Origin of the sequence: Polaribacter marinivivus (assembly GCF_042651285.1) — a bacterium.
Classification (GTDB): domain Bacteria; phylum Bacteroidota; class Bacteroidia; order Flavobacteriales; family Flavobacteriaceae; genus Polaribacter; species Polaribacter marinivivus.
The window spans coordinates 52,802-168,144 of sequence record NZ_JBHSCY010000001.1; the positions used below are offsets into that span (position 1 = coordinate 52,802).

General features: G+C 28.8%; 117 protein-coding genes and 1 tRNA gene (1 of these 118 cut by a window edge). 72 read left to right on the forward strand and 46 right to left on the reverse strand.

Features of this window, described 5'->3' with window-relative positions:
- The 26 genes from ACFOWD_RS00255 to ACFOWD_RS00380 all read left to right on the forward strand — a co-directional run.
- The coding region (locus tag ACFOWD_RS00255) for a hypothetical protein (protein ID WP_377407127.1) at positions 1 to 440 on the forward strand (440 nt) is incomplete at its 5' end.
- A gap of 367 nt (positions 441 to 807) precedes the next feature.
- A complete protein-coding gene (locus ACFOWD_RS00260) occupies positions 808 to 1,419 on the forward strand; it encodes a hypothetical protein (protein ID WP_377407129.1) in 612 nt (203 codons plus the stop codon).
- Between the two features lie 146 nt (positions 1,420 to 1,565).
- Positions 1,566 to 2,171 carry a hypothetical protein gene (locus ACFOWD_RS00265; RefSeq protein WP_377407131.1) on the forward strand — a complete coding sequence of 202 codons (606 nt, stop codon included), beginning with the start codon at positions 1,566 to 1,568 and terminating at the stop codon, positions 2,169 to 2,171.
- A gap of 151 nt (positions 2,172 to 2,322) precedes the next feature.
- On the forward strand, positions 2,323 to 3,030 hold the full coding sequence (locus ACFOWD_RS00270) for a hypothetical protein (protein ID WP_377407133.1): 708 nt from the start codon (positions 2,323 to 2,325) through the stop codon (positions 3,028 to 3,030).
- A gap of 139 nt (positions 3,031 to 3,169) precedes the next feature.
- Positions 3,170 to 3,826 carry a hypothetical protein gene (locus ACFOWD_RS00275; protein ID WP_377407135.1) on the forward strand — a complete coding sequence of 219 codons (657 nt, stop codon included), beginning with the start codon at positions 3,170 to 3,172 and terminating at the stop codon, positions 3,824 to 3,826.
- 85 nt (positions 3,827 to 3,911) lie between these two features.
- Positions 3,912 to 4,535, forward strand: a complete 624-nt coding sequence (locus tag ACFOWD_RS00280; protein WP_377407137.1) for a hypothetical protein — start codon at positions 3,912 to 3,914, stop codon at positions 4,533 to 4,535.
- Positions 4,536 to 4,685: 150 nt separating this feature from the next.
- Positions 4,686 to 5,375 (forward strand): DUF6843 domain-containing protein, encoded by a 690-nt coding sequence (locus ACFOWD_RS00285; RefSeq protein WP_377407139.1) that lies wholly within the window; start codon positions 4,686 to 4,688, stop codon positions 5,373 to 5,375.
- 150 nt (positions 5,376 to 5,525) lie between these two features.
- The gene (locus ACFOWD_RS00290) at positions 5,526 to 5,819 is read left to right on the forward strand and encodes a barstar family protein (RefSeq protein ID WP_377407141.1); all 294 of its coding nucleotides are present in this window, start codon (positions 5,526 to 5,528) and stop codon (positions 5,817 to 5,819) included.
- Positions 5,820 to 6,266 carry an RDD family protein gene (locus tag ACFOWD_RS00295; RefSeq protein ID WP_377407143.1) on the forward strand — a complete coding sequence of 149 codons (447 nt, stop codon included), beginning with the start codon at positions 5,820 to 5,822 and terminating at the stop codon, positions 6,264 to 6,266. It abuts the gene before it with no gap.
- Positions 6,267 to 6,438: 172 nt separating this feature from the next.
- Positions 6,439 to 6,888 carry a hypothetical protein gene (locus ACFOWD_RS00300; RefSeq protein ID WP_377407145.1) on the forward strand — a complete coding sequence of 150 codons (450 nt, stop codon included), beginning with the start codon at positions 6,439 to 6,441 and terminating at the stop codon, positions 6,886 to 6,888.
- Between the two features lie 193 nt (positions 6,889 to 7,081).
- Positions 7,082 to 8,389: an SBBP repeat-containing protein gene (locus ACFOWD_RS00305; RefSeq protein ID WP_377407147.1), complete on the forward strand. Its 1,308-nt coding sequence runs from the start codon at positions 7,082 to 7,084 to the stop codon at positions 8,387 to 8,389.
- A gap of 191 nt (positions 8,390 to 8,580) precedes the next feature.
- Positions 8,581 to 9,078, forward strand: coding sequence for a hypothetical protein (locus ACFOWD_RS00310; protein WP_377407149.1), 498 nt, complete (start codon positions 8,581 to 8,583; stop codon positions 9,076 to 9,078).
- 230 nt (positions 9,079 to 9,308) lie between these two features.
- Complete coding sequence (locus ACFOWD_RS00315; protein WP_377407151.1) at positions 9,309 to 9,578, forward strand: hypothetical protein; 270 nt, start codon at positions 9,309 to 9,311, stop codon at positions 9,576 to 9,578.
- A gap of 152 nt (positions 9,579 to 9,730) precedes the next feature.
- Positions 9,731 to 10,225, forward strand: a complete 495-nt coding sequence (locus ACFOWD_RS00320; protein WP_377407153.1) for a hypothetical protein — start codon at positions 9,731 to 9,733, stop codon at positions 10,223 to 10,225.
- Positions 10,226 to 10,376: 151 nt separating this feature from the next.
- A complete protein-coding gene (locus ACFOWD_RS00325) occupies positions 10,377 to 10,808 on the forward strand; it encodes a hypothetical protein (protein WP_377407155.1) in 432 nt (143 codons plus the stop codon).
- 278 nt (positions 10,809 to 11,086) lie between these two features.
- Positions 11,087 to 11,827: a LytTR family transcriptional regulator DNA-binding domain-containing protein gene (locus ACFOWD_RS00330; protein ID WP_377407157.1), complete on the forward strand. Its 741-nt coding sequence runs from the start codon at positions 11,087 to 11,089 to the stop codon at positions 11,825 to 11,827.
- A gap of 143 nt (positions 11,828 to 11,970) precedes the next feature.
- Complete coding sequence (locus ACFOWD_RS00335; RefSeq protein ID WP_377407159.1) at positions 11,971 to 12,594, forward strand: DUF2306 domain-containing protein; 624 nt, start codon at positions 11,971 to 11,973, stop codon at positions 12,592 to 12,594.
- A gap of 4 nt (positions 12,595 to 12,598) precedes the next feature.
- On the forward strand, positions 12,599 to 14,125 hold the full coding sequence (locus ACFOWD_RS00340) for an amidohydrolase family protein (protein WP_377407161.1): 1,527 nt from the start codon (positions 12,599 to 12,601) through the stop codon (positions 14,123 to 14,125).
- A 37-nt stretch (positions 14,126 to 14,162) separates the two neighbouring features.
- Positions 14,163 to 14,855: a cyclase family protein gene (locus ACFOWD_RS00345; RefSeq protein ID WP_377407163.1), complete on the forward strand. Its 693-nt coding sequence runs from the start codon at positions 14,163 to 14,165 to the stop codon at positions 14,853 to 14,855.
- A 152-nt stretch (positions 14,856 to 15,007) separates the two neighbouring features.
- Positions 15,008 to 16,114, forward strand: coding sequence for a hypothetical protein (locus ACFOWD_RS00350; protein WP_377407165.1), 1,107 nt, complete (start codon positions 15,008 to 15,010; stop codon positions 16,112 to 16,114).
- Between the two features lie 250 nt (positions 16,115 to 16,364).
- Positions 16,365 to 17,135 (forward strand): nucleotidyltransferase domain-containing protein, encoded by a 771-nt coding sequence (locus ACFOWD_RS00355; protein ID WP_377407167.1) that lies wholly within the window; start codon positions 16,365 to 16,367, stop codon positions 17,133 to 17,135.
- Positions 17,136 to 17,308: 173 nt separating this feature from the next.
- The gene (locus ACFOWD_RS00360; RefSeq protein WP_377407169.1) at positions 17,309 to 18,130 is read left to right on the forward strand and encodes a hypothetical protein; all 822 of its coding nucleotides are present in this window, start codon (positions 17,309 to 17,311) and stop codon (positions 18,128 to 18,130) included.
- A gap of 164 nt (positions 18,131 to 18,294) precedes the next feature.
- Entirely contained in the window at positions 18,295 to 19,227 is a 933-nt protein-coding gene (locus tag ACFOWD_RS00365; RefSeq protein ID WP_377407171.1) for a hypothetical protein, read from the forward strand.
- A 196-nt stretch (positions 19,228 to 19,423) separates the two neighbouring features.
- Entirely contained in the window at positions 19,424 to 19,882 is a 459-nt protein-coding gene (locus ACFOWD_RS00370; RefSeq protein WP_377407173.1) for a hypothetical protein, read from the forward strand.
- A 167-nt stretch (positions 19,883 to 20,049) separates the two neighbouring features.
- On the forward strand, positions 20,050 to 20,397 hold the full coding sequence (locus tag ACFOWD_RS00375; protein ID WP_377407175.1) for a hypothetical protein: 348 nt from the start codon (positions 20,050 to 20,052) through the stop codon (positions 20,395 to 20,397).
- On the forward strand, positions 20,390 to 20,704 hold the full coding sequence (locus tag ACFOWD_RS00380; protein WP_377407176.1) for a hypothetical protein: 315 nt from the start codon (positions 20,390 to 20,392) through the stop codon (positions 20,702 to 20,704). Before ACFOWD_RS00375 ends, ACFOWD_RS00380 begins: the two co-directional genes overlap by 8 nt.
- Before the next feature lie 242 nt (positions 20,705 to 20,946).
- Here the strand turns inward: ACFOWD_RS00380 and ACFOWD_RS00385 are convergent, their stop codons facing one another.
- From ACFOWD_RS00385 to ACFOWD_RS00405, 5 genes are all read right to left on the reverse strand, one after another.
- Positions 20,947 to 21,228 carry a hypothetical protein gene (locus tag ACFOWD_RS00385; RefSeq protein ID WP_377407177.1) on the reverse strand — a complete coding sequence of 94 codons (282 nt, stop codon included), beginning with the start codon at positions 21,226 to 21,228 and terminating at the stop codon, positions 20,947 to 20,949.
- Between the two features lie 192 nt (positions 21,229 to 21,420).
- Positions 21,421 to 21,603 (reverse strand): hypothetical protein, encoded by a 183-nt coding sequence (locus ACFOWD_RS00390; protein ID WP_377407179.1) that lies wholly within the window; start codon positions 21,601 to 21,603, stop codon positions 21,421 to 21,423.
- Between the two features lie 124 nt (positions 21,604 to 21,727).
- The gene (locus ACFOWD_RS00395) at positions 21,728 to 22,696 is read right to left on the reverse strand and encodes a hypothetical protein (RefSeq protein WP_377407181.1); all 969 of its coding nucleotides are present in this window, start codon (positions 22,694 to 22,696) and stop codon (positions 21,728 to 21,730) included.
- Between the two features lies 1 nt (position 22,697).
- Positions 22,698 to 24,068 carry a tyrosine-type recombinase/integrase gene (locus ACFOWD_RS00400; protein ID WP_377407183.1) on the reverse strand — a complete coding sequence of 457 codons (1,371 nt, stop codon included), beginning with the start codon at positions 24,066 to 24,068 and terminating at the stop codon, positions 22,698 to 22,700.
- Positions 24,069 to 24,120: 52 nt separating this feature from the next.
- Positions 24,121 to 24,193, reverse strand: a tRNA-Met gene (locus ACFOWD_RS00405).
- Between the two features lie 110 nt (positions 24,194 to 24,303).
- Here ACFOWD_RS00405 and era point away from each other — a divergent pair.
- Entirely contained in the window at positions 24,304 to 25,185 is an 882-nt protein-coding gene (gene era / locus ACFOWD_RS00410; protein ID WP_298995598.1) for a GTPase Era, read from the forward strand.
- Between the two features lie 85 nt (positions 25,186 to 25,270).
- On the opposite strand, the gene ACFOWD_RS00415 is transcribed toward era, so the two are convergent.
- From ACFOWD_RS00415 to ACFOWD_RS00430, 4 genes are all read right to left on the reverse strand, one after another.
- Positions 25,271 to 30,661 (reverse strand): immunoglobulin-like domain-containing protein, encoded by a 5,391-nt coding sequence (locus ACFOWD_RS00415; RefSeq protein WP_377407185.1) that lies wholly within the window; start codon positions 30,659 to 30,661, stop codon positions 25,271 to 25,273.
- Positions 30,662 to 30,929: 268 nt separating this feature from the next.
- Entirely contained in the window at positions 30,930 to 31,850 is a 921-nt protein-coding gene (locus ACFOWD_RS00420; protein WP_377407187.1) for an Lcl domain-containing protein, read from the reverse strand.
- Positions 31,851 to 31,852: 2 nt separating this feature from the next.
- Positions 31,853 to 32,275, reverse strand: a complete 423-nt coding sequence (locus ACFOWD_RS00425) for a T9SS type A sorting domain-containing protein (protein ID WP_377407189.1) — start codon at positions 32,273 to 32,275, stop codon at positions 31,853 to 31,855.
- Between the two features lie 160 nt (positions 32,276 to 32,435).
- Positions 32,436 to 32,942: a GTP-binding protein gene (locus tag ACFOWD_RS00430; protein ID WP_377407191.1), complete on the reverse strand. Its 507-nt coding sequence runs from the start codon at positions 32,940 to 32,942 to the stop codon at positions 32,436 to 32,438.
- A 101-nt stretch (positions 32,943 to 33,043) separates the two neighbouring features.
- Here ACFOWD_RS00430 and der point away from each other — a divergent pair, with 101 nt between their 5' ends.
- The 9 genes from der (at position 33,044) to ACFOWD_RS00475 (ending at position 46,203) form a co-directional block, all read left to right on the forward strand.
- Positions 33,044 to 34,354 carry a ribosome biogenesis GTPase Der gene (gene der, locus ACFOWD_RS00435; RefSeq protein WP_377407194.1) on the forward strand — a complete coding sequence of 437 codons (1,311 nt, stop codon included), beginning with the start codon at positions 33,044 to 33,046 and terminating at the stop codon, positions 34,352 to 34,354.
- Between the two features lie 96 nt (positions 34,355 to 34,450).
- Positions 34,451 to 36,397, forward strand: coding sequence for a leucine-rich repeat protein (locus tag ACFOWD_RS00440; protein WP_377407196.1), 1,947 nt, complete (start codon positions 34,451 to 34,453; stop codon positions 36,395 to 36,397).
- A gap of 176 nt (positions 36,398 to 36,573) precedes the next feature.
- On the forward strand, positions 36,574 to 38,097 hold the full coding sequence (locus ACFOWD_RS00445) for a tetratricopeptide repeat protein (protein WP_377407198.1): 1,524 nt from the start codon (positions 36,574 to 36,576) through the stop codon (positions 38,095 to 38,097).
- A complete protein-coding gene (locus tag ACFOWD_RS00450) occupies positions 38,098 to 39,711 on the forward strand; it encodes a glycosyltransferase family 2 protein (protein WP_377407200.1) in 1,614 nt (537 codons plus the stop codon).
- 3 nt (positions 39,712 to 39,714) lie between these two features.
- A complete protein-coding gene (gene rfbF, locus ACFOWD_RS00455) occupies positions 39,715 to 40,485 on the forward strand; it encodes a glucose-1-phosphate cytidylyltransferase (RefSeq protein WP_377407202.1) in 771 nt (256 codons plus the stop codon).
- Positions 40,479 to 41,585 (forward strand): CDP-glucose 4,6-dehydratase, encoded by a 1,107-nt coding sequence (gene rfbG, locus ACFOWD_RS00460; RefSeq protein WP_377407204.1) that lies wholly within the window; start codon positions 40,479 to 40,481, stop codon positions 41,583 to 41,585. Before rfbF ends, rfbG begins: the two co-directional genes overlap by 7 nt.
- Positions 41,573 to 42,478: an NAD-dependent epimerase/dehydratase family protein gene (locus tag ACFOWD_RS00465; protein WP_377407206.1), complete on the forward strand. Its 906-nt coding sequence runs from the start codon at positions 41,573 to 41,575 to the stop codon at positions 42,476 to 42,478. Before rfbG ends, ACFOWD_RS00465 begins: the two co-directional genes overlap by 13 nt.
- A 3-nt stretch (positions 42,479 to 42,481) precedes the next feature.
- Positions 42,482 to 43,663 carry a glycoside hydrolase family 26 protein gene (locus ACFOWD_RS00470; protein ID WP_377407208.1) on the forward strand — a complete coding sequence of 394 codons (1,182 nt, stop codon included), beginning with the start codon at positions 42,482 to 42,484 and terminating at the stop codon, positions 43,661 to 43,663.
- Positions 43,664 to 43,815: 152 nt separating this feature from the next.
- Positions 43,816 to 46,203: a GAF domain-containing protein gene (locus tag ACFOWD_RS00475; RefSeq protein WP_377407210.1), complete on the forward strand. Its 2,388-nt coding sequence runs from the start codon at positions 43,816 to 43,818 to the stop codon at positions 46,201 to 46,203.
- Here ACFOWD_RS00475 and ACFOWD_RS00480 read toward each other — a convergent pair.
- Positions 46,200 to 47,405 (reverse strand): Pycsar system effector family protein, encoded by a 1,206-nt coding sequence (locus ACFOWD_RS00480; protein WP_377407212.1) that lies wholly within the window; start codon positions 47,403 to 47,405, stop codon positions 46,200 to 46,202. The genes ACFOWD_RS00475 and ACFOWD_RS00480 overlap by 4 nt on opposite strands.
- A gap of 112 nt (positions 47,406 to 47,517) precedes the next feature.
- Here ACFOWD_RS00480 and msrB point away from each other — a divergent pair, with 112 nt between their 5' ends.
- Genes msrB through ACFOWD_RS00515 form a run of 7 tightly spaced genes read left to right on the forward strand, consistent with a single transcriptional unit; the run spans position 47,518 to position 55,776 of the window.
- On the forward strand, positions 47,518 to 47,970 hold the full coding sequence (gene msrB / locus ACFOWD_RS00485) for a peptide-methionine (R)-S-oxide reductase MsrB (protein WP_377407214.1): 453 nt from the start codon (positions 47,518 to 47,520) through the stop codon (positions 47,968 to 47,970).
- Complete coding sequence (gene msrA, locus ACFOWD_RS00490) at positions 47,963 to 48,496, forward strand: peptide-methionine (S)-S-oxide reductase MsrA (RefSeq protein WP_377407217.1); 534 nt, start codon at positions 47,963 to 47,965, stop codon at positions 48,494 to 48,496. The genes msrB and msrA overlap by 8 nt, the downstream gene beginning before the upstream one ends.
- Complete coding sequence (locus ACFOWD_RS00495; protein WP_377407219.1) at positions 48,493 to 50,049, forward strand: protein adenylyltransferase SelO; 1,557 nt, start codon at positions 48,493 to 48,495, stop codon at positions 50,047 to 50,049. Before msrA ends, ACFOWD_RS00495 begins: the two co-directional genes overlap by 4 nt.
- 36 nt (positions 50,050 to 50,085) lie before the next feature.
- The gene (locus ACFOWD_RS00500) at positions 50,086 to 51,105 is read left to right on the forward strand and encodes an XdhC family protein (protein ID WP_377407220.1); all 1,020 of its coding nucleotides are present in this window, start codon (positions 50,086 to 50,088) and stop codon (positions 51,103 to 51,105) included.
- Positions 51,106 to 51,690 carry a nucleotidyltransferase family protein gene (locus ACFOWD_RS00505; protein ID WP_377407222.1) on the forward strand — a complete coding sequence of 195 codons (585 nt, stop codon included), beginning with the start codon at positions 51,106 to 51,108 and terminating at the stop codon, positions 51,688 to 51,690.
- An 8-nt stretch (positions 51,691 to 51,698) separates the two neighbouring features.
- Positions 51,699 to 55,391, forward strand: coding sequence for a metallophosphoesterase (locus ACFOWD_RS00510; RefSeq protein WP_377407224.1), 3,693 nt, complete (start codon positions 51,699 to 51,701; stop codon positions 55,389 to 55,391).
- A gap of 1 nt (position 55,392) precedes the next feature.
- On the forward strand, positions 55,393 to 55,776 hold the full coding sequence (locus tag ACFOWD_RS00515) for a DUF423 domain-containing protein (protein WP_377407226.1): 384 nt from the start codon (positions 55,393 to 55,395) through the stop codon (positions 55,774 to 55,776).
- Here ACFOWD_RS00515 and ACFOWD_RS00520 read toward each other — a convergent pair.
- From ACFOWD_RS00520 to ACFOWD_RS00580, 13 genes are all read right to left on the reverse strand, one after another.
- Positions 55,762 to 56,613, reverse strand: coding sequence for a hypothetical protein (locus tag ACFOWD_RS00520; RefSeq protein ID WP_377407228.1), 852 nt, complete (start codon positions 56,611 to 56,613; stop codon positions 55,762 to 55,764). The genes ACFOWD_RS00515 and ACFOWD_RS00520 overlap by 15 nt on opposite strands.
- A 41-nt stretch (positions 56,614 to 56,654) precedes the next feature.
- Entirely contained in the window at positions 56,655 to 57,473 is an 819-nt protein-coding gene (locus tag ACFOWD_RS00525; protein WP_377407230.1) for a TPM domain-containing protein, read from the reverse strand.
- A complete protein-coding gene (locus ACFOWD_RS00530) occupies positions 57,473 to 57,910 on the reverse strand; it encodes a TPM domain-containing protein (protein ID WP_298988833.1) in 438 nt (145 codons plus the stop codon). Before ACFOWD_RS00530 ends, ACFOWD_RS00525 begins: the two co-directional genes overlap by 1 nt.
- Positions 57,911 to 58,519 (reverse strand): LemA family protein, encoded by a 609-nt coding sequence (locus ACFOWD_RS00535; protein WP_377407232.1) that lies wholly within the window; start codon positions 58,517 to 58,519, stop codon positions 57,911 to 57,913.
- 62 nt (positions 58,520 to 58,581) lie between these two features.
- On the reverse strand, positions 58,582 to 59,334 hold the full coding sequence (locus ACFOWD_RS00540; RefSeq protein WP_377407234.1) for an SDR family NAD(P)-dependent oxidoreductase: 753 nt from the start codon (positions 59,332 to 59,334) through the stop codon (positions 58,582 to 58,584).
- Between the two features lies 1 nt (position 59,335).
- Positions 59,336 to 59,701, reverse strand: a complete 366-nt coding sequence (locus ACFOWD_RS00545; RefSeq protein WP_377407236.1) for a hypothetical protein — start codon at positions 59,699 to 59,701, stop codon at positions 59,336 to 59,338.
- Positions 59,701 to 60,759 (reverse strand): phosphotransferase family protein, encoded by a 1,059-nt coding sequence (locus ACFOWD_RS00550; RefSeq protein ID WP_377407238.1) that lies wholly within the window; start codon positions 60,757 to 60,759, stop codon positions 59,701 to 59,703. Before ACFOWD_RS00550 ends, ACFOWD_RS00545 begins: the two co-directional genes overlap by 1 nt.
- Positions 60,756 to 61,973 carry an acyl-CoA dehydrogenase family protein gene (locus ACFOWD_RS00555; protein ID WP_377407240.1) on the reverse strand — a complete coding sequence of 406 codons (1,218 nt, stop codon included), beginning with the start codon at positions 61,971 to 61,973 and terminating at the stop codon, positions 60,756 to 60,758. The genes ACFOWD_RS00550 and ACFOWD_RS00555 overlap by 4 nt, the downstream gene beginning before the upstream one ends.
- A gap of 8 nt (positions 61,974 to 61,981) precedes the next feature.
- A complete protein-coding gene (locus tag ACFOWD_RS00560; protein ID WP_298988852.1) occupies positions 61,982 to 62,692 on the reverse strand; it encodes a VIT1/CCC1 transporter family protein in 711 nt (236 codons plus the stop codon).
- A 15-nt stretch (positions 62,693 to 62,707) separates the two neighbouring features.
- Positions 62,708 to 63,481, reverse strand: a complete 774-nt coding sequence (locus ACFOWD_RS00565) for an SDR family NAD(P)-dependent oxidoreductase (RefSeq protein WP_377407243.1) — start codon at positions 63,479 to 63,481, stop codon at positions 62,708 to 62,710.
- Positions 63,481 to 65,295, reverse strand: a complete 1,815-nt coding sequence (locus tag ACFOWD_RS00570) for an acyl-CoA dehydrogenase (RefSeq protein WP_377407245.1) — start codon at positions 65,293 to 65,295, stop codon at positions 63,481 to 63,483. The genes ACFOWD_RS00565 and ACFOWD_RS00570 overlap by 1 nt, the downstream gene beginning before the upstream one ends.
- A gap of 155 nt (positions 65,296 to 65,450) precedes the next feature.
- Positions 65,451 to 65,780, reverse strand: coding sequence for a MerR family transcriptional regulator (locus tag ACFOWD_RS00575; protein WP_298988862.1), 330 nt, complete (start codon positions 65,778 to 65,780; stop codon positions 65,451 to 65,453).
- Between the two features lie 2 nt (positions 65,781 to 65,782).
- Positions 65,783 to 66,745, reverse strand: a complete 963-nt coding sequence (locus ACFOWD_RS00580; protein WP_377407247.1) for a M23 family metallopeptidase — start codon at positions 66,743 to 66,745, stop codon at positions 65,783 to 65,785.
- A gap of 160 nt (positions 66,746 to 66,905) precedes the next feature.
- Here ACFOWD_RS00580 and alaS point away from each other — a divergent pair, with 160 nt between their 5' ends.
- The 13 genes from alaS to ACFOWD_RS00645 all read left to right on the forward strand — a co-directional run bounded on the left by alaS (position 66,906) and on the right by ACFOWD_RS00645 (position 81,457).
- Positions 66,906 to 69,524 carry an alanine--tRNA ligase gene (gene alaS, locus ACFOWD_RS00585; protein WP_377407249.1) on the forward strand — a complete coding sequence of 873 codons (2,619 nt, stop codon included), beginning with the start codon at positions 66,906 to 66,908 and terminating at the stop codon, positions 69,522 to 69,524.
- A 74-nt stretch (positions 69,525 to 69,598) separates the two neighbouring features.
- On the forward strand, positions 69,599 to 71,221 hold the full coding sequence (locus ACFOWD_RS00590; protein ID WP_377407251.1) for a DUF1800 domain-containing protein: 1,623 nt from the start codon (positions 69,599 to 69,601) through the stop codon (positions 71,219 to 71,221).
- 3 nt (positions 71,222 to 71,224) lie between these two features.
- Complete coding sequence (locus ACFOWD_RS00595) at positions 71,225 to 72,802, forward strand: DUF1501 domain-containing protein (RefSeq protein WP_377407253.1); 1,578 nt, start codon at positions 71,225 to 71,227, stop codon at positions 72,800 to 72,802.
- 31 nt (positions 72,803 to 72,833) lie between these two features.
- On the forward strand, positions 72,834 to 73,784 hold the full coding sequence (locus ACFOWD_RS00600) for a GSCFA domain-containing protein (protein ID WP_377407255.1): 951 nt from the start codon (positions 72,834 to 72,836) through the stop codon (positions 73,782 to 73,784).
- 68 nt (positions 73,785 to 73,852) lie between these two features.
- Positions 73,853 to 74,557 carry a DUF6498-containing protein gene (locus ACFOWD_RS00605; RefSeq protein ID WP_377407257.1) on the forward strand — a complete coding sequence of 235 codons (705 nt, stop codon included), beginning with the start codon at positions 73,853 to 73,855 and terminating at the stop codon, positions 74,555 to 74,557.
- An 87-nt stretch (positions 74,558 to 74,644) separates the two neighbouring features.
- Complete coding sequence (locus ACFOWD_RS00610) at positions 74,645 to 76,459, forward strand: outer membrane protein assembly factor BamB family protein (RefSeq protein ID WP_377407259.1); 1,815 nt, start codon at positions 74,645 to 74,647, stop codon at positions 76,457 to 76,459.
- Positions 76,460 to 76,509: 50 nt separating this feature from the next.
- Positions 76,510 to 76,902, forward strand: coding sequence for a hypothetical protein (locus ACFOWD_RS00615; protein WP_377407261.1), 393 nt, complete (start codon positions 76,510 to 76,512; stop codon positions 76,900 to 76,902).
- The gene (locus ACFOWD_RS00620; protein WP_377407262.1) at positions 76,902 to 77,417 is read left to right on the forward strand and encodes a hypothetical protein; all 516 of its coding nucleotides are present in this window, start codon (positions 76,902 to 76,904) and stop codon (positions 77,415 to 77,417) included. Before ACFOWD_RS00615 ends, ACFOWD_RS00620 begins: the two co-directional genes overlap by 1 nt.
- A 77-nt stretch (positions 77,418 to 77,494) precedes the next feature.
- A complete protein-coding gene (locus ACFOWD_RS00625; RefSeq protein WP_377407264.1) occupies positions 77,495 to 77,974 on the forward strand; it encodes a DUF6252 family protein in 480 nt (159 codons plus the stop codon).
- A 100-nt stretch (positions 77,975 to 78,074) separates the two neighbouring features.
- Positions 78,075 to 78,512 (forward strand): hypothetical protein, encoded by a 438-nt coding sequence (locus ACFOWD_RS00630; RefSeq protein WP_377407266.1) that lies wholly within the window; start codon positions 78,075 to 78,077, stop codon positions 78,510 to 78,512.
- 6 nt (positions 78,513 to 78,518) lie between these two features.
- Positions 78,519 to 78,800 (forward strand): hypothetical protein, encoded by a 282-nt coding sequence (locus ACFOWD_RS00635; RefSeq protein ID WP_377407268.1) that lies wholly within the window; start codon positions 78,519 to 78,521, stop codon positions 78,798 to 78,800.
- Positions 78,784 to 80,757 (forward strand): tetratricopeptide repeat-containing sensor histidine kinase, encoded by a 1,974-nt coding sequence (locus tag ACFOWD_RS00640; RefSeq protein WP_377407269.1) that lies wholly within the window; start codon positions 78,784 to 78,786, stop codon positions 80,755 to 80,757. Before ACFOWD_RS00635 ends, ACFOWD_RS00640 begins: the two co-directional genes overlap by 17 nt.
- 46 nt (positions 80,758 to 80,803) lie before the next feature.
- On the forward strand, positions 80,804 to 81,457 hold the full coding sequence (locus ACFOWD_RS00645) for a response regulator transcription factor (protein ID WP_298988897.1): 654 nt from the start codon (positions 80,804 to 80,806) through the stop codon (positions 81,455 to 81,457).
- A 1-nt stretch (position 81,458) separates the two neighbouring features.
- Here ACFOWD_RS00645 and ACFOWD_RS00650 read toward each other — a convergent pair whose 3' ends face one another.
- From ACFOWD_RS00650 to ACFOWD_RS00660, 3 genes are read right to left on the reverse strand one after another with little or no spacing between them, the layout of a single operon-like run.
- Entirely contained in the window at positions 81,459 to 82,103 is a 645-nt protein-coding gene (locus tag ACFOWD_RS00650) for a porin family protein (RefSeq protein WP_377407271.1), read from the reverse strand.
- Positions 82,104 to 82,107: 4 nt separating this feature from the next.
- Entirely contained in the window at positions 82,108 to 82,419 is a 312-nt protein-coding gene (locus tag ACFOWD_RS00655; protein ID WP_298988901.1) for a rhodanese-like domain-containing protein, read from the reverse strand.
- Positions 82,420 to 82,433: 14 nt separating this feature from the next.
- On the reverse strand, positions 82,434 to 84,194 hold the full coding sequence (locus ACFOWD_RS00660; RefSeq protein ID WP_377407273.1) for an aromatic amino acid hydroxylase: 1,761 nt from the start codon (positions 84,192 to 84,194) through the stop codon (positions 82,434 to 82,436).
- 163 nt (positions 84,195 to 84,357) lie between these two features.
- Here ACFOWD_RS00660 and ACFOWD_RS00665 point away from each other — a divergent pair, with 163 nt between their 5' ends.
- The 5 genes from ACFOWD_RS00665 (at position 84,358) to ACFOWD_RS00685 (ending at position 88,378) form a co-directional block, all read left to right on the forward strand.
- On the forward strand, positions 84,358 to 84,615 hold the full coding sequence (locus ACFOWD_RS00665; RefSeq protein ID WP_377407275.1) for a hypothetical protein: 258 nt from the start codon (positions 84,358 to 84,360) through the stop codon (positions 84,613 to 84,615).
- Between the two features lie 46 nt (positions 84,616 to 84,661).
- Positions 84,662 to 86,185 carry a 2,3-bisphosphoglycerate-independent phosphoglycerate mutase gene (gene gpmI, locus ACFOWD_RS00670; protein ID WP_377407276.1) on the forward strand — a complete coding sequence of 508 codons (1,524 nt, stop codon included), beginning with the start codon at positions 84,662 to 84,664 and terminating at the stop codon, positions 86,183 to 86,185.
- On the forward strand, positions 86,185 to 86,721 hold the full coding sequence (locus tag ACFOWD_RS00675) for a thioredoxin family protein (protein ID WP_298988913.1): 537 nt from the start codon (positions 86,185 to 86,187) through the stop codon (positions 86,719 to 86,721). Before gpmI ends, ACFOWD_RS00675 begins: the two co-directional genes overlap by 1 nt.
- Before the next feature lie 68 nt (positions 86,722 to 86,789).
- Positions 86,790 to 87,608 (forward strand): type I methionyl aminopeptidase, encoded by an 819-nt coding sequence (gene map / locus ACFOWD_RS00680; protein ID WP_377407278.1) that lies wholly within the window; start codon positions 86,790 to 86,792, stop codon positions 87,606 to 87,608.
- A gap of 2 nt (positions 87,609 to 87,610) precedes the next feature.
- Positions 87,611 to 88,378: a class I SAM-dependent methyltransferase gene (locus ACFOWD_RS00685; RefSeq protein ID WP_377407280.1), complete on the forward strand. Its 768-nt coding sequence runs from the start codon at positions 87,611 to 87,613 to the stop codon at positions 88,376 to 88,378.
- On the opposite strand, the gene ACFOWD_RS00690 is transcribed toward ACFOWD_RS00685, so the two are convergent.
- Positions 88,379 to 89,698, reverse strand: coding sequence for a hypothetical protein (locus tag ACFOWD_RS00690; protein WP_377407282.1), 1,320 nt, complete (start codon positions 89,696 to 89,698; stop codon positions 88,379 to 88,381).
- A gap of 72 nt (positions 89,699 to 89,770) precedes the next feature.
- Complete coding sequence (locus tag ACFOWD_RS00695; RefSeq protein WP_377407284.1) at positions 89,771 to 90,757, reverse strand: FAD:protein FMN transferase; 987 nt, start codon at positions 90,755 to 90,757, stop codon at positions 89,771 to 89,773.
- A 114-nt stretch (positions 90,758 to 90,871) separates the two neighbouring features.
- Between ACFOWD_RS00695 and ACFOWD_RS00700 the strand changes: the two genes are divergently transcribed.
- The 4 genes from ACFOWD_RS00700 to ACFOWD_RS00715 all read left to right on the forward strand — a co-directional run bounded on the left by ACFOWD_RS00700 (position 90,872) and on the right by ACFOWD_RS00715 (position 95,644).
- Positions 90,872 to 91,717 (forward strand): OmpA/MotB family protein, encoded by an 846-nt coding sequence (locus tag ACFOWD_RS00700; protein WP_298988926.1) that lies wholly within the window; start codon positions 90,872 to 90,874, stop codon positions 91,715 to 91,717.
- Positions 91,718 to 91,814: 97 nt separating this feature from the next.
- Positions 91,815 to 92,756: an MBL fold metallo-hydrolase gene (locus ACFOWD_RS00705; RefSeq protein ID WP_377407287.1), complete on the forward strand. Its 942-nt coding sequence runs from the start codon at positions 91,815 to 91,817 to the stop codon at positions 92,754 to 92,756.
- Between the two features lie 13 nt (positions 92,757 to 92,769).
- A complete protein-coding gene (locus tag ACFOWD_RS00710; RefSeq protein ID WP_377407289.1) occupies positions 92,770 to 95,202 on the forward strand; it encodes a DUF4982 domain-containing protein in 2,433 nt (810 codons plus the stop codon).
- Position 95,203: 1 nt separating this feature from the next.
- A complete protein-coding gene (locus tag ACFOWD_RS00715) occupies positions 95,204 to 95,644 on the forward strand; it encodes a nuclear transport factor 2 family protein (protein WP_377407291.1) in 441 nt (146 codons plus the stop codon).
- Positions 95,645 to 95,698: 54 nt separating this feature from the next.
- On the opposite strand, the gene ACFOWD_RS00720 is transcribed toward ACFOWD_RS00715, so the two are convergent.
- From ACFOWD_RS00720 to ACFOWD_RS00735, 4 genes are all read right to left on the reverse strand, one after another.
- The gene (locus ACFOWD_RS00720; protein WP_377407293.1) at positions 95,699 to 96,211 is read right to left on the reverse strand and encodes a Pycsar system effector family protein; all 513 of its coding nucleotides are present in this window, start codon (positions 96,209 to 96,211) and stop codon (positions 95,699 to 95,701) included.
- A gap of 3 nt (positions 96,212 to 96,214) precedes the next feature.
- A complete protein-coding gene (locus tag ACFOWD_RS00725; RefSeq protein WP_377407294.1) occupies positions 96,215 to 98,047 on the reverse strand; it encodes an adenylate/guanylate cyclase domain-containing protein in 1,833 nt (610 codons plus the stop codon).
- Between the two features lie 26 nt (positions 98,048 to 98,073).
- Positions 98,074 to 98,535, reverse strand: a complete 462-nt coding sequence (locus ACFOWD_RS00730; RefSeq protein WP_377407296.1) for a hypothetical protein — start codon at positions 98,533 to 98,535, stop codon at positions 98,074 to 98,076.
- 120 nt (positions 98,536 to 98,655) lie between these two features.
- Positions 98,656 to 99,042 (reverse strand): nucleoside triphosphate pyrophosphohydrolase family protein, encoded by a 387-nt coding sequence (locus ACFOWD_RS00735; protein WP_298988945.1) that lies wholly within the window; start codon positions 99,040 to 99,042, stop codon positions 98,656 to 98,658.
- Positions 99,043 to 99,160: 118 nt separating this feature from the next.
- Here ACFOWD_RS00735 and ACFOWD_RS00740 point away from each other — a divergent pair, with 118 nt between their 5' ends.
- Positions 99,161 to 99,367, forward strand: a complete 207-nt coding sequence (locus tag ACFOWD_RS00740; RefSeq protein ID WP_298988947.1) for a hypothetical protein — start codon at positions 99,161 to 99,163, stop codon at positions 99,365 to 99,367.
- On the opposite strand, the gene ACFOWD_RS00745 is transcribed toward ACFOWD_RS00740, so the two are convergent.
- The 4 genes from ACFOWD_RS00745 to ACFOWD_RS00760 are packed head-to-tail and all read right to left on the reverse strand — an operon-like array spanning position 99,364 to position 102,981.
- Positions 99,364 to 100,284, reverse strand: coding sequence for an ion channel (locus ACFOWD_RS00745; protein ID WP_377407299.1), 921 nt, complete (start codon positions 100,282 to 100,284; stop codon positions 99,364 to 99,366). The genes ACFOWD_RS00740 and ACFOWD_RS00745 overlap by 4 nt on opposite strands.
- A 19-nt stretch (positions 100,285 to 100,303) precedes the next feature.
- Positions 100,304 to 101,074, reverse strand: a complete 771-nt coding sequence (locus tag ACFOWD_RS00750) for a hypothetical protein (protein WP_377407301.1) — start codon at positions 101,072 to 101,074, stop codon at positions 100,304 to 100,306.
- Entirely contained in the window at positions 101,074 to 101,631 is a 558-nt protein-coding gene (locus tag ACFOWD_RS00755) for a DNA-3-methyladenine glycosylase I (RefSeq protein WP_377407303.1), read from the reverse strand. The genes ACFOWD_RS00750 and ACFOWD_RS00755 overlap by 1 nt, the downstream gene beginning before the upstream one ends.
- On the reverse strand, positions 101,632 to 102,981 hold the full coding sequence (locus ACFOWD_RS00760) for a M24 family metallopeptidase (protein ID WP_377407305.1): 1,350 nt from the start codon (positions 102,979 to 102,981) through the stop codon (positions 101,632 to 101,634).
- 174 nt (positions 102,982 to 103,155) lie between these two features.
- Between ACFOWD_RS00760 and ACFOWD_RS00765 the strand changes: the two genes are divergently transcribed.
- Entirely contained in the window at positions 103,156 to 103,593 is a 438-nt protein-coding gene (locus ACFOWD_RS00765) for a DUF6146 family protein (RefSeq protein ID WP_377407307.1), read from the forward strand.
- Here the strand turns inward: ACFOWD_RS00765 and ACFOWD_RS00770 are convergent.
- Positions 103,590 to 104,081 carry a dihydrofolate reductase gene (locus ACFOWD_RS00770; RefSeq protein WP_377407308.1) on the reverse strand — a complete coding sequence of 164 codons (492 nt, stop codon included), beginning with the start codon at positions 104,079 to 104,081 and terminating at the stop codon, positions 103,590 to 103,592. The two genes, ACFOWD_RS00765 and ACFOWD_RS00770, sit on opposite strands and share 4 nt — an antisense overlap.
- A 297-nt stretch (positions 104,082 to 104,378) precedes the next feature.
- Between ACFOWD_RS00770 and ACFOWD_RS00775 the strand changes: the two genes are divergently transcribed.
- Positions 104,379 to 104,675 carry an isoamylase early set domain-containing protein gene (locus ACFOWD_RS00775; protein WP_377407310.1) on the forward strand — a complete coding sequence of 99 codons (297 nt, stop codon included), beginning with the start codon at positions 104,379 to 104,381 and terminating at the stop codon, positions 104,673 to 104,675.
- 62 nt (positions 104,676 to 104,737) lie between these two features.
- Here the strand turns inward: ACFOWD_RS00775 and ACFOWD_RS00780 are convergent, their stop codons facing one another.
- The 5 genes from ACFOWD_RS00780 to ACFOWD_RS00800 all read right to left on the reverse strand — a co-directional run bounded on the left by ACFOWD_RS00780 (position 104,738) and on the right by ACFOWD_RS00800 (position 108,317).
- Positions 104,738 to 105,562, reverse strand: a complete 825-nt coding sequence (locus ACFOWD_RS00780) for a thymidylate synthase (protein WP_377407312.1) — start codon at positions 105,560 to 105,562, stop codon at positions 104,738 to 104,740.
- Positions 105,559 to 105,813 carry a hypothetical protein gene (locus tag ACFOWD_RS00785; protein ID WP_377407314.1) on the reverse strand — a complete coding sequence of 85 codons (255 nt, stop codon included), beginning with the start codon at positions 105,811 to 105,813 and terminating at the stop codon, positions 105,559 to 105,561. The genes ACFOWD_RS00780 and ACFOWD_RS00785 overlap by 4 nt, the downstream gene beginning before the upstream one ends.
- A 12-nt stretch (positions 105,814 to 105,825) precedes the next feature.
- On the reverse strand, positions 105,826 to 106,437 hold the full coding sequence (locus tag ACFOWD_RS00790; RefSeq protein ID WP_298988977.1) for a bifunctional nuclease family protein: 612 nt from the start codon (positions 106,435 to 106,437) through the stop codon (positions 105,826 to 105,828).
- Positions 106,438 to 106,602: 165 nt separating this feature from the next.
- Entirely contained in the window at positions 106,603 to 107,559 is a 957-nt protein-coding gene (locus ACFOWD_RS00795; RefSeq protein ID WP_377407316.1) for an electron transfer flavoprotein subunit alpha/FixB family protein, read from the reverse strand.
- 11 nt (positions 107,560 to 107,570) lie between these two features.
- Positions 107,571 to 108,317 (reverse strand): electron transfer flavoprotein subunit beta/FixA family protein, encoded by a 747-nt coding sequence (locus tag ACFOWD_RS00800; protein WP_298988983.1) that lies wholly within the window; start codon positions 108,315 to 108,317, stop codon positions 107,571 to 107,573.
- Between the two features lie 219 nt (positions 108,318 to 108,536).
- Here ACFOWD_RS00800 and ACFOWD_RS00805 point away from each other — a divergent pair, with 219 nt between their 5' ends.
- The 4 genes from ACFOWD_RS00805 to ACFOWD_RS00820 all read left to right on the forward strand — a co-directional run bounded on the left by ACFOWD_RS00805 (position 108,537) and on the right by ACFOWD_RS00820 (position 114,036).
- Positions 108,537 to 109,514, forward strand: a complete 978-nt coding sequence (locus ACFOWD_RS00805) for a pyruvate dehydrogenase complex E1 component subunit beta (RefSeq protein WP_298988985.1) — start codon at positions 108,537 to 108,539, stop codon at positions 109,512 to 109,514.
- 146 nt (positions 109,515 to 109,660) lie between these two features.
- Positions 109,661 to 110,188, forward strand: a complete 528-nt coding sequence (locus tag ACFOWD_RS00810) for an inorganic diphosphatase (RefSeq protein WP_298988987.1) — start codon at positions 109,661 to 109,663, stop codon at positions 110,186 to 110,188.
- Between the two features lie 120 nt (positions 110,189 to 110,308).
- Complete coding sequence (locus ACFOWD_RS00815; protein WP_377407319.1) at positions 110,309 to 112,747, forward strand: sodium-translocating pyrophosphatase; 2,439 nt, start codon at positions 110,309 to 110,311, stop codon at positions 112,745 to 112,747.
- Between the two features lie 263 nt (positions 112,748 to 113,010).
- Positions 113,011 to 114,036: a helix-turn-helix domain-containing protein gene (locus tag ACFOWD_RS00820; RefSeq protein WP_298988989.1), complete on the forward strand. Its 1,026-nt coding sequence runs from the start codon at positions 113,011 to 113,013 to the stop codon at positions 114,034 to 114,036.
- A 106-nt stretch (positions 114,037 to 114,142) separates the two neighbouring features.
- Here ACFOWD_RS00820 and ACFOWD_RS00825 read toward each other — a convergent pair whose 3' ends face one another.
- The 4 genes from ACFOWD_RS00825 to ACFOWD_RS00840 form a co-directional block, all read right to left on the reverse strand.
- Positions 114,143 to 114,343, reverse strand: coding sequence for a hypothetical protein (locus ACFOWD_RS00825; RefSeq protein WP_377407321.1), 201 nt, complete (start codon positions 114,341 to 114,343; stop codon positions 114,143 to 114,145).
- Positions 114,344 to 114,353: 10 nt separating this feature from the next.
- The gene (locus ACFOWD_RS00830; RefSeq protein ID WP_377407323.1) at positions 114,354 to 114,704 is read right to left on the reverse strand and encodes a hypothetical protein; all 351 of its coding nucleotides are present in this window, start codon (positions 114,702 to 114,704) and stop codon (positions 114,354 to 114,356) included.
- A 4-nt stretch (positions 114,705 to 114,708) separates the two neighbouring features.
- Positions 114,709 to 115,089 carry a YtxH domain-containing protein gene (locus ACFOWD_RS00835; RefSeq protein ID WP_377407325.1) on the reverse strand — a complete coding sequence of 127 codons (381 nt, stop codon included), beginning with the start codon at positions 115,087 to 115,089 and terminating at the stop codon, positions 114,709 to 114,711.
- A 112-nt stretch (positions 115,090 to 115,201) separates the two neighbouring features.
- Positions 115,202 to 115,343, reverse strand: partial view of a 5-oxoprolinase subunit C family protein gene (locus ACFOWD_RS00840; protein ID WP_377407327.1) — the 3' end only. It continues 716 nt past the right edge of the window; the window shows 142 of its 858 coding nt (coding positions 717-858); the start codon falls outside the window, past its right edge — the gene reads right to left on this strand; its stop codon occupies positions 115,202 to 115,204.

Consider the following 115,343-nt stretch of genomic DNA (forward strand, 5'->3'; position numbering starts at 1 on the left):
TACACAAGCTGAAAAACGAACTCAAATTGATAAAAAAGTTACTAATTGGAATTTTATTACTCGGAATAATATCCATAATCGGATATTTCGTTTTTTTGGCAAATTTTGAAATTTTTGACGAACCAACAGAAACGGAATTAAAAGTAGAATGCGATTACGAAGGTTTACGTAAAGTAAAAATGACCGAAATGACTGGAAATGCAACTGCGAATAGGTCAATTCATATTTACGCAACTAATTGCAATTACGATGAAAATATTGAACTTGAATCAATCTTTGTCGCAAGTGCTGGATTCATAAAACCAAAAGATGTCAATTTTGAGTGGAAAAGTTTTGACACTTTGACAATTAGATACAATAAAAAACTAGAGATTTTCAAACAAAAAACAGAATCGGAATCTGTAACCCCAAAAATAATATTTGAATATATAGCAGATTAAATGAAAACATTTCGATTCATATTAATTGTAATTCTATCAATAATAATATTGCTGACAACTTATTTTATAATTGACAGATATGTATTTAATCCAAATATGAAAGGAATTAGTCCTGTCGATATTAAAAACATTTTGGTTTATTTAATTTTCCCTTTAATTATTTCAATTTTAATAATTTGGTTTATTGAGAGACGGACAAAAACAATAAAAAAATAAAAGCCAGTGTACAACACCGTATAAAATTAATTGCTAGTGCAAGCTTACTTACGAAAATCCTCGCGGATTTTCTATTCAGTTTGTATTTGCTAAATTAGGTGCTTAAACAACGCAACTAATCTTATACAAACACGTTAGCCACAATACCAAAATGAAAACAGCCAAGTACATTTTGTTTTTATTTTTAATATTAAGTTGTTCAGTTAACAAGTTAACAAAAAAACAATTCTATATTTTAAATGAAAATCTTTATGGAAATCTTAAAAATGGATTTCCAGAAAAAGATACATTAATTGAAATCAAGAAAGGAAAAACTTTAAGTATTGGAAAAGTAGCAGTTGGTAAAGGTGAGGTTTCAAATCTAAAGTTTGGAAATTGGAAAAAATTTAATGAAAAAGGAATTTTACTTACTGAAGGACAATACAAAATTGGAAAATATGAAGATTGTGGAATGGGTGGACTTGAACAGGTTTTTTACTACTATAAAACTGGAATTTGGAAATTTTTTAATGAAAGTGGTGAATTAGAGTTTGAATTAGAATTTATTCCAAAAAATCATAATATTGAAACACGTTGTGAAGGTGGAGAAAAAATGCTTTTTGGAATAGTTGAGGATATCCCTTTAAAATACAAAGGAAGAGTTAATGCTAAATTAATTTTTGAGTTACAAAAAATTGAATATGAAGACCCTTACGTAAACACTATCACAACTCCTTTAAACGGAAAAGTTTTTGTTAAAACTAAAATAAAGCAAAGTGGCTAACAACGTGTATAAAAAATTGCTACTTTTAGCTTAATCAAAATTAGTTGCTTTTTTGCAAACTTCTGAATTTCCTTCGGAAATTCCTCGTTCACAAAAAACGCAACTTTTCATAACACAAACACGTTGGCAACAATTAAAAACGAAAAATGAAAAACATTCTATATTTTATATTTTTATTGACTTCAATCACATTTAGTCAGAATAAAGATATTAATATAACAATGGAAGAAGTTTTAATTAATTCAGATATTCAAGAACTTTTGGATTTTGAAAATATCAACTATTTAAAGATAAAATTTAGTGGCGAAAAATTAGTTGGTAAAAAATACGTATTGACTGTAAAGGAAATTTGGAAAGGAAAAGTAAAATCTGAAAGTGAAATCTTAAACTCTAAAACATTTCCATTTGAAGATTGGAAAGAAATAAATGACACAATTTTAGAGATTAATGTAATTTCTAAACTCTCGAAAAAGAAAAATTTGAAAATGGTTTTTAAAACACCAAGAGTTAAAATCACGAAAAATTTTAAAGCCATAAATTCAAATAATTACCATTTTACAGATTTAATTGACTCTAATAAGGAAAAAGTATCATTTGGAAAAAAGTTTTATTTATTATCAAATGCTTTAATGTATGAATATGATGGAACTTTACGCTCTTTTGTAGGTGGAATTAATAATGGAGACGTTTTGAAATGGGGAGATAAATATGGAATAAAACATTATCTGATATTTGAAATGAAAATTGAATAAATAAAAAACTGTTGCCAACAACGTGTATATTTTATTGCTTGCTTTTAGCCAACTTACGAAAATCCTCGCGGATTTTCTATTCAGTATTTATTTGCTAAATTTACGCTAAACCGTCGCAACAAAGCATACACAAACACGTTATAAACAAGTTATGAAAAGAAGCTATTTTCTAATAATCTTATTATTTGGAATTATTTCTTGTCAAAAGAAAGAACCTAAAAATGTATGGATACAATCGAGAAATAAAGCGTTAACATCTGAAAATGGATTTTCTTATTTTTCTAAAAATTCAATAATGGACTTTAATAAACTAGAAAGATACCATTTTGCAATACCAAAAGATTCAACAAAAAAATTCTTAGTTGATTATAAAAAGAAAACTATTATAATAGATTCAAAATTTGAATTTGATTATAAACTATTTGAGAAAGATTCTTTAGAAATATATTACCCTGAACAAAATTTAACAGAAGTATTCATTCCTTTGAGTTTAGAAAAAAAACTGAATCTAGAAAAGAAGGAGATTGAAGGAAAACTAATAAATAAAAAATTCAATTCTATAAACGGAGATATAAATTTTGAATTTTCTAATAAATTTCATGCAAACGGAAATTCTATATACTATGACAAAGTTAAAACTAATAGAATTTTAAAAACCAAATACTTAAAAAATAAAGAAACAACTGGATATTGGTATTTAGGAGAAAAAGAAAAGAATTTTTTTCTTGTTTTAAATTTCGATGACAATGAAGAATTTGTGTACCATATTTTAAAATTTAATGAAAATCAAATAAACATTAATGGAATTAATACATCAGGAATTTCAAATAAAATTCAGGAATTAAAAACCAGTTTATAACAATGTGTATACTTAATTGCTTAACCGTTTTTTCCTTTGGAAAAAACTCGCACACAGCCAATTTTGGTAATTTTTTATTTACTTTTAGCTTAACAAAACGCAACTAAGCATAAGCACTAAAACGTTACCTGCAAGCTGAATGAACAACACGCTGAAAAAAATAACACCATTTCTGATTTTATCAATATCGTCTATAATTTATGCGATATTCATTGTAATCAAGGAAAGAAATTTAGGTTGGGGATTTTTTATTGTTTTAACCTTAATTGTTGGTGGAATTATACTTTTTGCAATTGACTTTGGACTAAAAAAATGGTTGAAGAATTATAAGAAGATATTTCTTACTCAATTAGCTTTAGCTTTATTAGTAATTGTGTTTTATGGCTATAAGTTCAATCGGACAAAAACACTCATTATACCAACAGAATTTGAAAAAAGTTATGTAACCATAATTTATGGAGTTGAAAACTCGAAAGATTTATCTATATCAGCTTTGACTTGGAATAAAAAAATAGAAATACCAAAGAACGGAATTCTTTTAACGTCATCTGACTTTAATGAAAACCTGCGGGAAACAGATATGAAAATGGATTCTGGAATCTATTTAAACTCTGACGAAACCGAAAAAGGATTTACTCGAATGACAGAATCGGAATTTGAATCAAATGGTCGGAATTATAAATTTAGAACTTGGAAAATACAAAACGGATTTTGTTGCACATATACATCAAAAGAAGTGGAAAAATATAAAACGGAATTAAAAACGGAATTTGAAAAAATAAAAGCCAGCAGGTAACACCGTATATAATTTATTGCTTGGTTCTCGCCTACTTACGAAAATCCTCGCGGATTTTCTATTCGGTTTTTATTTGCTAAATTACGTGCTAAACCACGCAACAAACCATATACAAACACGTTACAAGCAAGCTGAAAACGAAATGGAAGAAAGCATAATATTTGAAATACTAAATAAGTCAAAGTCCGAAAAAGAATTAATTGGAATTTGGCAATATGGAGAAGATAACGGATTTTTAATGGGTTACGTTATTGATTTCAATGAAGATTTAGTTTTGTTCCAGCACTATACTAATCATGGAAAAAAAGACGGAATTATAACACTTCAAGTTGCAGGAATTCAAAACGTTGATTTTAACGATGATTATGCAAAAGCAATGGAATGTTTAATTGAATATTCAGACATAATTGACAAACAACCTGGTTTCAAATTGAAACTGAATAGAACCGAAGATTGGCAAACGGAATTGATTAAGCAATTATCTGAAAATAGTGAGATTATTGTAAGTTTAGAAATAAACAATAGTTATTATTCAGGTTATGTAACAAGAGCAACTGAATCTGATTTTGTTCTACATTGCGTAGGCAAAATGGGAGAAGACGAAGGAAAAGTTGTTTATAGAATTGAAGATGTGACTGAATTTAAAATACACGACTTTGATGACAGAAAAAAAGATTTATTGTTTAAATGGAGAAAAGCCAGCTTGTAACAACGTGTATATTCAATTGCTAACTTATTGCCTACTTTGGAAAATCCTCTCGGATTTTCCATTCAGTAATTATTTGCTAACTTTAATGCTAAAACAACGCAACTAAATCATACACAAACACGTTGTAGCTAATTAAGGGCTGAAAAAACTATGAAATCAAAAATCGGAATTGGATTAATTATTTTATCATTTATAATTTGTCTAAATCCATATTTTTTAATTTTTGGAATTCCTACTTTTTTAGTTGGTTCTTTAATTTTATTTCGTTCAAATAAAAATTTAAAATCAAAACTTCTTTGGTTTTTTACACCTTTAATAATTTGGTATCCAATTATGAATTTGTTCATATTTATTACAGGAATAATTGGAACAGCTACTGCTCAAAAATTAGATTTTATTTTTCCTGAAAATTTCAAAGGGAAAGCCATAATAGTTTCGAATATGCCTTGTGGTCAGGAAGTGGAATTTTATAAAAATAGAGAACAGATTAAAATACCAGAAAGTGGAATTTTACTCTATCAAGGAGAACTTAAATACGGTTATATAAATCATAAATATTACTCAATAGATAAAAATGGGAAAAAGTCTGAACTATTAGCTTTGTACAATTATATGTTTTGGGACGACTATGAAAACCCTCCTAAAACTGAAAAATTCGGAGTTTGGTCAGGAGGTGGAGGACAAAAATATTTTAATAATTCAAATGAAATTATGTACTCTTATAGTGAATTCATTTTAAGTTCAAAAGACAGTTTGAATAAATTGAATGACTTTAAAAAAAATAAGGAATTTGAAAAGAAAATAGATAGCTTAGTTTTAAATTGTATGAAAAAAAACTAGCTACAACACCGTTTATAAAAAATTGCTATTTTTAGCTAAACTTTAAGTTTGTTGCTTTTTTGCAAACTTCTGAATTTCCTTCGGAAATTCCTCGTTCACAAAATCGCAACTTTCCATAAACAAACACGTTACCATACATTTAAAAACGAAATGCAAAAATTCATAATTAGAGGAAAAAGATTAAAAAACTGGAAAACATTTCACGCTGAATTTAAAAAAGAAATGCACTTTCCAGACTATTATGGAAAAAATATGAATGCTTGGATTGACTGTATTGATGAGCTATCTAATGAATTGACAATTTTACAGATTAAAAACGGAAAATACTTAAAAGAAAATGTTCCTGAATTGTTCAATGCAATTTTAGAATGTGGAGCTTTTGTGAATCATAGAAAAATAGATGTTGGAGAAAATCCAAACCTTATAATTGCAACAGACTATTAAATGAACGAATTAAAACAGATTACAAAAATAAAAACAGAAGCTAATATTGGTAACAGGTTTGTTGCTGGATTAATCGATTTTATAATTGTGTATGGATTTTTAGTAATTCTTTTCATAACAATTGGAGAACAAAATAGTGATGGAAGCTACTCTATAAGTGGCGCTCCTGCATTTATTCCAATTATATTTTGGTTTTTAGTAATAGTTGGAATGGAATGTACTGTTGGAGCAACTATTGGTAATTTGATTATTGGTTTAAAACCAATTCCAATTGACGGAGAAGAACGAAAACTAACTTTTGGAGAATCCTTTAAAAGACATTTTTTAGATTCTTTAGACTTTTCTCCTATTGGATATTTATTAATAAAAAACACTGAAAAAAATCAAAGAATTGGAGATTTATGGGCGAAAACTATTGTTATTAAAACTGTACAAGAAGGAAATTAAATAGGACAAAAAACGTATGGTAACAACGTGTATATTCAATTGCTTTTAAAAACCTACTTTGGAAAATCCTCGCGGATTTTCCATTCAGTAATTATTTGCTAAATTTAATGCATAAACCACGCAAGTGAAACATACACAAAAACGTTGTAGGTAATAAAAAAAATAGCGCAAATTGAAACATTTTGACAGAGTTGGAATTTATGAATATCCTGAAAAATATATTATTGTAACAATAGACACTTTAAAAGAAGGAGGTGGAATTCATACTGAAAATATAAGTTCTGTTTCTAAAGAAATTGGAGAAATTGAATTATCTGAATTAGTTTTAAAACATTTGAATTTATCAAAAAGTGGAGTTGAAAGTTATGACTTTCAAAAAGCTGGAGAGGAATTTATTAAAGCAACTGGATTTAAAACTATTAAAGCTCAAATGAGGAATTCAAAATATGTTTCCATAGATAGAAATAATGGAATTTTTAATGTTAGTTTAACAAAAAACGGAGGAACTTCTGGACCAAAAAAAGGATATCAATATACAGGAGAAATAATTGAATTTAAATCGCCTAAAGAAATTATTGAAATCGGAATTAAAGTAAAAAAAGGACTTGAATTATCTGAATAAATTACTACCTATAACACTGTATAAACTTTATTGCTGCTAAATTTTTCCTTCGGAAAAATACGCAGGCACAAAGTTGTTTAATAATTTGCTTATTTTTAGCATACCTAAAACGCAACAAAGCTTATACCAAAACGTAGCATGTAATTTTATGAAAACCATTACACTATTATACCTTTTTATAATAATAACTATATTGTCATCATGCAGGGCTGACAAAAAAGTAATTTGGATTGAACAAGCTGGGGATATAAATTCAAAAGCTAATGGATTTTCTATAACCAGTGATAATTTAGGTAATGTCTATACAACTGGAAATTTCTCAGGAAAACTATCTTTTTCAGGTATACAAACTATAGAATCAGAAGATGACGACGACTGTTTCATTTCAAAATATGACAAAAACGGAAAATTTCAATGGGTAAAAACAATTTCTGGTAACTCTGATGAATCAGGAAACTCTATTACTGTCGATAACAATCAAGATATAATTGTAGTTGGCAACTTTTATGAAGAGATTAAAATTGACCAAACTAAAATTAAAGCAAAAGGAAATGCAGATGTTTTCATTGCAAAATACAATAGACTAGGTGTCTTAATTTGGTTCAAAGTTCTTGGTAGTTATAGAATGGATGATGCACATGAAGTAAAAGTAGATAGTTCTAATAATATTTATTTAGTTGGCAGATTAAGTGACACAATCAAGGTAGATAATGTTATTTTAAAATCACATGGAGGAATTGATGGTTTTATAATGAAATTCACCACTGAAGGCAGAATAATCTTTGGAAAAACAATAGGAGGAAATGAAGATGACGATATAGATGATATTTCTTTAGACAACAATAAAATTTATATCTCTGGTGTTGTAAGTGATTCTGTCTTCTATGATTCAAGATTGATTTTATCTACAGGCTATTTGACACAATATTTTGCTAAAATTAATAATAAAGGTAATTTTAGTTGGATTAAAACTTACGGTGAAGATTCTAATCACGAAATTTGGGATATGAATGTTGATAGATTGGGGAGCATCTATCTTACTGGATATCAAAGCGGAGCAATTACAATTAACAACATAAAATACCCTACTATTTCGAACAAAGACTACTCTATGTACTTGGTCAAATTTACGGAAAAAGGAAATATGGAATGGTTTCGTAATTTTTCAACAAATGGGTATGGGTATGGTCATTCAATAGGTATAGATGAAAAAGATAATATCTTTTTATCTGGTACGTTTTATAAGGGTATTCAAATAAATCGAAAAAAATATAAAACAAAAGGTGGTTCAGGAAATATATTATTGAAGTTTAATCAGAAAGGAAAAATCATAGACAAACATATCTTGTCTAATAATGGTAGTGTTGATTTATGGGAAATAAATGTTTCTAAATTTGATAATAATATAATAGGTATTGGTCGATTTACGGGGAGATTAAACAACGAGATAAAAACAGGTGACAAGAAAGATGTTTTAGTAATAAAAATAAAAAATGAATAAGAAACTACATGCAACACCGTATAAAATTTATTGCTAGTTCTAGCCTACTTAGGCAAGTCTTCGCGGACTTTCTTGGTCAGTAATTATTTACTAAAATAGTTGCTTAAAACACGCAACAAACCATATACAACAACGTTGTAGGTAATTAAATGAAAATACTAACGAACATATTAATTTTACTGATTTCTAATTTGACTTTAGCACAAATTGAGAAACAAAATGACACACTCGAAATTTGGACTCTTTTCAGTATTGGCAACTTTGTAAATCAAAATGCGGAAAAAATAATTGAAAAAGAATGGCCATTTAAAATAAAGGGAATTGCAGGAGATTCATTTATTGAAAGTTTAGTTGATAGTGTTGAAATTCATAACAATAAAATTTGGAATTATTTAGATTCTAATGGATATTCAAATTCAAAGAAAAAGTTTGAATCAGATTTACTCGCTGAAATTATCCGAATAAAAAAAGCAGTAGAAATTTCACAATCAAATAAAAAAGTATCTGAATTATATGCCAACTTGAGAAAAAGGAAATTGCAAGATTACACGGAGTTAAAAAAAGAAAATAATTCAAAATATGAATTTACCGTATTTAGCTTTGACCTGAAAAATATAGAAAAAGAGCAAAACTTTGAATTTAAATTCTCATCTGATTTGAAAAAAGAAAAAACAAAGATTATTGAATAAAAACTACCTACAACACCGTATAAAAAAAATTGCTAAATTAGTGCTTAACCAAAGTTGGAGTTTTAATCACTATTGTTGGATTTCTATTTGGACTATCAATTGTTATAATTCTTTTTGCACGAACTTATTTACCATTTGAAATGAAATTAATTTTTTATTTTAAATTAATAAGTAAAAATTTTTACATATCATTTCTTATTTCAATTTTAGTTATAGTTTTTGGTTTTAAAATGAGTGAATTAAAAACTTATTCTGAAACAATCTTGATTTTAGAAGAGAATAAAATACTTTTTAAAAAAAACGGAGAAATTATTGAATTGCCAAAATGGAAAATAAATAGAATAATAGAAAGAAAAAACAATAATGAGAATATTGAAAAAATAAGAATAAAAACCAATGTTGGGAAAGAATATGAATTAATAACTGAAATCGGAGTATTAAAAAAGTTAAAAATAATTTTTCCTTATAAAATTAAGCTAAATAAAAAAAACGTTGGGTAACAACGTGTATAAAAAATTGCGTAATTTAGTGCTTAATCAAAGGCAGTTGCATTTTTGTTACGTCTGAATTTCCTTCGGAAATTCCTCGTTCACAAAAAACGCAACTTTTCATAACACAAACACGTTGTGTGTAATATAAACTGAACTCTGAATTGAAGAAAATAGATTGGATTTTACTTTTTAGTTATCTCGGAATTAACCTTATTGTTTGGTTAATTTACTTCTTAGATTTGTACAATAGAGAATTTATATCTGAATTTTATTTTACTATTCCATTTATATTCACTTTTCTGATTTTTGATATTTTTCACAAACGGTTTTGGAACAAAAAAATATTACTTATTTGGGGAATTATTGGAGTAGCTCAATTGGTTATTTATTTTTCCTTCAAAGATTTACCTGAATTACAAGCAGTAAATGGAAATCACTTGGTATGGCTGAAAGCTTTACCTCTTACAGTTCTAACCAGCTACATTCTGAATTTAATAAACCAATATAAATATGGAGATAATTTTATTGTTACAACAATGCGATTAGACCGTAAAAGTATAGATCCGAAAGATGGTCGGAAACTGAGAGACGCTGATTACTTGTTTTCTGTGATTGGAATTATGATAATAATATTTGGAACAGTATTTACGAAATAAAATACTACACACAACAACGTGTATAAAAAATTGCTAACTTTATGCTAACAGAAATAAGTTGCTATTTTGCTTACAACAATTTTCCTTCGGAAAATCGCCGTTCACAAAAATCGCAACTTTCCATATACAAACACGTTGTGTAACATTACCAATGAAACTCAAGGAATTCAAGATACATATTGAAAAAACTTTAGCTGAATTAAAACATTATGCTGAACTTCATTCTGGAGAAAAACTTCCTAATGATTTTGACTTTGAATGGAGGTTTTCTGAAAAAATAAAAGCATCTGGAAAGAAAAACGTGATTGAATTAATTGCGGAAAAAGTTTATATAAATGAGAATGAAATTTATCCTTGTGTTGATCTATTTGTGGAAAGAATAACTACTGAAAATCGTATTCTAGTTTCTGGAAGAATAGCTGGATTTCCACCTAAAAAATTCGGAAAAGGTTGGAGTAATAGACCTGGTCCATTTATTTATGGAATTGGAAATGGAATCTCAACTAAAAAAGTAAACTCAAATACGAAAGAATTTAAAAATATGCTTTATGAAAAAGGACTTTTACATTATAAGACTGAATAAAAAACGTTACACAACAACGTGTATATTTTATTGCTTTCTTTTAGCCAACTTACGAAAATCCTCGCGGATTTTCTATTCAGTATTTATTTGCTAAATTTACGCTAAACCAACGCAACAAAGTATACACAAACACGTTGTGCTTCATTATACCCCGTCTTGAATAAAAGCCCATTATTTAAGATATTGTAAACAAAAACACTGAATAATTATATCCTGATTTCTTATTTTTGATTCAAATTACTCAGTCAATTGATATCTTTCCTTTTACATTCTATGATATGAATACTTTAAATACATCCATAAAACATAATACATTTATTGGGGCCTTTATTTCAATTTGGTGCTTTTTATTTGCATTTTTCTCAAAACCTTTTGAGCATGGCACCATGGACACTCAAAAATGGATTTATGTAAGTGTTGGGTACAGCTTTATTACATTTTTTACATATCTTATTGTAAGTTACTATCAAAATATCATCTATAAAAAATTACAAAAATGGAGCGCTTTTCTTGAAATAAGTGTTTATATTTTATTCTACAGTTTATTCATACTAGTAAGTTACGCTTATTACAGGAGTTCAGTCATTCAGGGTACATATGGTTTTATTCAATATCTTACTAGTATAATTACTAATATAATTTTAATTCTAACACCTTTATTATTATTTATACGTTGGTATGCTTTAAAATTAATTCCAACAAAAGAAGATGAAATAACTATTATTGGTGATAATAAATTAGATGTATTAAAAATTAAACAGTCTGATTTAGTCTGTATTTCAAATGAGCAGAATTATGTAGAGATTTATTTTTTAGATAATTATAATTTAAAATCTAAATTAATCCGCAGTTCATTAAAAAGAATTAAATCCAATTATAATTTTTTAATCCAAATTCATCGATCACATTTAATTAACCCATCTCATTTTATATCTTGGAAAGATTCCAAAACGATTTTTATAACTCAAAAGGAATTACCAGTTTCAAAAAACTATAAAAATCAACTTTTTAAAATCTGATTTTCGTACCAAATACTATACTTTTTGTACCTGTTATATCCTCTTCTCACCTAAAATAAAGGCATATACACCTTCCTTGGTTTAACATTATTATAGTTGCTTTGCTCTATTTAGTTTTGCCCAAAAAATTAGAATAAATCAAAATGAAGAAGTTTAGTTGGGTTATATTTGGAAGCTTATGTGTGTTAATTAGCCTCTATCCAATCAAATATTTAATAAATGGCAAGTCCGTTGCACTGCTGTTGTCTAAATCTCCAGCATTATTAAATAGTCCTATTTATAATATCTCATTCTATACACACATTACTTTAGGTGGTATTGCACTCTTAATTGGATGGCTACAGTTTAGTAAGAAAATAAGAAGAAAGTACACCAAGCTACATAAATTTATTGGTAAAGTATATGTAATTGCTATATTAATTAGTGGTCCAGCTGGGTTTTATATTGCTTTTTTTGCCTCTGGTGGTATTTCAACAATATTAGGCTTTTCAATAGGAGCGTTGCTTTGGACTATAATAACTTATATAGGATATTTGAAAATAAAAGAAGGAAATATTGAGTCACATAAAAAATACATGATGTACAGTTATGCGGGTACCTTCGGAGCGGTAACTTTACGTTTGTGGTTACCTATTCTTATCTTCTTTTTTGGACGTTTTCTAATTGCATATCAAATTGTCGCGTGGTTAAGCTGGATTCCTAATTTCATAGTTGTCCATCTAATTTTAAAGAAAAAAAATCAGTTAATTAAAAATAAAATCAGTTAATATTATGAAAAATAAATCAATTAAAAAATGGGCAATTGCTGTGTTCTCAATTTTCACCATGATTGGTATCGTATCTTGTGTTGGAATAAAAAATCAAATTAAACAACACACAGGAGGTAAAACAGAAATAGTTGATGCTTCCTTATTCAACCCAATAACGTCACCCATTGCAATCATAAATGTAAATGTACTATCTCCCGACTGCTCTGAAATGATAGACAGCACAACAGTTCTAATCAAAGATGGATTAATTGAATCGGTAGCAAAAAATGTAACTATTCCAGAGGGTTTTGTCGAAGTCGACGGCCGCGGACAGTTCTTATTACCAGGATTTATTGACACCCATATGCATCTTCAAAGAAGTAAGAATGACCTCTTACTATATCTTGCCAATGGCGTGACCAGTGTAGCGGAACTTTTTGGTCAAGAAAGACACTTGAATTGGCGTGAAGCAGCTAAAAATGGAGCTCTAAGCCCTAACATATTTGTATCTACCAGAAAGCTAGGTAGCCAAAAAGGGTTGATGCCTAAGATAAGAAGTTGGTTTGGGGCAAGAGCAAATTATACAACGTTAAAACAGGCTCAAAAAGCAGTTAAAGCCTATAAACAGAAAGGATATGATGCGATAAAACTGAGTAGTTTTCTAAATTCTGAAATTTATAAAGCTTTGGTTGATGAAGCTCAAAAACAAGATATTCAAGCCATAGGCCATGTTAGTTCAAATGTTGGTTTAGAGCGGTTTTATACTTCTGGACAATCTCAATTGGCTCATGTGGAAGAGGTGGTAAAAAACTTGCAAAAATGTTTTGGTGGTGTGAATTCCAAAAATGCAGAAGAATTTCTTAAGTATGTTGAAGAGCAAGCTGATTCAATTTCAGTAAAGATAAGAGACAACAATATCGTAGTGAGTAGCACCCTTTGGTTAATGGAAAGTATTCCGAGGCAAATGTTTCAATGTGAGCAGTTTGTCAAAGAAATCCCCCTCGAATATGCCAATCCTGGTCAAGTTGAAGGCTCAAAAAAGGCAAAGGGATGGCTTCCTGACAACAATCACTATGAAAATGTTGAAGTATTGAAAGACCCTGAATGGAAAAGGCTTTCTGAGATTTACTGGAACACCTATGTGAAAGCCATTCACATTGTTACGAAATCAATGATAAAAAATAAGGTGATTTTGCTTGCTGGCACTGATGCTAATACTGCAGGTACGGTTCCAGGGTTTTCACTGCATGATGAGTTTGTTTCACTCAATAATGTTGGTATGAGCAATGCGCAAGTATTGCGTTCCACAACTTCAGATGCTGCTAAATGGATGAAAATGAATACAGGTAATATCGAAAAAGGTTATCAAGCCGATTTAGTACTTCTAAGCAAAAATCCATTAGAAGACATCAGCAACACCCAAAGTATTGAATCTGTAATTACTAACGGAAAGCTACTGAACAGAAAAGAATTAGATAAAATGCTTCAAGCGGTAAAGGAAGCGAATAATAGCAGTAGGAAGGTAAGTATTGATGAGTTTCTTGACTAAGCACAAAACATCTAAAAACTGAAACCAATCATATCATATGCCAGAAATTATTGATCTAAGCCAAGAAATCTATGAAGGAATGCCTGTCTATAAAGACTTGCCACAAGTTAAAATGAAGGTACACAATTCTCATGAGGAGTGGAACGGAATAAAAAATCCTATAACGAAAACTCCTGCTGTGCATAAATTAGAATTGGGTGAACACACCGGAACTCACGTTGATGCTATAAACCATATGGCAATTCAACACAAGGGGAAGTCAATTGACACTATGCCTTTGTCTATGTTTTATACAGAAGGAATATGTTTGGACTTTTCTCACAAAGGGTTGAAAGAGTTAATTGAACCTCTAGAAATTGAAAAAGCTTGTGCTAAAGCCAAACTAGAAATTAAAAAAGGAGATACTGTTTTGTTTTATACTAACCATTATCGAAAGAATTTCAATGGAAAAAACTGGAGTAATGGCCCCGGAATTTCAACAGCAACTGCTCGTTGGTTCGGCGATAAAAGCATATCAGCATTTGGAGTAGAAACCATGTCACCTGGTGTTTCAGGAGTATCTAATAAGGAAGTTCATGAAATTTGTGGAGAATTGAATTTTACGCATTATGAGAATTTGATAAATCTTCATTTATTGATTGGAAGAGGTAGATTTCAGTTTATCGGACTTCCGCTGAAAATTAAAGGAGGAACGGGATCACCGGTTAGAGCTGTTGCAGTTATGGCATAAAAATAACAAAAGCACAACACCGTATAAAATTAATAGCTTGGTTATAGCCTACTTCTAAAAATCCTCACTGACTTTCTATCTGTGATTTATTTGCTAATTTTAGTGCTTAAACCACGCAACTAATCTTATACAATCACGTTGGCAACAAGCACATGGAAGAATATCATTATAATTTAAAATTAGCCAGCAGAATTGCTAACCAATTATCTATTATAAGTCCTAGAAATAGTAATTATGAAAATTTAAAAAAAATCGATGTAGCAAAAAATATTTTTAAAAATTATGGAAATATAGGTGGTTTAGATCATCCTATTCAAAAAATGATTATTACAAACTTCTTAGACTTGAGATTAAGCTATTATTATGTGAGATTTTCTAAAATGCCAAATGTTTATTATTACTTTATAGAAAACAATTCATTTAAAATAATGGTAAAAAAATATGACAATGATTATTTCATAGGTATTTTTAGCGGTGTTTTTTATATAATTCAAGATTTAATATTTAAAGTTAATTCTAACACAGTCGATTCAAAGCTTAGTATAACTAATTTTCGGAATAACATTTCCTTTGATCAAAAAGATGAATCTAATCTTTTTAAGAATAATAATGCCTTATTTCATGAAAACATACCTCTTTTTCAAGTGATCTTTCAAACAATATTCACTCATGAACTTTGTCACATTATTAGAGGACACTTAGATCTTAAAGAAAATGAAAAATTATCTAGAAGTGAATTACAAACACTAGAAATGGATGCTGATTCCTTTTCTGTAAATTATTTTTTTATATTTAACATAGAACATCAAATTATTAATAAAGAAACAAGCTTTTTAAAACTAAGTAAGAAAAATATCGAGACTCTTGAAAATTATTTATTCTATACTTACATCTTTCTTAGATTTCAAAATTTAAATAAATTCGAAATTAACAAAACTCCGAATTTAAGACACCCTCCAACAATTATTAGATTAAAATTTATTATTGATAATATTTTAAGTATTTTAGAATTAAAAGTATTGGAAAAAGAAAAGCTATTACATTTCGCATCTAATAACATACCACAAATTATAAAAAAAGCTGAAGAAACTTACTTAAAAATAACTTATGACTCAGAGAAATTAATAAATTTTATTGAACTTTTTGATTCTAAAGAATTTGATGAATATAAAATTAAAATTTTTTCTAATTGGAATAAACTAAGAGATAAGCTTGTTAATTATTCTATCAGCGATTTACCAGAAAAAAATAACTTTTAACATCATACTTTCAATGCGTTTCTGAATAAAGCATCAAATTCTAGAAGTTGAAATATTGCATTAAATTCAACAATAAAAAACAAAGCCAGTTGCCAACACTGTATAAAATTAATTGCTATTTTAGTGCTTAGACAAAGTTCGTTGCATTTTTGCTACTTCTGATTTTCCTTCGGAAAATCCTCGGGCACAAAAACGCAACTAATCTTATACGAGAAACGTTGTGCGTCATACCCAAAAAAAACCGAGAAAATTGACTGAACAAATAAGAACAGAATTAAAACGAATTGAAAAAGAGAATGATATTCAAATTCTCTATGCTGTGGAATCTGGAAGTAGAGCTTGGGGTTTTGCCTCAACTGACAGCGATTGGGACGTAAGATTCTTGTACATACAAAATCCGAATTGGTATTTGTCTATTGACGACAAAAAAGACAATATGGAAGTTATGTTACCTAATGATTTAGACTTTGCAGGTTGGGAATTACGAAAAACACTAAAATTATTTAGGAAATCAAACCCACCATTGTTAGAATGGCTGAGAAGTCCATTAATTTATTTAGAACAATATTCGACAGCCGAAAAAATGCGTGAATTGACTAAATATTATTTTAACCCAAAATCTTGTACGTATCACTATTTGCATATGGCAAAAGGCAATTATCGAGATTACCTACAAACTGATTTAGTAAGAGTGAAAAAATACTTTTACGTTTTGAGACCTATTTTAGCTTGTAAATGGATTGAATCTATAGGAACAATGGCACCAATGGAATTTGAAAAGCTTGTTAATACACAAGTTGAGAATCCTGAATTGAAAAAAGAAATCGAGAAGTTGTTGGAACGAAAAAAATCAGGCGAGGAACTTGACAAAGAACCACGAATTGAAATAATTAATAAATTTGTTGAAAAGCAAATTGAATATTTTGAAAAAAAAGTAGAATATTATAATATAAATCTCAAACCCGAAACTGAAAAGCTTGACAATTTATTTAGAGAGACATTAAATGAGGTTTGGAAATAAAAGTACGAACGCACAACACCGTGTATAAAAAATTGCTATTTTTAGCTTAAACAAAGTAAGTTGCTTCTTTTCGAACATCAAATTTTCCTTCGGAAAATTAGCCGTTCTCAAATACGCAACTTTTCATAACACAAACACGTTAGGGTACATTTACAGAAACCAAGTAAACATCAATGAGATTAACAATTTTAATAGCTACTTTCCTTCTATCGCAACTGACCTTTTCACAGTCAATAGCAAGTTATAACAGCAATGCTACCAAATACGAAAAGAATGCAAATTTTGCTCAAATTATTGAAAAAACGAGTTTTTATAATTCGGACGGAATTAAAACGGAAATTGAGCATAAGGACTTCAATAAGTCAATGCAATTGACAAGCCTAAAAAGGTTCGATGACAAAAATAAATTGATTTGGTTAAATATTTATAAGTATGACAGTTTGCAAAGGAGAGTTAGACTTGACAACAAGAGATGGATAAACATAATTGGATATCAAACAAAACACACTGAATATAAATATGATTCAATTGGCAATTTTGTTCAGATAGATTATAATTCTCAAAAACAAATTTCGAATATCGCTCAATACTTCTTGGACAAAGAAAAAAACTTAATTAGACTTGAGAACTTTAATGGAAATGGTAGTTTAATTGGTTATGAAACTGCAAATTACGATTTAGAAAATAACGTCGTCGTCGTTAATCAATATAACAATAAAAATGAGCTGGTTAATTCTAACAATAGAGCCATAAGTCATTCTGGAGAGAAAAAACAAAAGACTTCGAATAAATATAATGAACAAGGAGATTTAATATTTTACAAAAGAAATTGGAACGACAATGATAATGTTTGTTACACAATTGAATATAAGTATGACAAAAAAGGAAATTGGATTTCAAAAAAAAGATATAGCCATATTCAAACTGAAAGCGGAAAGTTGAAAAAGAAAAAAACAAAGATGGTTAAGACGAGAAAAATAAAATATAGAGAATAAAAAACGTACCCTAACAACGTGTATAAAAAATTGCTAAATTAGTGCTTAACCAAAGGTCGTTGCATTTTTGTTACGTCTGATTTTCCTTCGGAAAATCCTCGCACACAAAAACGCAACTTTCCATACACAAACACGTTGTAAAACTTTAGAACGAAATCCTGCAAATGAAGAAAAATCCAAAAATATTTTCAATTTTAATCACTCTAATCGTATCTGCGATTTTAGGATATATAGAAATTGGAATTTTTAAAGAATATGGTTGGACTGTATTTCTTATTATTCCATTCATAATTGGATTTCTTCCACCTTTTATTAATGGAAAATTATCTGAAATAAGTAAAAAAGAGAGTTATAAATTAAGTTTTCTAACACTCGGAATTGTTTTAATTGGACTTTTAATTTTCGCAATTGAAGGAATGATTTGTATTGCAATGTCTTTACCATTAATTGCTTTATTAGTTTGGCTTGGCTCTTATTTAGGATTTAAAGCGAACTCTGGAAAGTGGATAAATCCGACAAATACAACAATTGGACTTTTTATCATTTGCGTAAGTTCAATGAGTTTCGACTATTTAAATGAACCTGAAAACTTAATTCCTGTTAGAACGAAAGTTATTGTTAACTCAAATATTGAGAATGTTTGGAAAAATGTTGTGACTTTTGACAAAATAGACGAACCAACTGACTGGATATTTAAAACTGGAATCTCATATCCGACAGACGCAACAATTAAAGGAACTGGAATTGGAGCAATAAGATATTGTAATTTTACAACTGGAAGTTTTGTAGAACCAATCACAAAATGGAACGAACCGAATTTATTACAATTTGACGTAAAAGAACAACCAATTCCTATGAATGAATTTAATCCGTTTTGGGAAATTCATCCACCACATTTAGATGGCTATTTCAAGTCATATAAAGGTCAATTTAAACTGACCAAAATCGGAGAAAATAAAACGGAATTAGAAGGAACGACTTGGTACAAAGTAGATATTACACCAGAGATTTACTGGAAAACTTGGTCTGATTTTATAATTCACAGAATACATAAACGAGTACTGAATCATATAAAAATAGAAACTGAAAATAAATAACGTTTTACAACACCGTGTAAAATTAATTGCTGGTTTTGGCTCACTTGGGAAATTCCTTCGGAATTTCGCCGTTCGTGATTAATCTACTAAATTAATTGCTTGAAGCACGCAACTAACCTTACACAAACACGTTGGTGGTAATTACATAGAAACGTCTGAATTTATAATTAAATTTCAATCATATTAAATTAACAAAATGAATAAAAAAATATTGAATTTAATATTGCTAATCTTTTTAATTGGTTGTGATTTAAGTAGACCTGAAATTATTAAAGTGAATCATTATTTTGGAGGAAGTGGATTTCATTTGAAATATGAAATTAGAAATAACAGTCTTACAATAAAGACAAATTGTGATTTTGAAGATTGTACTGAAAAAATTGTGTACGAAAGAAAACTATCAAAAACTGAAACAAAAGAATTTATAAATAAGATTAATTTATTAGAAGTTGACACTTTAAAGAATGAATATATTAATAAACATATTCTTGATGGAATTTATACGGAAATCCAATTTGGGAAACTAATTAATACAAATAAAAAATTAATTATTGTTCAAAATGAAAATATTTCTTCTTTAGACAGTTTGAATAATTATATAGATGAATTAATACTTGAAAACAAATATAAGTTAAACCCAGTTAGAGAGGAATAAACTACCACCAACACCGTGTATAAAAAATTGCTTATTTTTAGCTTAACTAAAAGTTGCTTCATTTTTGCAAACGTCAATTTTCCTGCGGAAAATTAGCCGTTCTTAAAATTCGCAACTTTCTATAACACAAACACGTTGTGCAACATATCCCAAAACCAAAACGCTGAATGAGAAAAATTGTGAATCTGACCAAACCGAAAGATGGAATTGTCCGACTTATGATTTATAACGATGATGACTTTGGTTCATATCTTTTCGGATATAAAAAATTAGATGACTGTAGTTCCGAATTTGACGAATTGTACGAATCGGAAAATGAAGCTATGGAATCCTGTGAATTGGAATACGGAATTAAAAAAACTGATTGGAAAGAGATACCAAATCCCGAACCAAATTGTCAGCACGATTGGATAAATCCTATCCGAATTAAAGGACGTGAAAATGGAAAACCTGAATTTGGAAAATTCGAGAAGCTGGTTAACGGTGAATGGATAGAAATAAAACCTTATGAATAGGACAAAAGTTATCTATCAAATTTTATTGACAATGGTTTTTATTCTAATAGGATTGGCGATAATAACCGTTGTTTTGACAATTCTTTCAATGGGAGATGATGTGAATTCAGGGCAGGTGGAATTCAATAGAATTGTGAATAGTATAATCGGATTTCCAGTTGGATTATTCAAAGGTGGATTTCCATTGATTCAATCAAATACTGATTTTTGGAAATCCAACAACCTAATACTACTTTTATTAAATACTTTAATTCAGGCGGTTGGAATAGTGTTTATTGGCAAATTTGTAAAAAAGAAAAATGGATAAAAAAATACGTTGCACAACAATGTATAACCGCAATTACGGCGGATTCGACTACGTCCGAATCCACTCGGAATTGCTAACGCCAGTTCTTAACCGAAAATTAACGCATATTAACCCGTAACTGACGGTTATACTAGACCGCTGACCAGTCTTGAATAAAGGCTAAAAAACTTTAAACATTATTACCAACTAAATAGTCATTTATTAGATTCATTGGTTCAGCTTTGCTGAATTTTTGTGGTCTTTTAAGAAAATGATTTTTTTCTAAAAACGATTATTTTAAGTTCATTATCATAATAAGCCTTTTCTCCTCTTACATTATCAGGATGATTTCTAATTTCTTGATATCTCTTGATTTTGTTAATTAATTGATTCATCTGACCTCTTGTAGCTGGCTTGTTCGCTTCAGGAGTAAAAGTTGATATTAAAAAATCACTCGCCATCGAACCTAAAGCAGCATTTCCAATACCAGCAGAACTCATTTTATTGATTTTAATTTGATTATTTTCCTTTTTAGATAAATCCAATTGATTGTCCTTTTTTTTGTATTGCAATCTGTGGGAAGATACTCTACAGCTTGAACTACAAAATTTCTGAACTCTTCTCCTCTTTGGCAAATATTCCTTTTGACAATATTTACAAACATATGTTCGTGTCTCCATTAGTCGTTAGTTTTACGTACGATTAACGTTTAATCGTTGTTTATTACTAGGTTATTTCTATTTTTTATTAAAAATATTGGTTAATAAGTAATGTATCGCATCAGATTTTTTGAATTCAAAATTGGCTTTTTTAGTGTTTGATTCGAGCCTTTTAAAATCATTCTTTAGTTTTTCAAACAACAACAATTGCTCTTCCATTGGAAGTGCTTTTGCTACTTGATAAACTATATCTGAATTCATTACTAATCTATTAACTTAAGATTAGTCTAAGTTATAGATTTGAAGTATGAACAGTACGAATTATATAATGTCTAAATGGTGTCTATTTATGTCTGGTAATCGATTTTTATGTCTTTTCCCATAATTAAGATTTTTCTGCAGGCAAATTCAATAAATCTTCTTTTATTTTTTTAACTCTAAAATCATGATCTCTGTTTACATCTCTAGGGTAATTTCTTATTTTTATGACAGGAATTTTATATTCAGTTATAATAAAATCCATAAAAGCCTTCTTACTTTTAGAGATTAAATCTAGTTCTGTAAGGGCTTGATGGAGACTGTCTATTTTTGAAGGCTTATTTTCATTTAATTTCTTAATATAATTATCAGTAAAATTAAATACTTCGAAAGTAGAAAATATACCTTTATATAATTCATATCTTGCTTTTAATTTGCCTGTATTATTAAAGTAGTCATCTTCAATAATTTGATAACGGTCGTTCAAACTAACTAAAACCTTTAAATATTTTTCGAATTTTAACACTATTTGGAAATCATCTGTCTCATAAAACTTTGAAGAATCAAAATATTTTTCATTCCCTCCCAAATAAGCTATTAAAGATTCAAAAGCTGCAAGCTTTGATTTCATTCCGTTTCTCACTCCATATAAAATTTGAAATCGATCTGATTGCAGTATATTTTCAATATTGTTCTCCGAAGTTTCCTTTCTCAGTAAATCAAACTTCAAGTTTAAATCATCATAAATAGTTTTAAAATTTTCAACAGCAAAATTCTTTTGTAAAATCAATTCCTTACCAAAAACAACATCATTAAATTCTTTAAAAAAAAGATAAAAATATTTATCAATTTCATATTGATACTTTTCTATTACAAATTCATAAAATACATTTATTAAATCTTCTGAAGGTTTTATTTCTTTAGAATATTTTGGTAAGTGTAATACTCCTTTCTTAATAATTAACTCAGAAGAAGAAAAAACATTATATTCAATGTACAGTCCATGACTATGTAAAAAGTTGATTTGCTCATCTTTTGTTAAAGTATAAAATTTATCATCTTTTATAGAAGACCAGTATTTTCTTTTTATTGACATCTTATCCTTTTTTAATTTCTCTCAATAATTTCGAATAATCTTCTGGTAACTCTGCATCTATATCGCGCAAATATTTCTCTAATGCTTTCATGGTAGTATGTCCACTTATTGGTAATAGTTTACTTTTCGCTTCATATTGAGACATTTCCTTTCTATATGCTTTATAAAGTTTTGTTATAAATGTATGTTTAAAACTATACATTCCATAATCACTCCCTAAATTAAAGTGATCTTTTATAATTTTAAATCTTTTCGAAAATTCATTCCTTTTATTTACTTCTTGCGCATCCCAAAAGCTTCCTATTTCATATCGACCAAATAAATAGGATTTAGGATTCTTATTTGATAAATCAGGCAAGGATTCTAATAAAATATCTGGAATAATTTTTATTTGAACTGGTTTGTTCTTCGCTTTAACGTATAACTTTTTATCTTTTATATCTACATCCTCTATTTTCAATCTACAAATCTCAATAGGTCTCAAAATGCTGTAGGATATAAATTTTATAAATAATAGTAGATGAGGATCCTTCGTTTTTAAATACTCATAAATTTCCTTTTCCTGAATTGGTGTATAGGTCTTGTTACGCTTTGGAGTGGTTTTTAAAACTGGTATTTTACTAACAAAATTATACTGGATTAATTCATTATCCTCTAAAAGTTGAAAAGTAGAAGCAATATCAGTTCTAGAGTTATTTCGATTTCTAGCACTTGTTCGTTTTAAAACATCATTTAAATAATTGATAATAATTTTCTTCGTAATAAAATTAATCTTATTTTGATAATAATTCTTTTCTTTCAGCCATTTCTCAAAAAGTCGAATCCTACTTTTATATTGTACAAAGGAATTTCTATTCATCATATTAGATTTTAAGTCCAGTGCCATTTGAAATGCATCATAAATATTTAAAATTTCTTCACTATTACTCTCTAAAGTTTTATTTTCATGATATTTGCTATCGACTTTACTTAATTTATCTAAATTATTTACTTTAGAATAAGACTTATTCAAAAAAGATTTTTCTAAATTAGAGTTATCCTCATAAGGATTAAATCCATATTTTAACAATTCTAATAGTGCTTGTTGCATCGTTTTTAAAAAAGAATATCGCTCTTTTTTTGTCTTTAGTTTATTTGCTCCAGCCTTAATATGGGATTGCCTTTTTAACTTTCCAGTTTTTGGGTCTCTATAAGAATAATATACAAACCAATCTTTTGATAATGCTTCTTTTTTGGTTAATGAGCTAAGCTTAGCCCATTGAGATATATCAACACCTCCTGTATAAATTTTTGGTTCTGAATAATTCAATTTCATAGAAAAAACGTTTACTGTAGCGTTTACTGTACGTAAAAGTAAGAAACTTAAAGGCATAAAAAAACGGATTGTTCGTAAACAATCCGTTCTATTATTGACTTTAAAGTAGTAGCGGGAACTGGACTCGAACCAGTGACCTTCGGGTTATGAGCCCGACGAGCTACCTACTGCTCTATCCCGCGATTTGGACTACAAATATACGATACATTAAAAGTAATTTCCAAACTTTAAACTAATTATTTTTTATTTAGTTTAATTTCAGCTAATTCAATAAACCAAGTATCTTTGTAGAATGATACACAAAGCAGGTTTTGTAAATATTATAGGGAATCCAAATGTTGGAAAATCAACATTAATGAATGCATTGGTTGGTGAAAAACTATCAATTATAACTTCAAAAGCACAAACTACAAGACACAGAATCTTGGGAATTGTTAACCATGAAGAATATCAGATCATATTTTCTGACACTCCAGGAATCATAAAACCAGCATACGAATTACAAACATCTATGATGGATTTTGTAAAATCTGCATTTGATGATGCTGATGTTTTAATTTACATGGTAGAAGTAGGTGAAAAAGAATTAAAGAATGAGGCATTTTTTAATAAGATTATTCACAGTAAAATACCTGTTATTTTATTATTAAATAAAATTGATAAATCAACAAAAGAAGAAGTTGATGAAAAGATAAAATATTGGAGAGAAAAAGTACCTAACTCTTTTGTTTATGTGATATCTGCTTTAGAAAAATTTAATGTAGAAGCTGTTTTTTACAAAATAATTGAATTACTTCCAGAAGGTCCACCTTTTTATCCTAAAGATCAACTAACAGATAAATCTGAACGATTTTTTGTAAATGAAAAAATTAGAGAAAAAATATTAACTCATTACAAAAAGGAAATTCCTTATTCTGTTGAAGTTGAAACAGAAAGCTTTATAGAAGAAGATTCTATAATAAGAATTCGATCTATTATTATGGTAGAAAGAGATACTCAAAAAGGTATTATTATAGGGCATAAAGGAACTGCTATAAAAAGAGTTGGTGCAGAAGCAAGAAAAGATTTAGAACGATTTTTTCAGAAAAAAGTATTTATTGAACTATATGTTAAAGTAAATAAAAACTGGAGAAGTGATAAAGATCAATTGAAACGATTTGGTTATAAAGATTAATTAATTTAATTATTAATAATTATAATAAAAAAAGTGAAGTTTTGCAACTTCACTTTTTTTTAATGTATTTATGTTGTTCTAAATTTTATTTAAATACAACCTTCCTAGTTCCATAATTAGTTGCTTCAGAGAATACTTTTAACATCAAGATACCTGATTTCGCATTGATATTGAAATTGATTCTATTCTCACCTTCTGATAAGGTCTCTATGTTTTGATATATAACCTTACCTGTTACATCAAATAAAACTACTCTTACTTTGTCTGTTTTTTTACTTGATACAATTATATTAACATCTCCTTCTGATGGATTTGGATATACTTGTAACTCTTTTAATATTACATTATCATTATCTGTTACATCTGATGGTCTTGATACATTTACATTCACAGTTACTTCTGCTGTAGATGAATCTCCATTACCATCAGTAATCATATAACTAAATTTATCAACTCCTACGAATGATGGTGCTGGTGTATATTTTACTATATTTCCAACTAAATCAATCTTCGCTCCTTTATCTGTGTAAGCACCAAACAATGATATTGGATGAGTAGCATTTGCGCCATCTGTTCCATAAACATCAACACCATTTCCATTATCATCTAATATATTAATATCGTTATCTGTGGTGTTTACAAGAACAACTACAACATCATCTTGAGCTGTTGGCATATCATTAACTACAACTGCTTCTGTTACTGTTACTGTTACAGTTGCTGTTGATGTATCTCCTGTATCATCTTTTATGGTATAATCAAATGTATCTGTACCAAAGAAACCTGATGCTGGTGTATAGTCTACTTCTCCTGCATTTACAACAACTGTACCTCCTTGTGTACTTATTGCTGATGGTAAGGTTAATGCATCTGAACTTGCTGCTCCATCAAAACCATAACTATCATTAGCTAATACATCTATACTAATCGCTCCACTGTCTTCTGTTGTACTTGCTACATCATCTACTGCTGTTGGTGTAGTAATCTCTGTTACTGTTACTGTTACTTCTGCTGTTGATGAATCGCCATTTAAGTCTGTAATTGTATAACTAAATACGTCTACACCTACAAAATCTGTTCTTGGAGAATATTTAACTGTAGTACCTACTAAGTCTATCTTACCTCCTAAGTCTGTATAAGAACCTGATAATGATATTGGGTGAGTAGCATTTGCTCCATCCACTCCAAAATCATCTGCTCCAGATCCATTATCTAATAAAATACTAATAATATTATCTGTTGAGTTTTGAGTAAAACTTACTGCATCATCTTGTGCTGTAGGTACACTTGCTGAACTGATAGATGTTACTGTTACTGTTACTGTAGCTGTTGATGTATCTCCATCTAAATCCTTAATAACATAAGTAAAAGTATCTTGTCCAGTAAAACCAGATGCTGGTGTGTAATCTACCTGACCTGCATTTACAACAACTGTTCCTCCTTGTGTACTCGTTGCTGATGGTAAAGTTAATGCATCTGAAGTCGCTGCTCCATCTGAACCATATCCATCATTTGCCAATACATTTATACTCGTAACTCCACTATCTTGTACAACTATAACTGCATCTGCAACTGCTGTTGGAGTAGATAACTCTGTTACTGTTACTGTTACTATCGTTATTGAAGTGTCTCCATTAGCATCTGTAATCATGTATTTGAAGCTATCTTCTCCTACAAAACCTGATTTTGGAGTGTATAAAATAACATCATCTGATGTAATTGCTGTACCATTAGTATCGACACTTACAGTTCCTAATTTATCACTATCTCCTAACAATGTACCATTTGGTAATGTTAAACCTTCATTAATAGCTCCATCTGTACCAAAATCATCATTTACTAAAACATCGATAATATTACCTACACTATTCTGATCTACTGAATCAACATCTGGTTGTGCCACTGGTGGAGTTTGTGGAATAAATGAATCATCTACAGTAACTGTAATTAATACAGTACCAGTAGCTGTATCTCCATCTGTATCTTTAATTGTGTAAGTAAATGAATCTAAACCACTAAAGTCTGTAGCAGGTGTATAATCTACTTGCCCAGCATTTACAACAACTGTACCTCCTTCTGCTGTTGTTGCAGATGGTAATGTTAATGGAGTTACTGCATGAGCATTATTACCTCCAAAATCATCATTAGCTAATACGTTTATGGTTGTTAATCCACTATTTTCTAAAACAGTTACTACATCATCTACTGCAGTAGGAGCAAAATCTTGTGTTACTGTAATTGTAACAGTTGCAACTGAAGCATCTCCTGTAGCATCTGTAATGGTATATGTGAATGAATCTGTACCAAAGAAACCTGTTCTAGGTGTATATAGCACATAAGTCTCTGCTATTAAATCTATCTTACCTCCATTATCTGTATAGGTACCAATTAACGCTAGTTTATCATCTGCATTAGCTCCATCTGTTCCATAACTATCATTATTGATAATTCTTAATTCGTTATTTTGACTGTCTTGTGATACTGTGTAAGAATCATCTTTTGCCCAAGGTTTGCCTTGTTCTAGTACAAAAACAGTTCTAGTTCTTGTTCTTGTATTTCCAGAAGCATCAGTTACTGAGTAAACAACTGGGTAACAACCTACATTACCTAAATTTGGAGTTAAGGCTGAAGTATCTATAACAATATCTGCGTCATCTACATCTAAATCAAACTCATCACTTGCAGTTGCCCCTAATTCTACATAAACTGCATCATTACCACTTATAATTTCTATTAATTGTGGGTTATCTCCTAATAATGTTAAAACTGGTTTTGTAGTATCTACTACCTCTACAGTTCTAGTAACTTCATCTGCTACATTTCCATTAGCATCTGTTACGTTATAGGTAACATTGTATGTACCTAAAGTACCAAAAGTATTGCCATCACTTGCACCTGCAATTGCTGCTGCTGCATCAATATTAATGGTTGCAGTTAATGTTGTATTATCATCATAATTATCTGTTGCAGTAGCTCCTAATTCTGTATAAACTTCGTTATACTCTAATATTTGTGGATTATCGCCAATTAATGTAATAACTGGCTTAGTTGTATCTACTACATTAACTGTTCTTGTTACTTCATCAGCAACATTACCATTTGCATCTGTTACGTTATAAGTTACAGTGTATGAGTCTACAATATTTATATTAACATCAGTTAAGTCAGTTACAAGACTTGCTGTAATATTTGAATCATAATTATCAGTTACTGTAACTCCTGAATCTACATAAGTTGAACCTACCTCAATTGTTACTGTTGCATCACCTAATAAAGTAATTACTGGCTTAGTTGTATCTACTACATTAACTGTTCTTGTTACTTCATCAGCAACATTACCATTTGCATCTGTTACATTATAAGTTACAGTATAAGAGTCTACAATATTTATATTAACGTCAGTCAAGTCAGTTACAAGACTTGCTGTAATATTTGAATCATAATTATCAGTTACTGTAACTCCTGAATCTACATAAGTTGAACCTACCTCAATTGTTACTGTTGCATCACCTAATAAAGTAATTACTGGCTTAGTTGTATCTACTACATTAACTGTTCTTGTTACTTCATCAGCAACATTACCATTTGCATCTGTTACATTATAAGTTACAGTATAAGAGTCTACAATATTTGTGTCAACATTAGTTGCGTCTATAACTATATTTCCAGAAATATTACCATCTAAATTATCAGATGCAGTTGCATTTAATTCTGAATAAGGTGTACCAACTTCTATTACTTGAGGGTTATCTCCTAATAAAGTAATCACTGGTTTAGTTGTGTCTACTACATTAACTGTTCTTGTTACTTGGTCTGCAACATTACCTGCTGCATCTGTTACGTTATAAGTTACAGTGTATGAGTCTACAACATTTGTATTTACTGTAGATGAGTTTATAACTATAGTACCAGAAATATCGCCATCTTTATTATCAGATGCAGTTGCGTTTAATTCTGAATATGCTGTACCAACTTCTATTACTTGAGGATTATCTCCTAATAAAGAAATTACTGGTTTAGTAATATCGTTTACTGTTACAGAAAACTGACTTGTTGTTGTTGCGTTATTTGAATTATCTGTACCTGTTATTGTAAAGGTATATGGGCTATTAGCTAAAGAAGCTCCAGCATTTAAAGTGATAACACCTGAAGAATTAACAGAAACATCTGCACTTGAATCTGTCCAAGTTACATCTTCATTAGCTGATATAGTACCTAAAGCAGTTTCACCTTCATCTATATTTGCTACTACACTAGGTGTAAGAGTTGGTGCTGTATTGTCTACAGTTATAGTTGCAGTAGCAGGTGTTGTTGTAAAATTGTAAACATCATCTAATATGTAAAGTTGATAAACCCCTTCTGCTGTTGGAGCTGTTATAGTACTTCCTGCAATTGCAGAAGTTGTTACAGTTGATCCGTTTGCACTAAATGTATAATTTTGGAAAATAGCGCTAGTAATATCTCCATTAGGAATTAACCAAGCTGTTTCATTTGCAGAAACTGATGCATCTAAAGTAATAGTAGCGCCAGAAACAACATTTTTACTAGCTGCTAACACTGTGTTTGGATTACTAGTTGGACCAATCATGTCTATAGAGAAAACATCAGTTAAAGTAGTTGGATCCATTACATTACCAGCTAAATCAGCTGAACTAGAAATAGTTATATCAATATCTTCATATTCATTATCATCATCTATAGGAGGATCAAGTAATAATCTGAAACGACTAAGAGGTCCTTCAATACCTGTTGTAAATCCAGAAGAATTACTTCTATTAGCTAACACTACTGATGCATCTGGGCTATATGAAAGAGTTGGCCAATTAGCATTATAATGGTCCATTTTTTCACTGAACTCAATAAAAAAATCAAGACCAAATCTTTGAGCGTTAACTTCTCTCATTGTGTTTCTTACTGGATATGTGCCAGTATTAAAACCTATTTTACTAATAGAATTTACTGTAGGTTTCACTGTATCAATAACTAAGGTTGATAATGCAGGGCTTTCTGAAGATTCAGAACCATTTGTGATAGTTGCTGTAATTGAATATGTACCATCAGAAATTACATTAGAAGTAATATCCACAGAAGTTTCACCTCCACTTAAAGCTACACTTGAGCCTAGAAAGGTACCAGAAGTACCACCTGCATAAATTTTTACAACATCACCTGCAGCTGCAGTAAAACCACTAACTGTAAAAGTAGGTGCGTTATTGTTTGTAATATTATCATTATCAAAACGACCTGTATCAGAAATAGCTGTTAAATCTGGAGCTACAGTTGGTGCACCAGGCACAATTTTTAATGTTTTTTCAGTTAAAACTGCACTATTATAGTTTAAAGAATTATTATTTTCTAAATTCTTTTTAACAACTGTAAAAATGTCGTTTTCGAAAAATAATTTTTCATCATTAGTAGACGCAAAATTTGAAAATAGAATAAAACTAAATACAATTAAAGTAGTAATTTTTTTCATGGCGTATTATGTTGGGTTTAATAATATTAATATTAATTAACCACTGTCTTTATCATCTTTAATTGAAAAGACAAAAACATAATTTAGGGAAGTAATGTTTTGGTTAGGTGTTAGTTGGAGGATTTACAAATATATAGTAATAATGTCATTTTTTTTATTTTTTTTATTTTTTTTTATAAAAAAAAGGCTAAATATCTGTAAAACAGATTTTTAACCCTTATTAAATTTTAATAAAAAACTAATAATCAATAAAATAACTAAAAAGAAATTAGAAAGATCTAATAGCTCTTACATTATTTGAAACACTTTTTAAAACATTGGTTTCCTGACCATTACCAAAGTTTACTATCCAAGCTCTATTATCAGATTCTTCTGTTGAACTCCAATATACATCAAACTCAAAAGCTTCACCTCCGTTTGCAGTTGACACTGTATTTATTGTTGATCTATTTTGGTACATTAAGTTTAATTCATGCAAACTAGGTAAATACCAATCTCCATAAGTTACATTATTTTCAACTACTTTTAATTCATTACAAAGTCTTGCAGCATATAAAATACCATCATCACCAATTGCTGCATGTGTAGACATAATTATGGCATTATTTGCTTTACCTGCGTAAACTCCATCACCTTTAGCATAAGTATTACCAAAAGTACCAGAAAACCATTTTGTTGAAGTGCTTAAATTGTCTTTTGCACACACTAAACCATGTTGTCCAGTTTCATCAACCCAAAAAACAATGCCTCCTTTTACAAAATCGCCGACTTTGTAATTAGGAACGTTATCTGCTTTTTTTGCATGCAAAGCATAAGGCACACTAAGCAATTGACTTGTACCAGATATAGTATAATTAGTACCACCTGTAATGTCTGTTTCTGTTTTTATAAAAAAATCTCCTGACCCCCAGTCTATTGAAGCAAAAGCACCTGAAATAACTTTACCTGTTCCTATTTCTATAGTAACTAAACCATTAGTGTTTGTAGTTGGTGAATGTGTTTCTACAAAAACAGCATTTCCTGTTGAAGACCCTTCTAAAATACTTATTTTAAAACTCACACTTGTATCACTAATTAAATTACCATCAGCATTTCTAACAATAGCTTGATAGCTGATTTTTTCTGGTGTTTGAGCTAAAGTAATTCCACAAATTAGTAATGCAATAATTAATTGAATCTTATTTTTCATAGTTAGTTTTTTATAATTTTAAAGATTTTTAAAGACTTTGTATTTCTGTAAACTTTTAACAAATAAATACCTGAAGCAAAATTTTTCATTGGTATAGTAGTGTTGTCATTTTTAATTTTTCCTTTCTTTAACAACCTACCACTGCTATCATACATCGAAAAAATTAAATTTTCTAAAACATTTTCTTTTATTGATAAAACTACTTTATCTTTTGTAGGGTTAGGATACATAATAGCATGTAAAGTAAGGTTTTTATTATCTTGATTAGATAAAGTAAACAACTCTAAGCTTTGCTGAATTCCTTGAGAAACAGAACCATTAGATCCTGTATTTATGCTTGCTACAATTTGACCAATAGTATAACTCACAGAGCCAGCACCACTTACATTACCACCTGAAGACACAACTGTTTCTTGTGAAGCCAATATATTTGTAAGAAAAAGAAAAAAAAGAGTTGATAGAAAACGTTTCATAAGCAAGTTGTTTTTAAATTTAATCAAATCTAAGAAAAGTATTAGCGTAATAAATTTGAGAAAATCTAACAGACAATATTAATAAAAAATAAATATATCATGATTTGATTTTTCAATTTTTGATAATCAATAGCATAAAATCATGTAACTCCTTCATTTGTTTTTTACCAGTTTCTTTACCAACTTGTCCTAAAAAATAAAGTAAAATCCAAACTAAAGGCAATGCTACAACCATGACTAATGGGAAGAAAATAGACTCACTTAAAGATATTCGAGTAAATAATAAAACACAAAAAGCCAGAAAAGTAATACCAATTATAAAATGAACAAACATAAACAATGTCCAAACTTGTGGTTTAGGCCCAAATAACCCTTTTAAAGTTGATGAATTTCCACTCTCTTTTATAACTTCTAGATGTAATTGAGGAGACCAAAAATGACTTTTATTTTCAGGAATATCTAAAAATACATGACCATCAACTATTTTATTTTTATAAATACAATCGTGTTTCTTTAAATAATTAGTTATTCTTTGTAGCAGTTTTTCTGAATTCTCTTCTATAGCTATTGAGAATCTAGGTCTTAAATGAACCTCACTATTTCTTTTTTCTACTAACATAATTATAGTATATTTTAAAACAAACAAATAAAAATACACTTTAAAATTACAATTAATTATCCTTTAGTAAATTGTATCTTTGCAAAAAATTTCATCTTAAAATGAATAGTATAGTTGCCATTGTTGGAAGACCAAATGTTGGAAAGTCTACTTTATTTAACAGACTTGTACAAAGAAGAGAGGCTATTGTTGACGCTGTAAGTGGTGTTACTAGAGATAGGCATTATGGAAAATCGGATTGGAATGGTAAAGAATTCTCTGTAATAGATACTGGGGGTTACACTATTGGATCTGATGATATTTTTGAAGAAGAAATTAGAAAACAAGTTGCTTTAGCAATTGATGAAGCTGACATTATTATTTTTGTTGTAGATGTAGAAGATGGTATAACACCTATGGATGCAGAAGTAGCAAACCTGTTAAGAAAGGTAAAAAAACCAATTTTTATAGCCGTAAACAAAGTTGATAATGCAATGAGAGCTGCAGATGCAGTTGAATTTTACAACTTAGGTTTAGGCGACTATCATACAATATCATCAATAAATGGTAGTGGTACAGGAGATTTATTAGATGCTGTAGCAGAAAAATTAGCTGAACCAGAAGAAGTAGATTTAGAAAAAGATGAGCTTCCAAGATTTGCTGTTGTTGGTAGACCAAATGCTGGTAAATCATCATTTATAAATGCGTTAATTGGTGAAGACAGAAATATTGTTACCAATATTGCTGGTACAACTAGAGATTCTATAGACACAAAGTATAATAGATTTGGTTTCGATTTTAATTTAGTAGATACTGCAGGAATACGTAAAAAATCTAAAGTTAAAGAAGATTTAGAATTTTATTCTGTAATGCGTGCAGTAAGAACTATCGAATATTCTGACGTTATTATTTTAGTTGTTGATGCAACTCGTGGTTTTGAAGGCCAAGATGAAAAGATTTTTTGGTTAGCAGAAAAAAACAGAAAGGGTATTGTTATCTTAATTAATAAATGGGACTTAATTGAGAAAGAAACCAATACTATGCGCGATTTTGAAGCTAAAGTTAGAAAACAAATAGAACCTTTTACAGATGTACCAATCGTTTTTATTTCTGCATTAACCAAACAACGTTTGTTTAAAGCTATAGAAACAGCTGTAGAAGTTTTTGAAAACAGAAAAAACAGAATTGCAACAAGTAAGCTAAATGACACTGTTTTAGAAATTGTAAAAAGCTACCCACCACCAGCAATAAAAGGTAAGTTTGTAAAAATTAAATATTGCATGCAATTACCTACACCTACTCCTCAATTTGCGTTTTTCTGTAACTTACCTCAATATGTAAAAGATCCATACAAACGTTTTGTTGAGAACAAGTTAAGAGAAATTTATAATTTTAGTGGAGTACCTATAACAATTTACTTTAGACAAAAATAACAAAATCAATTCTTTAGTCTTTTTTTTAAAAAAAAAGAAATATATTTTTAGTTCTCAAATAAATAGATAAATTTGCTTGAATCTCATAAACTAAAAATGAAAAAAATATCCTATTTAACCCTTACCCTATTATTTATTTATACATCTTGCTCTAGCCCAACAACTGGTGAAGATGTAGATAATGTTCCTAATGCTGTAGATGATACAGCAACAACAATAGAAAATACAACAGTAAAAATAAATGTTTTAGCTAATGATGATTTTGGTTCTGATGGACCAAACACAGGAGCTATTACACTTACTTCTGGCACATCAGCAAATGGTGGTGTTTTAGCTGTAGACTTTGCTGGCACACCTGATAATCCAACAGACGATAAAATAGATTACACACCTAGTTCAGACTTCACTGGTGTAGATACTTTTGATTACAGAATAATTGATGCTGATGGAGACAGATCTTTAGCAACTGTTACTGTTACAGTTAACCCAGATGATGGTAGTCTTGCTATAGGTGCTACTTTTGAAGATGGCGATTTAAAATTTACTGTTACAAGCAGAGCAAATAAAGAAGTATCTGTAAGTAAAAGTACAGATGATGGTCCTTCAGGAGTATTAAATTTACCTGAAAGTGTTACTAAAGATGGAACTACTTACATGGTTACAAGTATACCAAATGAAGGTTTTTCTTATTGTTATAACATAACAAACGTTACAATACCAAATGGTTACACAAGCATAGGTAGTTTAGCGTTTTATAATGATTATAGCATGACAAGCATTGACATTCCTGACTCTGTAACAGAAATGGGTAATGATGCTTTCGGAATTTGTGTTTCACTAGCTACTGTAAACATACCTTCTGGTACTTCTCATTTATCTGATGGTATTTTTGCAAGTTGTAGAAGTTTAGCTAATATTACTATACCATCTACTATTACAAGTATTGGTACTGGAGTATTTTATGATTGTAGTAGTTTAAACAATGTAACAATACCAAGTAGTGTTACAAATGATAATATGGGTACAGCTGTTTTTGGTTTATGTGCAAGTTTAACAAATGTTACTTTTCCTGATAGCTTTACAACTATACCTAATGAAACTTTTTACGCTTGTAATAACTTAGAAAGTTTTACAATACCTAACAATATTACAAGTATTGGTGCTTCTGCTTTCTACGAATGTAGTGTATTAAAAGAAATAACAATACCTAATACAGTAACAAGTATTGGTAATGCTGCTTTTGGAGCATGTGTAAATTTAACGAAAGCTGTTATACCTGATAATATTACAACTTTACCAGATAATTTATTTTATCAATGTTTTGATTTAGTTGATGTTAACATACCAGCTTCAGCCACTTCTTTAGGTAGTAGTGTGTTTTATGACTGTAATAGTTTACAAAATATAACTATCCCAAATACAGTAACCTCTATTGGGTCAAGTGCTTTTGGTAACTGTACAAACTTAAAAAGCATAACAATTCCTGATGGAATTACAACAATTGAAGAAACAACTTTCTTTAACTGTAGAACAATTACAGAATTTAATATTCCAAGTAGTGTAACAAATATTAAAAAAGGTGCATTTGCTGGTTGTAATAGTATTACTGAAATTACATTACCTGCAGGCATAACTTCAGTTCCAGAAATAGGTTTTTATAACTGTAACAGTTTAACTAAAGTTAATATGCCAAGTAGTGTAACTACTATTGGATCAACTGCTTTTGGCAACTGTGTTAGTATAACATCTTTTGACATACCAAACACAATCACAACAATTTCTGAGCAAGCATTTTTTCAATGCACAAGTTTAACAGATGTATCTATACCAAGTACTGTAACTAGTATTGGAGAAAGAGCTTTTTATAATTGCTCTGTATTAACTAATGTTTCTGTAGATATTGCTTCTCCTTTAACAATAGATGCAAATGTATTTGAATTCATTTCTTTAGGTAACTCTACATTAAAAGTACCAGCTGCATCTGTAAGCACATATACTGCTGCAGATGTTTGGAAAGATTTTGGATCTATAACATCTTTATAATTAAGACTATAAAAAAAGAAACTTAAATTTAAGTTTCTTTTTTTTTGCCCTATTTATAAATTTTAAAATTGTTGAAAACTCTTTAATAATAAAAAGGTTATCACCAAAAAAGTAATATATTTGAAATCGTATTTTTAAAATAGTTTTTTCCCTATTGAAATAAAAAAACTCAAAAAATGACGAACATTTTTGTAGCAAGTGCTATTTCTAGAAATTTAAGAAATAGTTTACTTTGCTTTTTATTGATTATTAGCTATACAGCTATACCTCAAAATCAGATTTCTAAAAAATCTTCTGCAAAAGAATCTTTACCAATAAACTTAAGTAAAGACGATTTATTTAATAAAACAAAACAGCTTATTTCAAATAAAGAGTATAAAAAAGCTAGTAAATTAATGAGAATAAATTATGCTAGATTCTCAGATAATTTTGAAATAAATTGGCTTTATGCTCACGTTTTTTGGTTAAACAATAAGCCTACAAAAGCAAAGACAAAGTTTAAAAAGGCTTACTCTATCAACAACAATAACAAAGAGCTTCAATTAGATTATGCAAGGTTTTTATATCAAAATGGAAAAACTCAAGATTTAGAAAAGTTTCTAAAACAATCTAATAATTACGAAACTAAAGATGCTGAATATTTATTAATGCAAGCCAACTCTAATTTTTGGAAAGGAGATATTAAAAAAGCAAAAGAGAAAATAAAAATTATTAATGAAACCTATCCAAATAGTGATATAACAAAAAAACTAGAAGAAGAAATAGAAGACTTAACAGCTGGTTATATTAGAACTAATTTTGAATATCAAACAGACTCACAACCTTTAAACTATTTTGGAACTCACATTAAAATTGGAGAGTATGTTTCTAGATACTTAAATCCTCAATTAGAAATAAGTAATTATAATTTTTCTCCTCAAAAAGAAAGTGCTTTAATTGTTAATTTAAAAAACGAAATTTATTTTGATCGTATTAAATTATCTGCAACAATTAATGGAGGAATATATGCAAACAATAGTGATAAAACTGATTGGATTGGAGGTTTAAGTCTAAAGAAAAGTCTTTTTGAAAAGACTTCGTTAAAACTAGGTTACATAAAAAATGCATTATTTTCTACTATAGCAAGTACAACCTTTAACTTAACACAACAAACTGGTTTTGCAGAATTAGAACATGAAAATAAGTATGTAATATTTAATGCTGGTTTTAATCATAATTTTTATGATGATGGTAATTATATTAATTCTATTTCTTCATGGATTTTATCACAGCCTTTAAAAGTTTACAAGTTTAGTTTTCAATTTGGTTATGGCTTTAATTACACAGATGCTAAAGATATTTTATTTATCTATGATAATAGTGGTGAAGGAGTTTATGACCCATACTTTACTCCAGAAGAACAACAAATTCATTCTGGTCTTTTTATATTACAATACACACCTACTAAAGACTTAACTATAAAAGGTAAGTTAAATTATGGTATAGAAGCTATAGTTCAAAATCCATATCCTGTTGAAGTGGCACCAAATGATTTTGAAATTGGTGGTTTTTATGAAGCTCCTTTTGATTATATGGATATTGAAGGTTCCATTAATTACAATTTTTCGAAAAAATTCTCTGTGAATGCAACATATATTTTTCAAGAAACATTTTTCTATGATAGACAAAATATTAATGTCGGATTAAACTTTACATTTTAAATGAATTCGAAATTAAGAGACGATTTATGGCAATTTAAAGAAGCTAAAAAAATAAATAATTTTGATAAGGCTGTTTTTTTAGGACTTACTTTTGCTGGTATTGCAAGTATGTTTTATTTAACAGAATGGTGGTTTAGAGGAGAACATATAGCCAATCTATTCTTATTTATTTTACTTACGCTTTTTTTCTTTTATGGATTATTAAGGGTGGCTTTAGTTTGGATTAATTATCTAAGAATTCAAAAACCATTAGAAGTACCCACACCAGAAGAAAATTTAAGTGTTGCCGTATTTACAACCTCTGCTCCTGGAGAACCTTTATCTATGTTCGAAAACACTTTTAAAGCTCTTAAAAATTTAAATTACCCTCACACAACATACTTATTAGATAGTACAGAAGACATAGCTTTTAAAGAACTAGCAGAAGAACATGGAGTTGTCTGGTTAGATTTAGCAAATATACCAGGAGCCAAAGCTGGTAAAATAAATGAAACATTAAAAAGAACAAAAGAAGACTTTATATTAATTTTAGATCCAGATCATATTGTTTTTCCAAACTTTTTAGACCAAACATTAGGTTTTTTTAAAGATGAAAAAGTTGGGTTTGTACAAGTTAGCCAAGGTTATTATAACATGTATCGTTCTTTTACAGCAAAAGGCGCAGCAGAACAAACCTATACTTTTTATGGACCAACTCAAATGGGGCTTTTTGGGTATGGAAGTGCGGTTGCAATTGGTGCAAATTGTACTTTTAGAAGAAAAGCTTTAGAAAGTATTGGGGGACATGCACAAGGTTTAGCAGAAGACCTACAAACCTCTTTAAGAATACATGCAGAAGGATGGAAATCTATTTACAATCCTGTAATAGTAAGTCGTGGTTTAGTACCAGAAGATTTTACATCATTTTGTAAACAACAATTAAAATGGGCAAGAGGTGTTTTCGAATTATTGTTTGATGAAATTCCAGGTACTCTTAAAAAATTAACTTTTTGGCAGAAGTTATCTTATTTATCAATAGGTACATACTATTTATTTGGCCCAATTACTGCGTTTTTTATATTTATACCTCTATTATTTTTTACTACAAAAATAAGTCCAGCAGCAATGGATTTTACAGAATTTATAATATTAGGTAGTCCAATATTAATTATTGCATTAATTATATATGCATATGCTCAAAAATTTCTCTGTGATCAGAAAACAGAAAAAGGAATTCATTGGAGAGGAATGGTCTTGAAATATTCTTGTTGGCCAGTTTTTACATATGCCTTTTATTTAACGCTAATCAATAAAAAAATTCCTTATATTCCCACAGCAAAAATAGCAGTAAAAGGGTTTATGAATCCTTTTGTAAAACCATTAATTTGGTACTGTATATTATTCATTTTAATGATAACTGGTGTTTATATAGAACGTCGTTATTATATCCCCGAAAGTGAATTAATTCTAACAGCAAAGAAAACTTGGGCCATGATTGGTTTTGCTTTAATAGCATTTATACAATTTATTGGTGGAATTGGAGCTGCATATAAATCATTATTTATAAAAGCAGAAAATGCATGGAGTAGAATAAAAGTAAAAGAAAACAAAAGTATTATAGTAAAAAACAACTAACACATGAAAGTAGTAATATTAGCAGGGGGTTTTGGAACCAGATTAAGTGAAGAAACACATAGTATACCTAAACCAATGGTTAAAATTGGAGATAAACCAATTATATGGCACATTATGAAACATTACTCGAGTTTTGGTTTTAATGAGTTTGTGATTCTTGGAGGTTATAAGTGCTATGTAATTAAAGAATATTTTGCCAATTATTTTTTACATCAATCAGATGTAGAATTTGATATTGAAAACAATTCAATGAAAATATTAGATTCTAATTCAGAAAACTGGAAAGTAACCATTTTAGACACTGGTTTACATACAATGACTGGTGGTAGAATTAAAAGAGCTGCAAAATATTTAAATGAGCCATTCTTTTTAACTTATGGTGATGGTGTTAGTGATGTAAATATTAAAAATCTTTATGACTTTCATAATTCTCACAATCAAAAAGTAACTATGACTTGTGTACAACCAGATGGAAGATTTGGTGCAGTAGACATTAATTCAGAAACAAGTGTAATAAATACTTTTATGGAAAAACCGAAAGGAGATGGAGCTTGGATTAATGGTGGCTTTTTTGTTTGTGATCCAGAAGTAATTGACTATTTAGAGGATGATACAACAATTTTTGAAAGAAAACCTTTAGAAAACTTAGCAAATGATAATGCATTAGCTGCTTTTAAACATAAAGGATTCTGGAAACCAATGGATACATTAAGAGATAAAAATCAATTGGAAGATAAATGGAAACAAAACCTAGCTCCTTGGAAAACATGGTAGAATTTGAATCTCTTTTTAATGGCATTTACAGTGGTAAAAAAGTACTTTTAACTGGTCATACAGGTTTTAAAGGTTCTTGGTTAGCTCTTTGGCTAGAAAAAATGGGTGCTTTTGTTTATGGTTTTTCTTTAAAAAACACAGATGAACTAAATCATATTGAGCTTTTAAACCTAAATATCAACGAAAAAATTGGTGATATTAGAAATTTAGATGTACTTCAAGAGTACTTTAATGAAGTACAGCCAGATATCGTATTTCATCTAGCTGCCCAAGCTTTAGTAAGACCATCTTATGATGACCCTATAGAAACTTATTCTACTAATGTTATGGGAACACTTCATGTTTTTGAAGCATGTAGAAAAACTCCATCAGTAAAAGCTATTGTAAATGTAACTAGTGACAAATGTTATGAAAACAAAGAATGGCTTTGGGGTTATAGAGAAAACGAACCAATGGGTGGTTATGACCCATATAGTGCTTCAAAAGGCTGTTCAGAAATACTAACCTCATCTTACAGAAACTCTTATTTTAATGTAAATGATTATGGTAAAAAACATAACGTTTTATTAGCAAGTGGAAGAGCAGGAAATGTAATTGGTGGTGGTGATTGGGCTGTAGACAGATTAATACCAGATATTGTTAAAGCAACTGCTATAAACGAAGCTGTATTAATTAGAAATCCTAAAGCCACTAGACCTTGGCAACATGTTTTAGAGCCTTTAAGCGGATATCTTAATCTAGGAGCAGCATTACTTAAAAAAGATGTAACAAAAGCGGAAGGATTTAATTTTGGCCCAGATAATAATAGCAATTTACAAGTTGGTGATATTGTAACTTTATCTCATAATTATTGGAATGATATTCAGATTAAGATTAATGAGAATAAAGATGAGCACCATGAAGCTAATTTACTGATGCTAGATTGTACAAAAGCAAATAAAGCTTTAAAATGGAAAGCTGTTTGGGGTATAGACAAAACAATAAGTACTACAATTAATTGGTATAAAAAATATTATGAAAATAATGATATAAATTCTTTAGAAGATTTATCAAATTATGTTTCTGATGCAAAAGCTGCAAATATTTTATGGGCACAATAAGTCTTAAGAATAAAAAAATTATAGTTGTAGGAGGTAATGGCTATTTGGGTTCTTTTTTAGTAAAAGCTTTAAAAGAGAAAGAAGCTAAGGTTTTTATAATTTCTAAAAATTGTAAAAATTCTGACAATGAATTTAGAGTTGATATCACAAATTTTGAAGATGTTAACACAATTATCCAAAAAATTAATCCTGATATTGTTTACCATTTAGCAGCAAACATTAGTAGAACAAGAGATTTTTCTATTTATAATTCTATGGCTGCTGTTAATGTAGATGGCACATTAAATATTCTTAAATCATTAGAAAATATAGACTCTCATTTTATATTTACCTCATCTAGTGAAATTTATGGAAATAATATTTCTCCTTTTAAAGAAGATCAAGCTCCAAAACCAGTTTCTCCATATTCTTTAACTAAGATTAATGCAGAAATGCTAATCGAAACTTATTGTAAAAACTACAATAAAAAATATACTAATCTAAGATTATTTAACTTTTTTGGTGAATTTATGCCTGAAGATTTTTTTATTCCTCAAATGATAAAAACACTTAAAAGAGGCGAAGATTTTTTAATGACAAAAGGAGAGCAAGTTAGAGACTTTTTATATGTAAAAGATGTTGTAAATGCTTTACTTTTAACAGCAGAAAATACAAATTCTCAAAATCAAACATTAAATGTTTGTAGTGGTGTTGGTACTAAGTTAAATGAGCTAGCATCTTCTATAAATAATTATATAGAATCAAAAGCCAAAGTTGTTGTAGGAGCAATCCCTTACAGAGATAATGAAGTTTGGGAAATGATTGGTAGTAATACAAAAATTAAGAATAAAATAGGTTTTGAACCTAAATATACTGTTGATGAGGGTATTAAAATCCTTATAAATCACTTATAAATTATGTCGAAAATTAAAAAAACATCAAGAAGACTTGTTAACGTAGCTATAGCTTTAGTTGTTGGTTATATTGTTATCTATGGTTTTGCAGCTTTAAGTAAAAGATCTAAAGGACCATTGGGTGGATTTTTAGAGAACGTTAGCAACATGGTTCAAAATATAGAACGCGATGCAATATTAGAGAAAAGAGAAAATTTAAGAAGTAATAAATTAGAATGGTTTAAAGATCAAAGAAAAAATAAGTTCTCTTTGTTAAAAACAAAATATATTCTTTTTGGTGCTTCTGATGATAGCAAAGAATCATATGAAAATATATTTAACTTAGAAGATTCATTAGCTTTAACATTTCCAATCATTAGTATTTATGGTGCTTGGGGAGAAAATGCAGAGTACAAATTTCCAAGAAATGAAGTTGATGCGATCATAAGAGTAGGTTCTATACCAATGATTACTTGGGAACCTTGGTTAGATAAATTCTCTGTAGAAAACTTCCCTAATATTAGTCCTATAGAAACCAGGAATAAAAAAGGGATGGCATCTGTTGCAGCTGGGCACTATGATGCATATATTAAAGAATGGGCTACAGAAGCAAGAAAGGTAAATTATCCTATTTATTTACGAGTTGGTCATGAAATGAATGACCCATATCGTTATCCATGGGGTCCACAAAACAATGAGCCAGAAGAGTTTGTAGCTGCTTATAAACATATTAGAGACGTATTTGAGAGTGTTGGTGCAAAAAATGTGATTTGGGTTTGGAGTCCGCATTTAACCTATGGTAAATTTCAAGAATACTATCCAGGAACAGACTATGTAGATGTAGTTGCTACAGGTGCACTAAATTACGGTACAAGTACAAGTTGGAGTGATTGGTGGACTTTTGAACAAATTTTTGGTAATTATTACAAAACATTAGAGTCTTTTTATAAACCAATTATGTTAGCTGAATTTGGTTCTTTAAAACCTGGTGGAGATAGAGCTCAATGGTTTGCAGATGCTTTTAATAGATTTCAATTTAAATACCCTTATGTAACATCTATTGTTTTCTTTCATTATTCAAGTGATGGAAGTACAACTTATAAAAATGTAGATTGGTATATTAAAGATGATTCAGAAGTTACCACAGCTATTAAAAATGAGCTTAAAAATTGGGACCCAAAAAGTAAACAACCAGACATTAAATAGATTCTAAAGATTAAAAAATAAATCTTTATTATTATTTTAAACTATTTTTTTAGTAACCTATTGTAGTTACTAATGTAACATTATACAAAATATTACGTCTAAACAGATGTTAACTTACAATTACGTAAATTTGCACATAATATTTTGTTTGCATGAATGTAAAAATATCTAATAATGTTTCTCATGTGGAGTTACCTTTAGAACTCCATATTTCTTTTAATAAAGTTTTGTCTTTGTTTGAGAAATACTCTCATGAGGATTTTTCTGATCATCCATTTTATGAAGCAGCAAACAAAATGGTTAATGTCTTTTTTAATAATAAAGATTTAAAAGACGGTTTTAAAGATGAAGATCTTTTAGAAAAATATAGTAAAGAAATAAATTTAGTACTAGATCCATTATTTCCAGAACCTTTACTTTTAAATGAAATTAAAGCAGCAACTGTTCCTTTTTCTTTCACCTCATTTAAATTTACAACTCGTTTTCAAAACATTTTAAATAATGCTGGAGACGATTATAAATTAAAAGTAAGAAACTTTGAAGAAGACAGTATGTACATTATGGCATGTACCTATATACTAGCAACTGTTTATGATTTTAAGGTAGATGTTAAAAGACCTTTTTATTTTGATATTCCAGACAAAACAACTGGAACAATGAAATATTACAGAGCTACTTTTAACGCAGATTTTTCTGAAATTACACCAACTGCAAACGCACCAAAATTAACACAAGAAGATTTTAGACATCTCTTAAACAACTATGATAATATTGATATTTGGAAAGAGAAATTCCCTCCAAATAGCTATGTTTTTAAAGGTTTTGGATTAATTAGTTTATTTGATGTTACTTCAGAAGAAATGGTATCTACCATAAAAGCCAACTTATTATCTGGAGGTGACAATTTAATTTACAGACTTCAAAATAATTTAAGAGATTTTTATAGCATAAAAGATTTATTATTAGGCTATTCTATTTTTGACAATATCAACCATAAAATTTGTCAAAATAAAATTAAAAGAACAAACAGTATTATCTTAAATAATAATGACGAAATAAATTGCTCTTCATCTTATTTTTGTGATAGTATCATGCAAAAAGTTTTTGTAGAACATGAAACTTTTATCATCTCTGACGTTGGTGAATATGGGCAAGCTACTAATGAAAATGGTTTTTATAAAACACTATATAACTCAGGTATAAAAAGTATTATAATTATACCAATAAAAGCAACAGTAAATGGTGATTTAGCACTTTTAGAAATAGCTTCTCCAAGATCTTATGATTTAAATTCTGTTAACATTAATAAATTAAAAGATATTATTCCTGTTTTTGAAGCTGCTGTAAAAAGATCTTCAGAAGAAAGACTAAATATTTTAGAAGCAACTATTCAAGAAAATTACACCTCTATTCATAGTGCAGTTAAATGGCGTTTTTATGAAGCTGCAGAAAAGTATTATGAAGAATTACAGTCTAATGAAAATGCAAAATTAGAAGAAATTGTTTTTGATGATGTTTATCCATTATTTGGACAGTGTGATATTAAAGGCTCTTCTGATGCAAGAAATAATGCTATACAAGAAGATTTAACAACACAATTAAACCTTGCTATAAATGTTTTAAAAGAAGCTTGCGAAAAAGAAAACTTACCTATTTACAAAGAGTTAATGTTTAGAGTTTCTACTTATCTAAAAGATGTAAAAAGTGGTTTAAATGCTGGAGATGAAATAAATATTTTAGATTTCTTAAAAAGAGAAATATATCCAATTTTTGGTCATATTAGAGTTTTAAGTCCATCACTTCATGAAAAAGTAGACGTGTATATGGATCGTTTAGATGATGATTTAGAAGTAGTCTACGAAAAGAGAAAAGAATATGAAGATAGTGTTACTCTTTTAAATGAAAAACTAGCAAGTTTTATTGATAAAAAACAAAAAGAAGCTCAAAAAATGTACCCTCATTATTTTGAGAGATATGTTACAGATGGTGTCGAATTTAACATGTATATAGGTCAGTCTATTACTAAAGAAGATAGTTTTGATGACATCTATTTATTTAATTTAAGATTATGGCAATTACAAACCATTTGCGAAATGGAAAACATTGCTTACAACCAACTACAAAATATGAATCATGAATTAAGAGTTGCTTCTTTAATTCTAATTCATAATAATCCTATGGCTATTAAATTTAGAATGGATGAAAAACAATTTGATGTAGATGGTGCTTACAATATTAGATACGAAATCATTAAAAAAAGAATTGACAAAGCATTTATAAAAGGCACAGAAGAACGCTTAACTGTTCCTGGTAAAATTGCAATTGTTTATTCTCAAGATAAAGATGCTTTAGAATATATTAAATACATTAACTTTTTACAATCTAAAGATTTACTGGGTAATATAGAATACTTACAATTAGAAGATTTACAAGGAGTTTCTGGTTTAAAAGCTTTACGTGTAGAAGTTATTTATCAAAAAGATTTTGATGGTAAAACAAGTATAACTTTAGAAGAGCTTTTAACTCAAATCGAATCTTAAACAGGCGTAATTTCTTGCATTCTAAAAGCAAGCGCAAATGCTATAACACTTACTATTATACCTATCATAAAAACTGTGTAGGTTATTCTTAATAAGCCGTATTTTCTATTTAAAACTAGCCCTAAGAAATATAAATCTTTGGTTAAAGAACCATATAAATAATCTCTATCTTTCATCATTTCAGAAATTCCCCACTCAAACTCATCTAACTTCATTTTATGAAAGTTTCCAAAGAAGATTAAGTTCACTTTTTTATTAGCAACATCTTCTTTCGTAAATTTTCCTTGAGTAACATTTGGTCTTGTAGCCATAATAGAAAGTATCATACAAGCAACTGTAAATAAGATAAATATAACAGAAGGCACTAATAAATAATCGTTTGATGGATTATCTAATTTTGGAATTAATGTTGAAAAAGACATAGATATAATAATTGCATTTACAGACAGTAAAATATTAGCTTTTGTATCTGCAATATCACTTAAAGTAATATGATTTCTTAAAGCCACTCTAAACATAGTTTCTATACCTCTTTCTGGAGATTCTACTTTATGTTTTTTAATTTGAAGAGATGCTTCTTTTTGATTAAATTTTCTTAAATCTTTTTTTAAGCTTTTTTGATTTTTTATCAACTTCGCCAAGTTTTTAGCTTTGGCTTTACTCCAGTTTTTTAAAGCATAATCTGTATGAAATTTTTGAGTATCTGTAAAGAAATGAATATTCTCTTTTATCCATCCTTCATCAGTAAATTTTTTTGCACCAGTTAACTCCCACTCTTTTCTTAAAAGTGCAGCATAATCAAAAAACTTCTTAGAAGCTAAATGTGCACAATCTGCATCAATTATAATTTTTTCTAAAAGAGAAGTGGGTGTTGCACCCATTTTAGTGGCTAAAATAATGTTAGATATTATTTCTATATCTTCATCAGAAACTTTGTTTTCTTTTAACCATTTTGTTGCAATTTTAACACTTTCTTCCTCATGGTCTTCTGCACCATGAATAAATCCTATGTCATGAAACCATGCTGCAATAAGTACTTTATTTTTATCTTCTTCTGAGACCTCTATACTTTCACAAATTTCATTGGTTTTACCAACAACCCTTTGAGTGTGAGAAATATTATGATATATATAATTTTTATTTAAATTTTTGTTTAAAAAATTTAAAACATAAAGTTCTGCCTTTTCAATTAATTCACTCATCTCAAAAAAATTTACATTCAAAAATAGTGAAATTAATCAACTTTTAATTGCGCTATTTTAGTTGTAATTTTATAGTGATTTTTGAGACAAACGAAATCTAAAAGAATATTATATGATTACATGGAAAGATATTATCAGCTACACCAATAAAGGAAACTTAAAACCCGATAAAAAAGTTGAAAAAACTGAACAAGAATGGAAAGAAATTTTAACTCCAGAACAGTTTAGAATTACAAGACTAAAAGGAACAGAGAGACCACATTCTGGAGCACTTTGTAGCATTTATGATGAAGGTAAATATAATTGTGTTTGTTGTAATACTCCATTATTCGATTCATCAATTAAATTTAATTCTAGTAGTGGCTGGCCTAGCTTTACACAACCTATAAAAGAAAATGCTATAAAGTACCATAAAGACATTTCTTTTGGTATGGTTAGAGTTGAAGTACTTTGTAATATTTGTGATGCTCATTTGGGTCATGTTTTTCCTGATGGACCAGAACCAAGTGGTTTACGTTATTGTATTAATTCAGAATCAATGGTTTTAGATAAGACAGATGAATAACCTACAAGTTGCTACAGTTGGTGGAGGCTGTTTTTGGTGCACAGAAGCTGTGTTTCAAGAAGTAAAAGGAGTTAAAAAAGTAAATTCTGGTTATGCAGGTGGTAATGCACCAGGCAAACCTACGTACAGAGAAATTTGTTCTGGTTTAACTGGTCATGCAGAAGTTATTCAAATAACATTTGATGCAGATGTAATTTCTTATCAAGATATTTTAGTCATTTTTATGACTACTCATGATCCTACAACACTAAACAGACAAGGTGCAGATAGAGGTACACAATACAGATCAGTAATTTTTTATCATGATGAAAATCAACATAGAATAGCAAAAGAGGTTTTATCGCAATTACAACCTTATTTTAATGATAAAATTGTTACAGAAATAAGTGAGTTACCTATTTTTTATGATGCTGAACAAGAACATCAAGATTTTTATAAAAACAATATTGGTTATGGTTATTGTACTTACGTTATAGAACCAAAACTTTCTAAGTTAAGAAAACTACATTCAGATAAACTAGCATGATTTTAAACATCAAAGACAATTTTACAAAAGAATTACCTTCAGATCCAATTCTTGAAAACTCAAGAAGACAAGTTACTGAAGCTGTTTTTTCTTATGTAAATCCAAAAAAAACAAAAGATCCAAAAGTTATTCATACATCAATTGAGATGGCAAATGAATTAGGTCTTTCTGCAGATGATTTAAAATCTGAATTCTTTAAAGATATTGTTACTGGTAATAAAATATATCCAAATACAAAGCCCTATGCTATGTGTTATGCAGGTCATCAATTTGGTCAATGGGCAGGACAATTAGGTGATGGAAGAGCCATCAATTTATTTGAAGTTGAACACAATAACAAAAACTGGAAAGTACAATTAAAAGGCGCAGGTGAAACTCCTTATTCTAGGTCTGCAGATGGTTTAGCTGTTTTACGCTCATCTATAAGAGAATATTTATGTGCAGAAGCTATGTTTCATTTGGGTGTACCTACAACAAGATCGTTGTCTTTAAGTTTAACTGGAGACCAAGTTTTACGAGATGTTATGTATAATGGAAATCCAGCTTATGAAAAAGGAGCTATAGTTTCTAGAATATCACCATCTTTTTTACGTTTTGGAAACTTTGAAATTTTTGCTGCTAGAAATGATGTAAAAAATTTAAAAATCTTAACTGATTATACAATAAAACATCATTTTTCTCATCTAGGGAATCCATCAAAAGAAACATATGTCAATTTTTTTAAGGAGGTTTCTGAACGTACTTTAGATATGATTATTCATTGGCAAAGAGTTGGTTTTGTTCATGGAGTTATGAATACAGACAACATGTCTATTTTAGGTTTAACTATAGATTATGGACCTTATGGATGGTTAGAAGGTTTCGATTTTGGTTGGACACCCAATACCACAGACAGACAAAACAAAAGATATAGATATGGTAATCAACCTAACATTGGTTTATGGAATTTATATCAATTAGCAAATGCATTATACCCATTAATTGAAGATGCAAAACCTTTAGAAGATATATTAAACCAATATAAAATTGATTTTGAAAATAAATCATTACAGATGATGAAGTCTAAATTAGGACTTTTTAATAATGATAAAAATGACATTGAGCTGATTCATAACTTAGAAGATAATTTACAATTAACAGAAACAGATATGACTATTTTCTTTAGAGTTTTAAGTAATTTTAAAGAAGCTAATGTTGCTTTTAAATTAATTGAAAATGCTTTTTATGATGTTAATCATATTTCTGAAGAAATTAAAATCTCTTGGAATAATTGGTTTTTAAAATATCAAAACAGATTAGAAAAAGAAAATTTAACTCATCTAGAAAGAAAAGAAAAAATGGATGCTGTTAATCCTAAATATGTTTTAAGAAATTACATGGCACAATTAGCAATAGATGATGCAAATAAGGGTGATTACAAATTAATTGATGAATTATACCAATTGCTAAAAAAACCATACAAAGAACAACCAGAAAATGAAAAATGGTTTGCAAAAAGACCTGAATGGGCTAGAAATAAAATAGGTTGTTCTATGCTTTCTTGTAGTTCTTAAATAAAAAAAGTAATTTAGTTATCTACTACAACTTATATGATACACGAACTAAAAGAAATAATACATCAAGCATTAATTAATCAAGAAAAAGGATTAAAAAATGTTTTGGCTTCTGTTGTTTTTTTAGACGGTTCTTCTTACAGAAAGCCAGGTGTAAGAATGTTAATTTCTGAAGATTTAAATTCTGTAGGTGCTGTTAGTGGTGGTTGTGTAGAAAAGGAAATAATTCATCGTTCAAAAGCTGTTTTTGAAAACAATACAGCTAAAATTATTACTTACGATGGTAGATACAGACTTGGCTGTGAAGGTATCTTATATATTTTATTAGAGCCTTTTACTATTAAAAAAGAGTTTTTAGAAGATTTTACCAAAGCAACCTCAAAAAGAGAATCTTTAAAAATAGAAAGTTACTTTATTAAAAAGGATGAAACTTCTGGTGATTTTGGGTCTATAGTAACGTTTGAAAATAATAAGAAATTTCAATTTTTAGATGCTACAATTAATCCTAAAAATGAATTCGATTGTTTTACACAAATACTGCAACCTGCATTTAGATTAATTATCATTGGTGGAGAGCATGATGCAGTAAAGTTATGTAAAATAGCAGCTAATTTAGGTTGGGAGATTGAAGTTATTACTTCTGCAAAAGATCCTAAAACATTGCATGATTTTCCTGGAGCAAAAAGTGTTGCTGGTGAAAGCCCTGAGACTATATCTTTTTCAGGGATTGAAGAAAATACAGCTATTGTAATTATGAATCATAGTTACGTACAAGACTTAAAATACGTTACAAAACTTAGTAAATATCGTCCAAAATACATTGGAATTTTAGGGGCACCTAAAAGAAGAGAACGTTTATTTAATGAACTTTTTGAGTTTGTACCTGACATATCTGAAGAATTTTTAGATCAAATTTACACGCCTGCTGGTTTACATATTGGAGCACAAACTCCTGAAGAGATTGCTATTTCTATTATTGCAGAAATACTGTCTGTTATTAGAAACAAAGAGCCTTTTTATTTAAGAAATATAACTGATAAAATTCACAATTCTTAAATGTCTAAAATTGCTATTGTTATTTTGGCTGCAGGCAAATCTCTAAGAATGGGTTTTGCAAAACAGATCATAAGAATAAATAATGAACCTTTATTAAAAATTACATTAGATAAAATCGAATCTATTTCCGAGGACACGTATTGTGTTTTAGGTGCAAATAAAGATTTAATTTTAGAAGAAATTCATTTTAATAATACAGTAGTAATTGATAATCTTAACTATGAAAAAGGATTAAGCTCTAGCATTAGTATTTGTATAGAATTTTTTGAGAAAAAAAATCTTAATTATGATGGCGTTTTATTTGTTTTAGGAGATCAACCTGCCATAGAAACTGAATACTTTTTATCAATAATTAAGACGTTTAATGAACACAAAACAAAAATTATTGCAACAAATTATGATGGAAAAGCTGGTGTACCTGCTCTATTTCCTAAATCATTTTTTAAAGAATTAAAAATCATTAAAGGAGATAAAGGAGCAAGAGAAATACTCAAAAACAAACCAAAAAGTATTATTTTCGAGTCTTTTAAAACTAATCTAGTAGATATAGATACAAATAAGGATCTAATTGATTATAACAAATAAAATATACAATGAAATTTTCTAGATTACTCTTCTATATTTTTACCACTAGTATATTCATTTCTTGTGCTACAATTAAAATGCAGATTAAAGAAGGTCACACCTTTAAACCAAATAAAGAATCAGAAGTATTACATTCATTTTATTTAATTGGAGATGCAGGTAATTCTGAGTTATCTAAGAAAGATTCAGCACTTGTACTTTTAGAAAAAGAAATTACTAAAGCTAAGAAAAATTCTACCTTAATTTTTCTTGGAGATAATGTTTACCCAAAAGGTATACCTAATAAAAAAGACAAGTTATATAAACTTGCAAAACACAGGCTAGATGTTCAAATAGATATTGCAAAAAAGTTTCCAGGAAGAACTTTATTTATCCCAGGAAATCATGATTGGTATAGTGGTTTAGATGGCTTAAAAAAACAAGAAAAACTAGTTGAAGATGCATTAAAAAAGAAAAGTTTTGAACCAGATAATGGTTGCCCAATAGAGAGAATTGAAGTTAATAAAGATATCAACATTATTGTAGTAGATTCTCATTGGTATGTAACTAATTGGAACAAACATCCTGGAATTAATGACAAATGTGAAATTAAAACTAGAACTAAATTTTTTGAAGAATTTGAAGGCGAAATAAAAAAATCTCAAGGAAAAACTACTATTGTTGCATTACACCACCCAATGTTTACTAATGGTCCTCATGGAGGTTTTTATTCTTTTAAAAGCCACATGAAACCCACTCCTATTTTAGGTAGTGCTTTAAATATTTTAAGAAAAACATCTGGTGTTACAGATACAGATCAACAAAACGAAAAATACAACGAATTAAGAAATAGAATAATAACGATAGCTCAAGAAAACGAAAAAATTCTTTTTGTTTCTGGACACGAACATAGTTTACAATATATTGTAAGAGATAATTTGCCTCAAATTGTAAGCGGCTCAGGTTCTAAAATGACTGCTGTTAAAAATGTAAATGGAGGAGTTTTTGGTTATGGTACTCAAGGATTTGCTAGGTTAGATGTTTATAAAGATGGTTCTTCTACAGTACATTTTTACACTGCAAAAGATAAAAAAATAGTTTTTGAAGCTAATGTATTTAATGCTGATAGTAAACATTATTTTAAAGACTTCCCAAACGCAAAACTAAAAGTAAAAAAAGCATCTGTTTATTCAGATAATGAAGTAAATAAAACTGGTTTTTACAATTTTATATGGGGAGAACGTTATCGTAAATATTTTGGTAAAAAAATTTTAGCCCCAACAGTTAGTTTAGACACATTATTAGGTGGCTTAACTCCAATGAGAAGAGGTGGAGGTCATCAATCAAAATCATTAAGATTAAAAGACAAACAAGGTAGAGAGTATGTAATGAGAGCTCTTCGTAAAAATGCAGTGCAATATTTACAAGCTGTTGTATTTAAAGATCAATATGTAGAAGGTATGTTCGAAGATACTTTTACAGAAAGTTTGTTAATGGATGTATTTACAGGCTCACATCCTTATGCTCCATTTACAATTGATAAATTAGCTGAAGCCATAGATATTTATCATACAAAGCCAGTATTATATTACGTGCCAAAGCAAAAAAGTTTAGGTGAATTTAATGTTGATTATGGTGATGAATTATATATGATTGAAGAAAGAACTGATGAAGGTCATGGAGATAAGAAAAATTTTGGTTTTTCTAACAATCTTATAAGTACAGATGATTTAAGAAAAAATCTATTAAAAGATGAAAAATATGTATTAGACCAAGAAACATACATAAGAGCTAGATTGTTTGATATGTTAATTGGAGATTGGGATAGACACCAAGATCAATGGAGATGGGCTGAATTTAAAGAAGGAGATAAAATTGTATACAGACCAGTACCAAGAGATAGAGATCAAGCCTTTTCTGTTTTTGGTGATGGTTTTTTACTAAGATTCTTAACAAGTGTAATGCCAGGTTTAAGAGGTATGCGTTCTTATAATGAAGATTTAAAAGCACCAAAATGGTTTAGTTATTCTGCATATCCTTTAGATATGTTGCTTATAAATGCTAATAAAGAAATTTGGGACAAGCAAGTTGCAAGAATTCAATCACAAATTACAGATGAAGTTATTGAAGATGCAATGAATAAATTTCCTGATGAAGTAAAAGATGAAACCGTTAATGATATTAAAAGAAAACTTAAAGGTAGAAGAAGTAACCTTCAAAAGATTTCTGATCGCTATTACAAATACTTAAATGAATTTCAAGTAATTACTGGTACAAATAAAGACGATTGGTTTGATATTGAACGTTTTGTAAACGGAGATACAAAAATTACAATTTATAGAATTAAAGATGGTAAAAAATCTGATATTGTTATAGAAAGAAGGTTTTCTAAAAAAATAACCAAAGAAATTTGGATTTATGGCCTTGATGATGATGATGTATTTAACGTTACTGGATACAATGGAAAAAATTCAATAAAACTAAAAATTATTGGTGGTTTAAATAATGACATTTATGATATTAAAGCACCAAAAAACATAAAAATTTACGATCAAAAATCTAAAAAAAATACTTTTAAAACTCCTAATGTATCTAAAAAACTGACAGATGATTATGATACTAATACTTTTGAATATAAAAAATTAAAAAGTTCATCAAACACAATTTCACCTGCAATAGGTTTTAACCCAGATGATGGTATAAAAGTAGGTTTAAAGAATATTATTTTAGTAAATGGTTTTGATAGAAATCCTTTTACATCTAAACATGAAATCTCTGGCTTTTACTTCTTTGCTACACAAGGATATGAACTTAAATATTCTGGTGAATTTGCAAATGTATTTAAGCATTGGAATTTAGGTTTACAAGCAGGTTATAATAGCCCTAACTTTGCTAGAAACTATTTTGGTCTTGGAAATAACACTTTAAATCCAGAAGCACAAAAAGAAGATCCTAATTTAGATTTTAATAGAGTTAGAATAGAACGATTTAATGTGGGTTCTTTTTTACAATGGAGAGGTCATTTAGGAGCAAAAATTAAAGTAGCATTAGATTATCAAAGTTTTAATGTAGAAAGAACTCCTGGTCGTTTTTTAGAAACTGAATTCAACCAAAACAATAGACTTTTTTCTACACAACAGTTTGCTAATCTAGAAGCTGGCTATTATTACAGACATACAGATAATGAAGCTTTCCCTACATTAGGTGTAGAGTTTGAAACTAAACTAGGGTATACTACTAACTTAAATGAAAGTAGAAATTTTGGGTATAATATCAGTTCTTTAGCTATAGATCATAAGGTAATTCCTAATGGCAAATTAGTACTTGCTTCTAAAGTAAAAGGACATTTTAATTTTGGAAACGATTTTGAGTTCTATCAAGCAGCTAATATTGGAGCAAATGAAGGTTTAAGGGGTTTTAGAAATGAACGTTTTAATGGAAAAAATTCGTTTGTTCACACCACTGATTTAAGATGGAATATGAGTAGATTTAAAACAGGATTATTACCTTTAAGTATTGGTATTTATGGTGGTTTTGATTATGGTAAAGTTTGGGGGACACCTAATGACAGATTATTAATACCAAATAATATTACTAAACTTCACACATCTAAGGGTGGTGGTGTTTTCTTTAATGCTGCAAATATGTTTGTTGGTAGTATTGGTTATTTTAATAGTATAGACGGTTCTCGATTAGAATTTAGTTTAGGTTTCGATTTTTAATATGAATGATATAGCATTATTTTTTGGTTCCTTATTTGGAATGTTATCAATTGTTTTTGGAGCTTTTGGAGCTCATTTATTAAAGAAAAAATTAACTCAAGATCAGTTACAGAGTTTTGAAACTGGAGTTAAATACCAAATGTATCATGCAATTACATTGTTGGTTCTAGGGTTTAATTTAAAAGAGAGTTCAAGTATTGATATATATATTATTTACAGCTTTATTATAGGAGTATTTCTATTTTCTTTTTCAATTTACGGTTTAGTATTATCAGCAGCAAATCATAAAAAGATGAAGTTTTTAGGACCGATTACTCCATTAGGAGGTTTGTTTTTAGTATTGGGTTGGGGTTTATTATTATATCAATTTTTAATCAATTTTTAATTGATATAAGTTACCACCTTCTCCACCAGACTTTTCATCTGTAATAAGTATATTATTATTATCTATAAAGCTAATGCTTTCTTTTTGAGAATAGTGTTTTAGATCTATTTCTTTTACTTTACCAGATAAAAATTGATCGTCTTTAAACTCTGAAAACACTAAAATATTTTTTTGAGAAAGTAATATAACTTTTTTTCCATCATCAGAAATATCTACAGAGGTTATCCAAGAATCATTTTTTTTACCATTGTCAAACTCTCCAATAAGTTTTGCAGTATGTTTTCCTTTTGTAGCTGGAATCTTATATAAAAAAGTTTTACCATACTCTTTTTTTACTCTACTTTTTGTAAAAATGTAAAAATGGTTATTGTAGTAAAAGAAACTTTCTGCATCAAAAAAACGATCTTTCTTTTTAGGAGGAAATTTATTTTGATTTTCATATTCAAAAGCAATTTCTTCGACTTCTGCATTTTTTTTTGTCAAATACTCTTTGGCTACTTTATAGATCTTTAAATGCTTTCTATCATTATCATTATTTCCAAAATCACCTATATATAAGTTTCCTAAATCATCTGATGTTAAATCCTCCCAATCGTTATTTTTTGTTTTTACATATACTTCTCTTAAGAATTTTCCTTCTTTAGTAAATGCATATAATTTAGGTTGATTTCCACTATCATTTAACATCCAAACTAAATTTGAACTTTGTATGTATTCTGTACCAGAAACTTCATCTAGAAACTTAGGTAGATCTTCAATAAACTTTAGTTGCCCAAAATTTTGACAGCTAAAAAAGATAAAGATTGTAAGTAAAAAAAGTAGTTTTTTTATAAACATAAAGTAGATTATAAAACGTATTTTAAAAAGTAAAAATTTATTTACCAGCCACCAGAAGCTCCTCCTCCACCAAAAGAACCACCTCCAAATCCGCCACCAAAACCACCTCCTCCAAAAGAACCACCTCCTGAAGAACGACCACCAAAGCCACCACCAAAACTTCCTCCACCTCTACCAGCGTTAGATAATATGATGGTTTCTAAAATAGCATCAGCAACAGAACCTCTTCTGTATCTTCTACCTCCTCCTCTATTGTTTTTGTTACCTCTAGAAATTAAAATAAAGAAGATAATTATCATAATCACAAAAACAATAATCCCTGGATCAAAGTCTTTTGATTTTTGTTTTCTTGAGCCTGTAAACTCGCCTTGCAGTGTTTTAAAAATATAATCAACACCTTTATCTAGACCTCCATAAAAATCTCCTTTTCTAAATTCAGGAATTATAACTCTTTCTATAATTCTCTTTGATTGAAAGTCAGTAAGTAAATACTCTACTCCTTTACCATTTTGAATAGCAATTTTCTTATCATCTTTAGCTAATAATAGGATAACCCCATTATCTTTTTCAGCATCACCTATTCCCCATTTTTCTCCCCAATTAGCAGCCAAATAATTAATATTTTCTCCTTCTGTTGATGAAATTACAACAACAACAATCTGTGTTGAAGTCGTATCTGAATAACGAATTAATTTTTGCTCTAAATTTGATTTTTGATTTGCATTTAGAAGATTGACATAATCATAAACACTGGTCTGAAATTTAGGTTTTTCTGGAATTTGAAAACCCTGAGAAAAGAGCGAAAATGAAAATAAAAACGCAAATAAAACTAATAAATATGGTTTGTGTTTGTTTATCATTATCCTTTAGAAATCTCATTAGATAGTTCGTTTTCATCATCAATACTCCAAGGAAAATGAGCTTTCAACTCTTCTCCTGCTTTAAGTATTCCGTCAACTAAACCTTGCTTAAAATCAGCATTTTTAAAATGATTTTGCATAATATTTTTAGTGGAATCCCAAAAATCTTTATCGACCACATTATTAATGCCTTTATCACCATAAATAACAAATTTATGATCTTCTACAGCTACATAAATTAGTACTCCATTTTCATCTTTAGTATTGAACATTTTTAACAAATGAAAAACCTCTAAAGCACGTTCAAAATGATCTTTATCTGTTGTAGCTTCTATATGAACTCGAATTTCACCAGATGTATTTTTTTCAGCTATTCGTATAGCCTCAATAATTTCTTGTTCTTCATCTTTGGTTAAAAATTCTTCTACTAAAGACATCTATTCTTTTTTCTTATTAAAATCGAAGTTTACATCTGGGGCTTTTTCTGAACCAGGATCTGCTTTATATCTTGACATTTCACCAAAATTAAAAACACCAGCTAATAAAGAGTTTGGAAAGACCTTGATGTGTTTATTGTACTTATTTACATCTTCGTTAAAACGGTCTCTTGCTACATTTATTCGATTTTCTGTACCTTCTAATTGACTCTGTAACTCTAAAAAGTTTTGGTTAGCTTTTAATTCTGGATAACGTTCTACAGAAACTAATAATTTAGATAAAGCCCCTGTTAAACCTGATTGTGCTTGTTGAAATTGAGCCATATTTTCTGCAGTTAAATTACCTGCATCAATATTAACAGAAGTTGCTTTAGCTCTTGCATTAATTACATCTGTTAATGTAGTTTTTTCAAAATCTGCTGCTCCTTGAACTGTTTTAACCAAATTGCCAATTAAATCATTTCTTCTTTGATATGCACTTTCTACATTAGACCATTTTGTTTTTGCATCTTCTTGTAAAACAACTGCCTCATTATTAAAGCCTTTACCCCAACTGTATATTAAATAGACAATAACACCTATAATTATTAACGGTAACCATTTTTTCATAATTTCTAAATTTTATTTTTTATGTTGATTTTTATTGATTGTCAAATTTACACACTTTAAATTTAAAGAGATGTTCCACCATCTAAAGTTATAGTTTGTCCTGTAATAAACTTTGTGTTTTCTGAGGCTAACCAAACTACAGCATCTGCAATTTCCTCTGCTTTTCCATAACGTTTCATAGGTATTACACTTTTTAAAATAGCATCCATTTCTGGTTTTGCATTTATTAATTGAGTTAATAATGCAGATTCTGTATAACCAGGACAAACTGCATTTATTCTAATATTTTTTGTAGCATATTCCATAGCTGCAGACTTAGTCATACCAACCACTGCAAATTTACTTGCACTGTAACTAATATTATTTGGTGATGCTTTTAAACCTGCTAATGAAGCAATATTTACAATATTACCATAACCTTGTTCTAAAAATTGTTGTAATGCTACTTTCATACAATAAAACACACCTGTTTGATTTACAGAGATTACTCTATCCCAATCTCTTAAAGTTGACTCATGTGTCCTTAGTAAATGAGGTCCAATTCCTGCATTATTTACAATCACATCTAACTTACCAAAATTGGCAACTGTATGCTGTACTAAATTTTCTACCTCTTTAAAAACAGCAACGTTTGCTTTTATAGGTAGCGCTTCTCCGAAATTTGTTACAATTTCATCAACAACTTTTTGTGCACTTTCTAAATTAATATCAGAAACTACCACTTTTGCACCATGTTTAGCAAAATGAATTGCTATTGCTTTACCTATACCAGAACCTGCACCTGTAACTATAACTACTTTATTTTTTACGTCCATATTATTTACAAAATATTAATCTTGAATCTGATAATGCTGATGCTCTTAATGCTCTTGGATATTCTTTGAATTGCATCAACTTAAAAAATTCGTTTTTATTAGCATATTTTACAATTAAAACCTCATCCCATAATTTCTCATTAGATGGACCTATAATTGTTACTTGTGGTTTTCCCTTGAAAATAATTTCTGCTTGAATCTTTTGAAAAAAAGGAAAAGCAGCTTTCATGTAATCATTATAAGTCTCTTTACCTGTTTTACCTGTTGATGAAACTACTTCCTTATAATTTAAATAGTTCATCATAAAAACTGGAGTATTTTCATCGAAATTTGATAAAACTTCTAAACTATCATTATTAATTTCCATCAGTCAATAGATTTTGTTTTAATAGCTTTTAAGGCTAATTTACAGCATAACTCAGCAGCTTTATTTAAGTTTGCAAAACGTGGGTCTGTTGTCCATCCTTTATTATATCGAAAATAGATTTGTTGCGCAATCACTGCTATTTTAAACAATCCGAATGCATAATAAAAGACTAGGTTTTCTAAATTTCTTCCTGACTTTTCAGCATACATTTTAGCAATTTCACTTCTTATTGGATTACCTTCAAAAATGGTAGGAGAAGGTATCCCTTGTTTTACAAAATCATGGTCTGTGGCTACTGTCCAATACCCTAAAGAGGTTCCTAAATCCATTAAAGGATCTCCTAAAGTAGCCATTTCCCAATCTAAAACTGCACTCACTTCTTGCCAAGAATCATCTTTAAAAACGACATTATCATATTTAAAATCATTGTGTATTAAACAATGATCGTATTTTTTGGGTTGATTTTCTTGTATCCATTGCATCACTAAATCTGCCTCTGGATATTCGTCAGTTTTTGCTTTTACGTATTGTTTACTCCAATTGGTTACTTGCCTTTCTACATAGCCTTCAGGTTTTCCTAAATCTTCTAAGCCTATAGACTTATAATCCACATTGTGTAATTCTACTAATGTATTTAACCATGAATTGGCGATAGTTTCATAATTATTTGAAGTTATATTTCTTGATTTTGCTGCTGCATAATTAAGAATAATCCCTTCCATTTTTTCCATGATATAGAAATCACTTCCTAGAATATTTTCATCATTAGAAAAACCATACATTTTAGGTACTTTAGAAAAAGCTTTAGCAACACCACTTTGCACTTTAAATTCACGACTCATATCATGACCTCTTTTGATGGCTCCTTTTGGTGGTTTTCTTAGTACATATTCTTTATTTTCTATTTGTAACAAATACGTTAAATTGGAATATCCATGCGTAAATTGTTTTACAACTAAATCACTTTCAATAGATTCAATTAAATTGATTTCTTTTAAATATTTTTTTAAAGGAATTTCTGGTAATTCTTCTCCTTTTCTTACTTTTTGATTGCTCATGATTGTCCATATTTTTTTATACAACTTTTACCAAGTTGATACATATGTACTTCATCTGGACCATCTGCTAAACGTAACATTCTAGCAATTGCAAAATAATGTGCCAAATAGGTATCTGGACCAACACCTTTTCCTCCTAAAATTTGAATAGCTCTATCAATAACTTTTTGAGCCATATTTGGTGCTACTATTTTTATCATAGCAATAATGTCTTTTGCTTCTTTATTACCAGCCTTATCCATTTTATCTGCTGCTGATAAAGTTAATAGTCTTGCTTGCTCAATTTCACAAGCTGATTTTGCAATTTCATGACGAATACTACTATACTCGTAAAACTTTTTACCAAAAGTTTCTCTTTCTAGGGTTCTTTTAGACATCAATCCTAAAGCATATTGAGCCATACCTATTAATCGCATACAATGATGTATTCTACCAGGTCCTAAACGTCCTTGAGCTATTTCGAAACCTCTACCTTCACCAAGAATTAAATTACCTTTTGGCACTCTCACATTATTTAAAATAATTTCTGCATGTCCTTCAGGTGAGTCATAAAATCCTAACACAGAAAGTGGGCGTAAAATTTTTAATCCTGGAGTATCTATAGGTACTAAAATCATACTTTGTTGTTGATGTCTATGTGCTTCAGGGTTTGTTTTACCCATAACAATAGCTACTTTACAATGTGGATCCATAGCTCCAGAACTCCACCATTTTCTTCCATTTATGACATATTCATCACCATCTAAAACAATTGAAGTCTCAATATTTGTAGCGTCTGAAGATGCCACTTGAGGTTCTGTCATTAAAAAAGCAGATCTAATTTCTCCATTGAGTAAAGGTTTTAACCATTCTTCTTTTTGAGCTTTATTACCATATTTTGCCAAAACTTCCATATTTCCAGTATCTGGAGCAGAACAATTAAAAATTTCTGAAATCCAGATTTTTTTTCCCATAATTTCTGCTAAAGGTGCATATTCTAAATTGGTTAAACCAGGACTTAAATCACCATAATCTTTAGGTAGAAATAAATTCCATAACCCAGCTTCTTTAGCTTTTTGTTTTAATATTTCTGTTTTTGGAAATCGTTTCCACATATTATTTTTATCAGATTGAAAAGCTAAAAACTCCTCTTCAACTGGTACAATATGATTCTCAATAAAATTGGTTAATTTTTGTTGTAATTCTTTTGATTTATCTGAGTATTCGAAGTCCATAATTTTGTTTATAAATTAACACCAAAAATGTAGCCTAATAAAGCTGTAATTCCCATTGTAATTGTTCCCCAAAAAGTAATTCTTACAATTGAATTCATAATTTTTGCTCCTCCTGTTTTTGCAGCAAAAGCTCCTAAAATAATTAAAAATAAAATCGAAGAAATATAAATGTATAATTCAATTGTTTTTAAAGGAAAAATATACACTACTGCTAATGGTAAAATACCTCCAAAAACAAAAGATGCACCAGAAGCTAATGCTGCTTGTATTGGGTTTGCTTTTGATACTTCATTAATACCCAGTTCATCTCTTGTATGTGCACCTAAAGCATCAAAATCTGTTAGTTCTTTAGCTACCTGTTTAGCAGTTTCTTTTTTTAGACCTCTATCTTCATAGATTTTTGTCAAAATTTTTAATTCTAATTCTGGTGTATTTTCTAATTCTTTTCGTTCTCTTTCAATATCTGCTTTTTCAATATCTGTTTGCGAACTAACAGAAACATATTCACCTGCTGCCATTGATAATGCACCTGCAACTAGGCCAGCAAAAGTTGCTAAAATGATAGGCTCTCTTGTACTACTTGCTGCAGCAACTCCAATAGCTAAACTAGCTGTTGATAATATACCATCATTAGCACCAAGTACAGCAGCTCTTAACCAGTTACTTCTGTGTATATAATGTTTTTTTAAATAATCTTCAAGATGGTTATTATCTTCCAATTTTAATAGTTTTTTTTATCCTGCTATCATATATCCACCATCAGCTGTATAAACACCTCCAGTCATATAATTACCAGCATCTGAAGCTAGTAAACAAGCCAAACCAACCATTTCTTCTGGCATTCCCATTCGTCCACTTGGAATTGATTTTTCTAATTTATTTAGCATCTTTTCGTTTGTCCAAAGAGCTGCACTAAACTTCGTTTTAATTAAACCAGGACAAATTGCATTGGCATTTACACCATATCTTCCCCACTCTTTGGCTTGATTTTTTGTCAGCATTAAAATAGCTGCTTTACTAGTACTGTATAATCCTAAACCAAAACCAGGAGTTAATGCTTCTACAGAGGCAATATTTATAATACTACCCTTTTTATTTGTTTGAAAATGTGGTAAAACTAAATTTGATAAAGACCAAGGAGCTTTTACATTTACATCCATAATTTTATCAAAAATTTCTGGATCTACATCTTCAATTGGACCAAAAACAGGATTGATTGCTGCATTATTAACCAAAATATCAATTCGTCCAAAAGCTTCAATAGTTTTGTTGACCAAATTTTTACGTTGATCTTCTTTTCCTATATGACAAGCAATTCCTACTGCTTTTAATCCTTCATCTGTAAAAGCTGCTGCTACTTCATCACAAGCTTCTTGACTTCTACTAGAAATAACAACTTGTGCTCCTTGTTCTGCAAGAGCTTTTGCAATCGATTTTCCTATTCCTTTGCTTGAACCTGTAATTATAGCAACCTTACCTTTAAGATTAAATTGTTCTTTTACATTCATTATAAAATATATTCTTTATCTGTTTTTATTGTAACCTCTTCATCACTCATTAAAGATTCTGCTAATGCATTTGTTTTAGGAATTTCATATTTAAAATAAAATTTCATTGTATGAATTTTACTTTCATAAAAAGTTGTAGAATATCTTCTGTTTTTGTCTTCTAATTTGTTTGTTGCATCAACAGCCATTTCTAACCATAACCAACCTAAAACAACAATACTCATATATTCCATAAACAGATTTGCATCTGCCAAATAACGCTCATAATTACCTTTCATGGCAAAAGGCATTAATTTTCCAATTACTTTTTTAGCCAACTCTAATTTTTCACCTAAAGCAGTAGCATATGGTTTTAAATTATCATCATTGGTTGCTGCAATAATTGTTTTTACAATCTCAGCAGATAATAATTCTAATGCTTTTCCATTTTGCATAGGTACTTTTCTTCCTAATAAATCTTGAGATTGTATACCAGTTGTACCTTCATACAAGGCAGAAATACGAATATCTCTATAATATTGTTGTAATGTAAAATCTGTACAAAATCCATAGCCTCCTAACACTTGTAATCCATTATCTACAGATTCTGCTCCTGCTTCTGAAGGATATGTCTTTACAATAGGAATAATCATTTCTAATAATAAATGGTATTTCTCTTTCTCTTCTGCTGAATTAGCAGTTGTTAAAATATCTTGATATTTTGAAGCTAAAAACACCAAACTTAAAGACCCTTCAACAATAGCTTTTTGCAATAACAACATTCTTCTTACATCTGGATGTTCTATGATTAGACTCTGTTTTTCAGAAGGATTTTTCTTACCATCAGAAGATAATTTTCGTCCTTGAGGTCTTTCATTTGCATACTGTAAAGAAGTTCTGTAAGCAGCCATAGCTATTGCTGCTGCTCCTCTACCTACTGCAATTCTAGCTCCATTCATCATTAAAAACATTTGAGCTAACCCTTTATGTGCTGTACCAACAAGCCAACCTCTACAATCATCTTTATCTCCAAAACCTAAATGTGTTGTACAATAACCTTTTTGTCCCATTTTTTGGAAATCTGCTACTGTCATTACATCATTATACTCTAAAGATCCATCTTCAGTAATTCTATTTTTAGGAACTACGAAAAGAGAAATTCCTTTAGTCCCTTTTGGTGCACCTTCAATTCTAGCTAAAACTAAATGCACTATATTTTTTGCATCTTTGTAATCACCCCCAGAAATAAATATTTTCTGACCCGTAATTTTATAATAACCCTTATCTGTTGGGGTAGCTTTTGTTACAATATCAGATAATGAACTACCTGCTTGTGGCTCTGTTAAACACATAGTACCTCCCCAAACTCCTGAGAGCATGTTAGGAACATAAGCATCTTTTAAATTTTGGTTTCCGAACTCAATAATTAATTCAGCAGCTCCTAAAGTTAAACTTGGGTAACCAGGTAAATGATTATTTGCTGCATCCATAATATATACTGCAGCTTGAAAAGCAGAAATAGGCATTTGTAAACCTCCATCTTCGTAATCAAAACAGGCAGCAATTATTCCCATTTCACCTGATTGATGCATTACCTTTTGTACTTGCTCATGAACAATTACTGTTCCATCTTTATGATATGCAGGAGTAGCATCCATTTCTTGAAAATAAGGATACAATTCTCTATCAGAAAACTCTTTAACTGAATCTATAAACATATCTAAAGACTCCAAATCGTGCTCTTGAAATCTTTCTCTAGATAATAGGTTTTCTAATTTATGAATATCATAAAGTATGTATTTCAATGTTTCTAAGTCTACATACTTTTTTGACATATATTAAATTTTTAAGTGATTTTTAATGTTTGATAAGTTGTTTTTTAAACATACTTATCTCATCAAATATACTAAAAAATACTATGCATGCATAATATATATATCAAGGTGAGTTGATTCAATATCTAAAACTGTAAGATTTATTTAAAATAAAACTATAAAGAGTTTTTGATTTTTAGCAATTCTGCTTTTACACCTTCTAATCGAGTAATGATTTCGTGGTTATTAAAAATATCATCAGGATTTTTCTTAAGCTTATTTTTGGCACCTTCTAATGTAAACCCTCTTTCTTTTACAAGATTATAAATTAGTTTAAAATTATTGATATCTTCTTTTGTAAATAACCTATTGCCTTTAGCATTTTTCTTAGGTTTAATGATATCAAACTCTTTCTCCCAAAAACGAATATGTGAAGTATTTAGGTTAAAGGCTTTTGCAACCTCTCCTATTTTATAATAACGTTTATCTGGTAAATTTACATGCATATTTAATCGTAAGATTGACTCTCTTCTGCGTCTTTTTGTAAAGCTGCAAATTCATCTAAAGATAAATCTCCATAATAAAAATTAATAGGGTTAAGTGCTATTCCATTCTTATGAACTTCATAATGTAAATGGGGTGCCACAGATAAACCTGTATTACCTACATAACCAATTAAATCTCCTCTTTTAACTTGAGCACCTCTTCTAACAACCATTTTACTTAAATGTGCATAAATGGTTCTATAACCATATCCATGGTCTACAAAAATTACTTTACCAAAGGTACTACTTCTTTGTGCTAAGTTAACAACTCCATTTCCAGATGCATAAACTGGTGTTCCTTTAGGCGCAGTAAAATCCATTCCTTTATGAAATTTATTAATTTTCAAAATAGGATGCATTCTCATTTTATAACCAGAAGCTACATAAAAATCTCCTTTTTTTACTGGTAATAATGCAGGTATAGAAGCCAACATGTCTTCTTTTTTCTTTGCTAAAGAAACAATTTCATCCAAAGATTTTGATTGTACAACCAATTGTTTAGATAAAATATCGACTTCTTTAGTTAGTTTTTTAATCATTTCAGAATTATCAAAACCTTCTAAATTTTTATATCTATTAACCCCACCAAAACCAGCTTTACGCTGTTCTTCTGGTATTGGATTTGCTTCAAAATAACTTCTATAAATATTATTATCTCTTTCTTGTATTTCATCTAAGATAACTGCACTCTCTTCTAACCTTTTTGCTAAAAGTTTGTAGTTAAACTTTAAATTTTCTAGCTCTCTTTTTTGAGCTCTTTCTGAGGGTGATGTTATAATTTGACTAAAACCAATAAAACCAAAAAAAGCAATTAATAAAACTCCCAAAAAACTAAATAGTATACGTCTGTAGTAATCACTTTTATTTACAGTAATCTTCCTGTAAGAAAGTGTTTCTTCATCGTAATAATATTTTACTTTTGCCATATTTTTAAATGTACTACTTTTGTGCTTGTTTAAAAGCAAGCATAGTATTATTATATTGTTTAGAACAGACAAAGTTACAAAATGTTTTATAACCCTATTTTTTAAGGGTTATTTTAAAAATAATTTAACAATTTATCACCTTTATAATTAGGTTATTTATATGAATTCTCAAGAAATTAGAGCAACTTTTTTAGAGTTTTTTAAAAGCAAACAACATTTAATTGTGCCTTCTGCATCTATGGTTACAAAAGATGATCCTACATTACTATTTGTAAATTCTGGAATGGCTCCTTTTAAAGAATATTTTTTAGGTAATGGAACTCCTAAAAAAAGTAGAATTGCAGATACTCAAAAATGTTTGCGTGTTTCTGGTAAACATAATGATTTAGAAGAAGTTGGTTATGACACTTATCATCACACTTTATTTGAGATGTTAGGCAACTGGTCTTTTGGAGATTATTTTAAAAAAGAAGCTATTGCTTGGGCTTGGGAATTATTGACAGAAGTTTATAAAATAGATAAAGACATTTTATATGTTACTGTTTTTGAAGGCAGTAATGATGGTGATAATCTAGAAATGGACACTGAAGCCTATAATATTTGGAAACAATATATTACTGAAGACAGAATTTTAAAAGGAAATAAAAAAGATAATTTTTGGGAAATGGGAGATCAAGGACCTTGTGGACCTTGTTCTGAAATTCATGTAGATATAAGAACTCCTGAAGAAAAAGCAAAAGTTGATGGTAAAACTCTTGTAAATGAAGATCATCCTCAAGTTGTTGAAATTTGGAATTTGGTTTTTATGCAGTACAATAGAAAAGCAAATGGTACCTTAGAAAATTTACCAAATAAACACATAGATACAGGAATGGGTTTTGAACGTCTTTGTATGGTGTTACAAGATGTAAAATCTAACTATGATACAGATGTTTTTACACCAATTATTAGAGAAATTGAAACCATTACTAATACTAAATACAGAGTAGATGAAAAGCAAGATATTGCTATTCGTGTAATTTCAGACCATGTTAGAGCTGTTGCTTTTTCTATTGCAGATGGACAATTACCAAGTAATACTGGTGCTGGTTATGTTATTCGTAGAATTTTAAGAAGAGCAGTAAGATATGGATTTACTTTTCTTGATAAAAAAGAACCTTTTATTTTTAGATTAGTTGATATTTTAAGTAAAAAAATGGGACAAGCTTTCCCAGAACTAAAAGCTCAAAAGCAACTTATAGAAAATGTAATTAAAGAAGAGGAAACTTCTTTTTTAAGAACTTTAGAACAAGGATTACTATTGTTAGATGGCATCATTGATGCTTCTAAAACTAAAGAAATCTCAGGTAAAAAAGCATTTGAATTATATGACACATATGGTTTTCCTATAGATTTAACTGCATTAATTTTATCTGAAAAAGGATTTACTTTAGATGAAAAAGGATTTGAAGAAGAATTACAAAAACAAAAAAATAGATCTAGAGCTGCTAGTGAAACATCAACAGAAGATTGGACAATTCTTTTAGATGATGAGGAAGAAGAGTTTATTGGTTATGATAATTTAGAAGCAAACATAAAAATTACTAAGTACAGAAAAGTTACTTCTAAAAAAGATGGAGAAATGTATCAACTCGTTTTTAATTTAACGCCTTTTTATCCAGAAGGTGGAGGACAAGTAGGAGATAAAGGTTACTTAGAAGATAAAAATGGAGATGTAAATTACATTACAGACACCAAAAAAGAAAATAATGTCATTATTCATTTCACCAAAAATTTACCTAATCATCTAAATGAAACTTTTAAAGCTGTTGTAGATGAAAAACAACGATTTAGAACAGAGTGTAATCATACAGCAACACATTTACTGCATCAAGCATTAAGAGAAGTTTTAGGAACTCATGTAGAGCAAAAAGGTTCTGCAGTACACTCTAAATATTTACGTTTCGATTTTTCTCATTTTTCTAAACTTACTGTTGAAGAGTTAAGAGATGTAGAAAATTTTGTAAACGCAAGAATTGCTGGCAAACTTCCTTTAGAAGAAAAAAGAAATATACCAATGCAACAAGCCATAGAAGAAGGTGCAATGGCTTTATTTGGCGAAAAATATGGAGATACTGTGAGAGCTATAAAGTTTGGTAAATCTATAGAACTTTGTGGAGGAACTCATGTAGAAAACACTGCAGACATTTGGCACTTTAAAATAAAATCTGAAAGTGCAGTCGCAGCTGGTATTAGAAGAATTGAAGCCATTACTAATGATGCTGTTAAAGATTTTTATTTTGATAATAACAGAACTCTTTATGAGGTAAAAGATTTATTAAATAATACAAAAAATCCTGTTAAAGCTGTTCAAAGTTTACAAGAAGAAAATGCATCATTAAAAAAACAAGTAGAGCAACTTCTTAAAGAAAAAGCTTCTAATTTATCTAAAGATATAGAAAATGAAATTCAAGAAATAAATGGCGTTCATTTTTTAGCTACAAAAGTAGATTTAGATGCTGGGGGTATTAAAGATTTAGCTTTTAGTTTAGGTAGTAAATACCAAAACTTATTTGTATTATTTGCATCAGCACCTAATAAAGAAAAAGCTTTACTAACTTGCTATATATCAAAAGATTTAGTTGCTTCTCGTAATTATAATGCAGGTCAAGTTGTTAGAGAATTAGGCAAATTAATTCATGGTGGTGGAGGTGGACAACCTTTCTTTGCTTCTGCTGGTGGTAGAAATCCTGGAGGTATTCCAAAAGTTTTAGAAAAAGCAAAAGATTATATTAATTAATTAAACTTTTTACTAAAAGTTGGGTCTAAAGTTTTGAAACTAAATTTTATTTAGGAAATCATTACCTTTAGCCTATGCCCTACTTAGATACTTTTACTGGAGAATGGAATGCAAAAAATGCTAGGCATTTATTAAAACGTTGCTCTTTTGGTATTACTCCAGATTTAGTAAAAGAAAGTGTTTCTTTAGGTTTACAAGGCACAATAGATAAGCTATTTGAAATAAAACCTTTACCAAATCCTCCTCTAAAATACGAGTTAGATGGCACTTCAAGAACCGAAGTAAATGATCCAGACGTTAATTATGGTGAAACTTGGGTTAATGCACCTCCTATTCCAAATTTACCAACAAATCAAGAAGTAAATAAGGCAATAAGAGCAAGAAATAGATCTCTCTATGCTTGGTCTTTTTTAGAAATGCAAAACTCTGGAATACATATTCGAGAGAAATTAACTTTGTTTTGGCATAATCACTTTGTTTCTGTTAATACAAATCCTCATAGAGAATACTATTACATAAATACAATAAGGCAAAATGCTTTAGGTAATTTTAAAGAACTGGTAAAACAAATTACCATAGACCCAAATATGCTTTTGTATTTAAGTGGTGCTCAAAATAAAGATTCTGCTCCAAACGAAAATTATTCAAGAGAACTTTTAGAGTTATTTACTATTGGTAAAGGAGCTGCTGTTGGCATTGGAGATTACACTAATTACACAGAAGATGATGTTGTACAAATGGCAAAAGTGCTTACTGGTTGGAAAGTAAGAGGACTAAATAACGTAGATGCATTAACACCTTTCTTTTCTAATTTTAATCATACAAAAGGCGATAAAACTTTATCTCATAGATTTAACAATGCAATTATATCAGAAAATGGAGAAGATGAATATAAAGATTTAATAGATAAAATTTTTGAGCAAGATGAATGCTCTAGATTTATTATGAGGCAACTTTATATTTGGTTTGTAAATTCAGAAATTACTTATGATATAGAAACTTATATTATTGAGCCTTTAGCAACAATTATTAGAAATAATGACTATGAAATTGTGCCAGCTTTAAAAAAATTATTTGCTTCAGATCATTTCTTTGAAAATACGTTTTGTATGATTAAAAGTCCTATTGATTTAATGTTTTCTGTTACAAAATCACTTTTAGTAGATTTACCTAATAGCACTACTAAAGAAGAATATGATTATGCTTTAGTTTTATATTTAGCTGCAACAGATTTAAATCAATCCATATTTCATCACCCAGATGTTGCAGGTTGGAAAGCATATTACCAAGAACCTTTATTTTATAAAAGTTGGATAAATAGCTACTTACTACCAAAAAGATTAGACTTTTGTAGAATTTTAGTAACAGGTGGAGATTTAGTTATTGATAGTAGAAAATACACAGTACCACCTTTAGTTCCTGTTTTAAAAATAGCTTCAGAAATACCAAATGCAACTGACCCAAACATTCTTATAAATTCGCTTGCAGAAGAAATGTTTAATTATGCAATTACTGCAGAACAAGTAAGTGCATTAAAAGAAATTTTAATTCCTGGTTTACCAGATTTTGAATGGACAGTGGAGTATAGTGATTATTTAGCAGACCCAACAAATACAGCTTTAGCCTTTTCAGTAGATAAAAAATTAAGAGATGTTATAGCAGTTATGGTGCAAATGTCAGAATTTCAAATCATGTAATTTATGAAGAAAGGAAAAACATTAAATAGAAGAGATTTTATAAAACTAAGCTCAATTGCTTCTGCTTCTTTGCCAATTTTACTAAGTGGTTTTCCTATTTTTTCTCAACAAAAACCTAAAGGATATAGCTTTTCTAATGAGAATGATAATGTTTTAGTACTTATACAATTACAAGGTGGTAATGATGGTTTAAATACCATTTTTGATTTAAATCAATATGATAATTTACAAAATGTACGTACTAATATCATTATTCCAGAAAATGAGCTACTGAATATTAATAGTGCTACTTGTTTTCATCCAGCAATGAGTGGAATAAAAGAGATTTGGGAACAAGAAAAACTTTCTGTAATACAAAATGTAGGATATCCAAATCAGAATAGATCTCACTTTAGGTCTACAGATATTTGGAATAGTGCTTCAGAAGCAGACCAGTTTATTTCATCTGGTTGGATTGGTCGTTTTTTTGATATTAACCATTCCTCTTTTCCAGAAAACTATCCAAATGACAACAATCCTCATCCTTTTGCATTAACAATTGGAAGAGTGGTGTCTGAAACTTGCCAAGGTGTAAATACTAATTTTTCTATGGCAGTAGAAGATACAGATAATCCTGGAACAGCTTTAGTATCTAACACTACTTCTGTACCTGGAAATTGTTATGGAGAGATGTTGAATTTTGTAAATGATACCATTAGCCAAACCAATGCATATGCAGAAGTAATTTCTAATGCTTCTAGTGCTGGTAATAATTTATCTACAAAATATACAGGCTCAGATTTATCAGAAAAATTAAAAAATGTTGCCAAATTAATTGCTGGAGGTTTACAGACTAAAATTTACGTGGTTCAAATAGGAGGATTTGACAATCATGACAATCAAGTAGTTGAAGGCGATACAAAAACTGGAAAACATGCTGAATTATTGCAAGAATTGTCTGATGCAATGGCTGCTTTTCAAGATGATTTAAAATTGTTGAATATAGAAGATAAAGTTATTGGAATGACCTATTCTGAATTTGGAAGAAGAATACGTTCTAATGGTGCTTTAGGTACAGATCATGGAACAGCAGCTCCATTATTTATTTTTGGAGGTTGTGCTAAAAATCAAATATTAGGTGATACCCCAGAAATAGATACTCAAGTTGATGATAATGAAGGTGTAGCAATGCAATTTGATTTTAGAAGTGTTTATAGTACAATTTTAACTGATTGGTTAGGAGCTACAAAACAGGAATCAAATACAGTATTATTTAAGGATTTTGAAAAGATTTCCATTTTTAAAAATGGGTGTTCTGCAGCATTATCTACAGATGATGCACTATTAAATACAACTGAAATTAGTTTATTTCCTAACCCAACATCAGATTATATAAATATTAGATTTTTTGGTAAAAATGAAAACACAAAAATAACGTTGTATAATAGTTTAGGTGCAGTTGTAAAAAATATTGCAAATACTAACTTTGCTTCTACTGAACATCAACTAAAAATAGATATTTCTAATCTACCTAAAGGAAGTTATTTTGTGCATTACCAAACCAGAGGAATTTCAAAAACTAAAAAATTGCTGAAGTATTAAATTTGTTTAATTTTACATGATAATTGTTATCATGAAGCTTCAAACCCAAATTCCGTTATTAAAAGAAACTAGAAACTTAATAGATTACAACTCTAAAATTGTTTTATTAGGCTCTTGTTTTTCAGAAAATATTGGTAATCAATTAGATTATTTTAAGTTTCAATCAACACAAAATCCTTTTGGTATTTTGTTTCATCCAATAGCGATTGAAAATCTTATTACAAATGCTATCAACGAAAAAAAGTATACAGAAAATGATATAGTTTTTCATAATGAGCAATACCATTCTTTTGATGCTCATTCTAGTTTGAGTAATAACAACAAAACAGCCTTTTTAGATTATATTAACTCATCTATTAAAAATACTAAAAATAATTTAGAAGAAGCTAGTCATATCATTATAACACTTGGTACTTCTTGGGTGTATAGATATATTGAAAGCGATCAAATTGTAGCCAATTGTCATAAAATTCCTCAAAAAAAATTCTTAAAAGAAATTTTATCTGTTGATACAGTTTCAGAAAGTTTAGAGGCTATTATTTCATTAATAAAATCAATAAATAATAACACAAGTATACTATTTACAGTTTCTCCTGTAAGGCATTTAAAAGACGGTTTTATAGAAAATCTACAAAGTAAAAGTCATCTTATTTCTGCTATACATCAAGTAATAAATAGAAGAAAAAACAGCTTTTATTTTCCTTCTTATGAAATTATGATGGATGAATTAAGAGATTATCGATTTTATGCTGAGGATATGATTCATCCAAATAAAACTGCCATAAAATATATTTGGGAAAAGTTTATATATACTTGGTTTGATGCATCAGTAAACGCAACAATGAAAGAGATTGATGTGATACAAAAAGGAATGTTACACAAACCTTTTAACCCAAATTCAGAAAAGCATTTACAATTTTTAGAAAATTTAGAACAAAAAAAACTAAAAATTATGCGTGAATACTCATTTATGAGTTTTTAAAATAAGGCATTTGGCGTATTTTATATTTATCGATTTTGTTAGTATTTTACATTTTTAAACAATCTACTATGCTTAAAGATATATTTTACCCAACTCCTCAGAATGCATTTATTTGGTTAAGTTCAATATATCTTTTATTTCTTCTTTACATTGGTAAAGCTAATCCTATAACCATATTATTTGCTTATTTTTTAGAAACAATAATTATCGGAATTTTTAATGCTTTAAAAATGTTTTGGAGCATACATTTTGGTAAATCTAAAGGTTATACACTTATATTTTTCTTTCTTTTTCATTATGGCTTTTTTATAGCTATACAATCTATTTTTGGTTTTTCAATGTTTAGCATGGAGAAAACTGTTTATATAAAAGAACCATTTCATTTATTAGAAAACTATACTACTATTTTAAATTTAGAAGGAATTAAATATGCTTTACCAGCTATTATTTTTACGCATTTAGGAAAATTTGTTTCTGATTTTATACAAAATAAGAAATATCTGAAATTTACTGCTCAAGAAATTATGTTTAAACCATATGTACGTATTTTTATCCAGCAGTTTGTTGTAATTTTATCATTCTTTTTTATTGTTTTCGCACAAGTTGGAATCATAGCTGCAATACTTTTAATTCTCTTTAGATTGTTGGTTGATTTAGTACTTGAATCAATTAGAGAAAACTCTGAAATATTAGAATTTTTATCAGAAAAATTAGCAAATGAAAAAGCAAGTAAAGAGAACATTAAAAAGCAGTTAACTATATTTACTGAATAACTTTTTTTAAAATATACGTCATTTGTCGTATTTCCTAAACCCTTCATTTTAAGGAATTTTGGAGTGTAATTGTAAACTTCAAAAATCATGAAACTTAAAAACTTACAAAAATCTATTTTATTTACTTTTTTGCTTTTTACTACAATTGTATTAAATGCACAAAAAGCAGAAGCACCTGATAACAAATACGAAGTTGGTGCAATTAAATGGATGAAAATGTCTGATGCAGGAACATTAATTGTATCAACAGCAAAAGGAATTTATGGTATAAAACCAAACGAAAGTTCTCCTTCTTTTATATTTGACAAAAGAAAAAATATTAAACAAGAAAACTTTAAACTTCAGCCAAACACACCTTATGCAATGTTTATTGCAAATGGTATGAATGGAGTAACATTTGTAATTGATATTATTTCAGGGGAAACTTTATTTGACTCAAAAGAAGAAGGATTTTCTTTTATGACAAGTAGAGATATTATTCTACCAGAAAACAAACTAGTTGTTAGTGGTATAAGAAAAACTAAAGGTAAAATTGGGGCTGCTTATTCAATTGCTGTTTTTGACTTAACAAACGGAAAAGAAGAATATACGATACCTCAAAAAGGAAATAACAATGTAACTGGAGTTTCAGATATTATTGATGGTAGACTATTAATACCAAGAAAAAAAGGAATTGACGCTATTGATTTAAATTCTGGAAATACAATATGGACAGCAGATGTAAAAAATGTAACTTCTATTACAGCAGAAAAAGATGCTGTTTATGCTTTTCAGTCTAACAATAATGGAAAGAACACTACAATTTATAAAATAAATTCGAATGGAAAACTTGTATGGAAAGATGGTAATAAATTAAAAGGACAAGTTAGACAAGCTGACTATTTGCGTCAAGGAATTGCAATTTTAACTGATGAAGTTGTAGGAAAAAATAGAGTTTCAAAAATTTACTTTTTAGATGCAAACTCTGGTGAAGATTTATGGAAGAAAGCTCCAAAAACAAAAGGCTTAGTCAGTCATTTCTATACACAAGATGATGGAATTATTTTTGGTGTAGCTTCAGGAGGTATTAACAAAATAAAGTTTGATGGAACTCCTTTATGGAGAAAACCATTAAAAACAGGTCCAAATATTAGTACACTTGCAAAAACAGAAAAAGGTATACTATACATTACAGAAAAAGATGCAGATATTGTTGATGAAAATACAGGCGAATCTATATTTGGCAAAAAATTAAAATACAAACAATCTAAATCTGTTGCTTCTACTTTCGATGCTCAAAGCAAACGTTTCTTATTAAGTTGTTCAGATGGTTTATATTCTATTGATGGTAGTTCAGGGAATTATGAAATTATCTCGAAACCAAAATTTGAAGAAAAAGAAATGCCTACTTCTATAGAAATGAGAGGTGATAATATCTTATTATCATCAAGTCAAAATATGATGTTATTGGATAAAAATGGAAAGCAAATTTACCATGAGTATTTTAAATCTCCATCAAAAAGTGGTTTTATGAAGGTACTTTCAGGAGCAATAGCTGTAACTTCTATGGCTGTTTCTGCAAGTGCTGCATATAGAGCTGGAGCAAATAGAAATTCAATAGGGAATTATAATTCTTATGGTAAACAAATGGACACCTATGCTAAAGGGTTTGCTCAAATTGCAGGTGCATCTTTTGGAGCTATGTCTAAACGATTTAAAGCTTCTGCTCAAACTAAAAATGATAAATTTATTCTAACAAAATTAAATTCTGGTGTTGGTTTAATAAAGCTTGATAAAGATTCTGGAAAAAAATTAAAAGAGATTTTATTAAAAGATAAAAAGCCTACTTATAAGGTTGATGATATAGAAAGAATCTTATACTATCAAGCAAACAAAAATACTATTTACGCATACAAAATATAAACCTTAAACATTAGTAAAAACAACTACTTATGTTTCAAATCTATTAATTTATGAAAAGTTTAAAAATACTATTTATTTTATTCTGTACTGTATTAATTTTTGCATGTTCTGGTTATGGTGAAAAATTGCAATACAACAAAACTGAAGTTTATTATACAGCAGATATAGAAAAGTTAGAAGCTGAAAAATTAGGAGAATTTTTAGTAAGTTCTGGTTTTGCAGGTGAAAATGAAAAATCTGTTCAATTATCTAAAAATGAAGAAACTGGTAACTATCAATTCAGAATGGTTACCACAGTAGAAGCTGCAAATAGCGAAAGTTATCAGACCATTTTTAAAATGTTTGCCAAACAAATATCAGATTCAGTTTTTAATAAAAAACCAGTAGATTTTCATGTTTGTAATAATACTTTCGAGACTTTAAAAGTAATTCCATTCAAATAATGTTTCCAAAAGTTGAATTTGATGCTTTGGTTGAATGGCATTATACAGAAAAAGAATGGAACGAGTTTGTAGCTATAGAAAAAGCAAATAAAAAAGAAGACAACATCTATTTTGGTATTGGAATTCTTGTTCTTTCTACAATTGGTTTAATGATATTTAGAAATACTTCTTTTCTAACTGCATTAACATTCGCTATTCCTTTTTCGATTCTAATTCCTTACTTAAGGATGAAATTTAGTTACAAGCATTTAAAACAAAATGTAAAAAAACCTTTTGTAAGAATTTATGAAGATCATATGCAAATAAATCAACATAAAATCGAAGTCGCATCTTCTAAAAAAAGAATTAAAAGTTTAAAGATTATAACTGCAAAAAACAATATGCAACTTCTTGAAATCAATGTTCAATGGATCACTAGAAAAGGACCTACAAATGATGAATACCGAATTTTAATTCCGAAAGATAAAATTAATGAAGCTAGAATTATAGTTAATCAATTTTATAAAACAACGTAAAATACGTCAAATGCCGTATTTCAAAATAAAATATTTTGCATCAATTTTGTAACAATAAAAAATTTAAATAAACTATTATGAAAAATTTGAAAACAATCTTATTTTTTGCATTTGTAGCTGTTTTAGTTTCCTGTTCTGATGCTACTGATGAAGATCTAGGTTTAACAGGTGAAGGAACTTTTACTGCAAAAGTTGATGGTACTGATTTTGCTTCATTAAAAGCAACTGTTGGAGCCACTGTTACAAATAGTGTTGCAGCTATACAAGGTTCTAATGCAGGTGGAGAATATATTAGAGTAAACATTATGAATTATACTGGTGTAGGTACATATAAAACTGGAGACGCATTAACAAATGTTAATTCAATTCAATATGGTACTGTAAATCCTATAGCTGCATGGATTTCTACTTTTGATATTGGAAATGGAACAATAGAAATTACAGAAGACACATCAACCACAATTTCTGGTACTTTTTCGTTTACTGGATTAAATTCTAATGATAATAACTCTTCAAAAATGGTTACAGAAGGTAAATTTTCTGCTCCAAAAAATTAAAAAAATATTGAAGAAGAAAAAGGAAAAATACGACAGATGTCGTATTTTTTTTTAGCCTTAAATATGAGACATTTGAGTTATTAACCTAAAAACAATAATTATGAAAAATTTAAAAAAAGTAATCTTTATAATAAGCATATCACTTTTTATTGTGTCTTGTAGTTCAAATGATTCTAATACTTTAGGTTGTGAAACTTGTTCTTACACTATTGCTGCAAATGAAACTGCAGGTACAGTTGCAACTTCTTTAAATGGAACTCATGAAACCACCTTTTCTTCGTTCAATACTGCATCACCTGTAACAGATGGTACTAAAGCTTCTTTTACAATAGCAAATAATGAATTATCAGTAGAAATTGAAGGTGAAGCTTGTATTACGCTTAAAAATCCGATTCAAACATCAGCTAGTGAAGTTGTTTTTAAAGATGATTGTAGAGATAACTTAGCCTATGCAGTTTCTACGAATCAAACAGGAGATCTAAACGAAGTAAATTTACTTACATTAAACAATACCTTTTATGGTCAGTTTAAGAAATAATAACAAATGACAATAGATATCCTCCAATTTTATTTATTTATTTTAACACCAATTCTCTTTGTTATAGGGATTTGGTGTTATTATGATTTTAAAAAGTTTAAACTAAAAGAATCTGAAAAACTGAGTGTTTTGTTTTTAAATTTAGAAGCAGAAAAAAAAAGAAAACTGTTTTTAGAAACTAAGTCTGAAAGTATTTTAAATACTAGAAATGATATAAATAAAAAACTATTAAAAATTAAAATTGATATATTTATTCTAAATTTTAGCTTACATGAAATCTTTAATTAAACTTTCTTTTTTTCTTTTTTTCTTTTTTTTAAACGGTTTTGTATTTAGTCAACAACAACAAATAAATACACTAAAAGAAAAATTAAAACAAACAGATTTAAACGACTCTTTAAGAGTTAAGTATTTGGGTGATATTGGTTGGTACTTTTCTGGATTTGCACCTGACTCTGCTTTTAAATACTGTAATTTGGCTTTATCAATATCTAAAAAGAATAATTATTCAAGTGGAATTGCACAGGCTTATAACGATATTGGTATCGTTCATTATAGAATCGCTCAATTTGATTCTTCTTTAGTCTATTACAGAAAGGCTTTACCCATTAGAATAAAAAATAACGACACATTAGGTATTGCTAGTCTTTACAATAAAATGGGTATTTCTCATAACCAACTTTTCAAATTAGACTCAGCTATTTATTACACATTAGAATCTTTAAAAATATATGAGATTTTAAATTTAAAAAAGAATGTTGCTGTTACCTTAAATAATATTGCAAATTTATATAGAGACACGAAACAGTATGATAAAGCCATTGAAAAACATAGAGAAGCATTAGCCATAAGAAAAAAATTAAAAGATGAGTTTGGAATGGCACAATCTTTTATTGGCATAGGGAACATTAATATTTTTTTAGCCAAAAATGATAGTGCAAAAGTGTATTATAAAAAAGGTATTAAAATCGGTGAAAAATTAGGTTTAGCTAGAGAACTTTCTACGGCTTATAATAATCTTGGAAACATATACAAAGAAGAAGATGATTTCTCGAAAGCTAAAGAATATTTTACCAAAGCACTAAATATTAGAAAACAAATAAAAGATAATTATGGTATTGCAAGTACTCTTTTAAATTTAGGAGATTTAAATTTAAAAACAAAAAACTATACAACTGCAAATAGACTTCTTCATCAAAGCCTTCAATTATCAACTAAAATGAAATCTGATGAATTAACTCAAAATATTTTTAGAGAATTTATAGAAGTAAAGGCTTATTTAAAACAACCAGATAGTGTAACTATTTATAAAAATTTATATTTAGAATATCAAGATTTAAATCTCAATAATAAAATTACAAAACAACTTTCTGAATTAGAAACAAAATACGAAACAGAGAAAAAAGAAAAAGAAATTTTAGCGCAAAGAGAACAACTGCTTGCACAAGAGCTGAAATTAAAAAATAGAAATTTATACGCTACATTAATAACAGCAGCATTATTAATTTTAGCAATAATTTTCTTTTCAATTTACAAACGAAATCAACTAAAAAGAGAACAACTAGAAAAAGAAATAGATTTAAAAGATGCTTTGGCAAAGATTAAAACTCAAAATAGACTACAAGAACAGCGCCTTAGAATTTCTAGAGATTTACACGATAATATCGGTTCTCAACTAACTTTTATAATCTCTTCTATAGACAATCTAAAATTTATTTCTAAGGATGCAAACGAAAAATTAAAAAGCAAATTAGCAACTATTAGTTCTTTTACAGGTGATACAATTCATCAACTAAGAGATACGATCTGGGCAATGAATAAAAGTGAAATTTCTATTGAAGATTTACATAGCAGAATATTATCATATATAGAGAAAGCTAAAATTGCAGTTCCAGAAGTTAAGATAGACGTAAATTATGATATTGATAAAAACAAAAGCTTTTCTTCTCTTATTGGAATGAACATTTTTAGAACGTTACAAGAAGCAATAAATAATGCCATAAAGTATTCTGAATCTAACACCATCGAAATAACACTTAAGAATAAAAAAAACAACTTCGTTGCTACTGTTACAGATTTTGGTAAAGGTTTTGCTATTAATTCTGTTGAACTAGGAAATGGTTTGTCTAATATGGAAAAAAGAATGAGTGAAATTGGTGGTACCATAAAAATAATATCAGAAGAAAAAAAAGGAACTACTATTCAACTTGAAGTTCAACTTGAAAATACAGTGAATGACGAATAAGATGTATATATTAAATCATTTAATTTTATAAAATACTACCTAAACTATGAGTCTAAGAATTGCTATTGCTGAAGATAATTATTTCTTATATAAAGCTATAGAAGAAAAGATTTCTTTTTTTGATGATGTTTCTATTAAATTTCATGCAAATAATGGAGCAGAATTAATAGGTAAACTTGAAGAAAATCATCATATAGATGTAATTTTAATGGACATTCAAATGCCAGTAATGGATGGTATAAAAGCAACTGAATTGGTAAAAAACAGATATCCACACATTAAAGTAATCATGTTAACTGTTGTAGATGATGATGAGTGTGTTTTTAAATCTATACAAGCTGGTGCCAATGGTTATTTATTAAAAGAAATTGATGCAGAAAAATTATATAAGAGCATTATAGAAGTTACAGAAGGTGGAGCACCAATGACACCTAGTATTGCATTAAAAACTTTAAATTTATTAAGAAAACCTAATTTTAATTTAGATAAAAAAGAAGATTTAGAAGAAATTAAATTAACCAAAAGAGAAACAGAAATATTAGTACAATTAAGTAAAGGCTTAAATTACAATGCAATTTCAGAAAACCTAATTATATCTCCATCGACTGTAAGAAAGCACATTGAAAATATCTATAAGAAACTTCAAGTGCACAGTAAAATGGAAGCTGTTATGAAAGCTCAGAAAAGAAATTTAATTTAAATTACAGTTTAAATCTATAACCAATAAATAAATTTAAAGAATTTGTTTTAGTAGTTTCTGGATCAGATAACTTATCAATGTCAATTAATCCTAAACTATTTCTTAATTCAATAAATATTTCGTTATTACTATCTAATTTGAAAATTCTTCCTAAACCTAAAATTAAACCAAAATCAAAATTCTCAAAATATCTAGATAAATCATCAGATGGTTTATCTTGATTTATTCTTTCTCTAGCTCTAAAAAAATAATTTAAAAAAATACCTCCTCTTAAATAATACTTTGAGTTCTTGCTAAAATTATATCTGACTGAAAGTGGAATAGATATAAATTCATAGATGTCATAATTTGTAAAATCGTTTGCAACGATAACCATATTATTTATAACTGTTCTTGGAACATCTACACTAACAATTTTTCTATCATAATTTAATTCAGCATCAAAAAATAAATTGTTTTTAATTTTATAATGGGTAGATATTCCTAAAGTATATCCGAATTCTGAATTATGTTCAGAAATATTTTCATTACTAAACCTTAAAGAAGAATAGTTTAAACCTGTTTGAACTCCGTAAGAAAATTTTTCTTGACCAAAAGTAGTTAATGAAAATAAAAGTAAAAAATATAAGGCTATTCTTATATTCATAGCACTAATCTAAATACTGATCTACATTTTGCCAAGGACCACCATTAATTACATCTACCCCATTTTGTTTTAAAAACTGAGTAGCTTGCCCACTTCTTCCACCACTTTTACAAACTGCAATTATAGGTTTATTCCAAGATTTTATCTCATCGATTTTAAGCGGAATTAAATTTAAAACTATGTGTTTAGCAGGTTCACTATGCCCTTCATCCCACTCCATTTGAGTTCTAACATCTAAAATAATTGCGTCTTTATCTAAATATTCTTTAATCTCGTTAGTTGTATCTTTTTGACTAAATAAACCAAACAAACCCATATCTTTTCTTTATTTTATAGTTGATGTTCTTTTACTTTTAATAAGTTTAATCCATTAGAAATTAAATTTTTATAAGTTTCATTTTTCATTAAAACTTCTAAATGTTTTAAAATTTCTTTCTGAATTGTATAATTATTTTGCAAAGCTAATTCATAAAGTTCTAAATGTAACAACCAATCTTTAGAAAAATCACTTTTTAGTTGGTTAAAAATTTCTTCAACTTCAGCTTCTGAAATTGAATTTTCTTCTCTCATCTTTCTAACTTTACTGTATAAACCATAAAGTATTTTTTCGCTTTCTGAGTATTTAATCTTATGAGTTTTTGTTTCAGATACTTTTCCAATATCTAAAAAAGATTCAACATCTGCAGGACCTGCATACGCAGAAACAACTTCTTTACCTACAACCATATCATATAAACCCCATTCAGGTTTAAATAATACTTCATCAAAATAAGTTACAGTACACTCATCAAAAGTGATCATTAAAATCTTACCCCTTAAATCTCTTGTGCCAGTTACAGCTTTTCCTTTTAAAATTATACCACTCTCAAACTCTAATGTCATAAATTCACCTTCATAAATTCCGTAAGCTTTTAAATCTCTTGGGCTCATATCTTCAATAGGTAAATTAATCCCTTTTAATTTTCCAATAGGGCTACCAAATCCGTTTTTATGAACATTTATTCCATGACCAATTAATTCTTTGTCTCTATTTGCAATTGCTGTTGAACCTGTGGTTTGAAAATATGCAACTTTGTTATTTTTATATTTGATAACTCTATCAAAAACTCCTGAAATTTGTACACCTGTGGTTAACTCTATAGTTCCCAAATTTTGAGAATCAATTAATTTTTCAACACCTTTTAAACCACCTGTTCTTAAAGCCATTGTATTTGCAAATTCATCTAAAACTAAGCTTAAATATGCAAAATCTGGTGTCACAAATAATTGAGGTTGTGGTTTTGTAATATCAAAATTAACTGCTGCTGCTTCCAAAGAATAAGGTATTTTTTTTACTTTTTCTTGCATGCACCATGCGCTTTCACCTATAGATGAAAGTAATCCTGCTCCATAAATTTTTGGGCTTTCTAAACTTCCAATTAAGCCATACTCAACTGTCCACCAATGTAAGTTTCTTATCATAGCCATTTCAGAAAGCTCACCAATATTTTCTTGCAACCATTCAACTTTTTCTTGAGTTTCATCAATTTCTTTTTGAGTAGAGTTTGGATTTTCTTTTAAAATTGAAAGTAAACGAATAGCTTCATACATTTCATAATCTTTAGCAGATGATATAGCTTTACTCCCTATTTCTCCAAAACGTCTTAAATATTCAGCATATTCAGGGTTTGCAATTATTGGGGCATGACCTGCAGCTTCATGAATAATATCTGGTGCAGGAGTATATTCAATATGGTTTATAGTTCTCATATCAGAGGCTATCACTAAAACATTATAAGCTTGAAATTCCATAAATGCATTTGGAGGAATAAAACCATCTACAGAAACAGCTGCCCAGCCAATTTCTTTTAGGATTCTATTCATACCTTCCATTTTTGGAATACTTTCAGAAGAAATACCTGTTTTATCTAAACCAGGTATGTAAGATTTGTGAGCAACCTTGCTTAAATAATCGATATTCATACGCATCACATACCTCCAAACTGCTTGATTTTGAGGAGTATATTCTTCATATGGTTGCCTAACAATAAACTTATGTAAATGTTTAGGTAACTTCTTTGTTACATCATTTAATTCAAAGTGAGATTCCATTTATTAAACCATAAATATTATAAGGTAAAATTACGAATTTTGTAATTAAAATGCGCTTTATAGCTTGTTAAAAATTAATATCAAAACTAATCAGTATTTTAATTAACAAATCATCAATTGTAACATTTCATCATATTTTTCATCATATATATAAAATATTGCTATGAGTTTTACAGCCCACATGATTGCCAGTCTTAAACACAATAAAAGAGAACGAGTTTCTGCCTTCAAAAAAATGAAAGATTTTAAAGAAGGAAAAAATATTGAAGTTTATTTTGATAAAAAAGTCACTAAATATCAATTAAAAAAGATTAGAGATAAAATTCAACAAGAAAACAAGTACAGACTTAGAAAAAATATTATAATTTTTACAATTGCAATGCTAATATTAATTTACGCTATCGGTTTCGTAAAATTTTAAAAGAAAGCCTAAAATCTTTCTTATTTTTACAATTCAAACAAGAAAAATGGACAAGAAAGTTATCTTAATGATTTTAGATGGTTGGGGAATTACACAAGACCCAAAAGTTTCTGCAATTTATAATGCGAAGACGCCATTTATTAATTCTTTATATGAGAAATATCCGAATGCAGAATTAAGAACAGATGGAGAACATGTAGGTTTGCCTGAAGGACAAATGGGTAATTCTGAAGTTGGTCATATGAATTTAGGTGCAGGAAGAATTGTATATCAAAATTTAGCTAGAATTAATAAAGCTGTTAAAGAAAAAACACTTGGCCAAGAAAAAGTGTTGTTAGATACATTTAACTATGCCAAAGAAAATAATAAAAATGTTCATTTATTAGGGTTAGTTTCTAATGGTGGTATTCATGCTCACATCAATCATTTAAAAGGAATTTTAGATGTTGCCAATGAAAATAAAGTAGATAATGTTTTTTTACATGCTTTTACAGATGGTAGAGATTGTGATCCAAAATCTGGAACATATTTCATAAACGATATTCAAGAATACATGCAAAAAACTACTGGTGAATTAGCAACAATTACTGGGCGTTATTATGCAATGGATAGAGACAACAGATGGGAAAGAGTTAAAGAGGCTTATGATGCAGTTGTAAAAGCGGAAGGTGTAAAAACTACAGACCCAATTGCAACTATGAATTCTAATTACGAGAATAATATTACAGATGAATTTCATAAACCTATTATCATTACTGACGATACTGGAAAACCAAAAACACAAATTAAAGAAGGTGATGTAGTTATTTTCTTTAATTATAGAACTGACAGAGGAAGAGAATTAACTAATGCATTATCTCAACAAGATTTTCCTGATTATGATATGAAAAAGTTAGACTTGTATTTTACAACTATGACTTTATATGATGAATCATTTAAAAACATTAATGTTATTTACAATAACGATAATATAAAAAATACCTTGGGTGAAGTTTTAGCAAATGCCAATAAAAAACAAATTAGAATTGCTGAAACTGAAAAGTATCCTCATGTTACTTTCTTTTTCTCAGGTGGACAAGAAGAACCATTTAGTGGAGAAAAAAGAATATTAAGAAACTCTCCAAAAGTAGCAACTTATGATTTAAAACCAGAAATGTCTGCTTATGAATTAAGAGATGCCCTATGTGATGACTTAAACAAAGGAGAAGCTGATTTTGTTTGTTTAAATTTTGCAAATGGTGACATGGTTGGTCATACAGGAGTTATGGAAGCAGCTATTAAAGCTTGTGAAGCTGTAGATATTTGTGTTAAAGATGTTATAGAAACTGGTCTAAAAAATGGTTATTCTACATTACTAATTGCAGATCATGGTAATTGTGAGACAATGATGAATCCTGATGGTTCACCACATACTGCACATACAACAAACCCAGTTCCTTTTATCTTAATTGACAATGATAAAATCGATGTTAATAGTGGTATTTTAGGTGACGTCGCTCCAACTATTTTAGAGCTAATGGGTGTTAATCAACCCAAAGAAATGACTCAAAAATCTTTACTAAAACACTGATGAAAAATTTAATTTATATACTAATAACTTTCTTCGTATTTATCTCTTGTAATGCTCAGCAAAAAATTACAGCCAAAAAAGACAAGAATGGTTATTTAGTGGGTATTGCCAATAAAGCTTCACTAACAAATGACTCTATTTTTAATAGATGGTTTAAAATGCGTTATAAAGAGTATGAAACAGACCCTTTAATGATTGCTAAGCTATCACTAGAAATTAATAAGTATGAAATAAAAGGTTTTATGGGAACTTGGTGTGGAGATAGTAAAAGAGAAGTTCCTCGTTTTTATAAGATTCTAGAAGAAACTGGTTTTGATGAAAATAAACTCGAACTAATCTGTGTAGATAGAACAAAAACAACTCCAGATAGCTTACAAAAAGGATTCAATTTAATAAGAGTACCAACTTTTATTTTTTATAAAGATGGTAAAGAAGTTGGACGTTTTGTAGAGTATCCAAGAGAAACCATGGAAGCTGATATTTTAAAAATTGTAACGCAACAACCTTATAAACATTCTTACGATAAATCTAAGTAAGCCTTTTAGGTATTCTTAAGAAAAAATCTATAGAAATATAGTAACTTTGCCTTTCAATTTTTTGAAAGATGATTAAAATTAAAACCAGAGAAGAAATAGAAATTATGCGCGAAAGTGCATTAGTAGTTTCTAAAACATTAGGTATGCTTGCCAAAGAAGTAAAACCTGGTGTTTCTACTTTGTATTTAGATAAACTTGCAGAAGAATTCATTAGAGAACAAGGTGCAATACCTGGTTTTTTAGGTTTATATGATTTCCCAAATACACTTTGTATGAGTCCAAACTCACAAGTTGTGCATGGTATCCCAAATAAAACTCCTTTAAAAGAAGGAGACATTATTTCTATAGATTGTGGTGCTTTAAAAAATGATTTTTATGGAGATCATGCTTACACTTTTGCCATTGGTGAAGTTGACGAAGAAACTAAAAAATTATTAGAAATTACTAAACAAAGTTTATATGTTGGTATTCGTGAATTTAAAGCTGGCAATAGAGTTGGTGATGTTGGTTTTGCTATTCAGAATTTTACAGAAAAACATGGTTATGGAGTGGTTAGAGAATTGGTAGGTCATGGTTTAGGACGTAAAATGCACGAAGATCCAGAAATGCCAAACTATGGTAAAAGAGGAAGAGGAAAAAAGTTTGTAGAAGGAATGGTTGTAGCTATTGAACCTATGACAAATATGGGTACTCATAAAATTAGACAACATGCAGATGGTTGGACAATTACGACTTTAGATAATAAACCATCAGCACATTTTGAGCATGATGTAGCTATTGTAAATGGAAAACCTGAGTTACTTTCAACTTTTAAATACATCAATAAAGCTCTTGGTATAGAAACTAATGAGGAAGACGAATTTAGAGCAGAACCTTTGGTTGTTTAACTATGTCTTTATTTAAAGTTATTTTAAATACAGTTCCTAGACCATGGCTAATTAAAGCTAGTTACATTGTACGTCCAATTATTGCTCTTTATTTAAAAGGCAATACTTACACAGATCCCATAGATGGCAAATCTTTTCGTAAATTTTTGCCTTATGGATATGGAAATCAAAGAAAAAATGCTTTATCACCCTCTACTTTATCTTTAGAAAGACACAGATTAATGTGGCTTTTTTTAAAAGATGAAACCATTTTTTTTACCTCAACAAAAAAATTAAAAGTATTACATATTGCCCCTGAGCAATGTTTTTTAGACCTCTTTAAAAAACAAAAAAACTTAGAATATATCACCTCTGATTTAGAAAGCCCTATTGCAGATGTAAAAGCAGATATTTGTGATTTACCATTTAAAGAAAATGAGTTTGATGTTGTTTTTTGCAACCATGTATTAGAACATATTCCAGATGATACTAAAGCAATGCAAGAGCTTTATAGAGTAATGAAAAAAGGAGGTTTTGGAGTTTTTCAAATACCACAAGACTTATCAAGAGATGTAACTTTTGAAGACAATAGCATAACTGATAAAGATGAACGTGCTAAAATTTTTGGACAATATGATCATGTTCGTGTTTATGGTAAAGATTACTTTAACAAGTTACGTTCTGTAGGGTTTAAGGTTGATGAAGTAGATTACACAAAAAAAATAGATTCAAAACAAATAGAACGATTTTGTTTAATGAAAGGTGAAATATTACCTATTTGTTACAAGTAGTTACTTTAAATTATTATTAATAAAATCAGATAGTTTTTCTAGCTTTTTATCCTTTAGAATAATAAAACCATTTCTTTTAATTTGATAGCTTCCATCATCTAATTTTTCGATAATTGATTCTCCTAAATAAGAATTATCTTCTATTTCAGTATCATTCAATTCAACACCTTTTTGATCTATCCAAAATCTACTATTTCCTTTTTTAGCTTCAAATCTATTATTGTAAAAAGGTCCTATAAATTCAAAGTCATCTTTAGCATTTAAAAATTTACCTTCCATAGCACATAAAAAACCTAACAAGTCATAGCTTTCTTCTGCATATAAAGGATGTAAACCACCACCCAAATCACCTCCAAATCTATACCACTCTTTATTAATTTTTACTTCTCCATCATTATTATACTTAGTAATAACATCAGCTTTGTCTAAGTTTTTTAAAATCTCTTTTTCGTTAGTAATTTCAATTATTTTTTTCTCATTTAAATCAAATACAAAAGGTTTTGCTACGTTGTTAGGATAGGTTACTAACTTACCATTTGCTCTAGGTAACATAACTTGACCAAAATGAGTAGATAAATTATAAAATTCAGATATTGTTGGTATTTCAAAACTACTTTTAGATGTTGAATTGAAGCTTAATAATTTAGTTGGATTGTTTTTAATGTTTTTAAAAATAAAAAAACCTTCAAAATATAGCACATCTTTATATTCATTAGCTTCTAAAATAATTTCTCCTTCATCATTAATTAATCCAAAATAATTATCAATTTTATACAATGCTAAGTTGTCTTTATTAAAAGTAAAAATAGTATCTACATTAATTTTTAATAATTTAGATTTATTGTACCAAGCCTCTGTTAAAGAATCTATTTTCTTTTTTTCAAGTTTTTTTATTCTATTTAATTCTTTCTCAATTTTTATCTCTTCTTCAACTTTTTCTATACTTTCTATAATAGGCACATACAATTCATCAATATTTAATTGATACTCTTCTGTTGTTTTATTTGTAGTGAGTAAATTATAATGCTTAAAGTAAGATTGAGATTTTTTTAAATATTCTAATCTTTGTTGTAGAGTTTCTTGTTTGTGATGAATTTCAAAATAAATTCTAGATCCTAAAATAGCAGTTTTTTTATCTGTGATAGAATCTAACCTAGCCATCGCTTTTTCGAAGTAATTAGCAGCTAATTCGTAATTTATTCCATTTGCTATAGCATTATTAGCTCTTTTAATATAAGTATTCGCTATTGCTTTTTCAAATTGAGCATAATTTGTTAAAAAAGTAAACAAACACAGGATAAGTAGAAACTTTTTCTTCATAGTATTTTCTTTTTCAATTTAGTAAAGATACTAAAAAAGGTTTTTTTTAAAAAGATATAAAGAGCCTTAAAGCTACTGATAATTAGAATATTCTGTAATTTTATCTTCAGTATCAAAATAAAGTAAAATAACTTTTAAGTCTTTATTCTTTTCGATAATTTTCTTGGTTTCTTCTAATCCCATAGCCATAAAAGCTGTTGCATAAGCATCTGCATCTGCACAATCTAAATTAGTAATAACAGATACACTTAATAAATTGCTTTCTTGTGCCAAACCAGTTTTTGGATTAATTGTATGCACAAACTTTTTTCCAGAATCATTTACCCAAAACTTTCTATAATTACCAGAGGTTGCCATAGATTTATTAGACAAATTAATGGTCTTATACCCTCCATTAACATCAGCATTTGCTGGATCTACTAATTTAATTAACCAAGGTTCTTTATTCTTTTTTAATCCTTTTGCTCTAATTTCTCCTCCAATTTCGATCAGATAATTATCAATATTTTTTGAATCTAAAAATCGAGCAACAACATCAATACCAAAACCTTTTGCAATTGAATTAAAATCTAAATAAATTTCTGGAGATTCTTTTGAAATCTTTTTACCTTTTAATGTCACCTTATCTAAACCAACATAATTCATTTCTAAAGCAATTTGTTCTTGGCTTAATTCATTTTTTTTGTTTTTTGGACCAAATCCATAAGCATTAACCAAATTACCAACAGTTGGGTCAAAAAAACCGTTGGTTTGTTTATAAATCTTTTTTGATTTATTAAACACTTCTATAAAATTGTTATCAACTACAATAGTAGTATCACCTTTATTTATTTTAGAAATATCAGAACTAGGAATGTAAGTTGATAAAGAATTATTAAAATCTAGAAACAAACTATCTAGTGCTTTTTGATAATTTTCTTCTGCATTTAAATAAGTGATTTTATAAGTTGTTCCAAAAACCATCCCTTTTAGGGTAAAATCTTTTTTTACAATTTCATTTTTACATGCAGTAAAAATGAATAAAACAACAAAAAGGAAGTTGAATTTTATTTTTTTCATAAAAAAGTTAATTTTTACAAAAATACTCTATAAATTTTTCATAAAAAGCTTGTAAAATAACTTTTTATTTAACGATTTTGTTAAATTTGCCCAATAAACAAAATGTTAGTTTCAATGAAAAAAATTATCACACTACTTGTATTAACGATTACGCTTGCGTCTTGTAAATCTAATAAGGAATATGCTGCTTTAGAAGCAAAATATACGCAAACTAAAGATCAACTTCTTGCTGTAGAAACCAATCTTCAAAAATGTTTGATAGAAAAAGAAAAACAAGAAACTAAAGCTTTTGCTCTTGGTGAGCAAGTAAAATATTTAAAAGAAGATAAAAAAACTGCTTTAAAACAAGTAGAAAATCTTACTGTTTTAACTCAATCTTCTTCAGATAATATTAAAAATGTAATTTCTCAACTAAGTGAGAAAGACAAATACATTAATGGTGTTAGAAAAGCTATGACTCAAAAAGATTCTTTAAATCTAGCTATTAAATATCATTTAACTAAAAATTTAACTGACGGAATACAAGACAAAGACATCGAAGTTAATGTTGAAAAAACTGTTGTTTTTATCTCTATATCTGATAAATTATTATTTAAAAGCGGTAGTTACAATGTAACTGATAAAGCTTATACTGTATTAGAAAAAATCGCTAAGGTAATTAATGACCAACCTAAAATGGAAGTAATGATTGAGGGTCATACAGATACAACTCCTATAAAAAGAGATTTAATTCAAGATAACTGGGATTTATCTGCTTTAAGAGCAACTTCTATTACTAGAATTTTACAATATAAATATGGTGTTAAACCAGAAAGATTAATTGCTGCTGGAAGAAGTCAATACGTTCCTTTAGCACCTAATGATACTGCTGAAAACAAAGCAAAAAACAGAAGAACTAAAATTATTATTATGCCTAAATTAAATCAATTCTTTGATTTATTAGAACAAGACGCAGAATAGTAATATAAAAACTTATTATAAAGCCATCTGATTTTCAGATGGCTTTTTTATTTATAAGTAGTTTGTAATTTTTATCTTTAGAAAGTAAAATTTAGTCATGAAAAACATATTCTTTTTCTCTTTTTTATTTATTGTATTTATTTCTTGTAAAAATGAATCAGAAAAAAAAGAAGATAATTTTAAGCAATACATAACAGTGTTAGGAATAGCACAAGATGGAGGTTACCCACATATTGGTTGTCAAAAAGAATGCTGTGCAAATTATTACAATGGAAAAAATGATAGAAAAAGTGTAGTTTCATTAGGGTTAATTGATAAAAAAGAAAAACAAAAATGGTTGTTTGAAGCTACACCAGATATGCATACACAATTGGCTGATTTAGAAAACAATCATTTAAAAACTTCAACTATTATAGATGGTGTTTTTTTAACACACGCACATATTGGACATTATACTGGCCTAATGTATTTTGGAAGAGAAGCTTTAGGCAAGAAAGATATTCCTGTATATGCTATGCCAAAAATGAAAGCTTTTTTAGAAAATAATGGTCCTTGGAATCAACTCGTAACTTTACAAAACATTGAACTAAAAAGTTTGCAAAACGATTCTATTATAAAGCTTAACAACAATATAAAAGTAACTCCTTTTTTAGTGCCTCATAGAGATGAATTTTCAGAAACTGTGGGTTATAAAATTGAAGGTAAAAATAAATCAGCACTATTTATACCAGATATTGATAAGTGGCATAAATGGAAAAAAGACATTATAGCAGAAGTAAAACTAGTAGATTATGCTTTTTTAGATGCAGCTTTTTTAAATCAGAATGAAGTAAAAAGAGCCATGACAGAAGTACCTCATCCATTTGTTATAGAAACAGTAGAATTGTTTAAAAATGAATTTATGGAAACAAAAAACAAAGTAATTTTTATACATTTTAATCATACAAATCCAACACTTCAAAGTAACAGTAAAGAAAGATTAGCACTAAATAAACTAGGATTTCGTTTTGCTGAAGAAGGACAAAATTTCGAACTATAAACATCAATATAAGATGCTCAAAAAAAACTATCTATCTCTATTTTTACTTTTTAATATTATACTAAGTTTCAGTCAAAATAGAAAAGTAATAGAACTTTCTGAAGGCTGGAAATTTCAAAAAGGAAATCCAGAAAACGCTTCTCAAATAGAATTCAATGACACAAATTGGCAAAATGTAACTGTTCCTCATGATTGGGCAATTTATGGTCCTTTTGATAAAGAAATAGACAAACAAATTATTGCAATTACACAGAATGGAGAAAAAATTCCTACAGAAAAAACAGGTAGAACAGGCTCTTTACCACATATTGGTTCTGCTTGGTATCGTAAAAGTTTTAACATCCATGAAAATGATATCAATAAAAAAATTATACTTCAGTTTGATGGAGCTATGAGTGAACCAGAAGTCTTTTTAAATGGTAAAAAAATTGGTGAATGGAAATATGGTTACAGCTATTTCTATTTTGATATTTCTGAAGATGTTTTAAAAGGAAACAATCTTTTAGCAGTAAAACTAATCAATAAAGAATTTGCTTCACGTTGGTATCCAGGAGCTGGTTTGTATAGAAAAGTAACACTTACATTTAAAGAAAAAGAAAATATAAAACATTGGGGTACTTTTATAACAACACCCATAGTAACAAAGTCGTTTGCTAAAGTTTCTATTAAAACAAAAGTATCATCAACTCATGGTAAATTAGTCACAAAAATATATGATAAGTTAGAAAATTTAGTTGCTGAGCGAGAAAGTTCAGAAGCTTTTGGCAACGAATTTGAACAAAATATAAAAATAAATAATCCAAATTTATGGAGTCCTGAAAATCCTTATTTATACACAGCAAAGACTTCCTTATTTATTGACAATAAATTAAAAGATGAAATAACAACAAAATTTGGGGTTAGAAAAATTGAGTTTATTCCCAAAAAAGGATTTTTCTTAAACGATTCATTGACAAAATTTAAAGGAGTTTGCTTGCATCATGATTTAGGTCCTTTAGGAACAGCCATTAATAGATCTGCCTTAAAAAGACAACTCACTATTTTAAAAGATATGGGTGTAAATGCTATAAGAAGTTCTCACAATATGCCTTCTTTAGAGCAATTAGAGTTATGTGATGAAATGGGATTTTTATTTTTGGCAGAAAGTTTTGATGAATGGAAAAAACCAAAGGTTAAAAATGGATACAACCGATTTTTTGATGAATATGCTAAAAAAGATGTTGAAAATTTAGTGAGAGCTACTAGAAATCATCCTTGTATAGTGATGTGGAGTTCTGGAAATGAAGTGCCTGATCAATGGGGATCAGAAGGTGTAAAACGTGCAAAATGGTTGCAAGATATTTTTCATAAAGAAGACCCAACAAGACCTGTTACTGTGGGTATGGATCAAGTAAAAGCAGTAATGGCTTCTGGTTTTGGTGCTATTATGGATATTCCTGGTTTAAATTACAGAGTACATTTATATGAAGAAGCTAATGAAAAATTTCCTCAAGGATACATTTTAGGTTCAGAAACTGCATCAACTGTAAGTTCTAGAGGTATTTACAAGTTTCCTGTAGCACAAGGAATCATGAAAAAATATGATGATTTTCAAAGTTCTTCTTATGATTTAGAATTTTGTAGTTGGTCTAATTTACCTGAAGATGATTTTATTTTACAAGATGACAAATCTTGGGTTTTAGGTGAATTTGTTTGGACAGGTTTTGATTATTTGGGTGAACCTACACCTTATGACGAACAATGGCCTTCTAGAAGCTCTTATTTTGGTATGATAGATTTGGCAGGTATTCCAAAAGACAGGTATTATTTATACAGAAGTAGGTGGAACACTAAAGAGGAAACCTTACACATTTTACCTCATTGGAACTGGAAAGGACGTGAAGGAAAAAAGACGCCCGTTTTTGTATATACCAATTACGATAGTGCAGAATTATTTGTGAACGGAAAAAGTATGGGAATCCAAAAAAAGACCAAAGACAAAACTCCACAACACAGATATCGTTTAATGTGGAATGATGTTATTTACAAACCAGGAACATTAAAAGTGATTGCTTTTAATGCTGATGGTAAAGCTGTTGCTAGCAAAGAAATAAAAACAGCAGGCAAACCTTATCAAATAGTTTTAGATGCAGATAGAAAAACAGTAAATGCAGATGGAAAAGATATTTCTTTTGTTACAGTTTCTGTTGTTGATAAAAATGGGGTGCCTTGTCCAACTGCCACAAATCAACTACAATTTGATGTTACTGGAAAAGGAAATTTTAGAGCAGTTTGTAATGGTGATGCTACTTCTTTAGAGTTATTTCATAAACCAACTATGAAACTATTTAGTGGAAAGCTGGTAGTCTTAGTTCAATCTACTAAAGAAACAGGTAATATTACATTAAAAGTAAAAGGCAAAGGTTTAAAATCTGGATCAATACAAATTACATCAATTAAAGAATAAAATGAGAAAAGCAATTACAATTATTATGTTTTTAAGTGCATTTACAATGTATTGTCAAGATGAAACAAAAGCCGTAAAATCTACTATTCAAAATTATTATGATGGTTATATAGACAGAGATATAAAAAAACTAAATAAAGCTTTTGATTTAGAAAATGGCACAATGAAAGTACCAATATTAAAAGATGAAAAAGTAATTGGTTTTAACAATCTCTATTTTAAAGATTTAGTTCTAAAATGGGGTAATAGAAAAAAATTATCTCCAGAAATATTACAAAATTGTGTTTTAAAAATTTTATCTATTGATATTGTAGATGACAAAATAGCTAGTGCAAAAATTAGCATGAAAGTAGATACAATTACATATATTGATATTTTATCTATACAAAAAATAAAAGGTAAATGGAAAATTACCAATAAAATTTACTCAGTACGTAAGTAACAAAATTATAAGTTTAATAATAAAATATCAATCTATTAGTAATTTTAAAAATTGCTAAAAGTTTGAAAAGTATACTTGATAAGAAATAGCTACAATTAAAATTAAGAAACTAATAATAAAAAATTTGGTAGCTCTTTTTACGTGAGAAAACTTCTTTTCTATAATAAGACTTTCAGCGTGAATTTGTTCACTTAAACTTTTCACAATTTCGTCTTTTGAGGTACATGTTTTTATTAACTCTTTAGAAAAATCTTCTACAGATTCATATTTGTTTGCAGCGTCTTTAAAGAAAAATACATTTCTTTTATAGCTTAACTCCATATGTGGTCTAAAACATCTAAAACAGAAGTATAATGATAGAATAACAGAAAGTAACCAGAACCCAATTAATATTAAGAAAAGTAAACTTTCTTTTAAAAAAAATTCAAAATTTTCGAACCTATCTACAAAAAAGCTTAAAATTAAACTGTGAAAAGAAAAAATAACACCTGCCTTAAATTCAGAAGCTCTTATTAACTTTTCTAATCTTTCTAATTGTTCCCAATAATCATTTGTATCGTGTGACATTTTTTATGCTTTTTCTAATAAATAATACATGTTTAATGCAGATCTATTTTTAATTTTGATTTCTCCTCTTGGTTCAAATTTAAATCTATCTTGAATTAAAGAATAGGTGCTTTCTGAAATATTAATTTTACCAACTTCACAAGTAGATTCTACTCTTGAAGCTATATTTACAGTATCTCCCCAAACATCATATGCAAATTTATTTTTACCTACTACACCTGCTACAACAGGGCCTGAATGTACACCTATTCTAACATCAAATCTTACTTTACCTACATCGTGTTTTAGTTTGCTTAATTTTACAAAATCTAAAATTTCTAATGCTGCATTTGCTACATTTTCTGCATGCTCAAAATTAGGTGTTGGTAAACCACCCACACACATATATGCATCACCTATTGTTTTTATTTTTTCTAAATTATATTTCTCACAAATTTCATCGAACTTAGAAAAGTAAAAATCTAAAGATTCTACTAATTTTTCTGGAGATAATGTTTCTGCAAATTTTGTGAAATCTTTAAAATCTGTAAAAAGCACAGTAACAGACTCAAACTTTTTAGAAGTTACATAACCATTTACTTTTAACTCCTTAGCAGATTCTTCTGGTAATAAATTTAATAATAAATTATCTGACCTCTTTTTTTCTTGTTCTATTATAGTAGAAGTCTTTTTGATATAATTATTTCTTCTAAATAAACCAAAAGCCAGTAAAAGTAAAAGTAGAATAACAATACAAATACTTAAGATAATATATTTTTGGGATTGTTGATTTTGAATAGAAGCATCAAGTTGACTTTGCTTTTTCTCAATTTCAAATTCTGTTCTTAAATTGGCTAATTTTTGAACAGTTTGGATATTAGTAACACTGTCTTGGTATACAATATATTCTTTTAAATGAAATAATGATTTTTTGGGTTGTTCCAACAAATCATAAATTTTAGATAATTTTAAACTTGCTGTACTTATTTGTTCTTTTAATTGATACTTTTTTGAAAGCTCTAAACTTCTTTCTGCATAAATTTTAGAAAGAACAGGTTTGTTTTGATCTAAATATATATCAGCTATAAATTCTAAATAAACTGCAATTGGATAATAATCTTTTTCTAACTCTAATATCTTTATAGCTTCGTCTATATTAGCTCTGGCTAACTTATGCCTACCTTGTTTAGCATAAACCATACCTATGTTACCTAAATTATAAGCCTTACCTAGTTTAAATCCTATTTTATTACTAATTAAGCTAGATTCATAGAAGTAAGTCATTGCTTCATCATACTTGTCTGCGCTAAAAAATTCGTCTCCAGCATTTAGTAAAGCTGAAGCCAATTTAAAGGAATCAGATTTTATTTCTCTAAGTTTTGCTATACCCTGTTTATAATAATTTACAGAGTTATCATGATTACCCATTACTGAATAAACGTCTGCTATAGTAATGCTAGATAAAGCTAACATTTCTTCACTTTCTGAATTACCTTTTGCTAGCTCTGATGCTTTTAAAAAACTTTTTAATGCAAGAGATAAATCACTTTTTAATCTATGTGCATTTCCTTTTTGCATAAATGCATCAAAAAGATAATGTGTAGAATCTTTTTGTGTGGCAAGTTCTATTAAAAGTTGACTGTATTTTAATTTTTTTTGAGGATCGTTACTATCTCTAGAAAGAGAATTTAAAATTATTAGCTCATTAGTGTCTATAAACTTTTTACTTTCATATAAGATCTCTAGTTTATCTATTGATGAAGGTAATTGTTGAGCGAAAATTGTAAGTGAAATAAAAAAAAAGCCCACACAAATAGCCTGGGCTTTACTTATAAAAATATTAGTAATTCTTACCATCTAAAAAATAAGATTTATATCACTTATTATCTCTTTATAACAATTTTAGGATCTATCATAAATATTCCTGGTTTTGCTTCACCATCAACATAAACTCTAAATTTAATGGTGTATTTTTCAGAATCTCCAGCTCTACCTTCAGTTACTTTTGCAATAACCACTCCATCAGATCCATTAAGAACATTTTTTCCAAAAACTCTAGCTCCACCCTCATGATTTATAGATTCAATATCAACATAATCATCTTCTGATGTAGTTGAAACACCAACCCACTCAACATAATCTCCAACATTTACTTCTATAGTATAATCTTTGTTTGAAATATTTTGAGGTTGCCCAAAGTTTGAATATTGATTAGTAGTCTGTTTTGTAATTTGACCTGTATCTACATTTAATGTAATTCTATGTGTTATTTGAGAATAACCATTTAAAAATAAAAATAGAAATAAGATAAAAATGCTGTTTTTAAAAATACTTTTTGTTTTCATAGGTATTGTTTGTTTAGTTGTTGTTTAATGCAATATAAACATTATTTACTGAATAACAATTTAATTTACAATCGTTTATATTTTTTACTTAATAAATAAAAGTATTAAATAAATTTGAGTTTAATTGTTTAGAATTTTAGCAATATTAGGTTTAAAATAATTTGGCCCTTTTAATACTTTTCCATCTTCTCTATAAATTGGCTTACCATCTTCACCTAATTTACTCATATTAGAATTCTGAATTTCATTAAAAACCTCCTCTATTTTATCTTGCATTCCATGTTCTATAATTGTGCCACACAAAATATAAAGCATGTCTCCTAAAGCATCTGCTACCTCAACTAAATCATTATTTTTTGCTGCTTCTAAATACTCTTCATTTTCTTCTTTCATTAACTCAAAACGCAATTGTTTTCTATCTTCAGAAATATTTACAGTTGGTTTATTTTGAATATTTAATTTAAACGCTTTATGAAATGCATGAACAGCTGCTATTTTATCTTTCATTATCTTACTTTTTAAATGTATTTATTTGTAATTTTGCAATCAGCAATATAAAGATTCTCTTCATTCTGTAAGCGTTTCTAAGTAAGATATAGTCCAAAACTTATTAAGAATTTATACAATGTTTTTAAATGCTTTTTTTTCTACAGGTAGAATTATTTTTATCATCTTTTTTGTTATCGCTTTTACAACTTTGATTGTTTGGAGCTACAGAAAAGATATTAAAAATCATGAACGATATTACAAGAATGCAGGTAAAAACGTATTAATTTACGGAGGAATAATTATTGCCATTTTTATAGCAATTCGTATACTTTTTGGGAATTAATCTAATTTTTCTACTTCACTTAATAGATCATGATCTAAAACTGTAAAGCCTAAATCATCAAAACTTGATGCTGAAGTAAACTTTACATCACATTCAATATCTTTAAAAGAATAAGAGTTTATCTGATATACTTTTTGAGCAAAAAACTCTTCATGATAACTCATTAAAATATAAATATTAGCATTTAGTTTTTTTATTTCTTCATTAGAATAGTTAAACAATGGGCTATCTTCATTAATTTGGTGCACTATTGTCCAAACTGTAGGTAAATACATGATTTTACTACGTTCTAATTTAAGTTGATAAAAATTTCGCTTAAACTCTCCGTTTTTTTCTTCTTTTGTTATAGATAAGGTAACCGAAATTTCTGGTTCTATCATTACCGTTTTTCGGCTATTCATTAATCTAAACATTAATGCTTTTCCTTCTTTAAAATCTCTTATTATAAAATTCTTACTAAATTCTATTATGGCTTTTGGTTTCGAAAAGCGTCCATACAACATACCAGTTATAAAAGAAAAACTTAACAACCCAATCATAGCCTCAAAAGCGGCTATAAAATTTGCTGTAATTCCTTTAGGAGCTATACCTCCATAACCTACTGTAGTAAGTGTTTGTGCACTGAAGAAAAAACCATTTAAAAAATCTTCAAAAAAAGTACCTTTTGGTTTAGTAATCTGTTCTATACCAATAGCTACATAAATTAATCCAAAAACAATATTTAATAAAGTATATACTAAAATAATTAGTAAGAAAAATTGCCACCATTTTATATCAATAAAAAAAGTATATAAATCTCCAATATTTCTTTTTCTATTAATGTGTTTTACATTACTAGAACCATCATCTTTTAAAACACTTTGTGCGTTTTTATTAGAATTATATCCAAAACCAGGGTCTTTTGTTTTTCTTGCCAAATCTTCTTTTTTATGATTACTAATTTATATTATTTGAATTTAAATTTATTTTTTTAAATCTTTCCCACTGTTTTTGATGAAACAAAATATAAACGAATAAACAACTAACATCTAATAAAAAGTAAAAAAGGCTAATGCCACTTGGTGGATTGTTACTAGGTAAAAACTCAAAAACACCAAATGCAATTGGAGGCCATTTCCAGGCGCCAAAAGCTGTACCTCCTATTTCTAAAAGTGCAACTATAATATACATGGTGTAAAAATACAATCTATCTTTTGGTCTAAAATAAAGTATCACAAAAACCGCTATTGTCATAACAAATCCGAAAACATCTGTGAAGAAAACCAAATAAACTAATGCAAAAACAGTAATAATGATTGTAAATAATTGCTCTATTGCTTTATGGTATTTTTTAACTAAAGTATCCTTACTAAAAATGAAAACTCTACCATATAAAGCTGCATGACCTAAAGGAACATACCAAGGCACATTTTCTAATCTGTAAGTATACATGCCTAAATAGACTGAGAAAAAATATTCTCCTAATAAACCTAAAAAAACAGCATATATCATTAATTTTCTAACTCTTAGAGTTGCTCTTTTATACATCCAAAAAAAGCTTAATAAAGCTAGAATATTTATTGGAAACTGTGAGCTTGTATAGTTTTCTGCAAAAAAAGTTCCATCAAAAAAAAGTATAAAAATAAACCCAATAAAAATACCTGGTTTACGTAAAAAAATATACCCTAGTTTTTTTATATCGTTTTTTGGAACTTTTAAAATCTTCATTAACTAGGATATTTAAAACAATCTGTTGTATGATCATTTACCATACCAACAGCTTGCATAAAAGCATACATTACTGTTGAACCTACAAACTTAAAACCACGCTTTTTTAAGTCTTTTGATATTTTATCTGATAAAGTTGTAGTTGCAGGAACATCTTCTCTTTTATGAAATTTATTTACTATAGGTTTACCATCTACATAACTCCAAATGAACTTAGAAAAAGAGCCAAATTCTTTTTGTACTTCTATAAACAGCTGAGCATTGGTAATTGCACTTCTAATTTTTAGTTTATTTCTTATAATGCCTGCGTCTTGTAATAAAGATTCGTATTTAGATTCAGGATATTTTGCAATTTTTTGATAGTTAAAATCATCAAAAGCTTTTCTAAAGTTTTCTCTTTTGTTTAAAATGGTAATCCAACTTAAACCTGCTTGAAAAGTTTCTAACAATAAAAACTCAAATAAGGTTTCATCATCATAAACAGGATCTCCCCATTCATGATCATGATAGTCTTGGTACAATTTGCTATCTGTTACCCAAAAACAACGATGTTTCATTTAGTTTGTCTTGATAGGTTTTATTGCAGTTTGTCTTTCATTTACGTATTCGAAAGTGCCATCTCCAAAATAACCTGCTTCTTCTAACATAATTCTTATGTCTTTATTCCATTCATTAATAGTAACAGTCGTGTTTAATTCAATAGCATAAGCTGTGTTTTTTTGCAAAGGATAATCACCATTAAAAGGTACTCCTTCTTGAGAATCCCACATACCAATTGTGGTACCTGCACTATGCCCATATTTACCTAAAGGATGTGTATAAATTGATGGTCTTAACCCTTCATTCTTACCTTGTGCTAAAGAAGCTAATAGTATTTCATTACCTGTTTTACCAGCTTTCATATTCTCTGTTAAAATATCTTGCACTCTATTTCCTTTTTTAAATGCTTCTTTTAAAAATTGAGGAACTTCGGTTTCATCATCTTTTAAAACATAGGCATGTTGTTGGCAATCTGTATTTAAACCAATATAAGTGATCCCAAAATCGCAATGCAATAAATCTCCTTTCTGAATAATTTCAGTAGGTTTACTTTTCGAAAAAGATTCTATGTGTGATTTTAATGCTTCATTACTCCTTTGAATATCAATAGTTGGATGAAACCAAGTTTCTAAACCTAAATCTGTAACTTTTTGTCTTAGAAACCAAACCACATCTTCAGTAGATGTTTTTCCTGGAGTTATTGTGTTTGCAGAGAAAGCTTCATCAATAATATCGTGTGTAATTTTTACAAGTTTTCTAAACAACTTCATTTCTTTTTCAGTTCTTGTTTCTATCCAAGCAATTCCTAATTTCTCAGCAGATACAAATTTTGATGTTATACTTTCTGGCATATTTGCTTTTAATTCATCAAAATCTGTTTTTACTAAACCATCTGCTAATGCAAAATGTGTTGAATAATTTAATCCTATTTTTTCTGGATTTCTTTCAGCTATTATCTTTTCTAACGCTTTCCATTGATTAGGTTCCTCTTCTTTATTCCAAGCCGATTTTATGCTTTTCCCTATATCATATCTTGCTACTGCCAATCTTTCTAGAGTATCTTTTGTTTTATCTCTATAAAAAACAATAATTGTTCTTCTTCTAGCATTTAACCAAGTTGCTGGTAGCATGGTTTTTAGTATTGGATCTTCATTATATTCTCTAGAAATAAGAAGCCACATATCTAAACCAGTTTTATCCATTAACTCTGGTAATAAGTTTGTAAATCTATCTTCTAAAAGTTCATCTTTTACTTTTGCTCTTTCAATTTCTGGAAGTATTTCATAGCTCTGTTTATCTGCAAACTCTTTATCTGAACATGAAAAAACAAAAACTAATAGTGTAACAAGTACAATTCTTTTAAACATAATAAGGTATTTAGAACTTTAAAATTAATGTTAAAACAACTAATTTCCTATGTTAATTAATATAAATTTATGGTTTTGAGTTTGTTTACTCATCAAACAACTAGTTTTACTCAATTGTAATTTTTTATATTGTAAACGGTTATTATCTTAGTATCAAAATATAAATCCTTTATTATGAAATATTTAAATAATATTATAGCAATTATAATTATTTGTTTACTTGTATATGCTTGCGGATCTTCACCAATAAATCAAAAAAAGAATGGTATAAAAGAAGAGCCTGTTGTTATTGCTAATGATAGTTTAGAGTATGAGATTACAATTATAGATATAGGATTTAATAATTATTTAAATTCTATAGCGCAACCAAGAGGATTTTATTCACAAGAATACTTAGAAGGTAGAAATAGACCTTGGGTGATTACTTGGAATCAAAGAGCTCAGAACCCACTTAGATTTAATCCTAATATTTACGAGAACATTATTAATTATCAACAAAATATAGATTATGGTTATGAAGTAAACTATCTTTTATTTAATTACTTTTTATTTGCTCAAAGAAAATACAATATGAGTTTGGGTGGGGGCTTTAGAACTGGTAGAATTAATTAAGCTCTCTTTTCATATCTAACAAAGCTATAGTCTAGTTTGTTTTTTTCGTCGGCTTTAAAGTCTTCTCTGTTTACCTCTTTCCAAACAGATAAGTCAATTTCTGGAAAAAAAACATCTGCATCAAATTCTTTATGTACCAAAGTTATTTCTAAAGCATCTGCTACATCTTTTTGTAAAGCATAATCATAAATTTGAGCTCCGCCAATGATAAAGATTTCCTCATCTTTAGGTGCCAATTCTAAAGCTTCTTCTAAACTATGAGCAATTAAACAGCCATCTTTATAATAATGCTTATTTCTTGTAATTATTACAGAAGTTCTATTTGGTAGTGGCTTACCTATAGATTCAAAAGTATTTCTACCCATTAAAATATGATGACCACTAGTTAGTTTTTTAAAACGTTTTAAATCTTCTGGCAAATGCCAAATTAAATCGTTGTCTTTACCTAATGCATTATTTTTTGCGATTGCTGCAATTATTGTAATCATCTCTCAAAAATTTTAGCAAAAATAATTGAAATGAGAAGAGATTTGACGAAAACTCTATTTTATTGATGATTTTTTAAAAAAACGAATACGTTTTCGCACAGAAAATACTGAAAATCAACCACAAAGAATTATTAATATTTTTGAACATCTAATAAATTATGTCCTCATATTTTTATAAAAATGGATATTATTAAGTCCATTTTTAATAAACTAATAATTCTTCAATATTATTAATTAATTTAGTTTGTATGAAATAAGTTCTTGTATACATTTACAACGTAATTTAATTTAATAATTATGGCAATTAAAAAACAATTTTTAAAAAGTAAACCAGTTTGTAAAGTAACTTTTACTGTACCAGCTGAAGAAGCAAAAAATGTTGCAGTAGTAGGAACTTTTAATGAATGGAATGATAAAGCAACTCCGCTTAAAAAATTAAAAAACGGATCTTTTAAAGGAACTGTTGATTTAGACGCAGGTAGTTCTTATGAATTTAGATATATTGTAGATGGCGAATATATAAATGAGCAAGAAGCAGATAGTTTTGCTTGGAATGATTTCGCTGGTGCAGAAAACAGTGTTTTAAGTGTATAGTAAATAAATGCTATGAAGATGTAAAAAGAGCTTTCAATTTTATTTTGAAAGCTCTTTTTTATTTAAACTGCAACTACTCCTTTTATATGTGGATGTGGATTGTAATTTAACAGCTCAAAATCTTCAAAAGTAAAGTCTTCTATTTGTTTTACTTCTTTATTTAATTTCATTGTTGGTAAAGGTCTTATATCTCTAGATAATTGCAACTCTAGTTGTTCTAAATGATTATTGTAAATGTGGGCATCACCAAAAGTGTGTATAAATTCGCCAGCTTCAAAGCCACAAACTTGTGCAACCATCATTGTAAATAAAGCATAAGAGGCAATATTAAATGGCACTCCTAAAAAAATATCTGCACTTCTTTGATACAATTGACAAGAAAGTTTACCATCTGCAACATAAAATTGAAAAAAAGCATGACAAGGAGGTAAAGCAGCTTTGCCATTTGCTACGTTTTCAGAAAATGAAACACTTGTATCTGGTAATACAGAAGGATTCCAAGCAGAAACCAACATTCTTCTAGAATTTGGATTGGTTTTTAAAGTTTCGATTACATCTTTTAATTGATCTATTTCGTCACTATTCCAATTACGCCATTGATGACCATAAACAGGACCTAAATCTCCATTATCATCTGCCCACTCATTCCAGATTCTTACACCATTTTCTTGTAAATATTTGATATTAGTATCTCCTTTAATAAACCAAAGTAATTCATAAATAATAGATTTTAAGTGTAATTTTTTAGTGGTAACCATTGGAAAACCTTCACTTAAATCAAATCGCATTTGATAGCCAAAAACACTTTTTGTTCCTGTACCAGTTCTATCTCCTTTTTCATTTCCGTTAGCTAAAACGTGTTTTACTAAATCGTGATATTGCTTCATATTCTTTTCTCTGTTTTGTGTAAAAATAAAAAAGCATCACTTTGTTTAAATGATGCTTTTAAACTATCTTTATCTAATAAAGAATACGAAAATTTATCACCATCTATAGAAAATAAATCTGTTTTGTCTATAGAAAATAACTCTACTCCTGCACCATTTTTTACAGAAGTAAAACTCCAATCTTTATTTAACTCTTGTGAAAAGGTAACAAATGAAGTAATTACAAATAAAAAAGTAAATAATTTTTTCATGTATATAGAAATTTATGAGCGCTTACTAATTTCGTCTCTTATTTTTGCAGCCAGCTCATAATTTTCATCAACAACTGCTTTGTTTAATTGTTCGTTTAATTCTTTTAAAGATAGGCTAGAAAAATCAGACTTTTTTTGTTTGTCTACTTCCTCGAACTCAAGAGAAATATTTTCTGGATCTGTTTTTTGCTCAATAGCTAATTCTTCTTCTACTTTTAAATAAATACCAGCTTTATCTAAAATATTTTCATAAGTGTAAATAGGAGCATTAAAGCGAACTGCAATTGCAATAGCATCAGAAGTTCTTGTATCTATAACCTCTTCTACACCCTCTCTTTCACATACCAAACTAGAAAAGAAAACACCATCTACTAATTTATGTATGATTACTTCTTTAATATTGATTTTAAAAGTATCTGAAAAAGTTTTAAACAAATCGTGTGTTAAAGGTCTTGGAGGTCTTATTTCAGTTTCTAAAGCAATAGCAATAGATTGCGCCTCAAAAGCACCAATTATTATTGGTAAAGTTCTAGAACCCTCTATTTCACTTAACACCAAAGCATAAGCTCCACTTTGTGTTTGACTGTAAGAAATCCCTTTTATCGTTAGTTGTATTAAACTCATATTTTATCATACAAAAACATTAATTGTTAATATATTAATGTCTTTTTAAGAGGGCACAATTTAATAAAAATAATAGACTGTCATCTTTTATTTTAAGAGTTTTTATCAATAAAAAACCACCAGAATAATCTGGTGGTTTAATGTTTGATTTAAATTTAAAAATATTTAAGCTGCTTTAAAAGCTTTTAATTTTTCGATTAATTTTGGAACAACTTCAAAAGCATCGCCAACAATACCATAGTCAGCTGCTTTAAAAAATGGTGCCTCTGGGTCAGTATTAATCACAACTTTTACTTTAGATGCATTAATACCAGCCAAATGCTGAATAGCTCCAGAAATACCAATAGCTATATATAAATTAGAAGCTACTGGCTTACCTGTTTGACCAACATGTTCTGCATGAGGTCTCCAACCTAAATCAGAAACTGGTTTAGAACAAGCTGTTGCTGCTCCAAGAACATCTGCAAGTTCTTCTACCATTCCCCAATTTTCAGGACCTTTTAAACCTCTTCCTGCAGAAACCACAACTTCTGCGTCTGCAATCATTACTTTACCAGTTACTCTATCTACTTTTTCTGATTTCACATTAGATTCAGCAACATTTACATCAAAATCCATAGATGAACCAGAAACAGGAATTTCATGAACTCCAAAAGAATTTTTGGCTAAACCAATAACTTTTTTATCTGAAGAAATTATTGTGTTAGAAAAAGCTTTATTTGAAAAAGCTTTTCTTTTTACTGTAAATGGTAATGTATTTGTTGGCAATGCAACTACATTAGAAGCATAACCTGCATCCATCTTAACAGCTAATAAAGGTGCTAAGTATAAACCGTCTATACTAGAATCTACAATAACTACAGAAGCATTTTCTGCATCAGCTACTTGTTGTAAAGCTGAAGCATATTTATTTGCATTAAAAGTTTTTAATGCATCATTTGAAACGACTACCACTTTTTCTGCACCATATTTATATAACTCACTTACATCTGCTGCATTTATAGTAGCTACAACTACGCTAGTACCTAATTGTTCTGCTACTTTATTTCCATAAGAAACAACCTCAAAAGCACTTTTTTTGAACTTTCCTTCAGTTGAATCTGCGTATACTAAAACTGACATACTTTTATATTTTAAATTACTTTAGCTTCGTTATGAAGTAAATTGATTAACTCATCTACATTATCTGCATCAACTAATTTTACAGCACCTTTTGGAGCTGGTTTCTCAAAAGTTTCAACAGTAGTTACAGTTGCTACGTTTTTTGCATCTACAACATTAAGAGGTTTTTTACGAGCCATCATAATACCTCTCATATTTGGTATCCTTAAGTCTTTTTCTTCAACAATACCTTTTTGACCTCCAACAACTAAAGGTAAAGTAGTTGATAAAGTTTCATTACCACCATCTATTTCTCTAACTGCAGTTACATTTGTTCCATCAATTTCTAAACCAACACAACCATTAACAAAATTAAAGTCTGTTAATGCAGCTAACATACCTGGAACCATCTGACCATTATAATCTGCAGATTCTTTACCTGCAAGAATTAAATCATACTCACCTTCTTTAACAATTTCTGCTAATTCTTTAGCTACTTGTAATCCATCAACAGGATTTGCATTTATTCTAATTGCATTATCTGCTCCAATTGCTAAAGCTTTTCTTAATGTTGGTTCTGTAGTTGATTCTCCCACATTTACAACAGTAACTGATGCTCCTTGTTTTTCCTTAAACCACATAGCCCTTGTTAAACAAAATTCGTCATAAGGGTTAATTACAAACTGAACTCCATTTGTGTCAAACTTTGTATTATCGTCTGCAAAATTAATTTTTGATGTGGTATCAGGCACATGACTAATACATACCAATATTTTCATAAACTATAATTTTAAACTTATTTTTTCGCCTACGAAATTACGCCTTTTTTTTAAAAAATACTATGCATGCATAATAAATTTTCAAGATTTTAACATTTATCGAAATCGATTAAGTAATTAAAGTTAAAAATTAGGTGCAGATTGTAAATTGCATTAAGAAAATTTGACAAATATTTCCTTATTTTTGCGCGTAGCAAATTTTATAATTCAAATAAAATAATGAAAACAGTTCAGTTTAGAGAAGCAATATGTGAAGCCATGAGCGAAGAAATGCGCAGAGATGAAAGCATTTATTTAATGGGTGAAGAAGTTGCAGAATACAATGGCGCTTACAAAGCTAGTAAGGGTATGTTAGATGAATTTGGTCCAAAAAGAGTAATAGATACACCTATTGCAGAATTAGGTTTTGCTGGTGTAGCTATTGGATCTGCAATGAATGGTAACAGACCTATAGTAGAATATATGACTTTTAACTTCTCTTTGGTTGGTATTGATCAAATTATAAATAACGCTGCAAAAATTAGGCAAATGTCTGGTGGCCAGTTTAACTGCCCTATTGTTTTTAGAGGACCAACTGCTTCTGCTGGTCAGTTAGGAGCAACTCACTCACAGGCATTTGAAAATTGGTTTGCAAATACACCTGGTTTAAAAGTTGTTGTACCATCTAATCCATATGATGCAAAAGGTTTATTAAAAGCATCTATAAGAGATGATGATCCAGTAATTTTTATGGAATCTGAGCAGATGTATGGTGATAAAATGGAAATTCCTGAAGGAGAATACATAATACCTATAGGAGTTGCAGATATTAAAAGAGAAGGTAGTGATGTAACTATAGTTTCTTTTGGAAAAATAATTAAAGAAGCTTATAAAGCTGCTGATGAATTAGCAAAAGAAAACATATCTGTAGAAATTATAGACTTAAGAACTGTAAGACCAATGGATCATGCAGCAATTATAAAATCTGTTAAGAAAACTAACAGGTTAGTAGTTTTAGAAGAAGCATGGCCATTTGGAAGTGTAGCTACAGAAATTACTTATAGAATTCAAGATGAAGCATTCGATTATTTAGATGCACCTGTTAAAAGAATTACAACTGCAGATACACCTGCTCCTTATTCTCCTGTTCTATTAGAAAAATGGATTCCTAATTCTAATGATGTAGTTAGAGCAGTTAAAGAAGTTATGTACTTGTAAAATATTTCAATATTAAGAATTTAAAAATCCTGTTTCTTATTTAGAAACAGGATTTTTTTTTCGAAAACAATTGCGTAAAATATATAAGTAACCCTTTAAAAAACCTCACATATTAACTATTTTTGTAATGAATTAAAATAACAACTATGATTGGTAAAGATGAATTGACTTTTGATGTATTAATAGAAATACCTAAAGGAAGTAGAAATAAATATGAGTATGATTTTGAATTAAAAAAAATTCGATTTGACAGAATGTTGTTTTCTTCAATGATGTACCCAGCAGATTATGGTTTTATTCCAGAAACTTTAGCTTTAGATGGTGACCCTTTAGACGTTTTAGTTTTAGGGCACGAACCTACTTTTCCTATGTGTGTTAGTGAAGTAAAACCAATAGGTGTTTTCCATATGGCTGATGAAAAAGGTCCAGATGAAAAAATTATTTGTGTACCAGTTTCTGATCCTATTTGGAATAGAAGAAAAGATATTTTTGATTTAAATCCACATCGTTTAAAAGAAATAGAACACTTTTTTCAAGTTTATAAAGATTTAGAAAAGAAAAAAGTTGATGTTGGTGGTTGGGGAGATGCTTCTGAAGCTATTAATATTTATCATAACTCTGTAAAGAGATATCAAGAAAGTGAATACAAAAAGACCGATAAATTTAAAATATAATAAAATAATTCTATTAAAATTATCAACCTCTTAAAATTAAACACTTTAAGAGGTTTTTTATTTCCACTCATTTTCTTACTTTTGCGTCCGTTTTAAACTAATCATAATAAATAAAATTATATGGAATCATTAATGATTTACATGCCAATTGCTTTGGCAGTTTTAGGTTTAATCTATATGTGGGTTAAACAGTCTTGGGTAATGAAGCAAGATGCAGGAGATGGTAAGATGAAAGAAATTTCAGACTATATCTATGAAGGTGCTTTAGCTTTTTTAAGTGCAGAATATAAGTTGCTTACTATTTTTGTTGTTATCGTAAGTGCAGCTTTAGCAGTTGTTTCATTTATTGTACCAACAACTCATATTTTAATTGTTGTCGCTTTTATTTTTGGAGCTGTTTTTTCTGCATTTGCTGGAAATATAGGTATGAAAATTGCTACTAAAACTAATGTTAGAACAACTCAAGCTGCTAGAACTAGTTTACCAAATGCACTAAAAATATCTTTTGGTGGTGGTACAGTTATGGGATTAGGTGTTGCTGGCTTAGCTGTTTTAGGTCTTACTGCATTCTTTATTTTCTTTTTCCATTTCTTTATGAATGGTACATGGACAAATACAATGGATATGACTATTGTTTTAGAAACATTAGCAGGTTTTTCTTTAGGTGCAGAATCTATTGCTTTATTTGCTAGAGTTGGTGGAGGAATCTACACTAAAGCAGCAGATGTTGGTGCAGATTTAGTTGGTAAAGTAGAGGCTGGTATCCCAGAAGATGATCCAAGAAACCCTGCCACAATTGCAGATAACGTAGGTGATAATGTTGGTGATGTTGCAGGTATGGGAGCAGATTTATTTGGTTCTTATGTTGCTACAGTTTTAGCTGCAATGGTTTTAGGAAATTATGTAATTAAAGATATGGGTGGTGCTATAGACGATCTTTTTGGAGGTATAGGACCAATATTATTACCAATGGCAATTGCTGGTGCAGGTATCATTATTTCTATTATAGGAACAATGTTAGTAAAAATTAATAGTAATGATGCTAAAGAAGCACAAGTAATGGGTGCCTTAAATAAAGGAAACTGGACATCAATTATCTTAGTTGGTCTTTCTTGTTTTGGTTTAGTTACTTGGATGTTACCAGAAACTATGCAAATGGAGTTTTTTGGTGAAGGTTTACAAGAAATTTCTTCTATGAGAGTATTTTATGCAACTCTTGTTGGTTTAGTAGTAGGTGCAGTAATATCATCTGTAACTGAATTTTATACAGGTTTAGGTAAATCACCAATATTAAAAATAGTACAGCAATCTTCTACTGGAGCAGGAACAAACATTATTGCTGGTTTAGCTACTGGTATGATATCTACATTTCCATCAGTTTTATTATTTGCTGGTGCTATTTGGGCTTCTTATGCTTTTGCAGGTTTTTATGGTGTTGCTTTAGCTGCTTCTGCAATGATGGCAACAACAGCTATGCAATTAGCAATTGATGCTTTTGGACCAATTTCTGATAATGCAGGTGGTATTGCAGAAATGTCTGAACAAGATCCAATCGTTAGAGAAAGAACAGATATTTTAGATTCTGTAGGTAATACAACAGCTGCAACTGGTAAAGGTTTTGCTATTGCTTCTGCTGCTTTAACATCTTTAGCTTTATTTGCTGCTTATGTAACATTTACAGGAATTGACGGAATTAACATCTTTAAAGCTCCTGTTTTAGCAATGTTATTTGTTGGAGGAATGGTACCTGTAGTTTTCTCTGCTTTAGCAATGAATGCAGTAGGAAAAGCAGCTATGGAAATGGTACAAGAAGTAAGAAGACAGTTTAGAGATATTCCTGGAATTATGGAAGGAACAGGGAAACCTGAGTATGATAAATGTGTTGCAATTTCTACACAAGCATCTTTAAAAGAGATGATGTTACCAGGTTTATTAACTATTGGTTTTCCATTAATCATAGCATTTGCTCCTTTAGCTTTTGGTATGGATAAGTTAGCAATCGCAGAAATGTTAGGTGGTTATATGGCTGGTGTTACTGTTTCTGGTGTATTATGGGCAATCTTTCAAAACAATGCTGGTGGTGCTTGGGATAATGCTAAAAAATCTTTTGAAGCTGGAGTAGAAATTAATGGAGAAATGACTTATAAAGGTTCAGATGCTCATAAAGCTGCTGTAACTGGTGATACTGTTGGTGATCCATTTAAAGACACTTCTGGTCCATCAATGAACATTTTAATTAAATTAACTTGTTTAATTGGTTTAGTAGTTGCACCAATTTTAGGTGGTCATACTTCTGATGATAATCATGCAAAAACTGAAATCAAAAAAGAAGTAAAAATTGAAGTAAACAGTAATAATGATGAGATGGCTGTTGCTACAATTACAATATCTAAAACTGTTGACGGAAAAGTAGTTACTGAAACAAAAAAAATTGAAGGTTCTTTAGAAGAAATTGAAATGAAAGCTAAAGAATATGGAGATATAATTTCTGTTGATATTAAAAAAACAGGAAAAGAAACTAAAAAAGAAGTTGAAGTTGTTGTTGAAAAACAAGACTAATAAAATTCTAAATAAATTAAAAAGCATCCAAAATTGGATGCTTTTTTTTTTACAAAATTTTTAAAAAAATCAACCAAAAGAAACCATTGATATTAATAAATATATTCTAATCTTATAATAATTGATAAACTAGATTTGAAATTAATTAATTGATTGTTTTAATGCATTTGTTTTTTAATAATTTTTTAAGGAATAAAAAGATTAATTTTACAATATACTTTTGATAAATATTATTAGTAATAAATTAAACAGAGTAAACCATTATGATACAAATTGAGATTATTGCTGATAGTCCAAAAGATCTTTTAGAGCAAATTCAAGAACAAATAGGAGGTGTAGTCACAGAACAATGGAGTGAGTACACATTAAAACTAAATAATAAATTTGGGATTGGTTCTATAAAATTTATTCCTTTTGATTGGGGTGTTAACTTATTAGAATTTCAAATTAAATTTCATGAAGAAATAGATTTAAAAATTAAATCGATCGAATCATTTAATCCAATTCGATTTATTTATGCTTCTAAAGGAAGTTTTAAACATCGTTTTGGGATTCATAAAGAAGAAAAAAAAGTAAGCCAATTTGAATCTTTTATTTTTACTAATAAAGATGGTGGAACCAATCATGTTATTTTTCCTAAAGATGAAAAATTAGATATTAATGTTATACAAATTGTTAGAAAGCACTTTTTAAAGAAAAGAACAACAAATGTCTCTACATTAAATAAAAAATTATACGAAGTTTTTGTAGATACAGACCATGATAATAGGTTTGCAAATTACGGAACCTTAAACCTTAAAATGGCAGATTTAATTAAAGGTTTACATAAGATAAAAGCTAAAGGAATGCTTAGAATCTTAAAAATTGAATCTCGTGTTTATGAAATATTATCTCTGCATATTCAGCAACATAATAGATTGCTAAATGGAGTTAAATTACCTGAACATATGAGTAGAAGTGAATTAAAGTTAATAAGAACTTTATCTAGCGATATTATTAAAAACCCTGCTAAAGAATACTCTTTAGAGCAACTATCTTTTAAATCTGGTTTAACACAATCTAAATTACAAGAAGGATTTAAATTTTTATATAAGAAAACTGTTACAGAATACATTAGACATGTACGTCTAGAATCTGCAAGAGAAATGCTTAAAGATTCAGATTTAAATGTATCTCAAATAGTATATAGTGTAGGGTTTAGTAGTAGAAGTTATTTTTCTAAAATTTTTAAAGAGAAATATGGTATTACACCTAACAGTTTTAAAAAAAAACTAAAAACAGTAGCATAAAAAAGTCTTGATGTTTTTTACATCAAGACTTTTAAAAATCAACCAACCATAAATAAAGTAAACTGAGTAAATTACCTTTTAAAGTTTCTTTTTACTTAATCATCTATTATTTAAAAAATCTTTTAATTAGTATTAAAAGGCCATATTTGCTGGCAAACTTTAAAAAATTTCCAACTAAATTAATAGGTTTTAAATGTTCTTCTAAATTATACTTAGTTAATTTTAATTCTTCTATTGCTATTTGTCTTTCTAGATTTAATCTTTTTAAATCTAATTCTATTTCTTCTAAAGATTGATAATTTCTCATGGCTTTTTATTTAATCAAATACCTTTTTTGATAATTTTTTAATAATAGTTTTCTCAATTAATTTTCTCATTAAGAAAATTATAATCCCGAAAAAAACATAAACTGAACCTATTATCAAATAACCTAATGCTATATTTTCTAAATAATCTCCAATTGCTATAGCTCCAGAAATAGATATAAACAACATTCCAATAGAAACTAGACTTCCAATAATCATCATTTTAGTGATACTTGTAGCAGATAAAGCCATTAAATGAAAAGCTTTTAATTTTGCATATTCTGCTGTTGTAGTGGCTAGCTTTTTACTTGCTTCTAATCCAGAGGTAGATGATTTACTTATAGATTCAAAAATATTAATCATCTAATTAGATTGTTTTATTAGTATTTTTATTGATAGAACCTCCATTTGCAGTAGCAAATTCTGTTTTTCCATCTTTTTGCAACTGTTTATTTTTAGCTTTTAATTCGCTTAATTTCTGTTCTAAAGTAGATATTACATCTTCAGCTTTGTAGCTCATATTTGACATTACCTCCTCTAATTGACTTTCTAAATTTGCTTTCTTAGTATTTACTGTAGAAGATACTTGGTCTTTTATTTCAGAGGCTGACTCTTCTATTTTATCTTTTGCTTTAAGAGCTTCATCTCTTAATTTTCTCCTGGTATTTTCTCCTTTATCTGGAGCAAATAAAATACCTAAAGCAGCTCCTATCGCTGTTCCTAATAATATGTCTGAAAAATTACTCATAATTTATGCTTTTTATTGGTTAAACTTATTTTTTAAATCAAATCTTATGATTTAATCACTAAACAAAGATAAATGTAAAGAAAAGTTATACTTAACTCAAAAAAAAATAATCTTAACTCAAATGACTTTTTAAAGTAAATTTAATAACATTATTCGTTGTTTTTTGTGATAATCTATTTATTGAGTTTTCAGAAAGTTGTAAAATTCTTGGGTATCCTCCTGTAATTTGACAGTCTCTTGTAAGCAAAATTAAT

Coding starts and splice junctions, on each gene's coding strand:
- ACFOWD_RS00440 (WP_377407196.1), top strand. CDS start 34,451: ATGAAAAAAATATCCTATTTAACCCTTACCCTATTATTTATTTATACA.
- ACFOWD_RS00400 (WP_377407183.1), bottom strand. CDS start 24,068: ATGCCTTTAAGTTTCTTACTTTTACGTACAGTAAACGCTACAGTAAAC.
- ACFOWD_RS00530 (WP_298988833.1), bottom strand. CDS start 57,910: ATGTCTTTAGTAGAAGAATTTTTAACCAAAGATGAAGAACAAGAAATT.
- ACFOWD_RS00760 (WP_377407305.1), bottom strand. CDS start 102,981: ATGTTTAAAAGAATTGTACTTGTTACACTATTAGTTTTTGTTTTTTCA.
- era (WP_298995598.1), top strand. CDS start 24,304: ATGATACACAAAGCAGGTTTTGTAAATATTATAGGGAATCCAAATGTT.
- ACFOWD_RS00365 (WP_377407171.1), top strand. CDS start 18,295: ATGAAGAAAAATCCAAAAATATTTTCAATTTTAATCACTCTAATCGTA.
- ACFOWD_RS00390 (WP_377407179.1), bottom strand. CDS start 21,603: ATGAATTCAGATATAGTTTATCAAGTAGCAAAAGCACTTCCAATGGAA.
- ACFOWD_RS00480 (WP_377407212.1), bottom strand. CDS start 47,405: ATGAGTGAATTAATTGAAAAGGCAGAACTTTATGTTTTAAATTTTTTA.
- ACFOWD_RS00475 (WP_377407210.1), top strand. CDS start 43,816: ATGAATGTAAAAATATCTAATAATGTTTCTCATGTGGAGTTACCTTTA.
- ACFOWD_RS00415 (WP_377407185.1), bottom strand. CDS start 30,661: ATGAAAAAAATTACTACTTTAATTGTATTTAGTTTTATTCTATTTTCA.
- ACFOWD_RS00755 (WP_377407303.1), bottom strand. CDS start 101,631: ATGAAACATCGTTGTTTTTGGGTAACAGATAGCAAATTGTACCAAGAC.
- ACFOWD_RS00750 (WP_377407301.1), bottom strand. CDS start 101,074: ATGAAGATTTTAAAAGTTCCAAAAAACGATATAAAAAAACTAGGGTAT.
- ACFOWD_RS00675 (WP_298988913.1), top strand. CDS start 86,185: ATGAAAAATTTAATTTATATACTAATAACTTTCTTCGTATTTATCTCT.
- ACFOWD_RS00645 (WP_298988897.1), top strand. CDS start 80,804: ATGAGTCTAAGAATTGCTATTGCTGAAGATAATTATTTCTTATATAAA.
- ACFOWD_RS00765 (WP_377407307.1), top strand. CDS start 103,156: ATGAAATATTTAAATAATATTATAGCAATTATAATTATTTGTTTACTT.
- ACFOWD_RS00360 (WP_377407169.1), top strand. CDS start 17,309: ATGAGATTAACAATTTTAATAGCTACTTTCCTTCTATCGCAACTGACC.
- ACFOWD_RS00535 (WP_377407232.1), bottom strand. CDS start 58,519: ATGAAAAAATGGTTACCGTTAATAATTATAGGTGTTATTGTCTATTTA.
- alaS (WP_377407249.1), top strand. CDS start 66,906: ATGAATTCTCAAGAAATTAGAGCAACTTTTTTAGAGTTTTTTAAAAGC.
- ACFOWD_RS00630 (WP_377407266.1), top strand. CDS start 78,075: ATGAAAAATTTAAAAAAAGTAATCTTTATAATAAGCATATCACTTTTT.
- ACFOWD_RS00655 (WP_298988901.1), bottom strand. CDS start 82,419: ATGGGTTTGTTTGGTTTATTTAGTCAAAAAGATACAACTAACGAGATT.
- ACFOWD_RS00650 (WP_377407271.1), bottom strand. CDS start 82,103: ATGAATATAAGAATAGCCTTATATTTTTTACTTTTATTTTCATTAACT.
- ACFOWD_RS00370 (WP_377407173.1), top strand. CDS start 19,424: ATGAATAAAAAAATATTGAATTTAATATTGCTAATCTTTTTAATTGGT.
- msrA (WP_377407217.1), top strand. CDS start 47,963: ATGAATAACCTACAAGTTGCTACAGTTGGTGGAGGCTGTTTTTGGTGC.
- ACFOWD_RS00685 (WP_377407280.1), top strand. CDS start 87,611: ATGTCTTTATTTAAAGTTATTTTAAATACAGTTCCTAGACCATGGCTA.
- ACFOWD_RS00545 (WP_377407236.1), bottom strand. CDS start 59,701: ATGGAAATTAATAATGATAGTTTAGAAGTTTTATCAAATTTCGATGAA.
- ACFOWD_RS00565 (WP_377407243.1), bottom strand. CDS start 63,481: ATGAATGTAAAAGAACAATTTAATCTTAAAGGTAAGGTTGCTATAATT.
- map (WP_377407278.1), top strand. CDS start 86,790: ATGATTAAAATTAAAACCAGAGAAGAAATAGAAATTATGCGCGAAAGT.
- ACFOWD_RS00825 (WP_377407321.1), bottom strand. CDS start 114,343: ATGAGAAATTATCAATCTTTAGAAGAAATAGAATTAGATTTAAAAAGA.
- ACFOWD_RS00635 (WP_377407268.1), top strand. CDS start 78,519: ATGACAATAGATATCCTCCAATTTTATTTATTTATTTTAACACCAATT.
- ACFOWD_RS00450 (WP_377407200.1), top strand. CDS start 38,098: ATGAATTCGAAATTAAGAGACGATTTATGGCAATTTAAAGAAGCTAAA.
- ACFOWD_RS00780 (WP_377407312.1), bottom strand. CDS start 105,562: ATGAAGCAATATCACGATTTAGTAAAACACGTTTTAGCTAACGGAAAT.
- ACFOWD_RS00515 (WP_377407226.1), top strand. CDS start 55,393: ATGAATGATATAGCATTATTTTTTGGTTCCTTATTTGGAATGTTATCA.
- ACFOWD_RS00700 (WP_298988926.1), top strand. CDS start 90,872: ATGAAAAAAATTATCACACTACTTGTATTAACGATTACGCTTGCGTCT.
- ACFOWD_RS00805 (WP_298988985.1), top strand. CDS start 108,537: ATGAAAACAGTTCAGTTTAGAGAAGCAATATGTGAAGCCATGAGCGAA.
- ACFOWD_RS00775 (WP_377407310.1), top strand. CDS start 104,379: ATGGCAATTAAAAAACAATTTTTAAAAAGTAAACCAGTTTGTAAAGTA.
- ACFOWD_RS00595 (WP_377407253.1), top strand. CDS start 71,225: ATGAAGAAAGGAAAAACATTAAATAGAAGAGATTTTATAAAACTAAGC.
- ACFOWD_RS00710 (WP_377407289.1), top strand. CDS start 92,770: ATGCTCAAAAAAAACTATCTATCTCTATTTTTACTTTTTAATATTATA.
- ACFOWD_RS00500 (WP_377407220.1), top strand. CDS start 50,086: ATGATACACGAACTAAAAGAAATAATACATCAAGCATTAATTAATCAA.
- ACFOWD_RS00735 (WP_298988945.1), bottom strand. CDS start 99,042: ATGAAAGATAAAATAGCAGCTGTTCATGCATTTCATAAAGCGTTTAAA.
- ACFOWD_RS00505 (WP_377407222.1), top strand. CDS start 51,106: ATGTCTAAAATTGCTATTGTTATTTTGGCTGCAGGCAAATCTCTAAGA.
- ACFOWD_RS00725 (WP_377407294.1), bottom strand. CDS start 98,047: ATGGTAAGAATTACTAATATTTTTATAAGTAAAGCCCAGGCTATTTGT.
- ACFOWD_RS00295 (WP_377407143.1), top strand. CDS start 5,820: ATGAACGAATTAAAACAGATTACAAAAATAAAAACAGAAGCTAATATT.
- ACFOWD_RS00380 (WP_377407176.1), top strand. CDS start 20,390: ATGAATAGGACAAAAGTTATCTATCAAATTTTATTGACAATGGTTTTT.
- ACFOWD_RS00705 (WP_377407287.1), top strand. CDS start 91,815: ATGAAAAACATATTCTTTTTCTCTTTTTTATTTATTGTATTTATTTCT.
- ACFOWD_RS00690 (WP_377407282.1), bottom strand. CDS start 89,698: ATGAAGAAAAAGTTTCTACTTATCCTGTGTTTGTTTACTTTTTTAACA.
- ACFOWD_RS00590 (WP_377407251.1), top strand. CDS start 69,599: ATGCCCTACTTAGATACTTTTACTGGAGAATGGAATGCAAAAAATGCT.
- ACFOWD_RS00470 (WP_377407208.1), top strand. CDS start 42,482: ATGTCGAAAATTAAAAAAACATCAAGAAGACTTGTTAACGTAGCTATA.
- ACFOWD_RS00810 (WP_298988987.1), top strand. CDS start 109,661: ATGATTGGTAAAGATGAATTGACTTTTGATGTATTAATAGAAATACCT.
- ACFOWD_RS00345 (WP_377407163.1), top strand. CDS start 14,163: ATGCCAGAAATTATTGATCTAAGCCAAGAAATCTATGAAGGAATGCCT.
- msrB (WP_377407214.1), top strand. CDS start 47,518: ATGATTACATGGAAAGATATTATCAGCTACACCAATAAAGGAAACTTA.
- ACFOWD_RS00525 (WP_377407230.1), bottom strand. CDS start 57,473: ATGATAAACAAACACAAACCATATTTATTAGTTTTATTTGCGTTTTTA.
- ACFOWD_RS00600 (WP_377407255.1), top strand. CDS start 72,834: ATGAAGCTTCAAACCCAAATTCCGTTATTAAAAGAAACTAGAAACTTA.
- ACFOWD_RS00315 (WP_377407151.1), top strand. CDS start 9,309: ATGAGTGAATTAAAAACTTATTCTGAAACAATCTTGATTTTAGAAGAG.
- ACFOWD_RS00715 (WP_377407291.1), top strand. CDS start 95,204: ATGAGAAAAGCAATTACAATTATTATGTTTTTAAGTGCATTTACAATG.
- ACFOWD_RS00620 (WP_377407262.1), top strand. CDS start 76,902: ATGTTTCCAAAAGTTGAATTTGATGCTTTGGTTGAATGGCATTATACA.
- ACFOWD_RS00550 (WP_377407238.1), bottom strand. CDS start 60,759: ATGAGCAATCAAAAAGTAAGAAAAGGAGAAGAATTACCAGAAATTCCT.
- ACFOWD_RS00575 (WP_298988862.1), bottom strand. CDS start 65,780: ATGCATGTAAATTTACCAGATAAACGTTATTATAAAATAGGAGAGGTT.
- ACFOWD_RS00640 (WP_377407269.1), top strand. CDS start 78,784: ATGAAATCTTTAATTAAACTTTCTTTTTTTCTTTTTTTCTTTTTTTTA.
- ACFOWD_RS00325 (WP_377407155.1), top strand. CDS start 10,377: ATGAAACTCAAGGAATTCAAGATACATATTGAAAAAACTTTAGCTGAA.
- ACFOWD_RS00830 (WP_377407323.1), bottom strand. CDS start 114,704: ATGATTAATATTTTTGAATCTATAAGTAAATCATCTACCTCTGGATTA.
- ACFOWD_RS00790 (WP_298988977.1), bottom strand. CDS start 106,437: ATGAGTTTAATACAACTAACGATAAAAGGGATTTCTTACAGTCAAACA.
- ACFOWD_RS00815 (WP_377407319.1), top strand. CDS start 110,309: ATGGAATCATTAATGATTTACATGCCAATTGCTTTGGCAGTTTTAGGT.
- gpmI (WP_377407276.1), top strand. CDS start 84,662: ATGGACAAGAAAGTTATCTTAATGATTTTAGATGGTTGGGGAATTACA.
- ACFOWD_RS00820 (WP_298988989.1), top strand. CDS start 113,011: ATGATACAAATTGAGATTATTGCTGATAGTCCAAAAGATCTTTTAGAG.
- ACFOWD_RS00395 (WP_377407181.1), bottom strand. CDS start 22,696: ATGTCAATAAAAAGAAAATACTGGTCTTCTATAAAAGATGATAAATTT.
- ACFOWD_RS00800 (WP_298988983.1), bottom strand. CDS start 108,317: ATGAAAATATTGGTATGTATTAGTCATGTGCCTGATACCACATCAAAA.
- ACFOWD_RS00465 (WP_377407206.1), top strand. CDS start 41,573: ATGGGCACAATAAGTCTTAAGAATAAAAAAATTATAGTTGTAGGAGGT.
- ACFOWD_RS00835 (WP_377407325.1), bottom strand. CDS start 115,089: ATGAGTAATTTTTCAGACATATTATTAGGAACAGCGATAGGAGCTGCT.
- ACFOWD_RS00540 (WP_377407234.1), bottom strand. CDS start 59,334: ATGGACGTAAAAAATAAAGTAGTTATAGTTACAGGTGCAGGTTCTGGT.
- ACFOWD_RS00795 (WP_377407316.1), bottom strand. CDS start 107,559: ATGTCAGTTTTAGTATACGCAGATTCAACTGAAGGAAAGTTCAAAAAA.
- ACFOWD_RS00420 (WP_377407187.1), bottom strand. CDS start 31,850: ATGAAAAATAAGATTCAATTAATTATTGCATTACTAATTTGTGGAATT.
- ACFOWD_RS00495 (WP_377407219.1), top strand. CDS start 48,493: ATGATTTTAAACATCAAAGACAATTTTACAAAAGAATTACCTTCAGAT.
- ACFOWD_RS00510 (WP_377407224.1), top strand. CDS start 51,699: ATGAAATTTTCTAGATTACTCTTCTATATTTTTACCACTAGTATATTC.
- ACFOWD_RS00720 (WP_377407293.1), bottom strand. CDS start 96,211: ATGTCACACGATACAAATGATTATTGGGAACAATTAGAAAGATTAGAA.
- ACFOWD_RS00260 (WP_377407129.1), top strand. CDS start 808: ATGAAAACAGCCAAGTACATTTTGTTTTTATTTTTAATATTAAGTTGT.
- ACFOWD_RS00660 (WP_377407273.1), bottom strand. CDS start 84,194: ATGGAATCTCACTTTGAATTAAATGATGTAACAAAGAAGTTACCTAAA.
- der (WP_377407194.1), top strand. CDS start 33,044: ATGAATAGTATAGTTGCCATTGTTGGAAGACCAAATGTTGGAAAGTCT.
- ACFOWD_RS00270 (WP_377407133.1), top strand. CDS start 2,323: ATGAAAAGAAGCTATTTTCTAATAATCTTATTATTTGGAATTATTTCT.
- ACFOWD_RS00350 (WP_377407165.1), top strand. CDS start 15,008: ATGGAAGAATATCATTATAATTTAAAATTAGCCAGCAGAATTGCTAAC.
- ACFOWD_RS00770 (WP_377407308.1), bottom strand. CDS start 104,081: ATGATTACAATAATTGCAGCAATCGCAAAAAATAATGCATTAGGTAAA.
- ACFOWD_RS00605 (WP_377407257.1), top strand. CDS start 73,853: ATGCTTAAAGATATATTTTACCCAACTCCTCAGAATGCATTTATTTGG.
- ACFOWD_RS00330 (WP_377407157.1), top strand. CDS start 11,087: ATGAATACTTTAAATACATCCATAAAACATAATACATTTATTGGGGCC.
- ACFOWD_RS00520 (WP_377407228.1), bottom strand. CDS start 56,613: ATGTTTATAAAAAAACTACTTTTTTTACTTACAATCTTTATCTTTTTT.
- ACFOWD_RS00730 (WP_377407296.1), bottom strand. CDS start 98,535: ATGAAAACAAAAAGTATTTTTAAAAACAGCATTTTTATCTTATTTCTA.
- ACFOWD_RS00285 (WP_377407139.1), top strand. CDS start 4,686: ATGAAATCAAAAATCGGAATTGGATTAATTATTTTATCATTTATAATT.
- ACFOWD_RS00265 (WP_377407131.1), top strand. CDS start 1,566: ATGAAAAACATTCTATATTTTATATTTTTATTGACTTCAATCACATTT.
- ACFOWD_RS00445 (WP_377407198.1), top strand. CDS start 36,574: ATGACGAACATTTTTGTAGCAAGTGCTATTTCTAGAAATTTAAGAAAT.
- ACFOWD_RS00580 (WP_377407247.1), bottom strand. CDS start 66,745: ATGGCAAAAGTAAAATATTATTACGATGAAGAAACACTTTCTTACAGG.
- rfbF (WP_377407202.1), top strand. CDS start 39,715: ATGAAAGTAGTAATATTAGCAGGGGGTTTTGGAACCAGATTAAGTGAA.
- ACFOWD_RS00740 (WP_298988947.1), top strand. CDS start 99,161: ATGTTTTTAAATGCTTTTTTTTCTACAGGTAGAATTATTTTTATCATC.
- ACFOWD_RS00615 (WP_377407261.1), top strand. CDS start 76,510: ATGAAAAGTTTAAAAATACTATTTATTTTATTCTGTACTGTATTAATT.
- ACFOWD_RS00625 (WP_377407264.1), top strand. CDS start 77,495: ATGAAAAATTTGAAAACAATCTTATTTTTTGCATTTGTAGCTGTTTTA.
- ACFOWD_RS00375 (WP_377407175.1), top strand. CDS start 20,050: ATGAGAAAAATTGTGAATCTGACCAAACCGAAAGATGGAATTGTCCGA.
- ACFOWD_RS00555 (WP_377407240.1), bottom strand. CDS start 61,973: ATGGACTTCGAATACTCAGATAAATCAAAAGAATTACAACAAAAATTA.
- ACFOWD_RS00335 (WP_377407159.1), top strand. CDS start 11,971: ATGAAGAAGTTTAGTTGGGTTATATTTGGAAGCTTATGTGTGTTAATT.
- ACFOWD_RS00430 (WP_377407191.1), bottom strand. CDS start 32,942: ATGTTAGTAGAAAAAAGAAATAGTGAGGTTCATTTAAGACCTAGATTC.
- ACFOWD_RS00570 (WP_377407245.1), bottom strand. CDS start 65,295: ATGTCAAAAAAGTATGTAGACTTAGAAACATTGAAATACATACTTTAT.
- ACFOWD_RS00695 (WP_377407284.1), bottom strand. CDS start 90,757: ATGAAAAAAATAAAATTCAACTTCCTTTTTGTTGTTTTATTCATTTTT.
- ACFOWD_RS00665 (WP_377407275.1), top strand. CDS start 84,358: ATGAGTTTTACAGCCCACATGATTGCCAGTCTTAAACACAATAAAAGA.
- ACFOWD_RS00290 (WP_377407141.1), top strand. CDS start 5,526: ATGCAAAAATTCATAATTAGAGGAAAAAGATTAAAAAACTGGAAAACA.
- ACFOWD_RS00785 (WP_377407314.1), bottom strand. CDS start 105,813: ATGAAAAAATTATTTACTTTTTTATTTGTAATTACTTCATTTGTTACC.
- ACFOWD_RS00610 (WP_377407259.1), top strand. CDS start 74,645: ATGAAACTTAAAAACTTACAAAAATCTATTTTATTTACTTTTTTGCTT.
- ACFOWD_RS00275 (WP_377407135.1), top strand. CDS start 3,170: ATGAACAACACGCTGAAAAAAATAACACCATTTCTGATTTTATCAATA.
- ACFOWD_RS00340 (WP_377407161.1), top strand. CDS start 12,599: ATGAAAAATAAATCAATTAAAAAATGGGCAATTGCTGTGTTCTCAATT.
- rfbG (WP_377407204.1), top strand. CDS start 40,479: ATGGTAGAATTTGAATCTCTTTTTAATGGCATTTACAGTGGTAAAAAA.